The 105,196-nt window shown below is 45.2% G+C and carries 89 protein-coding genes and 1 pseudogene; 51 read left to right on the top strand and 39 right to left on the bottom strand.

Annotated features, from left to right (window positions below):
• Window positions 1–33 precede the first annotated feature (33 nt).
• Together lldD and AB4323_RS04425 are read right to left on the bottom strand one after the other, a co-directional pair.
• Window positions 34–1,173 (bottom strand): FMN-dependent L-lactate dehydrogenase LldD, encoded by a 1,140-nt coding sequence (lldD, locus tag AB4323_RS04420; protein ID WP_372151724.1) that lies wholly within the window; start codon window positions 1,171–1,173, stop codon window positions 34–36.
• Between the two features lie 328 nt (window positions 1,174–1,501).
• Window positions 1,502–3,208 (bottom strand): L-lactate permease, encoded by a 1,707-nt coding sequence (locus AB4323_RS04425; protein ID WP_372151726.1) that lies wholly within the window; start codon window positions 3,206–3,208, stop codon window positions 1,502–1,504.
• A 247-nt stretch (window positions 3,209–3,455) separates the two neighbouring features.
• On the opposite strand from AB4323_RS04425, the gene AB4323_RS04430 reads away from it, so the two are divergent.
• The 4 genes from AB4323_RS04430 to AB4323_RS04445 all read left to right on the top strand — a co-directional run bounded on the left by AB4323_RS04430 (window position 3,456) and on the right by AB4323_RS04445 (window position 7,897).
• Window positions 3,456–4,373, top strand: coding sequence for a LysR family transcriptional regulator (locus AB4323_RS04430; protein ID WP_017081288.1), 918 nt, complete (start codon window positions 3,456–3,458; stop codon window positions 4,371–4,373).
• Between the two features lie 11 nt (window positions 4,374–4,384).
• Window positions 4,385–6,445 (top strand): prolyl oligopeptidase family protein, encoded by a 2,061-nt coding sequence (locus tag AB4323_RS04435; RefSeq protein ID WP_372151728.1) that lies wholly within the window; start codon window positions 4,385–4,387, stop codon window positions 6,443–6,445.
• 103 nt (window positions 6,446–6,548) lie between these two features.
• A complete protein-coding gene (locus AB4323_RS04440) occupies window positions 6,549–7,058 on the top strand; it encodes a helix-turn-helix domain-containing protein (protein ID WP_372009875.1) in 510 nt (169 codons plus the stop codon).
• On the top strand, window positions 7,055–7,897 hold the full coding sequence (locus tag AB4323_RS04445) for an IS3 family transposase (RefSeq protein WP_372151797.1): 843 nt from the start codon (window positions 7,055–7,057) through the stop codon (window positions 7,895–7,897). Before AB4323_RS04440 ends, AB4323_RS04445 begins: the two co-directional genes overlap by 4 nt.
• A 15-nt stretch (window positions 7,898–7,912) precedes the next feature.
• Here AB4323_RS04445 and AB4323_RS04450 read toward each other — a convergent pair whose 3' ends face one another.
• Complete coding sequence (locus AB4323_RS04450; protein ID WP_372151730.1) at window positions 7,913–8,194, bottom strand: hypothetical protein; 282 nt, start codon at window positions 8,192–8,194, stop codon at window positions 7,913–7,915.
• 53 nt (window positions 8,195–8,247) lie between these two features.
• Between AB4323_RS04450 and AB4323_RS04455 the strand changes: the two genes are divergently transcribed.
• Window positions 8,248–8,667, top strand: coding sequence for a substrate-binding domain-containing protein (locus AB4323_RS04455; protein ID WP_102428151.1), 420 nt, complete (start codon window positions 8,248–8,250; stop codon window positions 8,665–8,667).
• A gap of 274 nt (window positions 8,668–8,941) precedes the next feature.
• On the opposite strand, the gene AB4323_RS04460 is transcribed toward AB4323_RS04455, so the two are convergent.
• Window positions 8,942–9,964, bottom strand: coding sequence for a LacI family DNA-binding transcriptional regulator (locus AB4323_RS04460; RefSeq protein ID WP_102332276.1), 1,023 nt, complete (start codon window positions 9,962–9,964; stop codon window positions 8,942–8,944).
• A gap of 325 nt (window positions 9,965–10,289) precedes the next feature.
• Here AB4323_RS04460 and AB4323_RS04465 point away from each other — a divergent pair, with 325 nt between their 5' ends.
• The 5 genes from AB4323_RS04465 to AB4323_RS04485 all read left to right on the top strand — a co-directional run bounded on the left by AB4323_RS04465 (window position 10,290) and on the right by AB4323_RS04485 (window position 15,219).
• Window positions 10,290–10,598, top strand: a complete 309-nt coding sequence (locus AB4323_RS04465) for a PTS sugar transporter subunit IIB (RefSeq protein WP_102332275.1) — start codon at window positions 10,290–10,292, stop codon at window positions 10,596–10,598.
• Window positions 10,599–10,611: 13 nt separating this feature from the next.
• Window positions 10,612–11,934, top strand: a complete 1,323-nt coding sequence (locus AB4323_RS04470; RefSeq protein ID WP_102332274.1) for a PTS sugar transporter subunit IIC — start codon at window positions 10,612–10,614, stop codon at window positions 11,932–11,934.
• 65 nt (window positions 11,935–11,999) lie between these two features.
• On the top strand, window positions 12,000–12,305 hold the full coding sequence (locus AB4323_RS04475; RefSeq protein ID WP_102332273.1) for a PTS lactose/cellobiose transporter subunit IIA: 306 nt from the start codon (window positions 12,000–12,002) through the stop codon (window positions 12,303–12,305).
• A 31-nt stretch (window positions 12,306–12,336) separates the two neighbouring features.
• Window positions 12,337–13,740, top strand: coding sequence for a glycoside hydrolase family 1 protein (locus AB4323_RS04480; RefSeq protein WP_102428152.1), 1,404 nt, complete (start codon window positions 12,337–12,339; stop codon window positions 13,738–13,740).
• A gap of 57 nt (window positions 13,741–13,797) precedes the next feature.
• Window positions 13,798–15,219 (top strand): glycoside hydrolase family 1 protein, encoded by a 1,422-nt coding sequence (locus AB4323_RS04485; RefSeq protein ID WP_102332271.1) that lies wholly within the window; start codon window positions 13,798–13,800, stop codon window positions 15,217–15,219.
• Between the two features lie 613 nt (window positions 15,220–15,832).
• Here the strand turns inward: AB4323_RS04485 and AB4323_RS04490 are convergent.
• Window positions 15,833–17,461 carry an ABC transporter ATP-binding protein gene (locus tag AB4323_RS04490; protein ID WP_372151732.1) on the bottom strand — a complete coding sequence of 543 codons (1,629 nt, stop codon included), beginning with the start codon at window positions 17,459–17,461 and terminating at the stop codon, window positions 15,833–15,835.
• Window positions 17,462–17,473: 12 nt separating this feature from the next.
• Window positions 17,474–17,968, bottom strand: coding sequence for a hypothetical protein (locus tag AB4323_RS04495; RefSeq protein ID WP_017068585.1), 495 nt, complete (start codon window positions 17,966–17,968; stop codon window positions 17,474–17,476).
• A gap of 240 nt (window positions 17,969–18,208) precedes the next feature.
• Here AB4323_RS04495 and AB4323_RS04500 point away from each other — a divergent pair, with 240 nt between their 5' ends.
• On the top strand, window positions 18,209–20,569 hold the full coding sequence (locus tag AB4323_RS04500) for a Lon protease family protein (protein WP_372151734.1): 2,361 nt from the start codon (window positions 18,209–18,211) through the stop codon (window positions 20,567–20,569).
• A 185-nt stretch (window positions 20,570–20,754) separates the two neighbouring features.
• Here the strand turns inward: AB4323_RS04500 and AB4323_RS04505 are convergent, their stop codons facing one another.
• Window positions 20,755–21,501: a flagellar brake protein gene (locus tag AB4323_RS04505; RefSeq protein ID WP_017065025.1), complete on the bottom strand. Its 747-nt coding sequence runs from the start codon at window positions 21,499–21,501 to the stop codon at window positions 20,755–20,757.
• 274 nt (window positions 21,502–21,775) lie between these two features.
• Between AB4323_RS04505 and AB4323_RS04510 the strand changes: the two genes are divergently transcribed.
• The 3 genes from AB4323_RS04510 to AB4323_RS04520 are packed head-to-tail and all read left to right on the top strand — an operon-like array spanning window position 21,776 to window position 24,391.
• Entirely contained in the window at window positions 21,776–22,060 is a 285-nt protein-coding gene (locus AB4323_RS04510; protein WP_004732803.1) for a GNAT family N-acetyltransferase, read from the top strand.
• An 11-nt stretch (window positions 22,061–22,071) separates the two neighbouring features.
• Window positions 22,072–23,220: a phosphotransferase gene (locus tag AB4323_RS04515; RefSeq protein WP_017061579.1), complete on the top strand. Its 1,149-nt coding sequence runs from the start codon at window positions 22,072–22,074 to the stop codon at window positions 23,218–23,220.
• Window positions 23,210–24,391: an MFS transporter gene (locus AB4323_RS04520; protein WP_372151736.1), complete on the top strand. Its 1,182-nt coding sequence runs from the start codon at window positions 23,210–23,212 to the stop codon at window positions 24,389–24,391. The genes AB4323_RS04515 and AB4323_RS04520 overlap by 11 nt, the downstream gene beginning before the upstream one ends.
• A gap of 108 nt (window positions 24,392–24,499) precedes the next feature.
• On the opposite strand, the gene AB4323_RS04525 is transcribed toward AB4323_RS04520, so the two are convergent.
• Together AB4323_RS04525 and AB4323_RS04530 are read right to left on the bottom strand one after the other, a co-directional pair.
• On the bottom strand, window positions 24,500–25,414 hold the full coding sequence (locus AB4323_RS04525; protein WP_372151738.1) for a DMT family transporter: 915 nt from the start codon (window positions 25,412–25,414) through the stop codon (window positions 24,500–24,502).
• A 332-nt stretch (window positions 25,415–25,746) separates the two neighbouring features.
• Window positions 25,747–26,640 carry a DMT family transporter gene (locus AB4323_RS04530; RefSeq protein ID WP_372151739.1) on the bottom strand — a complete coding sequence of 298 codons (894 nt, stop codon included), beginning with the start codon at window positions 26,638–26,640 and terminating at the stop codon, window positions 25,747–25,749.
• 123 nt (window positions 26,641–26,763) lie between these two features.
• Between AB4323_RS04530 and AB4323_RS04535 the strand changes: the two genes are divergently transcribed.
• Complete coding sequence (locus tag AB4323_RS04535) at window positions 26,764–27,246, top strand: MarR family winged helix-turn-helix transcriptional regulator (RefSeq protein WP_017054932.1); 483 nt, start codon at window positions 26,764–26,766, stop codon at window positions 27,244–27,246.
• A 98-nt stretch (window positions 27,247–27,344) separates the two neighbouring features.
• Here AB4323_RS04535 and AB4323_RS04540 read toward each other — a convergent pair whose 3' ends face one another.
• Together AB4323_RS04540 and aceB are read right to left on the bottom strand one after the other, a co-directional pair.
• Window positions 27,345–27,785 carry a heme-binding protein gene (locus AB4323_RS04540; RefSeq protein WP_008220964.1) on the bottom strand — a complete coding sequence of 147 codons (441 nt, stop codon included), beginning with the start codon at window positions 27,783–27,785 and terminating at the stop codon, window positions 27,345–27,347.
• A gap of 101 nt (window positions 27,786–27,886) precedes the next feature.
• On the bottom strand, window positions 27,887–29,512 hold the full coding sequence (gene aceB, locus AB4323_RS04545) for a malate synthase A (protein ID WP_372151741.1): 1,626 nt from the start codon (window positions 29,510–29,512) through the stop codon (window positions 27,887–27,889).
• Between the two features lie 313 nt (window positions 29,513–29,825).
• Here aceB and gcl point away from each other — a divergent pair, with 313 nt between their 5' ends.
• The 7 genes from gcl to AB4323_RS04580 all read left to right on the top strand — a co-directional run bounded on the left by gcl (window position 29,826) and on the right by AB4323_RS04580 (window position 38,402).
• Window positions 29,826–31,598, top strand: coding sequence for a glyoxylate carboligase (gene gcl, locus AB4323_RS04550; RefSeq protein ID WP_108110672.1), 1,773 nt, complete (start codon window positions 29,826–29,828; stop codon window positions 31,596–31,598).
• Between the two features lie 116 nt (window positions 31,599–31,714).
• Window positions 31,715–32,491 (top strand): hydroxypyruvate isomerase, encoded by a 777-nt coding sequence (gene hyi, locus AB4323_RS04555; RefSeq protein WP_108092570.1) that lies wholly within the window; start codon window positions 31,715–31,717, stop codon window positions 32,489–32,491.
• Window positions 32,492–32,528: 37 nt separating this feature from the next.
• Window positions 32,529–33,425 (top strand): 2-hydroxy-3-oxopropionate reductase, encoded by an 897-nt coding sequence (locus AB4323_RS04560; protein ID WP_017076971.1) that lies wholly within the window; start codon window positions 32,529–32,531, stop codon window positions 33,423–33,425.
• A gap of 187 nt (window positions 33,426–33,612) precedes the next feature.
• Window positions 33,613–34,923, top strand: coding sequence for a glycerate kinase (locus tag AB4323_RS04565; RefSeq protein ID WP_372151743.1), 1,311 nt, complete (start codon window positions 33,613–33,615; stop codon window positions 34,921–34,923).
• Between the two features lie 163 nt (window positions 34,924–35,086).
• The gene (locus AB4323_RS04570) at window positions 35,087–35,695 is read left to right on the top strand and encodes a TetR/AcrR family transcriptional regulator (protein WP_102332259.1); all 609 of its coding nucleotides are present in this window, start codon (window positions 35,087–35,089) and stop codon (window positions 35,693–35,695) included.
• 253 nt (window positions 35,696–35,948) lie between these two features.
• The gene (locus AB4323_RS04575; protein WP_372151745.1) at window positions 35,949–37,385 is read left to right on the top strand and encodes an amidohydrolase; all 1,437 of its coding nucleotides are present in this window, start codon (window positions 35,949–35,951) and stop codon (window positions 37,383–37,385) included.
• Between the two features lie 273 nt (window positions 37,386–37,658).
• Window positions 37,659–38,402, top strand: a complete 744-nt coding sequence (locus AB4323_RS04580) for an oligogalacturonate-specific porin KdgM family protein (protein ID WP_372151746.1) — start codon at window positions 37,659–37,661, stop codon at window positions 38,400–38,402.
• 139 nt (window positions 38,403–38,541) lie between these two features.
• Here AB4323_RS04580 and AB4323_RS04585 read toward each other — a convergent pair whose 3' ends face one another.
• Entirely contained in the window at window positions 38,542–39,186 is a 645-nt protein-coding gene (locus tag AB4323_RS04585) for a MurR/RpiR family transcriptional regulator (RefSeq protein WP_108093583.1), read from the bottom strand.
• Between the two features lie 171 nt (window positions 39,187–39,357).
• On the opposite strand from AB4323_RS04585, the gene AB4323_RS04590 reads away from it, so the two are divergent.
• The 6 genes from AB4323_RS04590 to manA all read left to right on the top strand — a co-directional run bounded on the left by AB4323_RS04590 (window position 39,358) and on the right by manA (window position 48,247).
• Complete coding sequence (locus tag AB4323_RS04590) at window positions 39,358–40,761, top strand: PTS fructose transporter subunit IIC (protein ID WP_017089726.1); 1,404 nt, start codon at window positions 39,358–39,360, stop codon at window positions 40,759–40,761.
• A gap of 83 nt (window positions 40,762–40,844) precedes the next feature.
• The gene (locus tag AB4323_RS04595) at window positions 40,845–43,502 is read left to right on the top strand and encodes a glycoside hydrolase family 38 C-terminal domain-containing protein (RefSeq protein ID WP_372151748.1); all 2,658 of its coding nucleotides are present in this window, start codon (window positions 40,845–40,847) and stop codon (window positions 43,500–43,502) included.
• 11 nt (window positions 43,503–43,513) lie between these two features.
• On the top strand, window positions 43,514–45,214 hold the full coding sequence (locus tag AB4323_RS04600; RefSeq protein WP_108167323.1) for an alpha-amylase family glycosyl hydrolase: 1,701 nt from the start codon (window positions 43,514–43,516) through the stop codon (window positions 45,212–45,214).
• Window positions 45,215–45,217: 3 nt separating this feature from the next.
• A complete protein-coding gene (locus tag AB4323_RS04605; protein ID WP_108093586.1) occupies window positions 45,218–45,838 on the top strand; it encodes a fructose PTS transporter subunit IIA in 621 nt (206 codons plus the stop codon).
• A gap of 14 nt (window positions 45,839–45,852) precedes the next feature.
• The gene (locus AB4323_RS04610) at window positions 45,853–47,016 is read left to right on the top strand and encodes a glycerate kinase (RefSeq protein ID WP_136978293.1); all 1,164 of its coding nucleotides are present in this window, start codon (window positions 45,853–45,855) and stop codon (window positions 47,014–47,016) included.
• Between the two features lie 43 nt (window positions 47,017–47,059).
• Window positions 47,060–48,247, top strand: a complete 1,188-nt coding sequence (gene manA / locus AB4323_RS04615; protein WP_108093588.1) for a mannose-6-phosphate isomerase, class I — start codon at window positions 47,060–47,062, stop codon at window positions 48,245–48,247.
• A gap of 216 nt (window positions 48,248–48,463) precedes the next feature.
• Here manA and AB4323_RS04620 read toward each other — a convergent pair whose 3' ends face one another.
• The 6 genes from AB4323_RS04620 to uraH form a co-directional block, all read right to left on the bottom strand.
• Window positions 48,464–50,860: a hypothetical protein gene (locus AB4323_RS04620; protein ID WP_372151750.1), complete on the bottom strand. Its 2,397-nt coding sequence runs from the start codon at window positions 50,858–50,860 to the stop codon at window positions 48,464–48,466.
• A 200-nt stretch (window positions 50,861–51,060) separates the two neighbouring features.
• Window positions 51,061–52,299: an alpha-xenorhabdolysin family binary toxin subunit A gene (locus tag AB4323_RS04625; RefSeq protein ID WP_372151752.1), complete on the bottom strand. Its 1,239-nt coding sequence runs from the start codon at window positions 52,297–52,299 to the stop codon at window positions 51,061–51,063.
• A gap of 768 nt (window positions 52,300–53,067) precedes the next feature.
• Entirely contained in the window at window positions 53,068–54,432 is a 1,365-nt protein-coding gene (locus AB4323_RS04630) for an 8-oxoguanine deaminase (RefSeq protein WP_372151754.1), read from the bottom strand.
• 173 nt (window positions 54,433–54,605) lie between these two features.
• Entirely contained in the window at window positions 54,606–56,057 is a 1,452-nt protein-coding gene (locus tag AB4323_RS04635) for a nucleobase:cation symporter-2 family protein (protein ID WP_372151756.1), read from the bottom strand.
• 224 nt (window positions 56,058–56,281) lie between these two features.
• On the bottom strand, window positions 56,282–57,625 hold the full coding sequence (locus AB4323_RS04640) for an NCS2 family permease (RefSeq protein ID WP_372151758.1): 1,344 nt from the start codon (window positions 57,623–57,625) through the stop codon (window positions 56,282–56,284).
• 244 nt (window positions 57,626–57,869) lie between these two features.
• Complete coding sequence (gene uraH / locus AB4323_RS04645; protein WP_017071967.1) at window positions 57,870–58,223, bottom strand: hydroxyisourate hydrolase; 354 nt, start codon at window positions 58,221–58,223, stop codon at window positions 57,870–57,872.
• Between the two features lie 425 nt (window positions 58,224–58,648).
• Here uraH and puuE point away from each other — a divergent pair, with 425 nt between their 5' ends.
• The 10 genes and pseudogenes from puuE to AB4323_RS04695 all read left to right on the top strand — a co-directional run bounded on the left by puuE (window position 58,649) and on the right by AB4323_RS04695 (window position 65,549).
• Window positions 58,649–59,569, top strand: a complete 921-nt coding sequence (gene puuE, locus AB4323_RS04650) for an allantoinase PuuE (RefSeq protein WP_017061595.1) — start codon at window positions 58,649–58,651, stop codon at window positions 59,567–59,569.
• A 23-nt stretch (window positions 59,570–59,592) separates the two neighbouring features.
• Window positions 59,593–60,108 carry a 2-oxo-4-hydroxy-4-carboxy-5-ureidoimidazoline decarboxylase gene (uraD, locus tag AB4323_RS04655; RefSeq protein ID WP_372151760.1) on the top strand — a complete coding sequence of 172 codons (516 nt, stop codon included), beginning with the start codon at window positions 59,593–59,595 and terminating at the stop codon, window positions 60,106–60,108.
• Window positions 60,109–60,231: 123 nt separating this feature from the next.
• Window positions 60,232–61,218, top strand: coding sequence for an allantoicase (gene alc / locus AB4323_RS04660; protein ID WP_108110678.1), 987 nt, complete (start codon window positions 60,232–60,234; stop codon window positions 61,216–61,218).
• Window positions 61,219–61,232: 14 nt separating this feature from the next.
• The gene (locus tag AB4323_RS04665; protein ID WP_017061598.1) at window positions 61,233–61,793 is read left to right on the top strand and encodes an ureidoglycolate lyase; all 561 of its coding nucleotides are present in this window, start codon (window positions 61,233–61,235) and stop codon (window positions 61,791–61,793) included.
• Window positions 61,794–61,807: 14 nt separating this feature from the next.
• Entirely contained in the window at window positions 61,808–63,127 is a 1,320-nt protein-coding gene (locus AB4323_RS04670) for a urate hydroxylase PuuD (protein ID WP_372151762.1), read from the top strand.
• A gap of 393 nt (window positions 63,128–63,520) precedes the next feature.
• The gene (locus AB4323_RS04675; RefSeq protein ID WP_017064999.1) at window positions 63,521–63,793 is read left to right on the top strand and encodes a DUF4282 domain-containing protein; all 273 of its coding nucleotides are present in this window, start codon (window positions 63,521–63,523) and stop codon (window positions 63,791–63,793) included.
• A gap of 47 nt (window positions 63,794–63,840) precedes the next feature.
• Window positions 63,841–63,930, top strand: a pseudogene (locus AB4323_RS04680) (AraC family transcriptional regulator); the annotation flags it as partial.
• A gap of 97 nt (window positions 63,931–64,027) precedes the next feature.
• A complete protein-coding gene (locus tag AB4323_RS04685; protein ID WP_372151764.1) occupies window positions 64,028–64,267 on the top strand; it encodes a hypothetical protein in 240 nt (79 codons plus the stop codon).
• A gap of 16 nt (window positions 64,268–64,283) precedes the next feature.
• A complete protein-coding gene (locus tag AB4323_RS04690) occupies window positions 64,284–64,757 on the top strand; it encodes a GrpB family protein (RefSeq protein ID WP_017071669.1) in 474 nt (157 codons plus the stop codon).
• A 267-nt stretch (window positions 64,758–65,024) separates the two neighbouring features.
• Complete coding sequence (locus AB4323_RS04695; RefSeq protein WP_371724932.1) at window positions 65,025–65,549, top strand: hypothetical protein; 525 nt, start codon at window positions 65,025–65,027, stop codon at window positions 65,547–65,549.
• Here AB4323_RS04695 and AB4323_RS04700 read toward each other — a convergent pair.
• The 10 genes from AB4323_RS04700 to AB4323_RS04745 all read right to left on the bottom strand — a co-directional run bounded on the left by AB4323_RS04700 (window position 65,546) and on the right by AB4323_RS04745 (window position 77,166).
• Window positions 65,546–66,427, bottom strand: a complete 882-nt coding sequence (locus AB4323_RS04700; RefSeq protein WP_004732869.1) for an AEC family transporter — start codon at window positions 66,425–66,427, stop codon at window positions 65,546–65,548. The two genes, AB4323_RS04695 and AB4323_RS04700, sit on opposite strands and share 4 nt — an antisense overlap.
• A 287-nt stretch (window positions 66,428–66,714) precedes the next feature.
• Window positions 66,715–68,049, bottom strand: coding sequence for a guanine deaminase (gene guaD / locus AB4323_RS04705; RefSeq protein WP_372151766.1), 1,335 nt, complete (start codon window positions 68,047–68,049; stop codon window positions 66,715–66,717).
• A 59-nt stretch (window positions 68,050–68,108) separates the two neighbouring features.
• The gene (gene xdhC / locus AB4323_RS04710; RefSeq protein WP_102428171.1) at window positions 68,109–68,990 is read right to left on the bottom strand and encodes a xanthine dehydrogenase accessory protein XdhC; all 882 of its coding nucleotides are present in this window, start codon (window positions 68,988–68,990) and stop codon (window positions 68,109–68,111) included.
• A 67-nt stretch (window positions 68,991–69,057) separates the two neighbouring features.
• Window positions 69,058–71,463 (bottom strand): xanthine dehydrogenase molybdopterin binding subunit, encoded by a 2,406-nt coding sequence (gene xdhB / locus AB4323_RS04715; RefSeq protein WP_372151768.1) that lies wholly within the window; start codon window positions 71,461–71,463, stop codon window positions 69,058–69,060.
• On the bottom strand, window positions 71,456–72,901 hold the full coding sequence (gene xdhA, locus AB4323_RS04720; RefSeq protein WP_372151770.1) for a xanthine dehydrogenase small subunit: 1,446 nt from the start codon (window positions 72,899–72,901) through the stop codon (window positions 71,456–71,458). The genes xdhB and xdhA overlap by 8 nt, the downstream gene beginning before the upstream one ends.
• 482 nt (window positions 72,902–73,383) lie before the next feature.
• The gene (locus AB4323_RS04725; RefSeq protein WP_372151771.1) at window positions 73,384–74,118 is read right to left on the bottom strand and encodes a GntR family transcriptional regulator; all 735 of its coding nucleotides are present in this window, start codon (window positions 74,116–74,118) and stop codon (window positions 73,384–73,386) included.
• A gap of 193 nt (window positions 74,119–74,311) precedes the next feature.
• The gene (locus AB4323_RS04730) at window positions 74,312–74,998 is read right to left on the bottom strand and encodes a DNA-3-methyladenine glycosylase I (protein ID WP_171733408.1); all 687 of its coding nucleotides are present in this window, start codon (window positions 74,996–74,998) and stop codon (window positions 74,312–74,314) included.
• A gap of 89 nt (window positions 74,999–75,087) precedes the next feature.
• Window positions 75,088–75,627: a GNAT family N-acetyltransferase gene (locus tag AB4323_RS04735; protein ID WP_372151773.1), complete on the bottom strand. Its 540-nt coding sequence runs from the start codon at window positions 75,625–75,627 to the stop codon at window positions 75,088–75,090.
• A gap of 56 nt (window positions 75,628–75,683) precedes the next feature.
• Window positions 75,684–76,310, bottom strand: coding sequence for an HD domain-containing protein (locus tag AB4323_RS04740; protein ID WP_372151775.1), 627 nt, complete (start codon window positions 76,308–76,310; stop codon window positions 75,684–75,686).
• A 196-nt stretch (window positions 76,311–76,506) separates the two neighbouring features.
• Entirely contained in the window at window positions 76,507–77,166 is a 660-nt protein-coding gene (locus tag AB4323_RS04745) for an HAD family phosphatase (protein WP_017069081.1), read from the bottom strand.
• Between the two features lie 411 nt (window positions 77,167–77,577).
• Between AB4323_RS04745 and AB4323_RS04750 the strand changes: the two genes are divergently transcribed.
• Window positions 77,578–78,906 carry an anaerobic C4-dicarboxylate transporter gene (locus AB4323_RS04750; RefSeq protein ID WP_010432780.1) on the top strand — a complete coding sequence of 443 codons (1,329 nt, stop codon included), beginning with the start codon at window positions 77,578–77,580 and terminating at the stop codon, window positions 78,904–78,906.
• A 115-nt stretch (window positions 78,907–79,021) separates the two neighbouring features.
• Here AB4323_RS04750 and AB4323_RS04755 read toward each other — a convergent pair whose 3' ends face one another.
• The 5 genes from AB4323_RS04755 to AB4323_RS04775 all read right to left on the bottom strand — a co-directional run bounded on the left by AB4323_RS04755 (window position 79,022) and on the right by AB4323_RS04775 (window position 81,678).
• On the bottom strand, window positions 79,022–79,345 hold the full coding sequence (locus AB4323_RS04755) for a DUF4144 domain-containing protein (RefSeq protein ID WP_280603437.1): 324 nt from the start codon (window positions 79,343–79,345) through the stop codon (window positions 79,022–79,024).
• A gap of 31 nt (window positions 79,346–79,376) precedes the next feature.
• Entirely contained in the window at window positions 79,377–79,643 is a 267-nt protein-coding gene (locus AB4323_RS04760) for a Txe/YoeB family addiction module toxin (protein WP_017061615.1), read from the bottom strand.
• Entirely contained in the window at window positions 79,633–79,890 is a 258-nt protein-coding gene (locus AB4323_RS04765) for a type II toxin-antitoxin system Phd/YefM family antitoxin (protein ID WP_017061616.1), read from the bottom strand. Before AB4323_RS04765 ends, AB4323_RS04760 begins: the two co-directional genes overlap by 11 nt.
• Window positions 79,891–80,076: 186 nt before the next feature.
• Window positions 80,077–80,868 (bottom strand): CLCA_X family protein, encoded by a 792-nt coding sequence (locus AB4323_RS04770; RefSeq protein ID WP_372151777.1) that lies wholly within the window; start codon window positions 80,866–80,868, stop codon window positions 80,077–80,079.
• Window positions 80,869–80,988: 120 nt separating this feature from the next.
• Complete coding sequence (locus AB4323_RS04775) at window positions 80,989–81,678, bottom strand: flavin reductase family protein (protein ID WP_017061618.1); 690 nt, start codon at window positions 81,676–81,678, stop codon at window positions 80,989–80,991.
• Between the two features lie 233 nt (window positions 81,679–81,911).
• Between AB4323_RS04775 and AB4323_RS04780 the strand changes: the two genes are divergently transcribed.
• From AB4323_RS04780 to AB4323_RS04805, 6 genes are all read left to right on the top strand, one after another.
• Complete coding sequence (locus AB4323_RS04780) at window positions 81,912–83,243, top strand: ferric reductase-like transmembrane domain-containing protein (protein ID WP_372151779.1); 1,332 nt, start codon at window positions 81,912–81,914, stop codon at window positions 83,241–83,243.
• 139 nt (window positions 83,244–83,382) lie between these two features.
• Window positions 83,383–83,790 carry a hypothetical protein gene (locus tag AB4323_RS04785; RefSeq protein ID WP_017061620.1) on the top strand — a complete coding sequence of 136 codons (408 nt, stop codon included), beginning with the start codon at window positions 83,383–83,385 and terminating at the stop codon, window positions 83,788–83,790.
• A 168-nt stretch (window positions 83,791–83,958) separates the two neighbouring features.
• Entirely contained in the window at window positions 83,959–84,897 is a 939-nt protein-coding gene (locus tag AB4323_RS04790; protein WP_372151781.1) for a LysR family transcriptional regulator, read from the top strand.
• A gap of 298 nt (window positions 84,898–85,195) precedes the next feature.
• Window positions 85,196–87,076, top strand: a complete 1,881-nt coding sequence (locus AB4323_RS04795; protein WP_372151799.1) for a TonB-dependent receptor domain-containing protein — start codon at window positions 85,196–85,198, stop codon at window positions 87,074–87,076.
• A 14-nt stretch (window positions 87,077–87,090) separates the two neighbouring features.
• Window positions 87,091–87,975 carry an alpha/beta hydrolase fold domain-containing protein gene (locus tag AB4323_RS04800; protein WP_372151783.1) on the top strand — a complete coding sequence of 295 codons (885 nt, stop codon included), beginning with the start codon at window positions 87,091–87,093 and terminating at the stop codon, window positions 87,973–87,975.
• A 551-nt stretch (window positions 87,976–88,526) separates the two neighbouring features.
• Window positions 88,527–89,900: a carbohydrate porin gene (locus AB4323_RS04805; RefSeq protein WP_372151785.1), complete on the top strand. Its 1,374-nt coding sequence runs from the start codon at window positions 88,527–88,529 to the stop codon at window positions 89,898–89,900.
• Window positions 89,901–90,034: 134 nt separating this feature from the next.
• Here the strand turns inward: AB4323_RS04805 and AB4323_RS04810 are convergent, their stop codons facing one another.
• Entirely contained in the window at window positions 90,035–91,021 is a 987-nt protein-coding gene (locus AB4323_RS04810) for a LacI family DNA-binding transcriptional regulator (protein ID WP_017067468.1), read from the bottom strand.
• Window positions 91,022–91,255: 234 nt separating this feature from the next.
• On the opposite strand from AB4323_RS04810, the gene AB4323_RS04815 reads away from it, so the two are divergent.
• The 3 genes from AB4323_RS04815 to AB4323_RS04825 all read left to right on the top strand — a co-directional run bounded on the left by AB4323_RS04815 (window position 91,256) and on the right by AB4323_RS04825 (window position 95,292).
• Complete coding sequence (locus AB4323_RS04815) at window positions 91,256–92,695, top strand: sucrose-specific PTS transporter subunit IIBC (protein WP_017064972.1); 1,440 nt, start codon at window positions 91,256–91,258, stop codon at window positions 92,693–92,695.
• Between the two features lie 195 nt (window positions 92,696–92,890).
• Window positions 92,891–93,850 carry an aminoimidazole riboside kinase gene (locus tag AB4323_RS04820; RefSeq protein WP_017061624.1) on the top strand — a complete coding sequence of 320 codons (960 nt, stop codon included), beginning with the start codon at window positions 92,891–92,893 and terminating at the stop codon, window positions 93,848–93,850.
• A complete protein-coding gene (locus AB4323_RS04825; protein ID WP_017064970.1) occupies window positions 93,847–95,292 on the top strand; it encodes a sucrose-6-phosphate hydrolase in 1,446 nt (481 codons plus the stop codon). The genes AB4323_RS04820 and AB4323_RS04825 overlap by 4 nt, the downstream gene beginning before the upstream one ends.
• Window positions 95,293–95,434: 142 nt before the next feature.
• On the opposite strand, the gene AB4323_RS04830 is transcribed toward AB4323_RS04825, so the two are convergent.
• Both AB4323_RS04830 and AB4323_RS04835 read right to left on the bottom strand, forming a co-directional pair.
• Window positions 95,435–96,877: an N-acylglucosamine 2-epimerase gene (locus tag AB4323_RS04830; protein ID WP_372151787.1), complete on the bottom strand. Its 1,443-nt coding sequence runs from the start codon at window positions 96,875–96,877 to the stop codon at window positions 95,435–95,437.
• 143 nt (window positions 96,878–97,020) lie between these two features.
• Window positions 97,021–97,668 (bottom strand): glutathione S-transferase family protein, encoded by a 648-nt coding sequence (locus tag AB4323_RS04835; protein WP_372073864.1) that lies wholly within the window; start codon window positions 97,666–97,668, stop codon window positions 97,021–97,023.
• 98 nt (window positions 97,669–97,766) lie between these two features.
• On the opposite strand from AB4323_RS04835, the gene AB4323_RS04840 reads away from it, so the two are divergent.
• Window positions 97,767–98,618, top strand: coding sequence for a LysR family transcriptional regulator (locus AB4323_RS04840; RefSeq protein WP_017067473.1), 852 nt, complete (start codon window positions 97,767–97,769; stop codon window positions 98,616–98,618).
• A gap of 15 nt (window positions 98,619–98,633) precedes the next feature.
• On the opposite strand, the gene AB4323_RS04845 is transcribed toward AB4323_RS04840, so the two are convergent.
• On the bottom strand, window positions 98,634–100,424 hold the full coding sequence (locus AB4323_RS04845; RefSeq protein WP_017064966.1) for a sigma-54-dependent Fis family transcriptional regulator: 1,791 nt from the start codon (window positions 100,422–100,424) through the stop codon (window positions 98,634–98,636).
• 327 nt (window positions 100,425–100,751) lie between these two features.
• Here AB4323_RS04845 and AB4323_RS04850 point away from each other — a divergent pair, with 327 nt between their 5' ends.
• A complete protein-coding gene (locus AB4323_RS04850; protein WP_017061629.1) occupies window positions 100,752–102,272 on the top strand; it encodes an aldehyde dehydrogenase family protein in 1,521 nt (506 codons plus the stop codon).
• Between the two features lie 126 nt (window positions 102,273–102,398).
• Here AB4323_RS04850 and AB4323_RS04855 read toward each other — a convergent pair whose 3' ends face one another.
• Together AB4323_RS04855 and AB4323_RS04860 are read right to left on the bottom strand one after the other, a co-directional pair.
• Entirely contained in the window at window positions 102,399–103,136 is a 738-nt protein-coding gene (locus tag AB4323_RS04855; protein ID WP_017071682.1) for an NUDIX domain-containing protein, read from the bottom strand.
• Window positions 103,137–103,360: 224 nt separating this feature from the next.
• Entirely contained in the window at window positions 103,361–103,762 is a 402-nt protein-coding gene (locus tag AB4323_RS04860) for a hypothetical protein (protein WP_017061631.1), read from the bottom strand.
• A gap of 306 nt (window positions 103,763–104,068) precedes the next feature.
• On the opposite strand from AB4323_RS04860, the gene AB4323_RS04865 reads away from it, so the two are divergent.
• Window positions 104,069–105,151: an aminotransferase class I/II-fold pyridoxal phosphate-dependent enzyme gene (locus AB4323_RS04865; RefSeq protein ID WP_372151789.1), complete on the top strand. Its 1,083-nt coding sequence runs from the start codon at window positions 104,069–104,071 to the stop codon at window positions 105,149–105,151.
• The last annotated feature ends 45 nt before the right edge of the window (window positions 105,152–105,196 follow it).

Genomic DNA, 105,196 nt, shown 5'->3' on the forward strand with positions numbered 1-105,196 from the left:
CCGAATCCGAATCCGAATCTAAATCGTTGAGGTTTAATCTAGCCCCACCAGAGAATCACGAGTTAAGTCTTTGATTGTCTTGGCGCCAGTTAGAGTCATCGCAACGCGCATCTCTTTGTCGTAAAGGTCGAGTAGGTTCTCAACACCTGCTTGTCCCTGCGCTGCTAACGCGTAGACGAAAGAGCGACCAAGTAAGGTGCAGTCTGCGCCCATCGCCATCATGCGAACTACATCTAAGCCAGTACGAATGCCTGAGTCGACCAGAATCTTAGTGTCGCCTTTTACTGCGTCTGCAATTGTAGGCAGTGCTTTAGCACTCGATAGAACACCATCCAGCTGACGGCCGCCGTGGTTTGAAACTACGATACCGTCTGCGCCAAATCTCACGGCGTCTTTTGCATCTTCTTCATCAAGAATGCCTTTGATGACCATCGGGCCGTCCCAGAAGTCACGGATCCACTCTAGGTCTTTCCATGAAATCGACGGGTCGAAGTTGTCACCCAACCAACCGATGTAGTCTTCCAGTTTGGTTGGAGAACCGCGATAAGTAGAAATGTTGCCAAGATCGTGTGGTTTACCCAAAAGGCCAACATCAACTGCCCAGCTAGGATGACGCATAGATTGGAATACACGACGTATTGCTGCATTTGGACCGCTCATTCCTGAGTGCATATCACGGTAGCGAGCGCCAGGTACTGGCATGTCTACCGTAAATACCAGCGTTGTTACGCCTGCCGCTTTGGCACGTTCCAATACGTTCTTCATGAAGCCACGGTCTTTTAGCACGTAAAGTTGGAACCACATTGGGCGCTCAATCTTAGGCGCGACTTCTTCGATCGGGCATACCGATACGGTCGACATGGTAAAAGGGATGCCTTTGTTGTCGGCGGCTTTTGCTGCTTGTACTTCACCACGTCGTGCGTACATACCTGTTAAACCAACAGGAGCTAATGCAATCGGCATCGCTAGCTTTTCGCCAAACAATTCGGTTTCCAAATTTAGGTCCGACATGTCATTAAGTACACGCTGCTTGAGTGCGATCTCTGCAAGATCGGCCGTGTTGCGGCGTAGGGTATGTTCTCCGTAAGAACCGCCGTCAATGTAGTGGAAAAGAAACGGTGGTAATTTCGCTTTTGCTGCGGCGCGGTAATCAGTCGATGCGGATATGATCATAATTTCAGTCCTAAATTCTTGGGATGTTGCCCTTCTCTGAGAGCTTGGCTTGGGCTGCTTTAATTCTTGAAAAGTAAGCGTTTGTTGTTTCTTAATCGGTGAAGCAACTCATCGATAAATAAAATAACCAGTGAAGCAATTAATCTATGAAGCAATTAACCTGTGAAGCAAATAAACAGTGAAACAGTTAAGCAATAGAATGGCGTTAATACCCGGGGTGTTGATGTGTTTTAGTATCCATTCCGAAACTCATCAACTGTCTTATTAGACGGTGTTGCAGTCGGGGAATTGAGTATTAACGCCAAGTGCTTTTGTAACGACTTATGGTTTACATAAGTGCGTCTGTCATTTTGAAGCCGTAGATAACCACTAGGCCGATGATTCCTGTCATCACCAAGTAGTAGAATGTTGGGATGATTGTCTTACGTAGTGTTGCGCCTTCGCGTCCTAGCAAGCCTACGGTCGCCGATGCGGCTACCACGTTGTGAATCGCAATCATGTTACCTGCTGCTGCACCCACCGCTTGTAGAGCAACAACCACTGCACTAGAGATAGACAGAGTTTGTGCTACTTCGAATTGGAACTGGCTGAACATCATGTTTGAAACGGTGTTCGAACCTGCAATGAAGGCACCTAACGCACCCACCGTGGCACTTAACGCTGGGAATGCGCCGCCGACTAGGTCAGCTGCAAAGTTTGCAGTGGTTACTGGCATACTTGCTAAATCAGCGCCGTTCACACCAGAGTTAATGAAGATACGTACCATTGGGATGGTGAACACCAGTACAAAGCCTGCGCCAATCAGAGTCTTGCTTGATTCCCCAAACGCTTTGGATAGTGGAGTTGCACTACGAGATTGCATTAGAACAGCAACCAGTGCGACGAAGACCAAGATACCGCCAGGTAGATACAGAGGCTGAATCGCTGTGCTTACGCCTGTCTCGCCAAGGATGTTGCTGAAAGAAAGGCTAACGCTCTTAAGTAGGCCTTTGAACTCAGGGCTCACACGGCTAGCAACGAGAGTGACAGCGAGCAGCACGTAAGGTGCCCATGCCATCGCCATACTCATTTTCTTATGACCTTGCTTACTGTTTGAATGAGTGTCATCTAGATCGATTTTCAAAGAACCTAGCCATTCTGCTGGCCACTTGTCTTCGCTTTCAAAGTCCCATTTTGATTTAGGTACTAGGAAGCCGCGTTTTGCTGCTGTTACAACAATAGCAAGGCCAACCAAACCACCAATCAGCGATGGGAACTCAGCACCGAGGAAAACACCTGTTAGTGCGTAAGGAATAGTGAAAGCAGCACCTGCGAACAGTGCGAACGGCAGGATATCAAGACCTTCAGTCCAGCTTTTGTTCTTACCGAAGAAGCGAGTCAGCATCATCGCCATCAATACAGGAATCATCACACCAACGCAGGCGTGGATGATTGCAACACTTGATGTAATCTGTTGTAGGTAAGCATCCCATGTTGAACCATTGGCAATTAGGCTTTCACCGATGTTGTGCGTATCTAAACCTTTGTTCACACCAACGATGATAGGTGTACCAACCGCGCCGAACGATACCGGCGTAGATTGAATCATCATGCCCATCAGTACCGCAGCTAATGCTGGGAAGCCGATAGCAACCAATAGTGGTGCAGCGATGGCTGCCGGTGTGCCGAAGCCGGATGCACCTTCAATGAATGAACCAAAACACCAAGCGATGATGATCGCTTGCACACGACGGTCTGCTGATATGTCAGTAAAGCCGTTGCGGATGGTGGTGATAGCTCCGGTGTGTTTCAAAGTGTTTAATAAGAAGATGGCGCCAAACACAATCCAGAGAACCGACACGGTAATGCTGAAGCCTTGGAATACTGAAGCCAGCACGCGAGTGCTAGACATATCCCATGCGAATAGGGCGATAGCAACGGTTAATGCAAATGCCACTGGCATCGCTTTTTTTGCAGGCCAGTTAAGGCCAACCAGCAGAATCGCTGCAACAACTATTGGCGAAAAGGCCAATAATGCTAGTAGAGTTTCACTCATGGGTACTTCCTCGTACTTGTTTTCAAACGTTCATGTTTGAAGTGAATAACACGTCATTAGTTTTGTAGGTGTAATCTGAATCTCGAGGATTCAATTGTTGTAATTAGAGTCGCTTTATTTGTAACCGATGTGATTGCAAAAGCTGTTTTTGTAATTGTTTTGTTAATTTGGCGTGAATTTACCCCTTTATTTTTTATTGATATAGGGAAATAATGAAAATAATTAATTCCAAAATTGGCATAATCAAATGCGAGCAGACGATTTGATCCTGTTTTCACAGGTAGTAGAGCTGGGCAGTTTTAGTAAGGTAGCAGAGCAAAATAACCTTACAAATTCGGTAGTTAGTAAGAGAATTGCGCGTTTGGAAGAAGAGATTGGCGTGCAGCTATTATATCGAACCACGCGTAAATTGACGCTTACCGAGGCGGGTAAGGCAATGTTACACGGAGCCAAAAATGTGAAGCAGGCGGCTCAAGAGGCTATGGACGCAGTTTCAGGCTTTGGTGAAAATGTTAGTGGTCATATCAAAATGTCAGTGCCTACTATCTCCGGAGATTTGATTCTGGCAGATGCTGTTGCCGAGTTTTGTAATATGCACCCAGGTTTAACGGTCGATATGTCTCTTAACAATCGCTTTGTGGATCTGGTTGATGATGGCCTCGACTTAGTGATTCGAACCGGTTACTTGGAAGACTCCAGCTTAATTGCCCGTCATATATTGGATTCACAATGGGTGGTATGTGCCTCGCCGTCTTATATCGCCAAGAATGGTAAGCCGATGCAGCCCAAGGATTTGGTTGAGCACAATTGTCTGCAATACGCTTATCAAACAACGGGTGCCAGTGAGTGGCAATTTCTGCATAGTAAAGATGGCTTTACTGATAATGATAAATACATAGTGCGCGTCTCTGGATCTTTTTCTACCGATAACGCGACGGCATTAAGAAAGGCGGCGTTGGGCGGTCATGGTGTTGCGTACGTGCCACGTTGTCTGGTGTATCACGATATTCGCAATGGTCAGCTGGTGGACATCTTCCCTGATTTAGTCGGCAAGAAGCTCGGTATTTATGCGGTGTACCCCTTTACGCGCCAGCCACCGAACAAGATTAAGTTATTGATTGAACACATCAGAACACGTTACCTGACGATTTCACATTATTTTTAATAAGGATCACGATGAGCTATTTAAAAGAGTATCAATATCCAGTCACCAACAAACAGATCGTCAGCGATGACTATTTTGATCACATAGTTGAAGACCCTTATCGCTGGTTAGAAGACGACAGAAGCGACGAAACCGCGCAGTGGGTGGCGAGCCAAAATGAAGTCACGTTCAGTTACCTTGCTCAAATTCCGTATCGCGCAGAACTGCGAGAGCGATTAGCAAAAGCGCAAGACTACAAAAAGAGCTCGCAGCCGTTTGTACGAGGAGATTACACCTACTTCTACAAGAACGATGGCTTGCAGAATCACAGTATTCTCTATCGTCAGAAAGAAGGGCAACAAGAAGAAATTTTCCTAGATCCGAATACCTTCTCGGAAGATGGCACTACATCACTGGGTTCGGTGTCGTTTTCTAAAGATTACAGCCTAGTGGCGTACAGTATTTCAGAGGGTGGTAGCGACTGGCGTAAGATCTTTGTGATTGATACCGAGACTAAACAGCAGCTTGAAGCCGAAATCACAGACGCTAAATTTACCGGCATTTCTTGGTTGGGTAATCGTGGCTTTTATTACTCTAGTTACGATAAGCCAGACGGTAGCCAGCTTTCTGCACGTACCGAACAGCACAAACTTTACTTCCATGAGTTGGGTACAGAACAAGCTAGCGACAAAGTGGTTTTTGGTGAGAATAATGCCGAGCAGCACCGCTATGTGTCGGGTTACACCACCGAAGACGACCGTTACTTGATCATTCTAGGTCGAGAGTCGACATCGGGTAACAGGCTGTTCTATATCGATTTAAATTCACCAGAACAATCGCTGAACACGCTGATTGATCATGTGGATAGCGATACGTACCTCATCGATAACCAAGATGAGACCTTCATTTTATACACCAATCTCGATACGCCTAATGGCAAGGTGGTGAGCTTTGATACTCGCAGTCAACAGTGGCTCGATATCATTCCTGAAAAGCCACAGCCGTTAGATATCAGCACGGGCGGTGGTTACTTGTTTGCTCATTACATGGTCGATGTGGTGTCTAAGATTGAGCAGCTGGATTACCAAGGCAATCTGGTTCGTGAAATCCACTTACCTGGTCTCGGAACGGCCAGCGGCTTAGGTGGAAAAAACGAGCAAACCCAGCTTCATTACACCTTTACCAACTATGTAACGCCGCCAACGATTTTCTCTTTTGATGTTGAATCTGGAAGCTCTGAAATCTACCAACGCTCTGAGTCTCCGTTTGAGTCGGATCAATTTGAGTCTAAACAAGTCTTCTATACCTCGAAGGATGGCACCAAGGTTCCGATGCTTATCTCTTATAAGAAGGGATTAGTGTTAGATGGTAATAATCCAACCATGTTGTACGCCTATAGTGGCTTTAACGTTAGCCTAACCCCTTCCTTCTCGGGAACGGTGGGTAGTTGGCTGGAACTGGGTGGTGTGTATGCAGTGCCGAACCTGCGTGGCGGTGGTGAGTATGGTAAGGCGTGGCACAAAGCGGGAACTCAGCAGAAAAAGCAGAATGTCTTTGACGACTTCATTGCTGCTGCCGAGTTCTTAATTGAAGAAAACTACACCAGTAGCGATAAGTTGGCGATTCGCGGCGGTTCTAACGGAGGCTTGCTGGTAGGAGCTTGTATGACACAAAAGCCTGAGCTGTTCCAAGTGGCTCTGCCTGCTGTTGGGGTGTTGGACATGTTGCGTTACCACACATTCACGTCTGGCGAAGGGTGGGCGTACGACTATGGCACATCCGCGCAGAACAGAGAGATGTTCGAATATCTGCTTGGCTATTCTCCGGTTCATAATGTGGTGCGTGGCACGGATTATCCAGCAACATTGGTGACGACCGCTGATCACGATGACCGCGTAGTACCGGCTCACTCTTATAAGTTCATCTCAGAGCTGCAAGATAAGCATGAAGGTAGTGCGCCCGTGATGATTCGTATTGACGTAAATGCAGGGCATGGTGCTGGAATGCCATTGAGTAAAGCGATCGATTTCACTGCAGATATCTACGCATTTACCTTGTTCAATATGGGGATTGAGTCCCTAGATTCACTTTAGCGAATACTTGATTTTAGATAACTGGGTATTTAACTCAGACCAAAAAGCCTCAAAATCTGAACTGACCCCCAATAGTTGGACACCAATTATTGGGGGTCTTTTTATGTCCAAATATAGCCGAGAGCTAAAATGTATCATTGCTAAGCAATACTTAGATGGCACGTCATCTCTCTACTTAGCAAAACAATATTCAATTTCTTCAAGGCAGATACGGTATTGGGCTCAAGTCTTTGCCATCCATGGTACTGATTCATTTTTACCAACTAAGCATGCCGCGACTGCTCAAACAAAACGAAAAGCATTGAATTTAATGTGGACGAATGAATGGTCTCTCACGCACACTAGCGCTGTATTAAACCTCTCATCCCCTGGAATACTCTCTGTCTGGCTCAAACGATTTAATGAGCTCGGTATCAAGGGGCTCGAAATGCGCCAGAAAGGAAGACCCTCAATGAAACAGCAACCTCAACGTACCACTAAGCCTGATAATGAAATGACGCTTGAGGAGCTAAAAGAGGAGTTGGTCTACTTACGAACCGAGAATGCCGTTCTAAAAAAGTTGGAAGAGTTGGAGCAGGAAAAAAACCGTCGAACAAAGAAAAAGCGGTCATAGCTCTAACTCTTAAAGGCAAGTACCCGTTAAAGCACTTACTGCACACTCTACAGCTGGCAAAAAGTGTCTTTTATTATCAGGCTCAAACGAGCAAGCGCCCAAATAGCTACGAACGTGAGCTGCGGTTGATAAAGTCAATTTATCATGAACATAAGGGGCGATACGGCTACCGCCGTATTCACTTGGAACTAAAAAATCAGGGGTTCGTGCTTAATCATAAAACGGTTCAAAGGCTTATGGCTCAGCTCAACCTTAAATCGACGGTCAGGATTAAAAAGTATCGTTCATACCGAGGAGAGTCAGGAAAAGAAGCTCCCAACGTGCTTGAAAGAGATTTTAGTACGACTCAACCCGATGAAAAGTGGGTAACTGATGTCACGGAGTTCAAAGTCAAAGAACAGAAAGTATACTTATCTCCCGTTGTCGACTTGTTTACTCAGGAGGTGGTTGCTTATAGAGTGGCCAAAAATGCCTGCTTGCCGCTTGTCACGGATATGCTGACGGAGGCTATATCAAAGCTGAAACCCAACTCAAAGCCAATTATACACAGCGATCAAGGTTGGCAATATCGCCATCGACAGTATCAGAAAAAGGTAGCGGAGAGTGGGTTAACGCAAAGCATGTCGAGAAAAGGTAACTGCTTGGATAATGCGGTTGCTGAAAACTTTTTTGCTTTACTCAAAACAGAGATGTATCACAACCAAAGCTTTGAAGATGCAGATGCTCTGATAGAGCAAATTCAAGAATACATCGAGTACTACAATACCAAACGTATAAAAGTGAAACTAAAAGGCCTGACTCCGATAGAATATCGAACTCAGGCCTTGAAAGCCGCTTAACAGAAATGTCCAACTTTACGGGGTCACTTCAATCTGCCTTAGATTTTGAGGCTTTTCATATATATGAAAACCAATCAAGTTCACACCTCGTTCTCTTTGCTTTTCGACACCCTTTTCCGTGATAGCCGCCACCATTACTGATGAAATGAAAGCGATTTCAAGCTGATATTTTACGCATTTTTCACTATAACCTGTTGATCTAAAGTCAGTAGTTTTAGTCATGGATTTTCTAAAAGTTTCATGGCATTTAAGCTGATTTATCAGTGTGAACAGCGACCAACTTTTCAACTCTTTCATTGCTTAATATTTCCCTGTTCGATGAAAACTCAAAAAAATAATAGGGAAATACAATGCAAAAATTTAAGCTTTTGCCAATAACGGTCGCAGTGGCGGCATCGCTTGCTTCACTCTCTTCTTTTGCTGCTGATACTGATATCGAAGCATTAGAAAAACGAATTCAAGAGTTAGAATCTAGGGTTCACTTCTCCGCCTTGTTTACTGCTAACGACCAAACCGCTTACGGGGCGATTAAGGCGCTACACGATCACGGTTATAAAGTGCCAGAAGATGTGTCATTGATTGGGTTTGATGACTTACCAACGTCGAAGTATTTCACACCCGCGTTAACAACATTAAGGCAGCCAATTGAAGAGATTGGTGAAGTGTGTGCTCAGTCGATCTTGAACTTGTTATCTGGCGAGCGACATGAAGCAAGGTTGCCTCCGATTGATTTAATTGTGAGAGAGTCGACCAAATCTTTGTATCGTTAATTTCAAGACAAGCATCAAGGTGGTGCGCCTGTGATGATTCGTACTGATGTCAATGCGAACCATGGTGCAGGAATACCGCTGAGTAAAGCTATCGATCTCACCGCTTATATTTGCGCGTTCATATTGTTCAATACGGGGCAGGTAAGCTAAAACACTTTTGCCCCAAAGTTTGCTACAACAATGGAAAAAGGACTGACGAGTCAGCCATCTTTAATGGTTCGTTTTGGGGCTGTTTTCCGAGGAGAGCTTTGTATGAATCACACACCTCAGGGTTTTAGAAACTTAACCAAGACTTATTCGCATGGAATGGGGTCACTGAATTTCGACTTATTAAATTTCCATTTAAGATTTTCGGTTCATATGGAACAGCTTCATCACGTAGCTTTAGCGCTAACTTAACAGCATTCTGTGCCATGAGTTCAATCGGTAAGTCTATGGTCGTTAATTCTGGGGTTGAAAACTCACCAAAAGGATCATTATCTATACCAATAACAGATACTTGACTTGGAACGTGAACCCCTTCTTCTGACAAAGCTTTAATCGCTCCTAAAGCCATATTATCGTTAAATGCGAGAATCGCCGTAAACTTCACATTTAACTTCAAGAGGTTGGTACACAGATCATATCCACTTCTTATATGGTAATCACCGGATAACACTAAAGATGGATTATAAGGCAATCTAGATGATTCTAAAGCTCGCTTATAACCTTCGATACGAGCTTTTCCTGTTGGGTTGTCTATTGGACCAGTTATGCATGCGATGCTCTTATGACCGCATGAAATCAAATGTTCCATTGCGGTCACGATAAGACTAGATTGATCAATGGATACTGAATGGTAATTCCCTGCCATAGAGGCACGGTTTAACACAACAAAAGGCACGGACAGTTGTGATTCTAACGTTTGTATATGCTCATCAGATAGGGTTCGGCTATAAAGCAAAATGGCATCAAATTGCCCTTCTAGTTGTCTAATTACTTCATATTCATGTTGAGGGTCATTCTTACCATCGATTACTGTTAGTGTTTTGCCTTCTGATTGAAGTTGAATTGAGATTTGCTGTAATAGTACACCCCACCTAGTACTGTCATAGTTAGACAGTACCAATGCCACTGTATCAGTTTTATTTGTCGCTAAAGCTTGAGCGGTCCGGTTTGGACGGTAACCCAACTGTTCCATCGCGGCGAAGACACTATCTTTTGTCGATTGTTTAACCTGACCTGTGCCGTTGATCACACGCGAGACTGTTGCTTTGGAGACTCCAGCAAGTTTGCTGACATCAACAATGGTACTCATTCTATTCCTTTCATCACTTACCCACGTTACGTTTGGATATTATTATAAGTTATTGTTTATATGGACCAATTATCAAAAAATAAAGTTATCTTACTGTCTACTAGAACATAGTAACCCCTAAATTCGAACCCGATTTCTTACCTAATGTGATGCCCGTCATCAATTGTAGCATTGAGTAACGATATTTTATGACATTTCTCACACAAGTGAAACCGGTTTCTGTAACCGGTTTCTGTAACCGGTTTCTGTAACCGGTTACATTTTTCTCGTACTCTACAACGCTTACTAGATTAAGTGATAAATTAATAAGAAAAGGAACTAAATCATGATCAACATTTTATTGTGCTGTGCTGCTGGTATGTCTACTAGCATGGTCGTAAACAAAATGAAGCAATCTGCGGCAGCGAAAGGGATTGAAGCGCATATTGAAGCTGTGGGATTAGATGAATTCGAGTCGAACCTTCCAAACTTCGATTGCGTTTTACTAGGTCCACAAATTAAATACAAACTCAATGATTTCAAAGAGATTGCTGATGCTGCTAACAAACCAATTTCTGTAATGAATCAAATGGATTACGGCATGATGAAAGGCGAAAAAATCCTTAACGATGCAATCACAATGCTAAATCAATAAGAGGGATATCACGATGAAAGCATTATTCGATTTTCTAGAAAACACCTTAACACCGATAGCAGGCCGACTGGCAACTCAAAAGCACGTGTGTGCAATTCGTGACGGCTTCATTGGCGCAATGCCCTTCATGATCGTGGGTTCTTTCTTGCTTGTGTTTGCTTTTCCTCCTTTTTCGGAAGATACCGCGTTTGCCTTAGGTCAATGGTGGATTTCAATGTCATCCACCTATTTTGATGAAATCATGACCCCTTTTAATATGAGTATGGGGATTATGTCATGTTATATCTCTGCTTGTATCGCGTATAACCTAGCAAATAGCTACAAGTTAGATGCCCTACCAACGGCAATGCTTTCATTGATGTCATTTCTTTTGATAGCAGCACCGATGAAAGATGGTGCTCTGTCTGCAACGTACCTTGGTGGCACTGGTATCTTTACTGCAATCATTGTTGCGATCTTTGTTACTGAACTGACTCGTTTCTTAAAAGTTCATAATATTGGCATTAAAATGCCGGAGCAGGTGCCTGATAAAATTCGTCAGTCATTTAACCTGCTGATCCCAACAATGATCGTGATAGTTACGATTTATCCACTAAACCTTCTAATTCAAAACAATTTCGATATGCTAATTCCAGGTGCAATTATGGCTCTATTCCAGCCATTGGTATCAGCATCTGACACATTGCCGGCGATTTTACTTGCTGTACTTGTTGCACATACTCTATGGTTTGCTGGTATTCATGGTTCAGCAATCGTTTCTGGCATCATGGCACCCTTCTGGCTTTACAACCTAGGTGTAAACCAAGAAGCTCTTGCTGCAGGAATGGAACTGCCTCAAGTGTTTATTGAACCATTCTGGTCGTTCTTTATTGTATTAGGCGGCTCTGGTGCAACATTCTCATTAGTTCTACTTTACCTGAGAAGTAAATCTGCTCACCTTAAAACAATCGGTCGTCTTGGTGTAGTTCCTGCAATGTTCAACATCAATGAACCTGTAATCTTTGGTTCACCAATCGTTATGAACCCTATTATGTTCATTCCATTTGTCGGCGCTCCAATGATCAACGCTATCATCGCTTACTTCGCGACGAGTATGGACTGGATTGGCAAAATGGTTTCACTGGTTCCTTGGACGGCACCAGCACCAATAGGTGCAGCTTGGGGAGCTGGATGGCAGCTAAACAATGCTGTATTGGTGTTCATTCTAATTGGTGTAAATCTGGTTGTTTACTACCCATTCTTCAAAATTTACGAAAAACAGTTGCTTGCAGAAGAGCAGCCTCAAGACACAAATTCTACTCAAGATAACAAATCTAGTGAACAAAGCTTCGCGTAACATTCATCCAACTCAATAGAGTGGGTACTACCACTCTATTCATCAAAAATATTGAGGATATCCACATGGAACTAGAATCAACCGTAATGGAATTGATCATCAATGCTGGCGAGTCAAAAAGCCTAGCAATGCAAGCGCTACAGAATGCAAAGAAAGGTGAATGGGCAGAAGTTGACTCATTACTAACACAATCTACTGAGGCATCAAAGCGTGCTCACAAGGTTCAAACTGAGCTCATTGGAATGGATGAAGGTGAAGGAAAAGTGCCAGTGAACCTAATCATGGTTCACGCTCAAGACCACATTATGACTGCAATGCTTGCTCGTGAGTTGATTGAAGAGCTAATCAACCTACACCGTAAAATTCAATAAAATAACAACAGATTAAAATAAAGAGATAAACATGAAACCTAAGAATCTAACTCCTTTCCCTACCGATTTCTTTTGGGGCGCGTCAACCTCAGCTTACCAAGTTGAAGGCGCTTGGAACGAAGACGGTAAAGGACCATCAGTTATCGATATGGCTCCAATTGTCGAGGGTACAACAGATTTTAAAGTTACCAGTGACCACTACCACCACTACAAAGAAGACGTAACACTATTTGCAGAGCTAGGCTTGAAAGCATACCGCTTCTCTGTGGCTTGGACGCGTATCTTCCCTAATGGTGACGGTGAAATTAACCAGAAAGGCGTGGAGTTTTACAGCAACTTAATCGACGAACTGATCAAGCACAATATTGAGCCTATCCTAACGATTTATCACTTTGATTTACCATACGCTTTACAACAAAAAGGCGGGTGGTCAAATCGTGACACTGTTGATGCGTTTGCACTGTACTCTAAAACACTATTCGAGCTGTACGGTGACCGTGTTAAGTACTGGCTAACAATTAATGAACAAAATATGATGATCTTGCACGGTGATGCCATTGGTACCAAGAGTGTTAGCGGTGAGAACCCGGTGAAAGATCTATACCAACAAAACCACCACATGTTGCTAGCACAAGCCAAAGCAATGGTACTTTGTCACGATATGCTTCCTCAAGCTAAAATTGGTCCTGCGCCAAATATTTCAACGATTTACCCTGCATCTTCAAAACCAGAAGATGTTCTTGCAGCGAACACGTTCTCGGCAATTCGTAACTGGCTATACCTAGATATGGCAGTTTATGGTCGCTACAACCCAACAGCGATGCGATTCTTAAAAGAACGTGATGCAACACCAGAGATTGCAGACGGCGATATGGACATTATGGCTCAAGCTAAGCCTGACTTTATCGCCTTTAACTACTACAACTCGCAAACCGTTGCTGAAAGTACTGGTGATGAGAGCGACATCAACTCAACGGGCGACCAACAAATCACGATTGGTGAAGTCGGTGCTTACCGTGGTACTGAGAACCCGAACCTAGTGAAAAACGAGTTTGGTTGGGAGATTGACCCTGTTGGTTTCCGTACCACAATGCGTGAAATTTACGAGCGTTATGCTCTACCTCTTATTGTGACTGAGAACGGTCTAGGTGCTTTTGATACCGTCGAAGCTGACGGTTCAATTGATGATAGCTACCGCATCGAATATCTACAGCAACATATTGACCAAGTTCAGCTTGCTATCACTGATGGTGTTGAGGTCTTCGGTTACAGTCCTTGGTCTGCAATTGACCTAGTCAGTACTCACCAAGGTTGTGCTAAACGTTATGGTTTTATTCATGTTGACCGTGAAGAGTTTGACCTAAAAGAGATGAAACGTTCTAAAAAGGCAAGCTTCCATTGGTACAACGCTCTTATCTCTAAACACACTGCATAACCAGTCTGAATGCTTGGAGCCTACGCTCCAAGCATTCAATTAAACTAGGAAAAGACTATGAAATTCTCCAACAGTTTTCTGTTTGGCGCAGCCACTGCCGCTTATCAAATAGAAGGCGCAATCGATAAAGACGGTAAGGGCCCGAGTAACTGGGATGAATTCGTTAAAATCTCAGGCAAAACCTTTGAAAATACAACGGGTGAATTAGCTGTAGATCACTACCACCGTTATAAAGAAGACATTAGACTCATGGCAGAAATGGGGCTAGAGTCATACCGTTTTTCTATCGCTTGGCCTCGAATTATTCCTAACGGTACTGGTGAGGTGAATCAAAAAGGCATCGATTTCTACAACAACATTATTGATGAATGCTTACATTACGGCATTGTACCATTTGTGACTTTATACCATTGGGATTTACCATTGGAGCTAGAGAAACAAGGCGGCTGGACGAATAAAGCAACCATTGATGCGTTTGTTAACTATGCCAAAGTTTGTTTTGAAGCATTTGGGGACCGTGTTAAACACTTCATAACCTTCAATGAAACCGTTGTTTTCTGTGGTCATGGTTACCTTGCTGGCGCCCATCCACCAGGTATTAAGGATGAGCCTAAGCTCTACTTTCAAGCCACTCATAATGTATTTTCAGCACATGCGAAAGCAGTACTCGCATACAAAGAGCTAAATCAATATGGTGATATCGGCTTAAGCCACGTATTCTCTCCTGCTTTTTCAGTGGACGATAGCATCGACAACAAATGGGCAGAGCGTCACGCAAATCAATTCGGCATCAACTGGTACTATGACCCTATCTTGAAAGGTCACTACCCTGACTATGTTTTGAAGATTCTTGAAGAGCGTGGCTGGATGCCTGAAATACTTGAGGAAGAAAGACTCGCATTAACCCAAGCTGCTCCACTCAACGATTTTATTGGTTTGAACTACTATCAACCCGTACGAGTAGAAAGAATTCTAGGCCAAGCAGAACACGTTGAGCATTCACGAGAAAATGCCACAGGTGCTCCTGGCAACCCAAGCTTTGATGGTGAATACCGCAGCGTATCAATGAAAGATAAGCGTTACACCAAGTGGGGTTGGGAGATTTCACCGGAAGGCTTTGTTGATGGTTTGAGACTACTCAAAGACTATTATGGTGATGTCACTATGTACATCACTGAAAATGGCCTCGGTGATGAAGACCCAATCATTGAGGGAGAGATATGCGACATTCCTCGAATTAACTTCATTAATGACCATTTAGTGGCTGTAAAAAAAGCCATTGATGAAGGTGTGAACATTCAAGGTTATTATGCATGGTCTGCAATTGACTTACTCAGTTGGCTGAATGGCTATAAAAAGCAATATGGCTTCATTTATGTAGACCATCAAAACAACCTAGACAGAAAGAAAAAAGCTTCTTTCCATTGGTATAAGGACATTATAGCGAGTCGAGGGGAAAGCCTTAAATACCCCGCTTAAAATCAAGCGAGCTATTGCAAAAAATGTCAATAGCTCGTTTTTGACCAAAAAGTAAAATCATTAATATTATGACTTCGAGCGCTTTCATAAAAGCAAAGAATAAAAAAGACTGAACGTGAGAAAGTGTTGGCCGGTGAACTCTATAACCCGGTAGATGATGAGTTAAGTAAAAAGACGTCGTAGGTGCAGAAAAATAGAACGTCAACTTAACAACACAATGATAGGTGCTCCAGAGTAGAGGAATTCAATTGATGAACTTAGTCATCTTTGTGGCTTTTTAGCTAACTTATTGATTGCTAGGTTAACAATGTTACTAAAACACTTTTGTCCAAAAACGAGTTGAACTAAGCCGCTCTTCGACTATGACGACTACCAGCGAACTCTGTTTAAAGTCCGTTAATTTTAGCAAACCTTCATAATCACTGGTTCGAATCACTGGCGCGAATCACTGAGTTGATTTTTCATATACGCCAGAAACGAAAAATGTCGCATCCATGCGACATTTCTCTTTTGGCGGCCAAACCAGTTTTGCTATATCCATTCTAGATTTCAATCCATTAGGAGATTATTCAGAATGTAATTATAAGACGCTGTTAATGTTGATTAGTTCCCTTTATGCGGCATTTTTTTTCGATTTATCTTCTAAGTCGAATGACGCAGCGATTAATTTCTTGGTGTAGTTGTTTTTCGGCGCATTGAAAATCTCTTCTGCAGACCCTTCTTCCATTACTTCGCCCTTCTGCATCACCAGTACGCGATCCGACAGTACTTTCACTACCGAGAGATCGTGGCTGATGAACAGGAAGCCGATATTGTGCTTGGCTTGAATGTCTTTCAGCAGGTCAATCACGGTCAGTTGTACTGAGCGATCGAGTGCTGAAGTCGGTTCATCCAGCAAAATGAAAGAGGGCTCTAGAATCAGTGCGCGAGCAATCGCGATACGTTGTCTTTGCCCGCCAGAGAACTCATGTGGATAACGGTTTATTGAATTCGGCTCTAAGCGAACTTCAATCAATGCTTTGCGCGCTCTTTCTAAACGTTCTTGCTTGGATAGATGAGGTTGATGCACCGTTAAGCCTTCGGTGATGATTTCCCCAACTGTCATGCGTGGTGATAAAGAACCATAAGGATCTTGGAACACCATTTGGACATCTTTCTTGAGCTTGTGACGCTCTTTATCATTTAATAAGCTAACGTCTTGGCCTTTGTAAACAATACGTCCGGTACTCGGCAGCAAGCCGATTAATGCACGTCCAAGGGTTGATTTACCTGAACCAGATTCACCAACAATGCCTAGCGTTTCGCCTTGCTTAAGATTCAACGAAATGCCTTTTACGGCTTCGAAGTACTGGCTTTTACTCTTGATAAAGTGTGATTTCACCAAGAACTGAACTCGGATGTCGTCAGCACACAATAGTTCTGGGGCTGTCGCCTCAACAGGAACCTTAGCGCCTTTCGGAATCGAGTTAATGAGCATTCTTGTGTAATCATGTTTAGGACTATCGAACAAAGATTGAGTCATCCCTTCTTCTACGAGCTCACCTTTACACATCACTAGCACGCGGTCTGCAAAGTGTTTCACCACACCTAAGTCATGGGTGATGAACAAAATTGCCATTCCCATCTTGCCTTGGATCTCTTTGATAAGAGCAAGCACTTCAGCTTGAACCGTTACATCTAATGCAGTTGTAGGCTCGTCAGCAATCAGGATATCCGGTTCATTAATCAGCGCCATTGCGATCATGATGCGTTGCAGCTGACCACCCGAAAATTCGTGAGGGTACTTGGTGTACGACTTTTCTGGCATTGGCAAGTGCACAAGATTAAACAGCTCAATCACTCGCTGTTTGGCTTGAGACTTTGACACTTTACGATGACACATAATAGCTTCTGCCACTTGAATGCCGACGCGCAGGTATGGGTTCAAAGATGTCATCGGCTCTTGAAAGATCATGCCGATTCTGTCGCCACGAATCGACTGCATTTCACGCTCTGATTTTTCGAGAACAGACTCGCCTTCAAACTCAATTTGAGACTGCGGATCAATAATGGCGTTGTCTGGAAGTAGACGCATCAGTGCGTTGGAAGAGACAGATTTACCAGAACCTGATTCACCAACAATGGCCAAGGTTTCGCTGGATTTAAGGGTAAAGTTAACCTTTTTCACCGCATCAACGATTCCATCGTTGGTTTTGAAGCTAACGGAGAGGTTATTGACTTTAAGAAGAGCCCGGTCCGACATGATATATCCTTATCAATTTAAGACATTAGGTGAAGATTGAACTTCTGACGTTGTTTTAAGTTGCCCAAAATGGTGATGAGCACGTTGAATTTGTTCTAGTTCGAGCATCCAATGCGAACTGCGCTGAGCGCTGCAAAAAGCGATCAGGTGATTGAGCAAACCTTCGCTCTGCTTTTCCAATAATCCAAAGGTACGTTGAATCAGCTCAGTGTTCTCCAGAGAGATAAATTGCATCAGAGCGTAAGATTGATTCAAGGTATCGAAGGCTTGTTGATGCTGACCTAATCGGTTGAGTATCTCTGATTGAGCGACACTTGCGTCTCTCAACCCGGCAAGCAGGCAGGCAAATTGGCAAGGCTTAATATCGCTTTGGTATGCTGCATCTTGGATGTGATGAGGAAGTGAGGTTAGAACATCACCATACAGGCGCTGTGCTTCAGGCCAGTGACCTTGTTCCATTAACTGTTCAGCTTTTAGGTAGTGCATCCAGCATCGTTCAATTTCCATATCCACATCCTCAATTTATAATATCAGAAAATGTTAATGATATTTATTATCAATTGCAAATTAAAATCATTCACATGTTAAGTTGGTGAATTAAATGACGAGCTATTCCTAAAAATGGCTTAAATTGTGTGTTATTTGTTCAGTTGAACAGCTGTGTAGCGTAAGTCACTAAATTTGTAGGAAATTACATCTACACTGATTTTATCTACACCCAAGTAATGAAGGACTAAGGAGGCGGCGATGGCGATGCAAAGACTCAATACAGAACAGCTGTATCAGGTAGCGGATTTAGATAAGCTACCATGTAAGTCGACCAAAGAACTGGCTCCAATTGACGAAATCGTCGGGCAGGAACGGGCACAAAAAGCCGTTGAGTTCGCGATGTCAATCAAGGAAAAGGGTTACAACATTTATGCGATAGGGCGAAATGGTCTGGGTAAACGCACCATGATCTTGCGCTATCTGAACCGTCACCCTCAAGAAGTGCAGGAGCTTTTTGATTGGTGTTATATCGCGAACTTTGAAGATATTCGTACACCTAAGGTACTGAAATTGCCGCGTGGCGTTGGCAGCAGCTTAAAGCAAGATATTGAAAAATTGATGCGTAAACTGCTGAAAGGTATGCCTCTAGCGTTTGATAACGAGATGTACTTTAGCCGTGCTGACAGGCTTAAAAACCAATTAGCAGCTAAGCAACAAGCCGCGTTAGAAAGCATTAGCCAAGAAGCGAAAGACAAGGGCATTAGCCTGACGATCACCACTCAGGGTGATTACCAGTTTGTGGCAATGAATGGCGATGATCTTCATACCGAAGAGAGCTTTGATCTGCTTTCGCCGGAAGAGCAAGACCAGTTCGATAAAACCATTGATGGATTGGAAGTCGGTCTGCGAACCATTTCTCGTGAGTTGACGGAACTTGAAGAAACGTACACTGAGAAAATTCAAAAACTGAATGATGATACGGCGCGAGACGTGATCACGCACTTCATCAAGCAATTGAAGAAGGATTACAGCCAATATCCAGACATCAAAAAGTACCTAACGGCACTGCGTAAAGACATTGTCGACAACGCTGACATCTTCTTAGAAGAGAGCACGGAGCAAGCAGAAGTTGCAACGGCCTCTTTGGATAAGAAAATGCCGCGTCGCTACAAGGTTAATGTGATTGTGAGCCAAAAGGAGGAGACTCTGCCGATCGTGGTGGAAGAGAATCCAAATTATCACTCTCTGTTTGGCTATGTAGAAACGGCGACGTTCAAGGGTACTGTCTTTACTGACTTCTCATTGATTCGCGCAGGTAGCTTACACAGAGCCAACGGTGGCGTATTACTGATGGATGCGGTGAAGGTACTTGAGCAGCCGTACGTTTGGGAAGGCTTGAAACGAGCACTGCGTTCACGTCAATTGAGCTTCACTTCATTAGAAAAAGAGGTGACCTTAACGGGGGCGGTATCGCTTGATCCAGAACCGATTCCATTGGATGTTAAGATCATCCTGTTTGGCGATTACCGAACTTACCAACTGCTGCAACACTACGATGCAGAGTTTGGTGAACTGTTCCGTGTAACGGCCGATTTTGAAGATGAGATGAAGCGTACTCCCGATTCTGAAATGCATTACGCGCGCTTTATTTCGAGCATCGTGCACGACAACAACATGCTGCATTGTGACCGTAAAGCGATCGCTCGCATCATTGAGCACAGCTCTCGTCAGGCGGGTGACCAAGGTAAATTGTCTCTGCACTCTGCTCACATTGCTAATCTGCTTCGTGAATCAAACTACGTGGCGAGAGGCTCAAAATCGAACCTGATTCGTGCAACGCACGTTGACCAAGCGTTATCTAACCAACAGATGCGTGTCGGACGACTGCAAGACAGCGTGATGGAAACCTTCACTAACGGCACAACGCTAATCCATGTTGATGGTCAAGCGGTTGGGCAAGTGAATGCGCTGTCTGTACTCAGCACGACGGATCATATGTTTGGTGCGCCGAACCGAATCACGGCAACCACCGCTTACGGTGATGGTGAAGTGATTGATATTGAAAGAAACGTAGACCTAGGTGGCAGTATTCACTCAAAAGGGGTGATGATCTTGTCGGCTTACCTTTCTTCCGTATTTGGTAAGACAGCCAAAGTCCCGCTCACCACTAACATCACCTTCGAGCAATCGTATGGTGGCGTCGATGGTGACAGTGCGAGTATGGCCGAGTTCTGTGCGGTAGTGTCAGCGTTTTCTAAGCAGCCAAACCGTCAAGACATCGCGATTACAGGCTCGATGAACCAGTTTGGTGAGTCTCAGCCTATTGGTGGTGTGAACGAGAAAATTGAAGGTTTCTTTGATGTGTGTGAAATCAAAGGGCGTTCAAACGAACAAGGGGTGATCATCCCGCGTTCAAATGTTCACAACCTGATGCTACGCAGCGATATCGTGAAAGCGGTTGAAAAGGGCGAGTTTAATATCTGGGCGATTGACCATGTAACAGAGGCGATTGAGCTGTTCACAGGCAAAGCCGCTGGTGAAGCAAGTGATGAGGGTAGCTATCCAATTGATACTATCTTTGGTATCGCCCAAGCTAAACTGAACGCACTGCGCAAATAGTTTGAATATCTAGATACAAACTATTTGCTAAATAGATAGATAAACAAACAGATAAACAGCTAAAACGCAAAAGCCATCGATTCTAGAGTCGATGGCTTTTTTGTTGGTTACGATTTGGTTTACCAGTGAGCTATTTGTATTTGGTCAGCTTGCTGTATTCGGTGAAAGTCGCGTGTTAAAAGGCGTTACCCATTTCGTAAGCAAAGCTTGGTGCCATCGAACTTCAGTTTTGCCAACAAGTGTTTGGCGTTAGCTCGGCCAATATCATCAAATTCAACACCATATCGAGCGTAGTGCGTCGATTTCTGTAGGTTACAGACGATGCCTCGCAGTGGCGGAATCAGTGGGCCATTGTAGTTCTCAGGGGTTATCTCAATAGACACTCGATCGGCAATCTGAATCGCACGAGAGGTCGGCGAGGTAACGAAACGACAACCACTTTTCGATAAATCTCGTATCTCACAGTTTGCTCGCTGGTCGTTGAAGATGATTCTTGAAGCCAGATTCACTTCATAGCGTGTTTCTTTACGTAGCTGTGTCACTTGCATCGTGCTTGGTGTAGACAGCACTAGAATAGGGAAGGGTTCACCAATCTTATGGTGAATTTGGCTTCTAAAGTGGATAAGCGCGCCTTCACCTCGTAGAGAATACGCACGAGCGGTCATCCAAAAACCTTCTTGAAAGAAAAAGTTCAGATCTTCATTGGATACCTCGGGAACCTCAACCACAATACAGTTATCACTGTGCGTTCCGATAAACTTGGTGGTGGCGAGAAACTTCGTGCCAACGGGAGTCGAGACATTTAATGTCAGCTCACTGCCGTGCTCAATCATGGCCAGTGCATCAGTGCTATTGATAGTGGAAACGGTGCGATTACGAGGGTCTTGAAGTGCCTGATTATGCTCCAAAGGCTTCTTCAGGGGTGCGTTCATTATATGTTCTCCATGCGCCAACATGCGTCTGTTAGTTATACTGGTAACTTGCTAACAAGGGGTTATTACGTGCTAGATTTAGTGGACGTACTCACATAGATTTATAGAGTGCCTTTTATCATTTCTGATTTTATATTAAGCCGATTGCACTGAATTATTTGCTGTGTTTGTAAGTACTTAGTTTTATTTATATGCACTTGCGCTAGTCTATTACAAGGAACTCATACTTCAAACTTTTATTGTTTGTCGTATCCATTATTTGCAGGAGTTGAGAATGCAGGCAGTAAAATGGGATCAAGAAGTGAACCAGATCACGGTAGAGTTAGAACCCAACCAGTTCGCGGTCGTTAAGTATCAAAAGGACGGAGATGTACTACATATCACGTCGACACGCATTCCTGATGAACTGCAAGGCAAGGGCTTTGGGAAGGTGATGATGGAGTCGGTATTGCCTGAAATTGAACAAGCGGGCTTCAAAATTGTGCCGGTTTGTAGCTATGTGGTTCACTACATGAATAGGCAGCCACAGTGGTCACACCTTCTATCCGATAAAGCATAACAACGAGTAATATGTCTCAATCAATATCGTCGAATAATCGAGCTCAACCTGAAGCGGGTTCAAGTCAAAATCAGCCAGAGCTTTATCAACAAGAGTTTTATCAAAATGAGCTTTATCAAAAAATAGCGACCTCGCTGGGTTGTCATGAAGGGTTTGATGTCCAAGTGATTCAACGCCTATGGGGTGGATATGGCGAGTTAGTTCGCTTAGTCTTTTCTCAAGAAAGCAGTGCGGAACTCAAGAGTGTGATTGTTAAACATGTCGCGTTGCCAGATAAAGCTGAACACCCAAAGGGTTGGAATACCAAACTCTCTCACCAACGAAAGGTACACTCTTACCAAGTGGAAACAGCTTGGTATCAGTCATTCACCCAACAATGGGATGAGCGCTGCCCTGTACCTGTTGGGCTGCAATGTGAACTAGAAGAGAATGAGTGGCTGATTGTGATGCAAGACTTAGCGGATATAGGTTTTCCGTTAACCTCTCATTTTGATGTTCTTGCTGCTTCTGACTATCAGGCACCTAGTTACACACGAGAAGAGCAAAAACAACGCGATGCTTGCCTTAAATGGCTCGCTAACTTTCACGCAAAGCATATCAATATCAATCAAGAGCAGTTGTCATCATTGTGGCAAGTCGGTACTTATTGGCATCTAGATACACGTCCTGATGAGCTCAATGCCTTGGCTGATTTACCATTGAAGAACCAAGCCAAGCACATCGACCGTTTACTAAAAGAATGTCCATATCAAACCTTGGTACATGGCGATGCCAAGCTCGCCAATTTTTGTTTTGATTCTGAAAGCGAGCGAGCAGCTGCGGTCGATTTCCAATATGTGGGTTACGGCTGTGCGATGAAAGACGTCGCCTTGTTCATGAGCAGCGCGATTAGGCCACAAGATTGCGCAGAGCTTGAATCAGAAGTACTAGATGCTTACTTCCACTACTTGAAAGAGGCATTGGCGTACTATCAGCCACACCTTTCATTTGATGAGGTAGAAGCAGCATGGCGACCAATGTTTTACGTGGCGTGGGCCGATTTCCAACGTTTCGTAAAAGGCTGGAGCCCAGAGCATTGGAAGATTAACCCTTATACTGAGCAGTTGACCTTACGAGTGCTCACTCAATTAGACGAACAGGAGTCCGTAAATGTTCGATAGAACCGCGAGTTGGAAAACGCCGCAAAACTTTTTATTATTGCTTTCGATTGTTGTACCGATCGCGTTTTCGAGCTGGATGGCTTTACTTAATAACTTCGTGATTGAGAAGGCGAACTTTGATGGTGCGGATATTGGCTTGCTGCAAAGTGTGCGTGAGATCCCGGGTTTCTTAGCGTTTACCGTAGTGTTTGTGTTGGCATTCATTCGTGAACAACGCTTCATGTTGATATCGCTGGCGATGCTCACTGTAGGCACCGCGATTACGGGTCTGTTCCCCTCACTCACTGGATTGTTGCTGACTACCATTTTAATGTCGACGGGCTTTCACTATTTTGAAACGCTGAAGCAGTCTTTGTCACTGCAATGGTTGAGTAAAGAAGAAGCGCCAGAGATGCTAGGTAAGATGATCTCCGTTGGCGCGTTGGCATCTTTAATCACTTATGGCTCTATTTGGGTGATGTTAGAGCAACTCAAACTCGACTTTGCTTGGGTGTATGGCATCACTGGCGGAATTGGTTTGGTTTTAGTTTTGGTGATGACCTTTGGTTTCCCTGAATTTCAGACTAAGACCCAACAAAATAAGAAACTGGTATTGAGAAAGCGTTACTGGCTCTACTACGCACTAACGTTTATGAGTGGTGCAAGAAGACAAATCTTCACCGTGTTTGCAGGCTTTCTGATGGTAGAGAAATTCGGTTACTCGGCAGCTGACATAACGCTATTGTTCTTAATCAACTACCTATTTAACTTCTTGTTCGCAAAACGTATTGGTCGATTTATTGGTGTGGTGGGTGAGCGTAAGGCGCTGATTTTCGAGTATGTCGGTTTGATTGGTGTATTTGTCGGTTATGGCTTAGTGCAAAACGCAGAGTGGGCGGCAGCACTTTACGTGGTCGATCATTTGTTCTTTGCATTGGCACTAGCGATCAAAACTTACTTTCAGAAAATTGCAGATCCGGCTGACATGGCATCAACCGCTGGTGTCTCTTTCACCATCAATCATATTGCAGCGGTCGTTATTCCAGTGGTGTTTGGTGTGATTTGGTTGTCTTCTCCTGCAACGGTTTTCTATATTGGTGCAGTGATGGCCGTGGTTTCTCTAGCGCTATCTTTAAACATTCCGAAGAAACCTGAAGAGGGCAACGAAGTGCGAATGTTTAGCTGGCGCTAATGTTGGTCTCGATATTATGACATAAGCAAAAAGCTCCAATAGTGATATTGGAGCTTTTTGTTTATGTGGGATATGTATATCTAATCCGCAAAATAGGTTTCACGCGGATCAGTTTCTTACGGTTTTTAATTCGGTACGCAGCTTGAAAATTCCCTTTGGTGCCTTGGTGAGTAAAATGCCGCAAAGCAGGGGGATCATCATAAACAATGATTGTTCAGACAGAACTTCACCGTTGACGTAACAAGATATTAGCAGCGCTACTACCGGGAAAATCAAAAAGCAGATAGACGCTTGGAAAGGGGTCGAAACCTGTCCTAATTTGAAGTAAGCCACAACGCCGCCAACACTCGCGACAAAGCCTAGGTAAACCACGGCTGAGATTGAATCCCCAGTGAAGGATTCAACATTCACGTTTTCACCTACAGCTGAAACAGCGAATAAGAATAAAGCAGCAATCAGGCTCGGTACGGCGTTGTAGGTTAGTACTTCAATACCTTTGCAGTGCTTTTGAACCAGCACATACATAACTGCGTGAATCGCAACAGCAAGGCCTAAGCAAACCGTGCCAATTAGGTAGTCATCGCCACCCATCTGCATTTCGTTGCCAAGGATTAAACATAGGCTCACAACAGCAGTAATCAAACCGAATATCTGGTGCTTCGCCAGTCGTAGACCTAAGAATAAGCCAGACATCAGCATCACAACCACAGGCATGTTGGCGAAGATGATCGACGCTAAACCTGAAGAGATGTATTGCTCGCCATAGATCATCAACGTAAACGGAATCGCGAAATACATCAGCGCAACAATAAGCAGCCATTGGCGCTTACCTTTAGGGAACAGCAGTGGTTGGTTGAAGACTTTCGCCAATACTGCAAGCAGAGGTGCTGCAAGTAAAAAGCGCAACGCAGTAGCAAAAATAGGTGGGATAGAATGCAATGCTACTTCCATAGCGAACCAAGTGGTTCCCCAAATTAAGCAAACAGAGACAAAAAGCAAAATAGTTAGCGACTTCGAATTCATGGTGACTACTCATTAATAATTATTTTAAATCATAGGCTTGTAGCGCCTTAATGACGTGGCACAGTATAGAAAGGTAGTCGGAGAAAAGTTTTGTCTTTTTATCTCTAATTTGAGTTTTTTGTGGAAATTAAATCTCTAGTATGATTATTTCATAGAAAATAAATTCGCTTTAGATAGTTAAAGTAAAGTAATTGTTCTTTGTGAGGTTTAATTTAACTTAAGGAATGGTCAACTCAACGAGTATGGCTGTTGGGTTATTGCTGTTAGCGTAGCAACAAAAAACGCGCCCTCAATGAGGCGCGTTTTTGAACAATACGTTTAAGAGGCTGCGTCTACTGCGTAACAGGCTTAACTTGTTTGAATTGTCTTACCGCAAGGATAAGTTGTGGTAGCAGTGACATCACTATCATGCCGGTCATTAGTGAGTATTGTACTGCAGTGAATGATTCACCCATTAACACCATGCCTGTCACGATGCCAGCCACTGGGTTTGCGATTCCACCGAAGGTGAAATCAACCACCGACATACGTTGTAGCAACCACACATACATGCCGTAACCCAGCGCTGTGTTTAGGCCAATCACCCACACGAGTCCCATAGCATTACGAGTATCGAAATGAGTCACGGCATTAACATAAGGCTGCGGGTCGATGAATGCATGAACGCCAGACGCGACAGACAAAATCGTACCGCCCAGAATCAACTGCCACGTTAATACCTTCCACCAGTGCATGCGGTTACCCAGTGACTTGGTAATGCTGCTGCCGATGACAATACACATTATTGCGGCAAACATTGCGCCTAAACCGATTGGGTTCAGAGCAATTTGGCTTGGGTTAAACAGTATCCACGCTAAGGTGATCAAGCCAATACCCGAAAGGGCTTGAATCAGATGCGGGCGCTGTTTTTTCACTACCCAGTGGAAGATCATCGCGAACACTGGCACAGAGATCATACCCACGCCAGAGATTGCCGAAGGCAGCGTTAGCGCCATCACGAAGATCAAGCCAAAGAAAGTCGCGATATTGATAAGGCCCAGTGTGAAAATGATTTGCCACTCGCCTTTTTTAGGCAGTGTTGGTTTTACTGCTAGCAATAACAAACCAGCAGGTAACGCACGCAAAGCACCCAATAATAATGGTGGCCACTCCTGTAGCGTAAATTGCGTCACTGCATAGGTTGTTCCCCAAAAGAACGCGGGGATCATTGCTAATAATATGTTCATCTGAAATATCTTTACGTTAAGATAACTATTGTGTGAACTGTATACTGAGAACTAGTGGTTGTAAAGTATCTTTATGTTAAACTAGTTTGAAGTAATCAGACTAACAACGGAGCGAGATTGCAAATGGATGCTATCGACCGCGTAGTAGAGCAATGGGCAAAGGAAAAGCCCGAACTAGAAACTGAGCCTATGGCAATGATGGGTCGGATTATGCGTATTGCCAAGTATATGGAGACGCAAGTTGCCGAGCTTCATAAAAAATACGACATGAAGCTGGGTGAGTTTGATGTGCTGGCGACGTTGCGACGTTCTGGGAAGCCTTACCGACTGACGCCATCTGAACTGATTGGATCCATGATGCTGACATCTGGCGCGATGACCAATCGCCTTGATAAGCTAGAAGCCAAAGGGCTGATCAGTCGTGAACACAGCAAAGAAGACAGACGCAGCGTGAGTGTCCAGTTAACTAAAGATGGTCTTATTCTGATTGACCAAATGATGACTGAACATGTCGAAATGCAGAAAAAACTGGTTAAATCATTGTCTGCGAGTCAGAAGAAGAACACCAACCAACTTCTGAAAACATGGTTGAGCGCGTACGAGTAGTTTTTCTGATCTTCCTTTAGATTCAATAAAAACCGAAGCTTAATCGCTTCGGTTTTTTTGTGCTTGTTTAAGAACTTCAAGTACAGCGAATTGGCGAGTTAAGCTTGCAGCATCTCGTCACTGAACAGTTCTGCACAACCAATGCCGTTGATGGCGCAACTTTCGTCGATGTCTGAGATGTCACCGCTGACCCCAATCGCACCAAGTACTGTTTTATCCTTATCTCGAATCAGTAGCCCCCCTGGAACTGGCACCATGTTTCCGTGTGCGAGTACGTTTACGGCGGAGATAAATGCTGGTCGATTATCAGCATCTTGGGCGAGTTTTCTAGAGGAACAACCCAGTGCGAGTGCTCCCCACGCTTTAGCAATCGCGATGTCTGGTCGCATCATGCTAGAGCCGTCTTGACGTTGCAGAGAAATCAGCTTGCCACCGCTGTCTAAGACGGCGACCGTCAAAGGTTCTGTGTGGATCTTGTTTCCTGCTTTTAAGGTGCCATCAATGATGGTTAACGCTTGTTGTAGAGTCAAACTTCCCATGTTATCTCCTAGTTTTTCAAGGGGCCGTGTACCAAGCTAAGTCAGCCAATCATTACGCTTGTTGTGAATATCATCGACTGATTCAGCTCGGTACAAGAGTCCTAACTGGACTCTTGTAATAGCCCATAGCTGGGTAAAGTTAGGAAGGCAGCGAACTCTTTGGCTGTAGAAAGTTGATAGAAAAGATCAGCTGTCTCTTCAAATCGACCTGCTGTATAGCGCGAGTCTCCGACTTCATGTTTTATCGTGTCTAGCTCTTGGTAAAGCCAAGAGTGGAATAGTGATTTGGTAAAGGTTTGGCCATCATCGAGTGTTACCCCGTGGTGGATCCACTGCCAGATATTGGCTCTTGAGATCTCAGCAGTCGCGGCATCTTCCATGAGGCCGTAGATAGGCACACAGCCGTAGCCTTGAATCCAAGCTTCGATGTAATAAAGCGCGATGCGTATATTCTTACGTACTCCTACTTCGTCGCGACTGCCCTCACAAGGCTTTAGCAACGAGTCTGCATTGATCACATGCTCTGGGCTTTGGAAATCCATTTGGTTTACTTTGCCATCTAAGTGCTTATCAAAGATCGACATTGCCAAATCAACCAGTGCAGGGTGTGCGACCCATGTGCCATCATGTCCGTTCTGAGATTCTCTTTGTTTATCTTCGATAACCTTGGCGGTTACACGTGCCATTTCTTGCGGGTCTTTTGCTGGAATAAAGGCTGACATCCCACCCATTGCTAATGCGCCACGAGCGTGACAAGTGCGCACCAACAGTTGGCTATAGGCGTTGAGGAATTCTTGATCCATGCCGATCCCGTGGCGGTCTGGCAAGATGCGGTCTTTATGGTTTTTCAGCGTTTTGATGTAGCTGAAGATGTAATCCCAACGGCCACAGTTCATCGCTACGATATGATCACGCATGGCGTATAAGATCTCTTCCATTTGGAATACGGCTGGCAGAGTTTCAATCAACACGGTCGCACGAATGGTGCCTTTGGGTACGTGGAAATAGTTTTCGGTGAAGCTGAAAATATCGTCCCACCACTGTGCTTCTTCCATGCTCTCAAGCTTGGGAATGTAGTAGTAAACACCTAAGCCTTGTTTTGCACGTGACTGATAGTTATGGAAAAAGTACAAGGCGAAGTCCATCAAGCAACCGCCGATAGGCTGATTGTTGAATTGAATGGACTGCTCAGGTAAATGAATACCACGTGGGCGGGCAATCAGCAGTGCAGGATCGTCGTTTAATTGGTAACGCTTCTGCTTCTTCTCATCGAAGTAGCTAATGGTGCCAAGGTTGGCGTCTCTTAGGTTGATTTGCCCTTCGACCATATTGGCCCAAGTCGGGGAAGACGCATCTTCAAAGCAGCACATGAAGACTTTCGCGCCTGAGTTTAGCGCGTTGATCACCATCTTTCTTTCGATAGGCCCGGTGATCTCTACGCGGCGATCCAGTAGCTCTGTTGGAGGTGTTGCCACTTTCCACTCTTTATTCTGACGAATGGAAATGGTGTCTTTTCTGAAATTGGGTAGCTCACCCTCGTCATATTGAGCTTGTTTTGTGTCGCGGTCACTTAGCAGGGCATGACGGCGATCTCCAAACTTATTGACGAGAGCTTCTAAGAATTTTAATGCATCTTTAGACAAGATCTCTTTGTACTCGGAGTTGTCCATATTCCCGAGTACCTGCATACACTGTACTTCTTCTCTCTCTTTTACGTCATTCATCATTGTTGTCTCCTTTGAACAATACGATATCACTTTGTATACAAAATGCTCTTTTTAAGGATATTTATATTGTAGAAATTGTAAACAAGCAAACGTTATTTAACATTTATTTATCATTTGGTCTTTTTGTAATTTATTTTTACGTAAAGATATTTTATGTAAAGCAATGAATTGTAAGCTTTTCAGGATGAGTGCGTACTTAATGTGATGGGTTGATGTAACAAAATTGTTTCATTTTGGGGTTGATAAATAGCTAGGATGGTTCATAGTACACAAAAGTTAGTTTAATTGTATACAATCTTAACTGGAGGTTCGAATGGCAATTATGAAAGCGATTGAAGCAGCGGTAGAGGTGCTTAAACGTGAAGGTGTAGACATCGCATTTGGTGTTCCCGGCGCAGCAATTAACCCTATGTATGCGGCTATGAAAAAGCTCGGAGGAATCGACCACGTCTTAGCTCGTCACGTAGAGGGTGCATCCCATATGGCTGAAGGGTATACGCGTACCAATCAAGGCAATATAGGTGTGTGTATTGGTACTTCTGGTCCTGCGGGAACGGACATGATCACGGGCCTTTATTCTGCGACTGCAGATTCGATTCCAATTCTATGCATCACCGGCCAAGCGCCCCGTGCTCGTCTTCATAAAGAAGATTTCCAAGCGGTCGACATTGAATCTATCGCTAAACCAGTCACTAAATGGGCAACCACGGTGCTAGAACCTGCACAAGTGCCACGCGCATTTCAAAAAGCCTTTCATTTAATGCGTTCGGGTCGTCCGGGGCCAATCCTGATTGATCTACCGATTGATGTTCAGCTGGCTGAAATTGAATTTGATATCGATACCTATGAACCGCTAGAACCTTATAAGCCACAAGCAACCCGCGTGCAGGTTGAGAAAGCATTAACCATGATGTCTCAATCTGAAAAACCGCTGATTGTATCGGGTGGTGGCGTGATTAATGCTGGCGCGTCCGAATTGTTGCAACAGTTTGCCGAGATCACTGGTGTTCCTGTGATTCCAACCTTAATGGGTTGGGGATCGATCCCGGATGATCATGACTTAATGGCGGGTATGGTAGGGCTACAAACTTCTCACCGTTACGGCAACGAAACCATGCTCAACTCTGACTTTGTGTTTGGTGTCGGTAACCGATGGGCTAACCGTCATACCGGTTCTGTGGATGTTTACACTGAAGGCCGCAAGTTCGTACATGTGGACATTGAACCGACTCAAATCGGCCGTGTGTTCTGCCCTGATTTAGGCATTGTCTCAGATGCGAAAGCAGCACTAGAACTAATGGTCGAAGTGGCGCAAGAGTGGCGTGATGCAGGCAAACTGCCGAACCGAAATGCTTGGGCAAGCGAGTGTCAGGAACGCAAATCGACCATGCTGCGTAAAACCAATTTCGATGAAGCGCCAATGAAACCGATGCGTGTTTATGAAGAGATGAACAAGGCATTTGGCCGTGACACTTGCTATGTGAGCACCATTGGTTTGTCGCAAATTGCCGCTGCTCAATTCCTACATGTTTATAAGCCTCGTAACTGGATCAACTGTGGTCAAGCAGGTCCACTAGGTTGGACTACACCCGCTGCATTAGGCGTACGAGCGGCCGATCCAGATCGCGATATTGTCGCTATCTCTGGTGATTATGATTTCCAATTCATGATTGAAGAGCTGGCGGTAGGTGCGCAGTTCAACTTGCCATACATTCATGTGTTGGTGAACAACTCATACCTAGGATTGATTCGGCAAGCGCAGCGCCAATTTGATATCGATTATTGTGTACAACTGGCGTTTGATAACCAGAATGCGCCAGAGCTTGAAGGCTACGGTGTTGACCATGTTGCCGTTGTTGAAGGCCTAGGCTGTAAGGCAATTCGAGTTCGTGAACCAGACCAAATTGCCGCTGCGTTTGAGCAAGCCAAAGAGCTGATGAACAAGCATAAGGTACCGGTTGTTGTTGAGTTGATTCTTGAGCGAGTAACCAACATTGCGATGGGCGTAGAGATCAATGCGATCAATGAATTTGAGCCGCTTGCCGAAAGCCGCGGCGATGCTCCAACGGCGCTGGCGTACAAGTAATCATTAAGTCATGTGTATCCGTAGAGTTGAGGTTTAGCTCTACGGAAAGTCTCCAATAGAGCGAGGCTTTACTACAAATAACCAGATTTTTACAAATAAAGAATAAGGACAGAGTCATGGCAAAATTTGCAGCAAACTTGTCAATGTTATTCACGGAAGTTGATTTTATTGATCGCTTTGAAGCTGCCGCAGAAGCGGGCTTTCAAGGTGTGGAGTATCTTTTCCCTTACGCCTTTGATGCTCAAGCAATCAAAGCAAAGCTCGATGCTAATAACCTACAGCAAGTGCTATTTAACTTGCCTGCGGGTGATTGGGACGCTGGCGACCGTGGTATCGCGGTAGACCCAGCACGAGTTGAAGAATTTCAAGCAGGTGTACCTAAAGCCATCGCTTACGCAAAAGCGCTCGGTTGTACTCAAGTGAATTGCTTGGCCGGGATTGTGCCGCAAGGTGTGACCCAACAAGACGCGCAATCGGCGTTTGTGATTAACCTGCATTACGCGGCGAACGCGCTAGCAGCAGAAGGAATCAGCTTAGTGATAGAAGCGATCAACACCCGTGATATTCCGGGCTTCTTCCTAAATACCACAGAGCAAGCTAAAGCGATCATCAAAGAGGTAGGGAGCGATAACCTTTCTATCCAATACGATATTTATCACATGCAAATTATGGAAGGCGATCTCACGCCGACCATGCAACAAAACATTGGCCAAATCGCACACGTGCAACTGGCGGATAATCCAGGCCGACACGAACCGGGTACCGGAGAAATTAATTACCCATTCGTGCTCAATTATCTTGATGAGCTTGGCTATCAAGGCTGGGTTGGCTGCGAATACAAGCCAAAAACAACCACGACAGAAGGCCTTGGTTGGCTGCACCAGTACCGTTAATTGCGTCTGGTAACCCTCAAACGTTAAGGAGAACAACATGTCTAAAATTGCATTTATCGGAACTGGCATCATGGGTAAACCTATGGCGAGTAACCTTCAAAAAGCAGGTCACGATTTGATTCTGTCGGATCACTTTAATGCAGCACCTGCCGACCTTGTGGCAGCGGGCGCAACGGTCTGTCATTCACCAGCTGAAGCGGCTGAAGCAGCAGATATCGTTATCTTAATGGTGCCGAATACACCACAAGTTGAAGATGTCCTGTTTGGTGACAACGGCGTCGAGAAAGGTCTAACTGCGGGCGGTGCAGCTGGAAAACTGGTTATCGACATGAGTTCGATCTCGCCAATCGCGACCAAAGCAATTGCAGCGCGAATCAATGAAGGTGGTGCTTCATACCTTGATGCACCGGTATCAGGTGGCGAAGTAGGCGCTATTAATGCAGCGCTGACTATCATGGTGGGCGGTGAGCAAGACGCCTTTGATAAAGCACGACCTCTGTTCGAAATCATGGGTAAGAACATCACGCTAGTAGGCGACAACGGTGCGGGTCAAACCTGTAAGGTCGCAAACCAAATCATCGTTGCTCTGAATATCGAAGCCGTGTCTGAGGCGTTAGTATTTGCTTCGAAAGCAGGTGCTGATCCAGCACGCGTACGTCAGGCGCTATTAGGTGGCTTTGCTAACTCTAAGATCTTGGAAGTGCATGGCGAGCGCATGGTTGAAGGTACATTTGATCCTGGATTTAGAATCTCGCTTCACCAGAAAGACCTGAATCTTGCGCTAACGGGCGCACAAGAATTAGGTGTCGCACTACCGAATACGGCTAACGCTCAAGAGCTATTTGGCGAGTGCGCCGAAATGGGCGGTGAAGGTTGGGACCACTCTGCGCTTATCCAAGCGATTGAGAAACGTTCTGACCACTCGATTCGTTAATTAATTAGGGCTGCTATCGATGCGTAGCCCAACAGTTTGTTTATAAATCGCGTAGTTTCGTCTCCTTTTATACGCGTTCCTGATACGAGGCAAAGGTTGAAGTTGTTCCTTTCCAACTTGATCTTAGCAGGCACCCTTTGGCCTTGTATCGGGGTTCTTTTTTTCTCCGTCAACTAAGGAGTGGATGATGGACATTGATGCTAAGCAGTTTCTGCAAACCCTTTTCTCAAGTGCTGTTAATCAGGCGCTACCTAAAAATCACATCGAACCTTTTCTTGCTCAAGACATTTTTTATCGCTCTGCTAATCAAGCCGGGCGTACTGTGGTGATAGGAGCAGGAAAAGCAGCCGCGTCGATGGCCGCAGAGCTTGAAGCGGTTTGGCAGTCAAAGAAACAGCAAGATCTCGCACTGCGTGATCTTGAAGGCTTAGTGGTGACTCGTTATGAGCACACCGCACCTTGCGAACACATTGAGGTGATTGAAGCGGCGCATCCAGTACCAGATGCGATGGGCTTAGAGGTAAGCCAACGTATGCTGCAATTGGTGAGTAGTTTGAGTGCTGACGACACGGTTATTTGCCTACTGTCAGGCGGTGGCTCTGCTTTGCTAAGTTTGCCCGGTGGTGACATCAGCCTAGCAGAGAAGCAACAAATCAATAAGGCGTTGCTTAAATCAGGCGCCGCCATTGATGAGATGAACTGTGTGCGCAAGCATTTATCGTCAATCAAAGGTGGGCGACTAGCAAAGGCTGCTTACCCAGCAAGAGTGGTCTCTTTAGCTATTTCAGATGTGCCGGGCGATGGCATCAGTGTGATTGCATCGGGCCCAACCGTACCCGACACCACCACGCGTTTTGATGCGATGGCCATTTTAGAACGTTATCAAATAGAAACACCACACTCGGCATTTGAATGGCTAAATAATCCAGAGTCAGAAACCGTAAAGCCAGATGACGTATGTTGGAAAAACGCCGAGCACCATATTATCGCCACCCCGATGTCGGCATTGGAATCTGCTGCGGCAGAGGCTGAAGGATTGGGTATTCCTGCTTATGTGTTGAGTGATTGTATAGAGGGAGAAGCGCGAGATGTCGCGAAAGTTCACGCTGCGCTGGCTAAGCAAGTCGCCAATCATAAGCACCCATTTGAGACGCCTTGCGTGATACTTTCCGGTGGCGAAACCACAGTAACCGTTAAAGGCAAGGGTCGCGGTGGGCGTAATTGTGAGTTCTTGTTGAGCCTATATAACGAGCTCAAAGGCCAAGACAACATATTTGCATTGGCTGCTGATACCGACGGGATTGATGGCGTGGAAGACAATGCGGGCGCGTGGATCACACCTCAAACATGGCAACAAGGTTCGAGCCTGTCGCTTAAAGCGCAAGATTACCTCGATGCGAATAACAGTTACGATTTCTTCGAACAAGTCGATGTGCTTCTTACCACGGGGCCGACGCTGACCAATGTGAATGACTTCCGCGCGATATTGATTCTTTAATTTGAACAGTTCAAAAACACAGTATGGAATGGTCGCTTCTTAACAAATAGAGCGGCCATTTTATTGTTATCAATGCGGTGACCTTGAGTTCTGAAATTATCTTCTGGACTAATGAAGCACGTTGATTACTATGATTTTAGTAACGAGCTGTAAAGGATGCAATATGTCTAGGATCAGACAAAAGAATCAAGATTTAATCATCGAAGTCGCGTGTGAACAATTCGCCACTCATGGTTATGCTGCAACAAAAATGGCCGATATCGCGAAAGCGGCCGACATTCCCAAGCCTAACGTATTCTATTATTTCAGCTCAAAAGATAAGCTCTACAACGCTGTGCTTGAAACCGTCACTCAGCCTTTACTAGAAGCGTCTCGTCCGATTGAAGAGCTCAGCGATCCTGTTGAAGCCTTGTCTCAATATATTCAAACCAAGCTGATCATTTCTCGCGATCATCCACATGCCTCTAAGGTATTTGCCAATGAAGTGATGTCTGGCGCTAAAGTATTGCCGAAAGAGATTGGTGACGAGCTGTATAAGCAATCCCAGATGATTCTTGATAAGTTCTCGACATGGTCGGCGCAGGGCCTAATGGACGATGTTCCCGCTCATCACCTGATGTTTACCATCTGGGCGGCAACTCAAACCTACGCCGATTTTGGCTGGCAGATTTGCAGCGTGATGCAGAAGGACCAACTCGATGATAAAGACTATGCCGATGCCGCTCAGTTCATCACACAGTTAGTGATTAAAGGCTGTGGTGTGAAAAGCTAATGTTGTTTGAACGTTTATCTAGGTGTGTGAGTGACTATAAGCACAGAACCTCTTTTGTGACCTGTTGTGCAATAACTCATTTATCTTGAATTCGGTTCGATTAGGTATGCCATTTTATTTAAATGACAGGTTATAGTATCGCGAAAATTGGCGGCACTTACTCTTCTGAAAAGCGAAAAGCGAAAAGCGAAAAGCTGGAAACTTATAGATGAAGCCGCTAACAATATTACACGCACAACATTAAGGTTTAGCAATGACGCTTAAAAGCTTGGCATGCACCATCAGCGCAGTTCTGCTTGCAGGTTGCGGTTCAACGGTCGCGACGCAAACATACAACGCTGATCTGATCATCACCAACGGACAGGTTCTCACCATCAATTCAGAAATGGATGTGATTGAAGATGGTGTTGTTGTAGTGAAAAACGACCAGATCATCGCAGTCGGTACCGAGGATTTAATGACTCAATATCGCGCAGAAAAAGTGATTGATGCTCAAGATGGAATCGTCATGCCGGGTATGGTGAACGCGCACAACCATTTACCGATGATCGCGTTTCGTGGCTTAGGGGAAGAGGGTATTTCGAATCGTCTGTTCGCTTACTTCTTCCCTCTAGAAGCCGAAAAGCTAAGCCGTGAACTGATTTACAACGCAACCAAGCTTGGCTCTATCGAACTAGCACAAAGCGGTGTAACCACTTATGCCGATATGTATTACCACATGGATGAAATGGCCAAGGCGACCAAAGAAGTCGGCTTACGCGCTGTGCTCGGCGAAACCGTGATTAAGTTCCCAGTGGTCGATGCCAAAGAACCTTACGGCGGCATTGAATACGCCAAAGGCTTTATCGAACAATACAAAAACGATGAGCTAATCACGCCTGCTTATGCGCCACATGCGGTGTACACCGTGAGCAAAGATAAGCTGCAAGAAATCAACAAGCTGTCTGCTCAATACGATGTGCCGGTGCTGATTCACGTTGCTGAATTCCCAAATGAAGAGAAACGCATCAAAGATGAAACTAAGGCAACATCGCCAGTCGAATACATGGATGAAATTGGTGTGCTGGACGAGCGCGTAGTCATTGCTCACGGTATCCATCTTTCGGAGAACGATCAAAAGCTTCTAAAGCAAGCTGACGCAGGGATCTCATACAACCCAATGGCGAACGCTAAAGGTGCAACTGGCATCGCACCAGCATGGGATATGTACCGTGCTGACATGCGAGTAGGCTTAGGAACAGATGGCCCAATGAGCTCTAACCAAGTCGATATCATGCGCACATTAAGCTACGCAGCGAACATGCAACGTTTAAAGCATTCTGACCGCACTATCATGATTCCTGAGCAAGTTATCGAGATGGCGACATTAGGTGGCGCGAAAGCCCTACACATGGAAGATCAAATCGGTTCTCTTGAAGCGGGTAAGAAGGCAGACATCGTGATTGTAGAGACAACATCAGCGAACATGATGCCAAATTACGACCCTTACGCGACCTTGGTTTACCAAGCGAACCCAAGCAACATCGACACGACGATTGTGAACGGCCAAATCGTAATGGAAAACCGTTTAATGCAAACCGTTCAACTGGATGAAATCCGCCAAAGCGTCGATGAGTTTGAAACAGATATCAAAGCCTTTGCCAAAGAGCTTTCTAAGAAGGCGATTAAGTCGAAGAGCTTGATGGATTAGGCTCATTTAACGTTCAATGTTACCTGTCGGTTTTGCTTACTCAGAACTGACAGGTGGCTACGTTCTAGTTTGTTCTATTATCTATTATTCGAAAAAATTGCTCACGGTTTACGGCTAAAGCCCGTTTGGATACTGGTTTTGAATGTGACCAATCTTCAAGTTGAACCGTGATACATCGAATGTACCACAATACTTTTTACTCATTGAATACCTCAGTTTTATAGTGGCGGCGACGTAAAAGCTCGTCCCTCTAATAAAATATAAAGGTTGAAAATGAAAACCCAAGTCCTACTTTGTTCTACTCTTATTGCTCTTTCTTCAATGCCCACTTTTGCCGGAGAAACCAAGTTAGATGTGCGTTTTGGTCATAACACGGCATCTGATATTCGTGATAGCCGTGTCAAATTCATGCATACTTTTGATACAGGTTTCTACTTTAGTGCGGAGGCTGCTCAGATACATAATGATGGTTACTTTGCCGGTAATGATTCAAACGATGAAGATAAAAATGGTCTAAAAGCAGCCGCTCAAGAATTTGAAGCAACTTACAAATTCCAAATTAATGAACAGTGGTATTGGGCCCCTGGTCTGGTGACGGTCACCGCTCCAAATTGGACGGAATATCGCCCATATCTAAAGTTGGGAACAAGCTTCGAAAATGGCGTGTCTTTAACTGGTCGTTACCGTTACAACTGGTCTAACGATGCGAATGGTAAAGACTATTTAGATGGCAGCGGCACGGCTCGTGGCGCCTCTAATCAGTTTGATATCTGGCTATCAAAAAGCTTTGGTGACGTAGGTTTAATGTATAACCCTCGTTATCGTTATCAAGACGGTGTCGATCAAGGTACGGGTCGTGACGATTATTGGGAACACACGATAATGGTTAACTACCAGATTAATGAAACTTGGACACCATACATGGAGCTTGTCTCTGTCGATGAAACTTACGTGGACTCTAATGGTAATCGAGAAAACGACTATGCGGTGCGTCTAGGGTTTGTCATGAACCTTTAATTTAGCCCGTTCTAGAACAAGCTATGTCCTTGAACAAACAATGCCCATGAGCATATGTCGATTCTTGGGTATGTGTGGAATCTAAAAGAGCAGCCATTGAGCTGCTCTTTTTTTGTTTGGGAGAACTGAAAGATTGATATTAAAAAGTCAGCAGTTCTTTACCTATTTGGTCGATGATTTGCAATGTGTGTATCTGAGACTCCCTACCATACAAAGAAATACCATCTACCTGCTCATCCAGCGCGACGTTTAAGTGGCAAACTTGGTCGAGCGTTGATCCATTGTGGCTTATCCCTAGCACCTTGAGCCCTTTTCGTTTTGCATTTTGTGCCATTTCAATCACAGCGTTAGTCTCGCCAGATTTACTGATAAGCAGCAGGGTACCGAGCTCAGCTCGAGTCAGTTGATGGATGTCTGTGATCACCAGGTGAGGCACATTGGCTAACGACAGAAATCGAGAAAGATAGCTAACACTCACGATGGACGCGCCACGTGAGTATAAATACACCACTGGTGACGACTTGAGTGTATTGGCTACACCAATAATCTGTTGCAGATTCGTTTCATTCGACGGTTCAGTTACTTGTTGTCTTAGTTCGCTTGCTAACTTGTAACGTAGCTCCGTATAGCTTGCGTAGCCCATCTTTTTACAGACACGGTTAACCGAAGTTGTGGTCGTTAAGGCTTTATTTGCAATGGTTTTGGCGGAAATATCTTGAAGTTCACTGGCGTGGCTGATCAAGTATTCATAAATCGCACGTTCTATACCTTGAAATGTGTTCATTGCTCTCAGCTATTATTGAATAGGCTATCAATATTACGCGGGAAAACGAGAAAAATACCATGACTTCAATCACAGATGTATCGTGATACGTCACTTGTACCACGAAACTGTGTCGTCATACATTCCAGCTTCATATACTGGCTGCAGTTGATAATTACAAGGTACTAAACCATGGCTAAGAAAAAACTGGTTGCAGTGACCGCCTGCCCTACAGGCATTGCACATACTTTCATGGCAGCTAAAAAAATTCAGAGTTGGGCTGAGAAGCAAGGCTATGAAGTTAAGGTTGAAACTCAAGGTAGCGATGGTGTTAAGAACAAGCTAACGGCACATGATATCGCCACTGCCGACGGTGTTGTATTAGCGGTAGATGTGCCAATTATGGATATGGAGCGTTTTGACAATGCGAACCCACTTCAAGTTCGTACTCAAGAGCTCATTAAGCGTGTCGACGATTTACTTCCTACCGTTTTCTTACGTGGTAAAGAGAAATCGGATGTGGACGTTGAGATTCATGATGAGAAACGATCGGCTTACCAAGTTGCGATAGGTCACATTATGACAGGTATCAGCTACATGTTACCTGTGGTGGTATTGGGTGGCTTGCTGATGGCCGTGGCGAAAATTACTGGCGAGTTTGTTGATATCTCGGGTACGCCAATTGAGACACTGGATAAGCTTGGTTTTATGACGATCAAGTTTATGTACCCAATTTTTGCTGGTTACTTAGCCTATTCGATTGCGGGTAAACCAGCCCTGATTCCCGCCTTCATTGGCGGTTTGATGACAGACGAGCCGTACAAACGATTTTTCGACTTGGAAGGCTGGGCTCCCTCGGGCTTCTTTGGCGCGATAGCGATTGGCTTCATCGTCGGCTATTTGGTTCGCTATCTAAATGATGTTATTCGGGTAAGAACCGATCTTACAACGTTGAAAACTATGCTGTTAGTGCCTGCAGTGACGGGCGTGGTCATGGTGTTAACGATGGAGTACGCGATTAACCCATTCTTTGGTGCACTTAATCTCGCAATGGTCCATTTCTTTACTGAAGCTGGTGACGCAGGCCGAGGTATCTACTCAATGGTGATAGCTGCCGGAACGGCATTTGATTTAGGTGGTCCGATAAACAAAGCTGCTGGTTCGGTTGCACTAGGCCTCAATGGTATGAGTGAAGGCTTTGACCTAATAGCGCGTGAACTGGGTATCGTGATTCCACCTATCGGAGTTGGCTTAGCGGCGATGTTAGATGGAAAATTCCGCAAACGTGTGTTTACTCCAGAAGAACAAACCGTAGGTAAAACTTCTTTAATGCTTGGCATGATCGGTATTTCAGAAGGTGCAATTCCGTTCATTCTTAAGAATCCTAAGATGATTCCAATCATGATCCTTGGCTCAGTTATAGGTACTCAATTAGCTGTGGTTCTTAATGTCTTCCAAAGCTTGCCTCTACCCGCTGTTTGGGGGTGGTTCCTGTCTTCAGACCCAATTAGCTACACATTATCTGTGTTCGTTGGTTCAGGGTTTATAGCGATAGCACTCTTGCTGTGTACTAAACCTCAGCCGAGCAATGCCTAAGTAGGTAGCTTCATTATTCAAAATTAAAGAGGGGGAGTAAGTACTTCTCCTTTATTCAAATTAAGACAAGTCGAGATAAATCAATGACTAAAATTCATGTAATTCCGCATACACACTGGGATCGTGAGTGGTATTTTACTCAACAAGACAGTGACGTCTTAGCTGCATACAACTTTACTAAAGTGATTGAAACGCTAGAAGATCAGCCAGAATACAGCTGTTATCACCTAGATGGTCAGTCTTCAATTGTTGAGGATTACCTTAAAGTCCTACCACACATGCGTGAGCGCTTGGCACAGTTGGTCGTGGATAAGAAACTATTCATTGGTCCTTGGTATACCCAAACGGATACTTACAACGTCGCTGGTGAATCGATTATCCGTAATCTGAAATACGGTATGCACATTGCCGAAAGCTTAGGGCACAGCATGAAGGTTGGCTACTTGCCTGATACCTTTGGACACAACGCGCAAATGCCAACGTTATTTAAAGGCATCGGTATTGATAACATCATCTTTTGGCGAGGCATTGACTACGACCAACAAGTAGAGCGTTCGAACTTTAACTGGCGCTCGGCTGGTGGTGATGAAATTTATGCTTATAACTTGGTACACGGTTATGGTGCTGCGAAGAATATGGTTGCAACATCGAAGCATTTAGACAAAAAAATCTTCCCAATGGTTGAGAAAATCAAATCACTTTCTGGTTTGAATGAAGTGCTGATCCCATCGGGTGGTGACCAAGTCAATATTGATCCTGAGCTTCCAAAAACGTTACAGGCAGCAACGCAGCGCTCTCCAGACAACGACGTATACGCAATCTCATCGATGGAAGCATTCGTCGATGTACTGCGAGCTAACAGTGATAGTTTCGAAACTTACGACGGTGAATTTAAAGCCCCGCGCTATGCTCGAATTCACAAGACGATTGGATCCGTTCGATACGACATCAAGAAGCTTAACTTTGATATTGAGCAGTTCCTAATTAAGAAGCTTGAAGTGGTTGTTGCTATAGCTAAAGCGCAAGGCATCACGGTACACACAGAGCTGATTGATATCGCGTGGAAGAAGATTCTTGAATGCCACGCGCACGATAGCATTGGTGGTTGTAACAGTGATGCGACTAACGCCGATATCATGCACCGCCTCAAACAGGCTCAAGAAATCTGTCACGGCTTATATAACTTAGTGATCAAAGAGATTGCGAGCAGTTGTCACGATGACGAGTTGATGTTGTTCAACGGACAACTTCAACCATACACGGGGTTCGTTAAAGCGGTTGTATTCAGTTCGCATGAGAACATCGCCATTACCGATGGTGAACAAGAGTGCGCAATCGAAGTGATCAAACGTGAAACTTTAGATGGTGGCAAGGTCATTGAGGTCACTAAAGATGGTGAGAAAGAAGTATCCGTGCCGCCTTACTACCGTTTTGAGTTAAACATTTCGGTGAATGATTTACCTGCTATGGGATATCAGGTATTTGAGGTTCAGGGAAGCAATCAAAGCAACCGCAAAGTTGAAGTACGAGATCAAACGTCGATAGAGAACGGTTCTCTTATGTTGACGTGTGAGGGGAGTCAACTTCAATTAGTCGACAAAAATACCAACCGTGTTATTCCTCAACTTCTCACGTTTGAGGAGCAGGCGGACGACGGTGACTCTTATGATTTCTCGCCACTAAGAGGTGATACACCACTTTATAACCAAACGATTGAACTTATTGAGACGCAGATTGGTGACACCGAACAAGTGATGAAGGTACGAGCAACATTAGACATCCCTGTTGATCTTGATGCCCGCGTCGCGAATCAAAATGATCACCAAGCGTTGTTTGATGTGAGGTTAACGCTTTGCAAAGAAAACCAGCAACTCTTTGTAAGCATTGTCACGGTTAACCAAGCAAAAGATCATCGAGTGCGTGTCTTGGTCAATTCTGATGTTCAGACCAACACTTCGATCAGTACTCAGCCATTCGCTTTGATGGAGCGACCTGTCGAACCATCGATTTCTGGTTGGGAGAAAAGCTTCCGTGAGTGCCCAATTGATGTAGAAACCACTGATGGTTCCGTAGCACTATCCGACGAAAACAAAGCGCTAGTCATTAATGGCAGCGGCCTTAAAGAGTTCCAAGTTATTAAAGGGGAGCACTCAGACAAGATTGCGCTCACTCTATTTAAATCAACGGGTGTACTTGGAAAAGATGATCTAGCGTGGCGACCTGGCCGAGCTTCTGGCATCAATAATACGGTTGTTCATACACCGGATGCTCAATTACAAAAATCCATGCAATTTAGTTTTGCTCTCGCTCTTACTGAAGATGCGCACCACAGCACGGTGCGTAAGCTAGAGCGCCAATATCTCGATGTGCCGTTTAGCTACCAAAAACAAACACTGAACAGTTTTGAGAATCGATTAGAGCGTTTCCAAGTGCGGTTCGACGCACGTGACCGTTTGGCCTCGTTTAGCCTGTTGTCGATGACTCAAGCATTAGAGTTATCGAGTATTGGTCACTCCTTTTATAAAAAAGAAGCAGTGATTATCCGATTATTTAATCCTACGGATTCGGAAGTCGACCTTGATTTAAATGCGTTTGGGCAATTCAAACAAATAGAGTTGGTGGATTACCGAGAACAGCCAAAATTGTACACAGGTTCTGGAATCGATACTGGTGGACAGAGTTGTGTTGTTAAGCCCAACAACAGTATTGATGTACGCGTAACGTTTAACGTTGCTCGATAAGGATTAAGAACATGATTGAACAAATGATTTTCAATAAAGTTGCTGATATTTATGGCAAAGAGCATGCAAATTCAATTACTAAAGAGATCTTAGTCTTAATTGAGAAATGGAAACCAAGCGCTCCGCAATACGCACCGTGGGTGAATGAACATACATCTTACTTGATTACTTACGGTGACAGCTTTGCTCGTAACGATGAAAAAACGTTGAGTAGCATGAAGGTTTTTGCTGATAAGTATTTAAAAGACTCAATCAGCAACATCCATATTCTACCTATGTTTCCGTACACCTCTGATGACGGCTTTAGTGTGGTTGATTATCGAAAAGTTGATGAGAAATTGGGCGACTGGGAACACCTCAATGCCTTGTCTGAGAACTTTGATTTGATGTACGACTGCGTGATCAATCACATCTCAAAAAGCAGTGATTGGTTTCAAAGTTACCTAGCGGGCGATGTGCAATACCAAGATTACTTTGTTGAGTCTGACCCAAGCCTGGACTACTCGAGTGTTACGCGCCCCCGCGCTTTACCGCTCCTGACACCGTTTAGTAAGGCTTCGGGTGAGACATCTCATGTGTGGACTACCTTCTCTGAAGACCAAATTGACATTAACTTCCGCAGCCCGAAAGTGTTGCTAGAAAGTATCGATATTTTATTGATGTATGCAGCAAACGGTGGCCGTTCAATACGCCTAGATGCCATTGGCTTTATTTGGAAAGTGTTAAATACCACGTGTATTCATTTGCCGGAAGCGCATCAGATTATCCAGCTATGGCGAATCATCTTTGATGAGACGGTTCCCGGCGCGTTATTGATCACTGAAACGAATGTGCCACACAAAGAAAATATTTCTTACTTTGGGCAAGGCAATGAAGCGCACATGGTGTACCAATTTCCGCTTCCTCCTTTGACTCTGCATGCTTTCATGAGTCAAAACAGCTCTGTATTGACCGAATGGGCGAAAGGCCTAACCGAAGAAGCCATGGCCTCACTGCAGCAAGGGAATAAGACAACTTACTTTAACTTCCTTGCGAGTCATGACGGTGTCGGTGTTCGCCCAACGGAAGGGATTCTGACCAACGAAGATCGCTTGTTGATGTGTGAACAGGTTGAGCGTAAAGGTGGCCGCGTAAACTATAAAAACAATAGTGATGGCTCTCAGTCTCCTTATGAATTGAATATCAATTATTTAAGTGCGTTAACTGAAGCTTCCGATAGTGATGATGACAAAGCGAGAAAATTTTTGGCGGCTCAATCTATCTTGCTGTCATTTATTGGTGTACCTGCCATTTACTACCACAGTTTATTGGGTAGTGAGAATGATATTAACGGAATGGTTGAATCAGGTATTAACCGCAGAATCAATCGTGAGAAGTTCGATTTAGATGAGTTGGAGGCGGAGTTAGCAGAAGCCGGTTCACTGCGCCAACAAGTTTACAGCCAAATGGTTGAGTTGGTGAGGTTGCGTAAAACTCAACCTGCATTTTCCCCACTTGCGAACCAAAAAGTTCTGTCACTCGGTGACAAGGTGTTTGCATTACAGCGCGGCGAAGGAGATGAATCCATTCGTTTCGTTTTGAACTTAAGTGAGGCGCCGCAAGAGATTTGCCTTGATGCTGGTGGTTATGACTTGATTAGTCGTGAGCAGTTAACAAGTGTCTTTACATTGAAACCGTATCAATTTGTTTGGCTAAAGAGTCATAAGGAATAGCGCATGAAACTATCTAACCTAACATCTGAAAACTTGATTCTATTAGATGCGGTATTTAACGATCGATTCGCAGCGATTGAAGCACTGACTGATAAAATTGACCAAGCAGGTAAGTTAACCAATAAACAACAGTTTTTAGATGCAGTAATGCTTCGAGAGAGCGAGGGCCCAACGGCGCTCGGTGAGTATTTAGCAGTGCCTCATGGTAAGTCCGCTGCGGTTATTGAACCTACTTTTGCTTGTGCTTTTGTGAAAGACGAGTTGATGTGGCAAGGCATTGATGGTGATGAGCCAGTAAATATGGTCTTCTTGATTGCCATACCGCCAGCTGAGGCTGGCTCAACGCATATGGAAGTACTGACTACGTTAACCTCCTCTCTTGTTGATGATGATTTCAGAGATGAGTTACTAGCCGCGAATTCGACTCAACAGATTATGAAGTTGCTCGGTTCAGAAGACGACTGTTCTCAAGACGCGAGTAATACTCACAGTGAAACAAAGTCAGACTCTGAGTCTCAGAAGCAAGAAGAGCCGGAAATGGCGAAGGACATTAGTCAAATCGCCTACCCAGTAGTTTTGGGTATTGGTCTGGTCATATCAGCGTTTTTGTTCTTACTGCTTTAGAGTGAATATCTTCGATGAAAATAGTGATTGCTCCTGACTCATTTAAAGAGTCACTGACAGCTAAGCAGGTCTGTGAATGCATTGAACAAGGTTTTGTTCAAGTATTTCCACAAGCTGAATACGTACACCTCCCTCTCGCCGACGGTGGTGAGGGAACGGTTGACATATTGATGCAAGGTTTAGAGGGCGAGATACGACTTTCGCCTGTGACCGGGCCGCTAAAGTTATATTCACTCGACTGTGGTGTGACGGCTCAATGGGCGCTACTTGATGACGGCAGTACTGCCTTAATTGAAGTGGCGGCGGCATCAGGCTTAGATCTGCTTGATGTTTCTCAACGTAACCCTGCAGCGACCACTACCTATGGTACTGGCGAGCTAATATGTGAAGCATTAGATCTAGGGGTGAGCAAAATAATGCTTGGCCTAGGTGGTAGTGCAACCAACGATGGTGGGGCTGGTATCGTACAGGCCTTAGGTGGAAAGCTACTGGATCGCGAAGGTAACGAATTACAAAAAGGCGGTGCTGCGCTTTCTAATCTTGCCCGCATCGATTTGTCTGGTGTTCACCCCCGTTGTAAGCAAGTGGAATTCATAGTGGCATGCGATGTTGCGAACCCACTTGTTGGGGTTAATGGAGCTAGTGAGGTGTTTGGTCCTCAAAAAGGAGCGTCTTCAAGTTTGATTGCTGAATTAGAGCGTTGTTTATCTAATTTTGCCAACGTTGCTTACTCAATAACTGGTGTCGACCGTTGTTCTAGCGCTGGGTTCGGAGCGGCGGGTGGCACCCCTTTGGGTGTCTCCTTGTTATTTGATGTTCAAATTAAGCCTGGAATTGAGATGATTTTAGATGCGTTAGACGCAAATAAGGTTCTAGAACAGGCAGATCTGGTGATTACGGGCGAAGGTCAAATGGATAACCAAACCCTGCAAGGTAAAGCGCCATTTGGCATTGCTAAGCGAGCTAAGGCGAAGTCGATTCCAGTGATTGGAATTGCAGGTTCTTTAGGTTCTGAAATCGATGATTTATACGCCACAATCGACAGTGCTTTTGCCTCCGTTCGCTCACCGCAAAGTCTTGAACAAGTGCTTCAAGAGGCGAGTATGAACGTGACTCGAACGTCTAGAAATATCGCTGCTACCCTCAAGCTGGGCGCGTCAATGATTAATGCTAAGTAGTTGACTATGTTTGATTACTTGCAAGTGATACAAAGAAATATCTATGTCTTTATTTAAATTAGATAATGTTATTCAACATTACCCGTGGGGAAGCAAGCAGTCTATTTCTGAACTGTTTGATATTCAAAACCCTAACGCCGAGCCTCAAGCTGAGATTTGGATGGGGGCTCACCCTAGAGGCTGCTCAAGAGTTGCTGATACAGGCCAGTTGCTATCGGAGGTTTTAAGCCAAGACAGCAAGGGAATGTTTGGGGAATACACGGAAGCAAGGTTCGGCGAGCTACCTTATTTGTTTAAAGTTCTTGCGGCAGAAACCCCTCTATCGATACAAGTACACCCAAGTAAGAAAAAGGCCCAGCTTGGTTTTGAACGAGAGAATAAGCTAGGCATTAGTTTGGATGCATCGAATCGAAACTACAAAGATCCTAACCATAAACCTGAGCTGGTTTATGCGCTGACTTTCTACAAAGCTATGAATGGTTTTAGGCCTATTCAGCAAATTATAGAGCTGTTTAAAGAAGCAGAAATTAGCGCACTGGATATTGAAATATCAGCACTAGCAATTAATCCCAACAGCGAAGGCTTGAAAGTGTTTTTTACCTCGGTGATGACACTTGAAGGTGAGCGAAAAAAGTTAGCGTTAGAGCAGTTGTATTCAGCTTATGAACGTAGACCGAAGACTGCTATGGGGCGTGAAGCATTACAGTACAGCAAAGGCTTTGAACAGCATTATGTCGATGATATTGGTTTGTTTTCGCCACTCATGTTGAACACAATCGAGCTTGCACCGGGTGAAGCAATGTTTTTGCATGCCGAAACCCCGCATGCTTATATCGAAGGCACTGGGCTAGAGATTATGGCGAACTCAGATAATGTGTTACGTGCAGGTCTCACTCCTAAGTTTATCGATGTACCTGAATTGATTGATAATACGTGTTTTGAAACGACGGATATCGAAGGCATCAAACTGAAACCTATCGAGAAAGAAGACAAGTTGAGCTTCCCTATACCTGTTGATGATTTCGGCTTCGACATCTTGTCAGTGAGCGAAGAGATCAGCCAACAGTATCTACGGAGCGCAGAGATTTTATTTTGTATCGGTGGTGAGGTAACGATTTCAACTAAAGAGCACAAATTAATGCTGAGTTCAGGTGAGTCAGTGTTCATCAGTAACGATGCTGGAATGTATGAATATCAGGGACAGGGAATACTTGCTCGAGCGTACAACTAAGTCGAAATCTGGCTAGCTGTTCAGTGCCGAGTTGTTATTACTCGATCTATCTAGTCAAGTTAACAAGGCCGACATCATGTCGGCCTTTTTTGTTACGAACTCTCTCCAGAACCTTACTCCTTGAACCTCAGTTCTTTGGATGACAGCAAAACTTGGTTAATTGAGGTTGCACTTGGTTAGTTAGAGAAGATCTTGATTAATTAAAGTAGCACTTAACTAATTAGAGCAACTATTGCCATTAGGAATACCGCTACCTAAGAATTCGACGCGAATCTGTTCGATATCTTTTAGGTACTGGTTGTTCGCTTGCTCGGTTTTATCAAAGTTGTTAAGCGTGACATTCCATGAAGTGAATGGGGTGGGCTGGAAGTACGCGTATTCGAACTCATTCGCTACGGCGCCATCGCTAATGATGCTGATGTCGTTGGTGGTTGGATCATCTAGGCGATAGTAGAACGCGCGTGAAACGGGGTTAGAGCTGAACTGGTAATCTTGATTTTCGTATCGATCGGCATAGTTGCCTGAACTGGAGACACGCAGGTTGAGTTGCTTGCCATAAGGTAAGTTTTCACCCTCTAAGAACACTCGTACCGTGGATAGCCTAACGCGGTCAAATGAACAGAGTTGGACTTGCTCTAATGGAATAGAGAAGTTGAGCTGTCCGGTTGTTGCAAAGCTTTCGAGTTGTTCTTGGCTGGAAATGGTGTAGTTATCGATGGTGAAATCTTGTGGCGCGGGTTGGAAAGAAGACAGAGCATTCACATACTCACTTTCGATGGACGCCAAATCAAATTGGTAGTCCAAGTAGCTTTTGTTGAGAGAAGGCGTGATCTCGCTTGGCTTCAATGCCCAATATTCGTATGCCTGAACATAGTTAGATAAAGCAACGTACATCGGACGTTTGAAGTGCATCAACACTCTTGATAGTTCACGTTCAATCGAATCGAAGCTGTCGGTGTCTACCTGGTAACCCCCAATTGCATCATTCAGTCTTTGCTGTTGATTGATGGTTACGTTATTGGTTAACAGTAAGTCGACCAGTTTTGCTTGTTCCTGAGCAAAGTTAAGCTGGGTGATGTTAATTGCCTTACCCAGAAGCACCTGTTTCTCTAGCTCTAGTAAGTACTGTCTTGTCCCTTTAATTCCTAAGCTATCGGCATATCTTAAGTTGCTGCGGATCTCGGTGATCATCAGATCCCACGCTAGATTGCTTTCATTGATGGTTGGGATATTGAAGTTAAAGCCATCCATCGCTTCCGATATCTTCTGGAACTTGATGGTTGATTTAATATCCGCGGTGAGCTGAGAGATACCAGAAATCGTTTTAGTGACGCTATCAATAATGCCCGTGACAGACTTGATATTGGTGACGAGGTTTTTCGCTTTTTCTAATGCTTCTGGGGTTTTAGCCAATTGCTCGGTTAGGTCATTGACCCCTGAAAGGTTGCCTGTGAACACGCCACTCACTGCACTGCCAATCTCGGCTATTGCTTTGAAAATCGCCAAAGCTGCGTTGAGTTGCTGCTGGGTTTTCCAATTCTCTACGCCAACTAGATAAGTCGTTCTTGCATCGAGAGTCACTAACTCCTGAGCTTTGTATTGGCTATCTACTTCGGTCAGGCTATCGCCTATCTTGTCTATGTTGGACTGGGTTTGTGTGATGATTGAAGTTTGTGCTCTAAGAACGTCTTCGATGTTAGCGAGTGCCAACTTAGCCGCTTCAATCTTGTCTTCAATGACGGTGCTTCTGTCTTGAATAATGTCCCACTGAGCTTGATACGCAACCATCGCATTCAGGTACGCTTCGTACTTGTCTTGGTAAAGTACTTTGTCGAGATAAGGTACGTAGTGGCTCTCTTTGGTACTGAAGCTAATGAACTGCTTGAACGCGACCGTTTGCAAGTAAAGGTCTGAAAGGATTGGATCGTCTTCTACCACTGAACCTGAGTAACGTAAGCTCTGTTCAACCCAGTTGATGAGGTCGAGGCTAAGTTCTGGGTTGGTATCGTATAAGCTGGCGGCCATATCAAAAGAACGATTAACAATGTCTGTAAAAGGCTCAGAAGCCAATTTCATTTGCCCAGTGATGTTCGAGTCAATGGTGGTTCTTCGGTAGTGCTCTCCTGCTAAGACTACAGATTCACCATCGCCCGTTTTTCCTGTTAGAGCGTCTCGTGTAATGCTGCCATCGCTTTGGAAAGCGAGCACATTAATCGGTGTCTCTATCTCGCCCGCAATCACAGAAATTGAGGCAGCAGAGCCTTGTTGTCCTAGCACAAATGTCGGCGTGCCTTGGCCAACAATTTTACGCGCAAAAATCAGGATGTTTTGGTTATTTACGAGCAAGTTGAAGTTTTCTGGAACCTCAATCGTATCTGCAAAAATGACAACTTTTGAAGGCTTAGTGACATAGAGGTTCTGCTCTGCAATCCAGTCACTTAGGTTGATGTGTAAATCGGATGTTGAACGCGATAGTACGCCAACATCGGAATAGGCAGATTGAACCCAGGTTGGGTATTCGGTTGAATTGGGTAAATTGTTCAGTTCAAGCCAGTCGCTAGAAAAAGCCTGTGGAGAAAATGAAAGAGAAATAATAATAGGTAGAAGTCTCATATTTATGTCCTGTCGAAATTAGTAGTCACCAAATTTTGGGTATCAGAAGCCGCCACCTTAGTTTGCTTAAGGTGCGGCTTCTTATTCGGAAGGTAATTTGGCTATCTTGTTATATTTTTAGCAGTTTCGTTGCTGTGTATAGCGTTTCTGTATATAGCGTCGATTTTATCTGTCGCGCTACTTTTCGATAGGTATAGGGACTATTCCATTTCTTGAATGTACGCATTGTTTGCGAACGCTTTTGCTTTTTCACTAATATTACTCCAGTTACTTTCTGCAACTGTTGTATTCGCAAGAGCGCCTATCGCACCAAGCATGGTATCGTCTCTCATGATATCGGCATTATCTTGAGCTTGTTCTAGTGCAACGAGCAGTGAAGTGAAGTCGGCATTCATTTTCTGCCAATTCAGTTTCAGCTTATTAATATGTGGAATCGCATTTTCAATTTGCTGAGAAATCATATCGATGCTCTCCGAAGAGCGATGATAAGAGTTATATATCTTTTGCGTGTAAGTTAACTGCTCTTGAAGCTCTTTTACTTCGTTTTGTAATTCGTTGCGAAGTTTGCGTGCTTTTTCTGCTTTATCGCCGTAGACGCCCATAATTGGCCCTGCAACCAGAGGGAACCAAGCATAAGTCACTGCGGTAGAGGCGACAGTAACGTAGTGAGTGTAATCTTTGTTGAGTTGAGTGATACGTGCATTGATGTCATTCACTCGTTGCTGAAGCGCACTGCCATCATCGCTTAGATAACCGTTATGGGTACCTTCCAACACATCTAGCTGCAATTTTTGCGTGTCCAGTGTGGCTGAAAATTCCAATAGATTTCCGCCAACGTCAGATACTTCTTGTTGGTATTTCATGGAAAAGTTCTGCAGGCTTTTTAGGTAAGCAATCGCCATTTTTCTGTTGCGTTCTACTGCTTCAATATCTTCCGGCAGGGGCGAGAATGCTTTGGCCAACATTTCATTCAAAGCATCGCTCAAAGGGGTGAGCATGTAGTCTTTAATTTGTGCGTAATTGGCCAAGCTTAATGAAAGGCCAACGATGCTTGGGTAAAGGTCTTTTTTCCAATAAAAGGCAGTATCGTGAATGTTTGAGTATTGCTCGACCAGTGCTTGAAAATTAGAGAAAGGAATGTCGTTAGGAATACTTAAAGTCGACTTCATACTGGCTTCTGTCACGGGCAGTGCTAAAGCACCTTCGACATAGGCTTGGATCTGATACCACTCTTGCTGTTTGAGAATAAAGTTGTCGGTATCTAAATCAATAAAGACGCCATTCTCACCAATTATCGTATCGTAGGTGACTTGAGGTATGTTTTGTTCAGCTGAAGCTTGGTTAATTTGAACTGGCGCTGCTTGAGAAGTGAAAGCAAAAGAAGAAAGTAGCCCGATTGAAATCGAAGATAGTACGAGTGTTTTAGTGATTTTTTTCATCGTTTAGCCCTGTTAGATTTGTTATTAGCTTTTTACAAAGACAATAATCCCCCTACCATTCGATGGCATTATTTAAATATTTATGACGGGTTATTGAATAGTTTTATATTGTTATTTTTGTAATTATTTTTTTGTTTTTAAAATCGACCCCTTTAATGTGTTTTTTGTTTTTATAAGATTTGGTCAATCTATAGTAGATTTATAATGAAAAGTTATATTTAGATCACATATTTAGATTCATATTGATTGATTGTTGTTCTATTGGATTTAATGATATTTAAGTCACTACTCTTGTGTCTTTTGTCAGGCTAGGTATAGAAAGGCCTCGAGAGGTTTTTATTCTATTCATAAATGCGATAAGTGATAAAAGTATAATTATCCTCATAATTCCCATTATTACTAAATCTGTTGATTAATTTGATGAATATATAAATAGAACGAGCGTTTTAAATTTGATCTGTGCCAGATAATGTTCAAGTTTTATATTAAGGAAAGTTTCTGTTAGTGGCTTTTTATTAGCGAGTGTTTTATTAGTGGCAATTATATTAGATGAAGTTAAATTAGATTCTCTTTAATTAATAACATTGTTTTGGATTTATTAAGGCTGGAATTATTTAAGGAAATAGATGGATACGTAGGTTGAGAGGACATCATGTTCATGGGGTTTTAGAATGTTTGCGATATTTTCGAATCTTTAGGATGTTCTGGGTGTTTGCCCATCAAAACCACTCACTTCTGCTTGCAGTGTTTGATGGACAAGTGTCTTAGTTAGTTGTTATTCATCGCCAGTTTACCTAGCTTCATTGCAGCTGCATGGTGGCGGTGCATTAGTTGTTCCATGTCTACGCCAATCACAGCGCCATCATTAACTCGCCATTTTCCGGCTACCATCACTTTATCCGCTTGTTGAGCGCCGCAGAGTAGTAGTGCTGCCAGTGGGTCGTGGCTGCCAGAGAAACGAATGTCATCGAGCTTGAACATCGCGATGTCGGCTTGTTTACCGACCTCTAGTGTACCAATGTCGGTTCTGCCCATTGCCGCGGCAGAACCGGATGTCGCCCAGCGCAATGCATCAAAGTGTGAAACGTTGGCGGAACCATATTGCAGGCGTTGTAGATACATCGCCATGCGCACTTCGGCAATCATATTAGAGCCGTCGTTTGAGGCCGAACCATCCACACCTAGCCCGACTTTTACGCCTGCTGCTTCTAGATCGTTGTTTTTACAAATACCGGAAGCCAACATCATATTGGAAGTTGGGCAGTGACTGATACCAATGCCTGCTTTACCCAAACGTTTGATCTCTTCTGGATTGAAGTGAATACCATGAGCGATCCAAGTGCGTTCATTCAGCCAGCCCACATCTTCTAGGTAATCGACAGGGCGTAGACCGAACTTCTCGATACAGAAGTCCTCTTCATCGAGCGTTTCGCATAGGTGAGTGTGCATCATCACGTTCTCACGCTCACTGATCTTAGCGGTCTCTTTCATTAGATCGGTGGTGACTGAGAACGGCGAACAAGGTGCGAGTGCGATTTGAATCATCGCCCCTTCATCACGCTGGTGGTAATCGCGGATCAAGCGTTGGCTGTCATCGATAATGGTTTGTTCGGTTTGAATGGTGTGTCGTGGAGGTAGCCCACCTTCATCTTCCCCAAGGCTCATGGAGCCGCGCGTAAATATCGCTCTTACACCTAGTTTCTCTGCGGCCTCAACTTGTAAATCGATGGCGTGCTCTAGCCCGTTTGGCAGCAAGTAATGATGGTCTGACGCTGTGGTACAGCCCGACATCATTAATTCAACCAGAGCTAACTCTGTGGCAAGGCTCATCATCTCCGAATCGAGGTTGGCCCAAACTGGATAGAGGCTTTGTAGCCAATGGAAGAGTTCTTTATTGAGTGCGCCGGGGTAGGCACGCGTTAGGGTTTGATAGAAGTGGTGGTGCGCATTGATAAGCCCAGGAGTCACAACATGACGAGAGGCGTCGACGCTGTAATCTACGGGTAAGGTTGGTTCTTTGTGTTTACCAACCAATTCAATGATCTTATTACCTTTAATGACAATGCCGCCTTCTGCATCAGCCAGTGAGCCAGTGTAGATTGCGAGAGGATTCTTAATCCAGATGGTTTCCATTCATAGTAGTCCTTAGCCATCTCAGCCTTTTCAGGGAAGAGGGTCTTTATTGGTATTTGCTGTTGAAAGATAAATTCGAATCAGGGCGTTAAAACGTTCGATGTTGTAATCAGCCCTGATCCTACGGAAATCGGTTTTACGTTAGTCAGTGAACCCGTTAGTTCGAGAATCAGCTAGTTCGTTTTTGGATCAGGATTTTCTGATGCCGCTTGAACGTCTGCTTCTGTACTTGCTTGTTGAATCTCTAATTGCTCGCCTGAGTGTAGCTCTTCTTCAGCCTGTTCTTTCATTTCTAGCTCTACTTGCGCTTGGCTTTCGGCTAAGGCTTCTTGTTCTTCTGCGCGTGAAGATTTAGGCAATACAAGGTTAAGAACAACCGTCATGATGGTGCCTGTGGTAATGCCCGAGTGAAGGAAGTTCGCCAAATCATGTGGCAAGTGTTGTAGCAGTCTTGGTTCGAAGGTAACGGCCAAACCAGATGCCAAACCCACACAGATTACCAAGGCATTTCGCTTGGTGTCTGCGGCCTTGATCAACATGCGGATACCCGCGTAAGCAATCATTCCGAACATCACAAAGCCGACGCCGCCTAATACGGGTTTCGGAATCGTGACGGCAATAGCGGCCAATTTCGGGAATAATCCACCTAAAATCAGAAAGCCACCTGTTGCAGCCACTACATAGCGACTTGCTACACCAGTGATGCCAACAATACCAACGTTTTGGCTAAATGATGCTAGTGGCATCGCTGTGAGTATGGAAGAAAGCGTGCTGCCAAGGCCATCGCCTAGCAGTCCACGTTTTAGATCTTTACCGCTGACTTGGGTTTGACAGTTATTGCCAAGCGCCATGAAGTCACCGGTTGCTTCGGCGATAACTACGATGTACACCAAGCTCATGCTGATGATGGCACTGGCAGAAAAGGTAAAGCCGTATTTGAAAGGTTCTGGACCACCGACCCAAGCTGCAGAGCTAATTTGTTCAAGGTCGACCATGCCGAGTGACAGCGCCACAATGTAACCGCCTGCTAGGCCAATCACGATAGCGGAGGCCGCAACCGCGCCTTTACAGTAAACCGATACGCCAATCACTATCCCCAAAGAGACCAGTGCGAGAAACAGTTTAGGTAGAGTGGCGAATTGTTCCGTGTTGGCAGGAGAATCGCCAACCCAGTTCATGGCAACCGGTAAAATGGTTAAGCCGATTAGGGTAACCACCACACCACTTACCACGGTCGGGAACAGCTTGCGAACCTTGTCCATGTAGAAGCTGGCACCAATTACCACGAATGAGCCGATAAGTGCTGAGCCCATGATAGCGGCGACACCACCTTCGTTACCGATGGAAATAGCCACACCTAAAAAGGCAAAGCTTGAGCCCATTACAACAGGCAGTCGAATACCAACAGGGCCAAAACCGAGACATTGCGCGACAGTCACAATACCAGAAGCCAATAGCGCCGCATTGATCAGTGAAACGATCTCTGTGTTAGGTAGGCCGATAGAAGCACCGACAATAAGCGGGACAGCGACGATGCCACCAATCGAGGCGAGCATGTGTTGTAAAGCAAGTAGAAGGGTTAGCCCATGGGGCGGTCTTTCATTAAGGGTGTACAGAAGTTTCATTTGATATTCCTCTGCCTGCGTTTCCGTTTACAGGCGATTGGCGGTCAAATAATGACTTCTACAAACTGCGTAGGGTCATAAAAAAGTGCACTGAATCGGTAGGGTTTCTGCTCTCTCGTCATCAATGCAATTAGCTTTCTTAAAAATCATGTTGTTGCTTGGCTTGCGAACCAGCCAAGCAACGTTGTGAGCAATCAAGAAATGACTGCTCAGGAGCTTTAGGGTTAACCGATGAACACTAGCTTGGCGATGAAGATAGCCGCTAGGAAGTACATCGAGATAGACACATCTTTGGTTTTACCTGTCGCCAACTTAAGCACTGTGTAGGTAATGAAACCCAATGCGATACCGTTCGCGATAGAGAAGGTCAGTGGCATCATTAGTGCGGTAATCGCGGCTGGAGCACCGTTGGTGAAGTCTTTCCAATCCACGTGCTGCATGCTGCTCATCATCACGAACGCCACATAAATCAGAGCGCCAGAGGTTGCGTAAGCTGGGATCATGCCAGCAAGTGGAGATAGGAAAATTGCCGCTAAGAACAACACACCAACCACAATCGCAGATAGGCCTGTTCGTGCGCCTGCTGCAACGCCCGCTGCACTTTCTACGTAACTGGTTACTGGCGGACAACCCACACACGCACCTGCCACACTTGAGATACTGTCGGCTTTGAGCGCTTTGCTCAGGCCTTCAATTTTTCCCGTTTCAGGGTTAGTTAGGTTTGCACGCTCAGCCACGCCCATCAAAGTACCCGCGGTATCGAACATGTTTACAAAAAGGAAAGCCAAGATAACGCTGATCATTGAAACATCGAGAGCGCCCATAATGTCCATTTTTAGGAACGTAGGCGCTAAGCTTGGTGGTGCAGCGAAGAAGCCATCGTAGTGAACTAAGCCAAGCATCATGCCGACCAGAGTGACACTCAAAATACCGATAAGTACCGCACCAAACACTTTACGTTCACTCAGAACCGCAATGATCAAGAATGCAATAGCAGCCAGTAGAGCTTCTGGTTTGGTGAAGTCACCCAATGAAACCAAAGTTGCTGGGTTTTCGACGACGATACCCGCTGTTTTTAAGCCAATCAGACCTAAGAACAAACCAACACCTGCAGTCATGGAATAGCGCAAGCTCTCTGGAATACTCTCGATGATCCATTGGCGGACTTTGTAAAAACTCATCCCGACAAACAAGATACCGGAGATAAACACCGCACCCAGTGCCACTTCCCAGCTGTAACCCATTTCGCTTACTACTGTGAACGAGAAGAAGGCGTTCAAGCCCATGCCCGGCGCAAGTCCGACAGGCCAATTCGCAAATAGCCCCATTAACAAACAACCGATCGCAGCACCAATACAGGTCGCGACGAATACCGCGCCTGAATCCATGCCTGAAGCGGCCATGATTTGTGGGTTCACGAAGATGATGTAAGCCATGGTTGCGAAGGTAGTGACACCACCGACTAACTCATTTTTTACGCTACTTCCGTGGGCCTTAATTTTAAAAAACTTCTCTAAAATTCCGTTGTTCGCATCTTGGTTGAGTATTTCTGTTTTACTCTCACTCATGTCTGCAAGTCCTTTTATGTTGTGATCCATTTATTGAATACAGCGAGATTTCAATATTAAGTTTTAAGGTTTTTCCTAGCTCTAACTCGTTATGAATAAGCTTTTCGTGGCTCATTTTTTAACTGTTAACGTTGTTAGTATTTTTATGTGAGCGTGCTTAATGAGCGCGCATCTTTTTAGATGCACGCATGAATCTGTTTATTATTGGGTGATAGAGCCTAGATCGGGATTCTAAGCATCGGGACTAACTGCCCCGATAAGTCGAGAAACTGTATGGTGAGACTAAAAGCGGAACGTGGTAGTGCGCATCGGGATCATCCAAGCCGAAGCGAATAACCACATCGTCTAGGAAAGGCACGCCATCCAATTCCACACCTTTGTTTTTGTAGTAGTCGGCTACATAGAATACCAATTGATATTTTCCCGGTCGGAATTCATTCCCAGCCAGAATCGGCGCATCGGTTCGGCCATCGGAGTTGGTGAGCACGGTCGCCAGCTTTTCTGTTGAGTCTTCGTTTACCTTATAAAGCTCTACCTTGATCTCTGCGCCAGGCAAGCCGTGTGTGGTGTCTAATACGTGTGTTGTTAATCTTCCCATAGTCCTTTAATAGCGCTTTTGGCGCTCCTCTGTTCCGTGGTTTATCTGTCTATTTCGACCTTGCAAAGAGTGCAACTGGTCACTTTGTTATCACTAACTATGTACGAACTGTACACAATTAGTAAAGCGAATTGTTGGAAAAATGTTAACTATTGTGTCTTTTTTTCTGGCTTTATAGATCTTGATTATCGTTTTTTGGTGAGGTTGTGATTTGTTAAGTTATTGTTTTTAAATTAAAAAAGTAACAAAATTTAACTTGAATAACAAAATCTTTACATTGAGATAAATAATTGTATACAATAAATGTACAGGGGTAAGGTTACTCGGTTTTGAAATAACCAATAGCGGAATCACCAATAGAAGAATCATATTGATGAACCAGCTAAAGAGCGGCTAAGCCAACCACTTATGTTAGGAGTACTTGGATGAATAAGGATTATTCAAGAAATTTGATCGGTTACGGAGCTAACCCTCCAAACCCTCAATGGCCAGGTAATGCGCGCGTCGCGGTTTCTTTTGTATTGAACTATGAAGAGGGCGGTGAGCGTTGTTTGTTACATGGAGACGACGAGTCTGAAGCTTTTCTTTCAGAGATCCCGTCAGCACAGCCGATCAAAGGCGAACGTCACATCAGCATGGAATCCATTTATGAATATGGCAGCCGAGCGGGTGTATGGCGTGTTCTTCGCTTGTTCGATGAATATGAAATCCCACTGACCGTCTTTGCGGTCGCAATGGCGATTGAGCGTCACCCAGACGTAGCCAAAGCCATGGTCGAAGCGGGTCACGAAATTTGTAGCCACGGTTATCGCTGGATCGACTATCAATACATTGATGAGTCAGAAGAGCGCGACCACATGACTAAAGCGATTGAGATCATCCAACAAGTGACGGGTCAGCGCCCGCAAGGTTGGTACACAGGTCGAACGGGTCCAAATACGCGTCGCTTAGTCGCAGAAGAAGGCGGCTTTCTTTACGACTCAGATGCCTATGATGATGACCTGCCTTATTGGCACACCGAAACCGGTGATCCACAACTGGTGATCCCTTACACACTCGATGTAAACGATATGCGCTTTTCAACAGCGCAAGGCTTCAACTCTGGTGAGCAGTTCTTCCAGTATTTAAAAGACACTTTTGACACCCTTTATATGGAAGGCGAAACCGCACCGAAAATGATGTCGGTAGGACTGCATTGTCGTCTTATTGGTCGTCCCGGTCGTATTGCTGCATTAAGACGTTTCTTAGATTACGTAAAACAGCATGACAGCGTGTGGCTATGTCGTCGAATCGATATCGCCAACCACTGGCACCAACATCACCCATACAACGAACAACAAAATTAGAACGAACAGCAAGGAGGCTTAACGTGACTGAATTTCGATCTTGCCAACCAACAACCATGAACCGCGATACCTTTGTCGCGCACTTTGCTGATGTGTACGAACACAGCCCATGGGTTGCTGAAGCGGTTTATGACCAAGGTTTGAATGCCGAAGATGATCATATCGAGAATCTTCATCTAAAAATGGCATCAACCTTGTTAAATGCCGACCAAGGCAAACAGTTGGCTTTGATCAATGCTCACCCAGATTTAGCGGGCAGAGCAGCAGTAAACGACGAACTCACCGAGTCGTCGACCAAAGAACAAGCGGGGGCGGGCATCGACCAGTGCAGCGCCGAAGAATTTGAAAAATTCACTTCTTACAACAACAGCTACAAAAGTCGCTTCAATTTCCCTTTTATCATGGCGGTGAAGGGAGCCAATCGTTACCAAATTCTTGAGTCGTTCGAGATGCGATTAGGAAATGATAGTGAAACTGAGTTTGCTACGGCGATTCAAGAGATCAACAAGATCGCGATGTTTCGTCTCTGGGATATGTAAGTTAACGGAGTTAACAGCTATCTCAGCCCAGTCTTAGTGCGTTAAAGGTTTGATTTGTAAAAACATAAGCCACTAAGTTCTCATTTTATTATTACTTGATTAATTTCATAGGATTACACGGACATGACCCATAAATTTGAACAGTACATAAACCTTGCAGACGAAAAACTCGGCGCAGAAGCTATCTTCGCAACCGACGATTTTTTCGCAGATAAAAGCCGTCTACTCAGCCACGCAGCGCCAGAGTGGAAAGACGACTTATATGACGACAACGGCAAGTGGATGGACGGCTGGGAAAGCAGACGCAAACGCGGCGAAGGTTACGACTACTGTGTCGTTCGCCTTGGCCTAGCTGGCACCATTGCTGGCGTTGATATTGATACCTCATTCTTCACAGGTAACTTCCCACCTTCGGCATCAATCGACGCGTGTTATTCACCACAAGGTGAGCCAACAGATTCAACAGAGTGGCAAGAAATTCTGTCTTCAATGGCACTACAGGGTGATCATCATCATCTTGAAGACATCGAAAGTGACCAAGTATTTACGCACCTACGTTTGAACATCTACCCAGACGGCGGTGTCGCACGTCTACGTGTTTATGGCCGACCAAGCGTGGATTGGGACGCAATAGATTCTCAGCAACAAGTTGACCTAGCAGCCGTTGAACACGGTGGCCGAGCACTCGCATGTAGCGATGAGCACTACGGTAACAAAGCCAACATCTTAGGCCCAGGCCGTGGTGAAAACATGGGTGATGGCTGGGAAACAGCACGTCGTCGCACACCGGGTAACGATTGGGTAATCGTGGCATTAGGCCATCCAGGTAATATCGAACGTATCGTTGTGGATACGGCACACTTCAAAGGTAACTACCCAGACAGCTGCTCAATCCAAGCGGCTTACGTGAAAGGTGGCACCGACGACCAAGTGGAAACACAAAGCCTATTTTGGCGTGAACTCTTGCCAGCACAAAAGCTGCAAGCGCATGAGATTCACGAATTCATTTCTGAGGTAAACGACCTTGGTGCGATTACCCACGTACGTGCAAACATATTCCCAGATGGTGGTATCAGCCGTTTGCGTCTGTTTGGTACGAAAGCGAAATAGGTAAGGAAATGAGTATGAGTAATGGAATACGTCGTTTATCCATCGAACCGTTAACCAAGCAGGCTTTTGCAGAGTTTGGCGATGTTATCGAGTCCGATAATAGTGATTTCTTCATGATCAACAGTGGATCAACACGTCGCTACCACAAGCTAGCGACAACGGATGTGCAAGACCAAGACGGAGAAGCCATCATCAGCATCTTCCAAGCCACACCGCTGAGCTACCCACTGACCATCAAAATGTTAGAGCGTCATCCACTTGGCTCTCAGGCATTCATTCCATTACTTGGTCAACCCTATTTAATTGTTGTTGCGCCAAAAGGCGACGATCCAACATTAGCCAATAGCCGAGCTTTCTTGAGCAACGGTCGTCAAGGAGTGAACTATCACAAAGGGGTGTGGCATCACCCAGTGCTCGCCCTCACCGATCAAGACCAGTTCTTGATCGTCGATAGAGGCGGAGAAGGACATAACTGTGATGAAGTTTATTTTGAGAACGACCTAGTGGCATTGCATTTGGAAGATATGCCAACGGAAGACAACAAGGAAGAGCAACGCTTAGCTAAAGCGTTGTGATACAGGAGTTTATTATGGATCCGCATATTACAGAATGGTTGAACTTAGCAATACGCTGGGCTCACATGATTGTTGGTGTTGCATGGATAGGCGCATCATTTTACTTTGTTTGGTTAGAGAACAACCTTAACCGAGTAAACCCAAAAACTGGCCTTTCAGGCGACTTATGGGCAATTCACGGCGGTGGTATTTATCACCTAGAGAAGTACAAACTTGCGCCACCAGAGATGCCAGAGCACCTGCACTGGTTCAAATGGGAAGCCTACTTCACGTGGATCACCGGTGTGTGTCTACTGGGTGTGGTTTACTACCTTAACGCTGAAATCTACCTGATTGCACCGGGCTCTGGCCTTGATTCAACAACGGCAATCGCGATTGGTATTGGTTCATTCGTTGCTGGTTGGTTTATCTACGACTTACTGTGTGACTCGCCTTTAGGTAAAACCCCCGTGTTGCTTGGCGTTGTGCTGTTTTTGCTGCTCGTCGCTGCGACGTACGGCCTAACTCAAGTGTTCAGTGGCCGTGGTGCTTACATTCATGTGGGTGCAATCATTGGTACCATCATGGTGGGTAACGTATTCCGCGTTATCATGCCTGCACAACGTAACTTGGTGAAAGCGATTGAAGAGAAGCGCGAACCGGATCCGGCATTGCCAGCGAAAGGTCTACTGCGTTCTCGTCACAACAACTACATGACCCTGCCAGTGCTGTTCATCATGATCAGTAACCACTTCCCAAGCACTTATGGCTCGGAATACAACTGGCTGATCCTTGCTGGGCTAGCGATTTTCAGTATCTTGGTGCGCCACTACTTCAATACCCGTCACGGTAGTCAGAAGTTTGCATGGACAGTGCCAGTCGCGGCATTGGGTATGATCACGCTTGCGTTTGTGACCTCACCTTACGCGAAAAAACAGATGACTCCGGTTGTGCAAGCACCTGTGGTTCAAGAAGTGCAAGTCAGCGCGACTGAATCAGCGACAGAAGAGCTTGCTGGAAACGACACAGCGTCAACGACGACTAGTTCTCAAGCTGTACCTGCAGACCACGCAATGCAAACGGCTAGCGCAGGTGTAAGCTTTGAAAGCATTAACAAAGTCATTCAAGAGCGCTGTTCTGTGTGTCATTCATCAACCCCGAGCCACGCCGCTTTTGCTGCTGCGCCAGCCGGTGTGATGTTTGATACCCCTGAAGAGATTAAAGCCAACGTCCCAAGGATTGTTGCTCAAACCGTAACAACCAAGGTGATGCCGCTCGGCAACATGACTCAAATGACCGACGAAGAACGCGCACTCATCGGAACTTGGGTAGAGCAAGGCGCGACGCTTCAATAATGATGTGAATCCTTTACCTAAGAGCATGAGTCTTAGGTGAGGCTTGGGGAGAGTTTGGTTTACGGGTACGCGCCAAACTCATCCCACCCTGTTTCCCCGGTTCCTATAACCGGGGCTTTTTGTTGTTTTTGGACAAAGGCATATTAGAAACTTTATTAGTATGCATCCTTAATAGTTTTATGAACCCACCGACGTGAGTTCGATATTTGCGTTACATGACATATTTAGTTGTATATAAATTGTTGTTGGTCATGAAATTTAGGCTGTATGTTTGGTATGTGTATGTTCTGAAAGGAAAGCTTGTTGAAATTCAAAGCTTTTGATTGCGAATATTCACAAAGAACTAGTTAGATACCCAAGTATAAATTTCATAAAAAATAAGGAAATATAGTAATGAAATCAGTTTTTTCGTTCGACTCAATGTTAACTCCTAAGTTAGTTACTGGCCTATATTGGTTGTTGTTGCTAATCGCTGTAGTTTCAGGACTAGCAACCATGTTTGGAGGATATGGAGGCGTAACATTTGAGAAGTTTATTCTTGGTGCGTTTACGATATTAGGCGGCGCTATAGGTGCGAGAATTTGGTGTGAATTGATGATAGTTATCTTCAAAATTAATGAAAACCTGCAGTCTCTAAAGGACTTAAAAGGCGAGACTGAAGCCTAGTATTCAGATGCGTGACAGCTAACACTTCGATGTTAGCTGTCTAACATGCCGAAGCTGCAATTCACTATGTTGCACCTGTCGGCGAGAAAGAAGATTCCGTGAGTCATTGCATGTCGGTAGTGAGTACTTACGTTTAAACTGATTCATTGCGTGCGCAGTCCTGTATAAGGTTCTTGATATGAATCTCTACCCATGGCATTTTTAGTCCAAATTGGCTTTAGTTAGGACAAAAAAATGGAAGACTTGATTGTCGCGTATTTTAGGGCATTGAGCTCATTTTTTAGGTATCTGTTTCAGTCGATATTGATTGAGTTCATTGGTTACGGAGCTGGCTGGATAGTCTGTAAAGTATTCACATTAGGGCGCTTTCCTCCATTGATTCCAATTGAAAAAGAGCGAACCAGAATTTCTTATGTCGGAGCTATTAGCATTGTGTTACTTCTGTTAGCAATTGGTGTCTTCAATAGTTTGTGATTCGGAGTGAGGATATATGAAATTTTACCCCGCGGAGCAATACCAAGCGGCTTGCTACGAGCTGTTTATCCGATACGAACGTGAAATCAAAAAGCTAATCCCTAACGCGAGAGTTGAGCATGTAGGCGCATCTTCTATTCCATCTGCAGTATCTAAAGGCGACTTGGATATATTCGTCGGTATTGAATCGAGTGAACTTGAGTACGCCATTGAACAACTCACAACACTCGGCTTCAATGAGAAACTCGATACCTTAAGAACGCCGGAACTGTGCATGTTGGAGTCTACATCAGGACATGACGTGGCCTTGCAAGTAGTTGCCAATGGTTCTGAGTTCGAATGTTTTCTAAGGTTTCGTGACAAGCTACGTGCGGATCCGGAATTAGTGGAGCAATACAACACCCTCAAAATGTCTTGTGAAGATTGGTCGCAAGAAGAGTACCGTGAAAAGAAGTCGGCTTTTATCGAGCATGTGTTGGCTTTGAAATAACAACAAGTTTCGATTGGATATTATTCATCCAAATCCTAACTTTTTGTGCTGTTTTTACTTTCCTCTTACACTCTTTTCAAATATCGAACCTAGTATCAAATTTCTCTTTGTTATACAGGCAAGTATCTCATTATGAAGAACTTCTTTGATAGCGAACTCATGCTCTCTAGCTCTTTGAATTTCGTTTTGCTATCGCTTGGGCTAACGCTCCTTTTTCATCTTCCGATTTGGTGTGGGTTCAACTTGAGCCGACGAAAATGGAAGCTCATGGATTATTTATGGCCGTTCTTGGCGGGTATCGGGATGCTGGGTGCGGTGTCTGAGATTCGTGCGAAAGTAGCGGGCGATTGGGTTGAAACCGAACAAACCAGAGCGGTGGCGATTTTAGAATCGGTTCAGCAGTTTTCTTTGGACAAGCTGCGAAGTGATACCTGCACAGGTCAACCATCTTTGGATAATCACGCTCAGCACCACGAAGCGTGTTTGTGGTATTTGAATACGGCAATCACTTTCAAAGATGTCGATTTCACCTTGCTACCGAATGCATCGGATTTTACGGTTCCTGCGCCGAGCGTGTCGCTGGTTGAAAGCGACGCCGTGTGGGTGGACGGTATGCTGAGTCAATATGAGAAGCAGAAAAACCAATACATAAAAACCAGAGAAGTACAGGTGAAGCAGCCACTAGAAAGTCTCTTCTGGTATGTGAGTCCTTACTTAGTCTGTTTCGCAATAGCTCTGCGCCTTACTAAAGTGACGGCAGAGCTTAAACTGGATAAGTGCGTAGACAATTAACTCGACATAGACAGCGCGAACGACAGCAAGATAGGCAAGGTAACCACACTTAGGAAGTTGCCGAACAACACCATAGATGCGACTTTAGGCGGCTCGACATTGAACCGTTCAGCGAACAGGTAGTTCATCACGGCAGGTGGCAGCATGGTGAACAGCACCATCATTTGTAGGTGCAGCGTTGGCAGCGGGATAAAGAAGTAGATGATGGCGAAGGCGATGGCACCAGTAAACAGCGATTGAGCCGTACACAGCAAGCCAACTTTGAGTCCGCTGAGCTTCAAGTTGACCATTTGCGAACCCAACGACAACAGCATGATGGGCACGGCTGCTTGGCCGAGTAGCGATGTGGCTTCGTAGATTGGATTCCATACTGCAATTCCAGACAGGTTGAGCGTCATCGCTAACGCTGCGGCTAAGAATATCGGCATCTTGAGGATCTGCTTGATCGGATTACCTTCACTCAACAGCGCCAAGCCAACACTAATGTGCACGCAAGCCGACACCACAAACAGCAGTACTGCAGGGGCTAATGCGCTCTCACCAAAAGTATAGGTGAAGAGAGGAATCGCGAGGTTGCCACTGTTACGGAACATGTGTGGCGGAGCCCAAGCTTTGAAGTTGAGCTTAAAGATCTTACAGATTGGTATCATCAATAAAGCAGGAACCAACACCGCGACCAAAGAGGCGGTGATGAGTGGCAGTTGTTCGGTGTCGAGAGGCATGGTGGTCAGCGATGCAAACACCAAAGCAGGAATACACACATCCATGTTGATGCGATTGATCGGTTTGAAATCGGGCTTGAGCCAACGACCTACCGCAAAGCCAGCACTGGCTAAAGCAAAAACGGGAAACAGAATGCTGACGACCTGTTCGAACATAGAATTCCTTTCTAGATGTAGTGCTTCCATTTAGCTGAGAAACGAATGTTCGAGAGAGACGCTAAAGTGAAGTATGAAGTCGAGATGTATAAACATTAACCTATCAATATAATGAGTTGGCGTCACCGAAGATCGTTGTTTGTGAACGGTTAATTTATATTTCTTTGAATGAAGCACAAAAAAGACCAGTGGCATCAGCAACTGGTCTTTAAAGGCTAGATAAATCTGGACGGATTTTTAATTAACGACGGCAGTCGCTGTCTAGCGATTGTTACTCGGTTTTAAGCCTAACTAACGAGTTTCTTGTAATCTTTGAAGTTTACGTCGTAGGCTTTTTCGCCATAGATGTAAGTCTCGCTAACGGTTCTGTCGTCACCCAAACTCATTAGTACAAATAGCTTTTCTTCAAGCTTGGTGGTTTGTTCCATTCTAAAGCGCATCAGCTGAGTTGCGTGTAGATCCAACACTACGAAATCTGCTTCTTTGCCGACTTCCAAGTTACCAATCTTGTCTTCTAAATGCAGCGAACGTGCGCCGCCTAGTGTTGCCAAGAACAGCGACTTAGCTGGGTGCAGCTTCTTATGCTGTAACTGCATGATCTTGTACGCTTCACTCATTGTTTGCAGGATTGAGAAGCTGGTGCCTGCACCTACATCAGTACCCACGCCGACACGAATACCGTGTTCTTCCATCTCTGGTAATCGGAACAAACCGGAGCCTAAGAACAAGTTCGAAGTTGGGCAAAAGGCGATGGCAGATTCAGTATCAGCAAGGCGCTTACATTCGCAGTCAGACAAGTGAATACCATGGGCGAATACCGAACGCTTGTGAAGGAGCCCGTAATGGTCATAGACATCTAGGTAACTGTCGCGCTCTGGGAACAGCGATTTCACCCACTCGATCTCTTTCTCGTTTTCAGAAAGGTGAGTGTGCATGTACACGTCTGGATATTCTTCTAGCAGTTTACCGACAGTGGCAAGTTGCTCTGGTGTGCTGGTTGGCGCAAAACGAGGCGTCACAGCATAAAGTAGTCGGCTGCGGTTGTGCCATTTTTCGATTAACTCTTTTGAGTCGGCATAGCCAGATTCCGGTGTGTCGGTGAGGTAATCAGGCGCGTTGCGATCCATCAATACCTTACCTGCAATCATGCGTAGGTTACGCTTCTCGGCTTCTTCAAAGAATACGTTGACCGACTCTTTGTGTACCGTGCCAAAAACCAGTGCCGTAGTGGTGCCGTTGCTTGCCAATTCGTCTAGGAATAGCTTCGCCACTTTGTGTGCGTAAACTGGGTTTTTGAAGCGCTTTTCTTCTGGAAAGGTGTAGTTCTCTAACCAATCAAGAAGTTGCTCACCGTAAGACGCAATCATCCCTGTTTGAGGGTAGTGGATGTGCGTATCAATAAAGCCAGAGGTGATCAGTTTGTCTTTGTATTCTTTTACTTCGAGTGTTTTAGGTTGGCGAGTCAATACCTCATCGGCATGGCCTAAGTCGACGACATGGCCGTTCTCAACCACTAAAACACCGTCTTCAAAATAGTCGTAAGACTCATCGATACCGACGTCTTTTGGGTCGGCGACGCTGTGTAAAATGCTGGCGCGATAAGCTTTGCGTTGCGTTGTCATGTTTACTTCCTTTTAATGACTTCAGCGACGTTATGGCCACTGAAGCTTTGCGACTTGTGTTAGGCGATCTTCTCTTCCAATGGTGGTTCGCCTACGTCGCTTGGTTGACTGTGTTGATCGGTCAAACCCTGATTTCGATATTGTTTGGTTGGGCGCTTTTGTTCAAGCGCTTGGCCTTGATAGTGTGCGATCAGTTCACCCGCAACCGATACCGCAATTTCGGCAGGATGTTTGCCATTCACGGCGCTAATGCCAATCGGGCAAAGCATGGTTTCGATTTGTTCTTGGCTGTAGCCGCGCTGCTCTAAGCGGAAGTCGAACTTCTTACGCTTGGTAAGCGAGCCGATCATGCCAAAGTAACGGCTGTCTTCACGGTCAATAATGGCTTTGGTTAGGTCAAAATCGAGCTGGTGGTTGTGGGTCATCACAAGGTAATAACTGTTTGGTTGCATGTGTTTCACTTCACCGACTGGGTCGTCTGAGACAAGCTTTTTAACACCGTGTGGCAGCGTTTCAGGGAACACTTCTTCACGTTCATCAATCCAGGTCACACGGAAGGGCAGAGTCGCGACAATGTGCAGCAGCGCTTTGGCAACGTGCCCAGCGCCAAACAGCACAAGGTGATTCTGCTGAGTGCCAATCGGTTCAAAGCTTAATGTTGCCATTCCGCCACAACACTGGCCCAAACGAGCGCCTAGGTTAAAACGTTCCACTTTGAGCGACTTTTCACTGGCAATCAGCATCTCTCGAGCCATTTTAGTGGCCACATGTTCAAGGTGACCACCACCAATCGTAGCGATGATTCGGTCACGAGTGACAAGCATCTTGGTGCCCGCATCACGTGGCACTGAGCCTCTGTCTTCAAGCACTGTCACCATGACACATGGTTCGTAGCTCTCTTCCAGCTTTGCCAGTTCGTGAATCCAATTATCCTTAAACATATGTCCTCCTAAATCCCTTCTGTGCTTCCTAAGCTGTTTATTACGCCCTATGCCATATCTGTCAGCTCTAAGCCGTTTCTGATTGAGCATCGACCGAAGTCGGGGCTGTTTCAGAGACTTCCTGAATCGCCATCAAAATACGCTCTGGCGTTGCTGGTGTGTTGAGCTTAGGAATCGCTCCATCAACGGCCACGTAGCTAATCGCATCTTTCAATGCACTCCATACCGACATACCCAACATGAAAGGTGGCTCACCCACGGCTTTCGAGTTGAATACTGTGTCTTCTGGGTTGCTGCGGTTTTCCAAAAGGTGCGTTCTGAAATCAATTGGCATATCAGCAATCGCAGGGATTTTGTAGCTTGCAGGGCCGTTGGTCATTAAGCGGCCTTGCTGGTTCCACACCAACTCTTCCGTTGTTAACCAACCGACACCTTGTACAAAGCCACCTTCGACTTGGCCGATATCAATCGCCGGGTTCAATGAAGCGCCTACGTCATGCAGAATATCGACACGCAGAATCTTGTTCTCGCCAGTCAGGGTATCGATGATGACTTCTGAACAAGAAGCACCATAGGCGTAGTAGTAGAACGGACGACCACGCGCCTTCTCGTGATCGTAATAGATCTTCGGAGTGCGATAGAAGCCAGTGCTTGATAGCGAGATTTGGTTGAACCAAGCCAGTTCAACAAATGAGTTGAAGGTCATGATCTCATCGCGGATCTGCACCATGCCGTTTTTAAACACCACTTCTTCAGGCCACACTTTGAAGTGCGAAGAAGCGAAGTCGATCAGGCGCTGCTTAATGGTTATTGCGGCGTTTTGCGCGGCCTTACCGTTGAGGTCGGCGCCCGATGAGGCTGCGGTTGGTGATGTGTTCGGAACTTTGTCTGTGTTTGTAGCGGTGATCTGGATACGTTCGACATCGACTTGGAACTCCTGTGCAACGATTTGTGCCACTTTGATGTTCAAGCCTTGCCCCATTTCCGTACCACCGTGATTCAAATGAATACTGCCATCGGTGTAGATATGGATGAGCGCACCTGCTTGGTTCAAGAAAGTCGCAGTAAACGAGATGCCGAATTTCACCGGTGTGATAGCAAGGCCTTTCTTCAAGATAGGGCTCTGCTTGTTGAACTCAGCGATTTCTTTACGACGTGCGTGATAGTCACTGCTGCGTTCAAGCTGTTCGGTTATCTCAGGTAAAAAGTTGTCTTCAACGGTTTGGTAGTAATGGGTCACGTTACGGCCTTCTTCGCCGTAGTAGTTCGCCTTACGTACTTCCAAAGGATCTTTTTTCAGGTAACGCGCAATCTCGTCCATGATGTGCTCGATGGTCATCATGCCTTGCGGGCCACCAAAGCCACGGTAAGCGGTGTTCGATGCGGTATTGGTTTTGCACCGATGACCAACCACAGTTGCATCACCTAGGTAGTAGGCGTTGTCTGAGTGGAACATCGCACGATCGACGATAGAACTTGATAAGTCTGGTGAGTAACCACAGTTACCTGCAACGGTAATGTCGGCACCTTGAATCACACCATTGTCGTCAAAACCGACCGTATATTGATTGTAGAACGGGTGGCGTTTACCGGTTTGCTGCATGTCTTCATTGCGCAGCAAACGCATTTTGGTTGGTCGGCCTGTAAGGTGGGCAATAACCGCAGCCATACACGCTGGAGAGGCCGCTTGGGTCTCTTTACCACCGAAACCACCGCCCATGCGACGCATATCAATCACGACTTTGTGCATCGGCACGCCAATCACTTCCGCAACCAGTTTTTGAACTTCGGTCGGGTTTTGAGTCGAGGTGTAAACGATCATGCCGCCGTCTTCGGTTGGCATTACGCTACTGATTTGAGTCTCTAGATAGAAGTGCTCTTGGCCACCGATCTCTAGGTCACCAGAGATCACGTGTTTTGCTTTTGCCAGTGCTGCTTTCGAGTCACCACGTTGTTGAGTGTGGCTTTCTGTTACGAAGTGCTCTTTGTCTAGCGCTTCTTTCACATCAAGAATCGCGGGTAGTTCTTCGTATTCAATAATGGCTGCATGTGCGGCTTTACGTGCCGTTTCCAAATCGTTGGCAGCCACGGCAATCACAGGTTGGCCGTAGTATTCTACTTTGCCATCAGCAAGCAGTGGGTCACCCGGTAGGATAGCGCCGATATCTAACTCACCCGGTACGTCTTTGGCTTGAATGGCAATCGCCACGCCTTCGAATTCGTAACACGGTGATAAATCTATCTTGGTGATGTTGGCGTGTGCTTGCGTGCTCAGGCGTGCGTATACGTGCAGCTGATTTGGGAACTCTAGGCGGTCGTCAATGTATACCGCTTCGCCCGTGACTTGCTTGGCTGCACTGTCGTGTTTAACGCTTTTACCCACGCCAGTTTTTAGGTCTTGTTTTGCAATGGTAACCATCTCTTCGTGGGTCATCGCATTGCTCTTGTGACCAGAGGAATTTGATTTAGACATAAGACGTTACCCTTGTTTCGATTTGGTTGTTTTTGTTCTGTCGTTCAATGAAGTAGCGACGCAGCATGTTGGCCGCCGACAATGAACGGTATTCTTGGCTTGCACGGAAATCAGATAGCGGCTCAAAGTCGTTATACAGTTCCTGCATCGCTAACTTAATATTAGCGTCTGTCCACGGTTTGCCTAATAACGTATTTTCACAACGAGTTGCACGCTTAGGCGTTGCTGCCATACCGCCGAAAGCGATACGAGCGTAAGAAACCTTGCCATCTTCAATTTGAATATCAAACGCGCCACACACCGCAGAGATGTCGTCGTCTAAACGTTTCGACACTTTGTAAGCTCGGAAGCTGTCGTTGGTTGGCTTAGGAATGATGATCTGTTCGATGAATTCACTCTCTTTTTGCGCCGTCACTTTGTAGCTGATGAAGTAATCTTCAATCGGCATCGTGCGTGACTCGTCTCCGCAGCGAAGTTTGATTTTCGCGTCCAAAGCAATCAGCAGAGGAGGGGTATCACCGATAGGTGAGGCATTCGCCACATTACCGCCAATGGTGCCTTGGTTACGCACTTGCAATGATGCAAAGCGGTGTAGCAGTTCACCAAAATCTGGGTAGTGTTTTTTCAGTAGTGCGTAAGAGTCACTGATAGGCAGGTTGGCACCAATAATTAAATCGGTGTCGGTCTCTTCGCATACCTTCATGTCTTCAACAAGATTTAAGCTGATCAGCGTTTCAATCTCGCGATGGAACTGCGTCACTTCTAGCGCTAAATCCGTACCGCCAGCAACCAGCTTAGCGTTCGGATGTGCTTGAAAAAGCTTGGCCAGCTCATCAGTGCTTTTCGGGGAGAAAGCGGTGAGGTGACCAAGGCGTAAGTTAGCCTCGGTGTCTTGAATATTTTCTAGCTTCTTGATGGTGTTGCGTTCAAGTTCAGCAAATTGGTCGATCAAAGGCTGGTCTGTTGAGAGCGACATCGCAGCATCAACAATTGGACGGTAGCCAGTACAGCGACATAGGTTACCCGCCAGTGATTCCATGACGTCTTCTTTGCTCGCATCGGGTTTGTTTTTGCCTAGCGCAAACATCGACATGATGAAGCCCGGCGTGCAGTAACCACACTGTGAACCGTGAAAATCAACCACCGCTTTTTGCACTGGGTGCAATGAGCGATCTCGATTTTGCAGATCTTCTACTGTGATCAGTTGCTTGCCATGCAGCGCTGAAACGAACGTAAGGCAAGAGTTCACCGAGCGGTATTGCAGTTGTCCATCAACCACTTCACCCAGAACTACCGTACATGCGCCACAGTCGCCCGACCCACAACCTTCTTTTGTACCCGTCTTATTTATCTTGGTACGAAGGTAGTTGAGCACTGTCATATTTGGCGACAGATTATCTTCGCGTCTTATTTCCTGATTGAGCAAAAAAGTAATCAAGAGACCTCCTTGTAAATCGACATATTTCCATGTGTATTCTTTTTGACTTCTAGGTCAATAATTATCCATCCTGACCCTGCGGTCAACTATCTATTTACAAAAATGTAACAAAGATGGCTTTTTGTGAATTGTATACAATTTAATTTTGGTCATAGTCGTCTGTTTTATAAGGGTTTGGATTGAGATTGAACAGTTTTATGGTGTGAATGAATGGATAGCTATGTATACAAGATAAAGACAAGATTTATGGCACTGTTGGGAGTGATTCTGTAGAGGCTAAGATCGTTGTTGAGGGCAGAATAGACTGTATTTTTAGATGGATGTGAGTCGATCGTCGTATTTATTTTTAGGGGAGAGGGCACAAAAAAGAGAAGTAAACACTAAGGCTTACTTCTCTCCAATTTTGTTAACGAAAAGCTGTTAACAAAAAGTTGTTAACAAAAAGCTGTTAGCGGATGGTTATTAATCGCTTGTTGAATCGTCTATGACTTACTCTTAAGCAGATCTGAGAACACGACATGCAGATCACTAGAAGCTGTGCTGCTGTCTAGGTTGAGCTTCGAACGAATATGGCTTAGGTGTTCTTGCATCAACTCTACGGCTTGTTGTTCATTGCCTGACTCTATCGCATCCAGTAAGCCTGAGTGTTCGTCTAGAGAACAGTTCGAGTGGTTGCCCGTTTCGTACTGAGCGATCAGCAGTGAAGTTTGCGATACCAAGCTGCGTTGGAAAGCCAGCAGTGGCGCGTTCTCTGTCATTTCAGCCAATTTGATGTGGAACTCACCAGATAAACGTAAGCCAGAACCATAGTCACCTTGGTCAAAGGCGCAGTTCTCTTTCGCGACCAGTTTTCTACACTCGTCGATTTGGGCTTTGGTTGCGTTTTTCACCGCTAGCTCAGTGATAGCAATTTCCATCACTTCACGTGCTTTAAATATCTGCTTGGCTTCGTCTACTGTTGGGGCTGCAATCACAGCACCTCGGTTAGGACGGATCACCACAACTTGTTCTAAGGAGAGGCGCAGCAAGGCACGGCGGATAATAGTACGGCTAACGCCAAAGATTTCTGCTAGTGCTTCTTCGCTTAATTTGGTGGCTGGTGGCAGCCTTTGTTCTAGTATCGCGTCGAAGATATGGCAGTAAACAACATCGTCTTGAGTCTGGCCTGTTACTTTCGTTTTTACACCTTTGGAGACAGAGTTTTTGAGAGCTGTCATAGAGATAAGGGCCCTTGTTTAGTCGAGTTGGGTTGGTCGAGAATAATTCATGAGTATTACTCTATATTGTATACATTTATCTATACAATGCCACTGGATGAAAGTGCGATGCACGCTTATTTGTTAATGACTTATAACATTTAGTTTGCAGTGAACTGCGTGCGTTCTAAAGCTTTAAGTCATTCTTATTGAACTAGACGCGATTATCGCCACAGCTGTAGGCGACGATCTGGCTTATTTCGCTCAGGGTACGACCTGATTGCTGCTGCCACTCGTTGAAAGCCTTACTTGCCGCGACTTGTGCTCGTTTGGTGTTACGACCGCTATCAATCACATCTGTGCTGCGCAGGTGCGCTTCAACGTCAGAAGATAAGATAAACGTGTCTTTTCCCATTTGGCGCAAGGTGTAAGCACCTGTGTTACCACCTAATCGCTTACCGTGTTTCTTCAGATAATCCCAAAGTTCTGTAATTCGTTCTGATGGCCAGTCGGCAACCATTTGTGAGAAGGAATCCGCTTCACGCTTGGCGTTGTGAATCATGGTGGCATTGGCAGGGATAGTCATTACCTTAGTCAGGTGACGAATAATGCGTGGGTCTTGCGCTTTCTGTTCCCACATCTCGTTCGGCAGCATTAGCATTTTTTCGATGTCGAATTCAAAGAACACTTCTTCGAATTGCGGCCATTTTTTTCTCACCACATTCCATGAAATGCCACATTGGAATACCTTTTCGGTAAAGGCGGCTAGCCAACGATCGTCGGTGATTTGTGATAGCTCGGCTTGTGAAAGGGGCGCTCGAACAATTTTTTCGAGTTCGGCCGCTCCGCCTTTGCGGTGAGCTGCACGTTGGTAAATAGTATCGAATTTTTCTTGGGTCATTGAAGGTTCCAAATTACATCTGTGTAGCCAATGCTTAATGATATGGGGTTGAATCTAGCAATTAAAACCAGTTTGTTGATCAAAACAAACTAGCAGAGCTTTAATTCCATCTGATACAAGGGCCACGTTTTGCCATTGAACTCTTTGACGCTCGGCTCTTTGTCGACCACCTGAAAGCCGGCTTTGTCGTAGCAACGTTTTGCTCCGATACTCTGCTGAAATACCGCCAAGCTGATGGTGGTGACATCGGGTATTTCTTTCGCCGCTTCTAATGCACTCTCTATCATGGATTGCCCAAGCCCTTTGCCTCGTTGGTTTGGGTGAATCGCGACTCGGCAAAAGCGAAGTTCGTTGTCTGACATGCGTTGAAACTCCATAAAGCCAAGCAAGTCATTGGCATTCGAGTTTGCATTCGAGTTTGCATTCGATTCTGTGTTCGATTCAGAGTATGACTTAGATGCAGAAAAGGTATACAGCTCGACATGAGGCTCTTGAGATCGTTCGATGATCGAAGCTACTTCTAACGGCCAACCAAAGGTTCGTCCGCCCCACAGTACATAGTCTTCGAGTGATGTGAACCAAGTGACGATCTCATTGGCATCGGAGGCTTTAAAGCGGTTTATTTCCATATCCTTGTCTCTTCCTTATCGCGAGTCTCTTTTTCTAAGCTGCTAACTCTAAACCGCTAAACTTCCGCGCCCAACTGCTCAAGAAAGCTACGCATGTAGTCGGTGCGCTTGTTGGCTTCTAACTTAGCGGATTCTGTATTCATGGTTTCAGCGAGCTTAAACAGCTTCACGTAGAAGTGGTCGACGCTGTAATGCTTATCATCCAAGTCACGTTGCTTGGCGAACGGGTCTTCGTGGTTATAGAGTTCGGCATCGAAGCTTTGACCAACGTATAGGCAACGAGCAATACCAATTGCACCGAGAGAATCTAGGCGATCAGCATCTTGGACGATTTGAGCTTCCAAGGTTTCTGGTGTGATGTTAGCGCTGTAACTATGCGTGACAATCGCATGATGGATCTCATCAAGATAGGACGCGGGATACTCGATAGATTTGAGGAAAGAGATCGCCTTATCTGCTGCCATTTGCGAGCTTTGGGCTCTGTCTGGGTGGTTCTTAGGAAAGGTGAAGCAATCATGAAGATACGCGGCGGGTAACACGACTTCAAGCTTAGCTTGTTCTTGATCGCACAAAGCTTTTGCGGTTTTGACGACACGCTTAATATGGCTGATGTCGTGTGCTGCATCTTGTGTCATTTCTTGCTGTGCAAACTCAAGCAGTTGGTCTTCAAACTTTTCCTTCACGCGTCTCTGTCTCCATATTTAGACGTTAGCAATCTTGCTGATTACTTAGCATTTATCCCAAATCGACTTTAACAGTTTCAAGCGCGAGTTTTTATCTTTTATAAAAAGTATATCAACAAAAAAACCGACTCTGTGAGTCGGCTTAATAGAGGGGCTTGTCTACGTTGATAAAAGCATTATCAACGGCAGTCAGAGCTTAAGCTGCAGCTTGTTGAAGCTGTGCTAGCACATCATGCAGAGAAGGGCTGATGGTGTGTCCAAGCGCTTTCACTTCGTCACATGGCTCTACTAAATCAGGGATCTGGAAGCTGATCATGTTGGCTGCCATAGAAGCGCGAATTCCGTTGTTCGAATCTTCGAACGCTAGGCAGGTTTCAGGCGCAACACCTAGGCGTTCAGCCGCCAGCAAGTAAATCTCTGGGTGAGGCTTGCCGTGAGTCACTTCGCAGCCTGTGCTTAATGAAGTGAAGTACGAATCTAGGCCAGCCAGCTCAAGCTTCTTCTTTGCGATATCAAGCTGAGTGGAGGTCGCCACCGCGATTGGAATGTCATTCGATTTTAGCCATTCAAGCAGCTCAATCACGCCATCTTTTACTGGGATTGCTTGGTTTTTAACAATTGCACTGTAGCGCGTGCGCCATTCATTATTCAGCGCTGGGTAATCTAACCCTTCACCGTAACCATTTCGAAAAATCTGTTCGATGGTTTTTGCGTTACAACCAATGATGCCTAGGTAGACATCTTGCAAAAACGGAACACCTTGCGCGTGACATGCTTCTTCAAAAACCTGCATACAAAGTCGCTCGGTGTCGAGCAGCAGCCCATCCATATCAAAAATAGCAGCTTGAAAATTCATATCCGTGGTTCTTAATGTGTTGTCATCGTGAGGGCGGGTATTTTGACATAGTGTCTAGTGATAGGCGAGTCAACGTTCAGTAAGAATATATCCAATCGGCTCGGCAATATGCTTCTGCATGACTTTAAATGTGATTGATTGTGGTTGAAATAATATCGTTCAGTTATGAGCCTTGTGTTTTATAGGCCATCCAGATCTAACAGAAACAATTATGATTATTCCACATAACAAATCTAGCTTGTGCGTCTGGCTTCTTATTACATTTCATAAACTTACAGGTCGGTTTACGTGACCATAATCTTATAAAAAACAATTACCGGGAGCCTGCAATCATAGTGTGACCAAGCAATAAGTAAATGGCTGAGCTTAGGGAGAAAATAACATTAGTCCACATTTTTAGCAGGGTTGCTTATGTTGTATTTTGAGTTTCTATTTTTATTAGTCGTCCTTTATATCGGATCTCGGTATGGCGGTATTGGCTTAGGTGTTGTTTCTGGTATTGGTTTGGTTATCGAGGTGTTTGTCTTCAAGATGCCACCAACGTCTCCACCTGTCACCGTGATGCTGATCATCCTCGCCGTTGTTACTTGTGCTTCGATTCTCGAAGCGGCAGGTGGTTTGAAATACATGCTGCAAGTGGCGGAAAGGGTGCTTAGAAAGAACCCGAAACGCGTTACCCTGATAGCTCCGTTCGTGACTTACTCGATGACTTTCTTATTGGGTACTGGCCACGCGGTTTACTCCATCATGCCGATCATTGGCGATGTCGCACTGAAGAACGGGATTCGTCCTGAGCGTCCAATGGCAGCTGCGTCTGTCGCGTCTCAACTAGCTATTACCGCATCACCAATTTCAGCCGCTGTGGTGTACTACCTCGCGCAGCTTTCTGATATTCAACACTCTATTACACTGCTTTCCATTTTGATGGTGACGGTGCCTGCAACGCTGTTTGGTACGTTTTTGCTTTCTTTGTACAGCCTGAAACGCGGCAAAGAACTGAACGACGATCCTGAATACCAAGCTCGTCTAAAAGATCCTGAGTGGAAAAAGCGTATCGAAAGCACTACTGCGACGTCTTTGGATGAAGTGCTGCCAACCTCGGCTCGTAATGCGGTTTTGATTTTCCTATTGTCGATTGTGGTGATTGTTATCGTGGCGATGGTGCCTGAGATCAGAACCATCGTTGACGGCGACAAGCCAATCAAGATGTCGGTGATCATCCAAATGATGATGCTCTGCTTCGGCGGTATCATCTTGCTGGCGACCAAAACTGACCCGCGAGATGTGCCAAACGGTGTGGTATTCAAATCGGGAATGGTGGCGGCGATTGCGATCTTCGGTATCGCTTGGATGTCAGATACCTACTTCCAATATGCAATGCCTCAATTTAAATCTGGCATCGTTGAAATGGTGACCAATTACCCATGGACGTTTGCTCTAGCGCTATTCATCGTATCGGTTGTGGTGAACTCTCAAGCGGCGACTGCACGTATGATGCTACCTGTTGGCCTTGGCTTAGGATTAGATCCAGCACTGCTTATCGGTTTGATGCCAGCAGTTTACGGCTACTTCTTTATCCCGAACTACCCATCAGACATCGCAACAGTGAACTTCGATGTCTCTGGCACAACCAAGATTGGTAAGTGGTACTTCAACCACTCATTCATGTCGGTTGGTTTAATCGGTGTAGTAGGCGCATGTTGTTTAGGCTACGCTCTGGCACAGATTTTTATCGCTTAATGTATTAGCTTTCTTTGAGATAGCTAAGACAACAAACAAAAACAGCGCCTGAATTGGCGCTGTTTTTGTTTAATCTGTCTTGGGGATTCGCTTTGATACGAGCTCTTAAGCAGTATTAGCGAGCCTCAAAAGCCAAAGACTGAATCGCTTCTTCGATAGTTAGGAAGTGGATCTTCATTAGGCACACTTCGGCTTTCTGGAACTCGTGATTTCGAATCAGTTTGGTCACGCTCTCAACCGAATACTGGTCTGCTCGTTTAGCTAGAGACAGTTGGTTAGAACTTGATTGAAGCGAATAGCTGTCGCCAACTGAATCAATCAGGTAATCATCTTCACCCAAGATCATCTCTGAGCATTCTGCTTGAAATTCGTGTTCGGATGCGACGTAAATAAGCTCATCATCACCGTCGAGTTTTACCAAAGATGGCCAACTGATCATTACTGCCCTTTCTATGTGCTGCTTACTGCTTTTAATAGTGGTGACGACAAGCAATTATATAAAAGTTATCGTCATCTGCTTTATACACTAATCGATTCTTGTCATCGATTCGTCTTGACCAAAAGCTAGACAGGTTGCCGACTAGTGGCTCCGGCTTTCCAATCCCTTCAAAGGGCGTTCTTTTGGCGGCTTCAATCAACTTATTTAGTTTCTTGAGCGTTTTCTTGTCTTGGGTTTGCCAGTATAGGTAATCTTCCCAAGCATTATCTGTAAATACAATCTTTCGATCATTCGTCATTATTCAATTCTCGAACGGTTGTATTTCCGGCTTCGAGTTGAGCAATAGATTCAGCCAATCTTTCAGCGTTTTTAGGCGAGCTCATAAGGTACAAGGTTTCTTGCATTGAATTAAAATGATCAAGAGACATGACCACTGCATCTTCTGAATCTCGTCTGGTTATTACCGTAACATCAGAATCGTCTACCACTCTATCGAGCACAGACTTAAGGCTATTTCTGGCCTCAGTAAAAGAAACAATATTCATCACTTATTTACCCTGTTGTTTTTGGATATGTTTAATCTTTCTATATACACAGAATAGTTAATCATTCATGAATTAACTATTCTACATGTTCCGCTTGTTGTACATGTTATATCAGAGCTTACACATGATCAACTTATGGTACATGTCATTCATTGTAAATATGCAGAGAGTTACTGACTCAAAATGCTATTTACTCAAAGATCGGCCTAATGGTGCGAAGTAACCTTGCAGGGCTTGGTATATCTGTTCTCGGTGCGCCATATCAGGATACACGGGGTACATATCAGGCTTGGTTGTGCCATCCACTAGATAAGCGTTCTTGATATCGGAACACGATTCAATCACGGATTCAAAGGCACGCGCCATCATTTCTGTGGGTAGTGAGAAGTAGCGGGCAGACGTCGCTTTGTCGGCAATAACACTGCGTGCAACGTAGTCGTGTTTATCTAGGTTGTTGTCACTGAGTAGTGTGGCATCGAACACAGACATCAAACTCTCGTTTAATGGATGAGGTCGCACCTTTCTATCGTGTAGCCAACAGTCACTGGCGAACAAGATCTGTTTTTTGGGGCCAGAGGTATCGCCGATTTCAAACGCCTTCTCAGCGATATAGTGGTCAAACGCATGCCAAAACTCGTGAGCGAGCGCACCAGCTCCTGCATTCTTAGCGAGGGCTAACTCTCTTTGATTTGGTGCGTAGTGTGCTTGTACGCCTTTTCTTCCGCCACTTCCGAAAGCTAAGCCTAATGTGCCGCGAAGGCCAATGGCTTCTGGTGGCAAAGCCAGGATGTAAGCCAAGTCGGCTAGCGAGTCGAATATCAGATTTGCGGCCAACTCTTTTTCTTCTTTCGTGACCCAAGCCCCCACACGAATGCTGCCCATACCGAAGGTTTGTTTGATGTCCATGAATGACACCTGATCGCCATGTCGGTAGTCTGGGCCTTCGCGCGTTTTGTATTTAAAGTGAGTTAACTTCAAAAGGGTCCTTGGAAACAGACGTAAGAATGAATAGTGTGCTCAGTGAGATGCGCCTGTGTGAGATGCATCTCTTGGAATTAAAGGACGTTAGCACTTTTGATAGCAAATTGCCGAACAAAATTAGTTTAGATTGAGTTCGAAAGCTTCCCATGAAGTTGGGTTACCTTCACGAGTGAGTGGAAAGAGTGGCTGTTGTGGTTTTGCATAGCTTAATCGGTGCAGTCTTTGAGTTACGTGGTAGCTATCAAGCCCTGATACCGTGACCAAATCCAACGCTTCTAAATCAAGGTAGCCATCCGGCATCACGGCGCGTTTGGGTGCGTGAATCGTTATAACTTCACCGATCAACATTTGCGTTTGATTGCTTTCGATTGTTATCTGTTCTTTGAACGCTAACCCTATCTTTAAACTGCTCTCCAAGACGAAGGGAGCGGGGAATGTGTCGTCATAATAGGCCGTTAAGCCGACCGCGTTGAATTCTGAGACTGGTTTAGGGTAGCGAGCCGAGGTTTGATGGGCCTTTTTAACAAAGTCAGCACCAATGCTGTTAACGGTGAAGTACTTAGTTTCTAGGATGTTTTCTAGCGTATGACGTCGGCTTTTATCTGGGCGAACAATAAAACCAAGCAGCGCAGGATCAGACCCTAGGTGAATGACAGAGCTCACTATCGCAAGGTTTTCAAGCCCCTGTTTATCACAAGTACCAATTAGGTTGGCGCTTTTAAATCCAGATAGGGAGTTAACCAAACGAATGCGGTGGCGCGGGTCCATTGTTTGGATATCTTGTTTAGAAAGGGTCATGTCCTTCATATCTTCTCTTCTTCTCATTTATTGTTATCTTCGAGCATGCTCACTAACGGACTTATATGTACGAAGAATCCGCTTTTATCGATCAAAGAGCGCTTATTGGCCGTGGGCAGTTTGTCTCTTTTATCTCTGCTACAGCACAATGAACGAGATCCTTTGCATAGATTTACGTACGTTGACGTCCCTTTACATCACAGGAGCTAAAGTAATGATGTCGTCTTTATGAGTGTTAACAAATGAAAACAGTCCGCAATATCATTTGGGCAATGATTGCCACAATGTCAGCCTTTTGGTTTGCGATGGAACCGCAATTATTCGCTTCAAGCGATGTCTTTGAATGGCGCTCAGCCATGATTCAGTACTCAGGTATTTTGTCTCTGGTGTTAATGTCCATCACAATGATCTTGGCGATGCGTTTGCCTATGGTTGAGAATTGGCTGAAAGGCATGGATAAAGCATATCGAGTCCATAAATGGCTCGGTATCAGTGGTGTTGCACTGGGTGTGACACACTGGTTGTGGTACCAAATACCTAAGTCATTGGTGGTGTCTGGTGTGTTAGATAAGCCTGTTCGACACGATGGTTCAGGGCCGCAAGCTGTTTTGACTGGATGGGAGTTATGGGTCAATGAATTACGCGGTATTGCTCAGAGTATTGGCGAGTGGGGCTTCTACTTGTTGCTCATTTTACTGGTGGCGTCACTATGGGCGGCAGTGAAGTACAAACCGTTTAAATTGTCGCACCGTCTGATGTCGGTTGCGTACCTGTTTATCGCTTTCCACTCAGTAATCCTGCTTAAACGAGCGTATTGGGGAGAACCTATTTATTATCTAACTGTGGCATTTGCTTTGGCTGGGTCTATCGCAGCGATTTACAGTTTGTTGGGCTTGGTTGGGCGTCGTAATCGTCACTCAGCGAAGATTATCTCGACTCGCTATTTTCCACAAGCTGAAGTGATGGAGCTGGTGTTAAAACCGGAGGCATCTTGGCAAGGTCACAAAGCTGGGCAGTTTGCGTACTTGCGTTTCGGTAATGAAGACCCGCATCCGTTTACCATTGTTTCTGGCAGTGATGATCCAGAGCTGCGCTTTTTGATCAAAGAGCTGGGTGATTTTACTAATGGCCTATATGAACGAGTGAAAGCGGGCGATGCGGTTACGGTTGAAGGACCCTATGGTCGACTTTATTTTGACCTAAGCAAGCCACAAATTTGGATTGCTGGGGGTGTCGGGATAGCGTCGTTTTTTGCAACACTTGAAGCGCTCAAAACAGAACGAGATCATCCTCGTATTCAACTGTTTTATTGTACTCGCGGTGTTGATAAGCAATTAATCGATGAGTTGTGGCACCTAGCACACGCGGTTGGTGTGAAGTTGACCGTGATAGATACCTTGCACTCACCGCGGCTAAACGCCGGAAGAATTGTCAATCAATGTGGCGACCTCAACGAGTACGAGATGTATTTCTGCGGGCCGGAGTTGTTCTCTACATCGCTGAAAAAAGAATTAGACACCTATCAATTTGATATTGAAAAGCACTACCACGAAGAGCTGTTTGTGATGCGTTAAAGCCAACTATTGGAGCTGTGATTGTTAAATTAGTCAATCGGCACAGTGTAAAAAGGCGTAAAGTCACTCAATTTGTTATTGCAGCGGTTTGCTATTGAGCGATACCATATAGGGCTGTTTCTTTGGTAAAGATGTAATTATGTCAGATGAAAAACTCGCACTCGAATGGATGCGCCAACAAGCTCATAAAGTTGACCCATACGTTATCGATCCATCGTTTGATGAATGCGTTGAGTTGCTTGATCCTGCCTTCAAGAAAGGCAAGAGTGTTGCTCAACTCAAGTATCTGTTATCAGAAGCAGATCGCCGAGCGGGCGCGGCAGAACGTAAGCATGCGGCTTTAAAATACGCCAAAGAGAAAAGCCCAAATGCTGGTCAAATCTTGCGACTGCAAAGCAAGCTTCAACAAGTTCAGTTGGCTCTCAAGCTTGCCACTGGCGATAACAATATGACCATATCTCAGTTCTGTTCAGAGTATGACGTGACTAAGCGTGACGGCAATACGGCATGGAATGAAAAGTTGGTGGAGCAGGGGAAGAGAAAGTAGCGATCTCTATTTCTATTTTTTGATTTAGTCGTTTTTCTATTGAACTTTAAATCATGCTCGCAGAGCCGTTAACTCGGTATCTTGAACCCCAATCATTGATATGCATTGCCGTGGTTTGAGCGCGGCGTATTGTCTCAACGATGCCCTCATTATTTTGGTGACGCACTCATGAACCTCTCCCAGATTGACCTGAATCTTCTTTTCGTTCTTAAGCATTTACTCGAAGAAAAACACGTCTCTAATACCGCAATGTCTCTGAACATGAGCCAGTCTTCGGTAAGTCGTACGCTACAAAAAATGCGTACCTTCTTTGATGATGAGCTGCTGGTACGTAAGAAGTATGGCTATGAGCTGACCCTAAAAGCAGAGTCGATTAAAAACGATATCAACACCGTTATTACTAACCTGGAAAAGTTGGTTCATAAGCAGTCGTTTGACCCAAGCAAGGTTGATAGTACTGTGAAATTTTATGGCTTACTGCCTCAAATTAATACCTTAATGCCCAAGGTGATCGCTAAGATCCGCAAAGAAGCGCCGAACATGATCGTGAGTTTAGATTCTGCGCCCAAGCGTCATTTCGAATCCTTGGTCGCAGGTGATGTGCACTTTGCCTTATCTTCGCATCAGCCGCCTTCTGCTGAGCAAAATATCTATCGTATGACAGTGGCGAAGCGCACGTTCCGTTTGTTGATGAGCCGAGAGCACCCATTGGCGAATGAAACTCTGACCCCACAAAAGCTGGCGGAATATGATTTTGGCCAAGTCTCTCTACAAGGTGAGAAAAGGCTCTCTTTCGAACACAAATACCAAGAACTCGGTTTAGCCAATAAAAAGCAGCGCCTGTCTGCACCTGTGCAGTTGAGTAACTTCAGCTCGGCGCCAAGTATTGCTGCTGAAACCGACATCATCTTTCACCTTCCAACACCTTTTGCAGAAGCAGCGTGTCATGATCCCCGCCTGATCACCAGAGAAGTCCCAGAAGAACTCCACTTGAGCTTTCAAGAAGTTTATTTGTACTGGCACAAGCGATTTCATGATGACCCGATGTGTGAATGGGTACGTGAAATATTCAAAGACCTCTATGTAGGCAAAGATACGTACTCTTAAAAGAGAGTGACTTCTAGTTAAGTAAGCACCGAAGTCTGAGTGATTTGAGAGCCGTTATTCGCAACATCATCAGTTTCATATCAAGCATAAGGTGAAGGTAACTATCCGTCTGGCGGATAGCGATATTCTATTTTGGCGATAGCATTATGCTTGAAGCGAATGATTTACGCTGCTCTAATTGAGAATGATTATTAAATGCAATCTCAATTTAAGTAGAGCCAAGATGAACACTATTCAAACGTTTACTCGTTCCCCCCTTTCTAAGTCTATAGCTGCTGCGTGTTTTGTATTCCCTGTGATGGGCTTTGCTAACGAACAAGTAAATCAAGTTGATACCGAAGCTTTGACCATTGAAGCGACGACTATGGAAACCATGGTTGTGACAGCAGCTGGTTATGAGCAGGTTGTCACTGAAGCGCCAGCGTCGATCAGCGTGATTACTCGTGAGCAGCTGGAAAACCGATCGTATAAAGATCTGACAGACGCGCTGCGTGATGTACCTGGTGTGATAGTGACAGGTGGTGGTTCGAGCCAAGACATTTCAATACGTGGTATGCCTGCAGAATACACGGCGATTTTGGTCGATGGACGCAAGCAGTCTGGCCGTGAAACACAACAAAACAGCAGTGGTGGCTTTGAGCAAGATTGGCTACCACCTCTAAGCGCGATTGAGCGAGTTGAAGTCGTGCGTGGCCCAATGTCGACGCTTTACGGTTCAGACGCGATTGGCGGTGTGATCAACATTATCACTCGTAAAGATTATCAAGAGTGGTATGGCAGCGTACGTGGTGAAACAACATTGCAAGAGAACTCAGACTCGGGCAATTCATATCAAAGCCAAGTGCATCTAGCGGGCCCTCTTATTGATGGCTTGTTGAGTGCTTCTTTCTCTGGTTTATATCAAGAGCGTAAGGAAGATGAGATTCTTTACGGATACGGAGGCAAAACATTAGAGAGTTACCGTGGCGCACTACACTTGACGCCTACGGATGACGATACTTTCTCGTTTGATTACACCTGTCACGATCAAGAACGAGTGACGACGGATGGAAAATCGAAAACCACAGATTCTGAGCGTGTGAACAATCGTCAATCATTGGGCCTATCTCACTCAGGCAACTACGACTGGGGCTCGGGCACTTCATACATCAACAATGAAACGGTTGAGAATGAAGGCGGAGAAATGGAAGTGGAAAACCTGACTCTGAACTCACAATGGTCTATGCCTGTGCTTGAGGCGCACTACCTAACTATCGGCTTCAACTATACACGTCAGGAGCTGACAGATTCTGCAGAAGATCATGTCTTCAAAAATAACCAATGGTCACTGTTTGCGGAAGATGAATGGTACATCACCGATTCTTTTGCTCTAACAACTGGCCTCAGATTTGATCAAAATGACGTGTTCGAGTCTCATCTGAGCCCTCGCGTTTATGGTGTGTGGAGTGTCGACTCATATTGGACAGTGAAAGGCGGTGTTTCAACGGGTTATCGAGCACCAGGCTTAACTGAGATGGAAGCGGGTTGGGCGCAAGAAAGTTGTGGTGGCGACTGCTCGGTTTACGGTAATCCTGATCTAAAAGCCGAGACGTCAGTGGACAGTGAAATGGGCGTGTACTTTGTTGGCGATGCCGATTTAAGCTCGAACTTCACCGTGTTCTACAGTGACTTTAAAGACAAGATCGACAAGAAAGAGCTGAGCACTAACTGTGGCCGACGTGGTTGTGATTCTACCTACGTGAACATTGAAGACGCGATTACTTACGGTGCTGAATACACGATAAATAAAGGCATTACCGAGGCGATTTCTGTCGGTTCGACGTATACCTATACACATACTGAGAAGCAGTCTGGTGAAGATGAGGGTAAGCCACTAACACAAGTTCCTGAGCATTTAGTTACCGTAAATGCAGATTGGCAAGTACGTGATGATGTCCAATCTTGGATGCGAGTGACATACCGTGGCAAAGAGTCAGAACCGACAACGAGTAGTTCAAGAACACAATACGAAGCGCCATCAATTACTTATGTTGACTTAGGTGCCAACTGGTATGTGCAAAAGAACCTTAAGGTGATGGCTGGTATCTACAACCTATTTGAAGAACAAACCGATTACGAAGAGTTTGGCTACGTTGAAGATGGTCGTCGTTACTGGTTAGCAGCAGAAGCGTCATTCTAGATAAGAGGTTCATAATGAAAAAGATAACAAAATTACTGATGCTTTCATTTGTTGGATTATCGGCTGCTAATGCTAATGCGGTATACACAGTAGAAAAGGACATCTTGTTTAAGACGGTAGAAGCACGAGAGATCAAGCTTGATCTCTACCTTCCCAAAACAGAAGCAAAGGTTGATGGAAAATATCCGTTGCTCGTTTGGGTACATGGCGGTGCGTGGAAGCGTGGCACTAAAGACGATATTCCGACTAAAAACCCGTTGTTGCTTAATTCTGTTTTGGATGAAGGTTATGCGTTGGCTGCGGTCGATTATCGTTTAAGTGGCGAAGCAACTTTCCCAAAACCAGTCGCGGATATTAATGATGCTATTAACTATCTTCATGACCATGCTAACAAGTACAATCTTGCCGCCGATAACGTGGTTATGATGGGGCGTTCAGCTGGTGGTCATTTAGCGGGATTGGTCGGCGCAAGTAATACGCACGGTGACATTAGCTTTTACTCAGAACCTAAGTATCGAGTGGCTGGAGTTGTAAGCTTTTTTGGCCCGACGGACCTGCTGGAACTAGGTAATAAAGGGAACAGACCAACCAGTAAAAAGTCGTCGGTGTCACGCTTTTTAGGTGATATCCCGAGTGAAGTACCAGAGCTAGCGGCACAAGCTTCAACGACCAGTTATATAAACAGTGATGCTCCGCCTTACATTCAGTTCCATGGAACACTGGATAAGCGAGTGCCTTTAGCGCAAAGCCAGATCCTCAAACATGCTTTGGACAAGTACGGCATTGAGAATCAGCTGTTTATCGAGGAGGGTGTTGGTCATAGTGCTCCAATTTTTGATACCGATAAGTATGTACCGCATGTGATTGCGTTTTTAAAGCGACATTATCCAATTAAATAATCTCTACTTTTGTGACGTTACAACGCGCTAGAAAGCATTCATTGAGCCATTTAAAGCCAAGTTGATCACTAAGGTTCAACTTGGCTTTTTTATTGGAAGCTTTCATAAGTATCTGGATTCATTTCTAACTTCCCTTTTATGATTCGATCGTCATTTATTAGATCGAACAAAACCGTGTTCACCTTCGATAATTGAGTTATTTATCAGTTAAAGGTGGTGGTTATTGTATGTTTCATCACGCTTTGTTCATAACTGACTCTAGCTTATCGACGACCTTGATAAAGGCTTCAATGTGCGCGATACACTATTTTTCGCCCATTAATCAATTTCACTTGTGACAAAGTTATCAGAATTATGCATTTTCGGTAACGTTCCCGAAATTATCGATCTATCATCCACTCAGATACAAAAGTGAAGTAATCAACACGACTGATTTCTATTTCTTCTTCGATATAGAGCTTATACATCAAAATTATAAGCCGAAATGTGCTTACGAATTGTTTTGGGAACGTTTGCAAATAATCCAAAACAATTAACGTGAGAACATCAGAATGAAACGACACATTTTAGCGGTTGCTGTAACAATGGGGCTAATGACTATATCGGTATTAGCAAGTGAAGACGTTGCAGCATTAGAGCAACGTATTAATGAATTAGAACAAAGGGTTGCACAAACAGAGCAGGTCTCTACCGAGGCCAATGAAAAGGCTTCTTCGTTTGAGTTTCACGGCTATGCTCGCTCTGGGTTATTGATCAACGACGACCTAAACGGCGCGACAGGTACTGGTCCTTACATGACAGCGGCGGGTGCCATTGGAGCTCCAATTGGACGTCTTGGTGTTGAAGATGATCATTACGTTGAAGCGAACTTGATTCATAAGCGATTTGCAGACGATGGCTCTAGTGCTTTGTTTCGCATCATGTTGGCCGACAGTACTGAGACAAATAACGAGTGGACTGCCAGCGAAAGCCAGTTGAATGTGCGACAAGTGTATTCAGAACTGAACCGTCTGAGCATGTTCTCTGAATCTGAAGCGTTTTCTGAAGCAACGTTTTGGGCGGGTAAACGATTCGATCGCGACAACTTTGATATTCACTTTTTCGATTCGGATATTGTCTTCTTATCAGGTACTGGTGCGGGCGTTTATGACGTTCAGATGAGCGACAACTGGAAAGCGAATTTCTCTATTTATGGCCGAGATTTTGGTGAGATTGATAGCTCGTCAACAGATGTAGAAAACTACATTGCAACCATGAATAACCGTATTGGCCAATGGCAAGTGATGTTGAGCGGTATGACCTCAGCAGACAACGATAGCCGCCTAAATGGCGCAGCTGAAAGCGGTGTACACGCAATGTTTGCGTACCATGGAGACAACTTCTTTGGTCTGAGCGAAGGCTTCTCTAAAACGGGTATGTTAGTGGGTAGTGGCCTAGGTGCAGAGCTAAAAGGCATCGGTTCAAATGGTGATCTACTGGATGACGCGAAAGCCGTTCGCCTGTTTAGCTACGGTGTCACTCGCATTGGCGACAACTGGCGCTTAGCACCTGCATTAATGGCAGAGCATAGCCAAGACCGTTTGAAGAAGAATGACGAGTTCACATGGGCTTCTTTAAACGTTCGATTAGCTCAAGAGTTCACAGAGAACTTTGAGATGGTTTACGAAGGTTCATTGCAATACATGGATTTAGACAACTCGACAGAGCAAGCGAGCGGCGGTTTCTACAAAGCGACAGTTGCACCAACACTGAAGCTTTCAACTAGCACTGGTTTCTTTGATAGGCCTGAACTGCGTTTCGCTGTGAGCTATGTGGATTGGAGTGAAGACCTGAATGGTTACTCGATTAGCACTGAAGCAGATGCTGCAACGATGGGAGAGGGCGGCGAGGTTCTGTTTGCACTGCAGATGGAAACTTGGTTCTAATTGCTTGATATATCGTTTAGATAGAGAGTGTTACTCATGATGTGATAGTCGCATCACCAAATGCCAACCTTATCGTTTCAACTCGAAGGTTGGCATTTTTTATCTTGGGATAACCTGATCTCTGAAATAAATCGCTAGCAAGACTCTCGGTCAATAGTGGTGAAGGTCAACACCATCTTGCTCATTTCAAAGCCTTTTTTCTCAATACGGTCGAGTAGCAGCTTGGCTCCATTTTCTCCCGCTTTATCAAACGCATAGTTAAACGTAGACAGCGTTGGTGTGCATACTGAAGCAAGTTCATCATCACCCACGCCGAGTACCAAGACATCCTTTCCTGGAACGAGGCCCGCTTCTTGAATTGCTCTGATCGCACCGATTGCAATACGGTCAGTGGCACAGAATAGGCCGTCGAGCTTGGTGTGCTCCTTGAGATACTGCTTCGCCAGTTGGTAACCTGATTCTATGGTGAAGTCGCCACGGGCGTGAAATTGCAGTGTGAGGTCGTTAAATTGAAGCGATTGAGCGAAGCCTTCCGATCTCATCTTATCAACCGCAATATCATCACCTTGCACACCGATGAATCCCATATGCTTACAAGCTTTCGCTATGAGGCGATTACCCGCTTCAAACCCTACGCGAGTGTCGTCGTGCACAATGCTTGGGATGTTAAACATTGACCCGTCTTGACCAACCAATACCACGGGTACGGCAGAGCTTTGAATCGCTTTGACTAATTGGTTGTCGAGGTGGGTCGCGTACAGGATGATGCCTTCAACACGCTTCTGGTTAAATATCTGAATATATTCAAGTTCTTTATGGTGTGTTTGGTGTGTGCTCGCTAATAATACATGCTTGCCCGCTTGCTCTAAGACGGCGGTTAAACCATCGACACCCTGAGAGGTGGCATGGGAAGAAACCCTAGGAACAATCACGCCAACCAGGTTGGTTTTTTGGGACTTTAAGTCTTTAGCGACTTGGTTTGGGAGATAGCCACACTCTTCAACCGCTTTACGCACCTTCACCTTGGTCGCGTCTTTTACGCCATACTCATCATTGATTACTCTTGAAACCGTCGACTTGGAAACTCCAGCGAGACGAGCGACATCATGAAGACTAGCCATTATTCATTATCCAATTGTAATTTTAGTTTTGGGATTGTTTGCAAACAGAGTATCAAATTTACCTGTTATTAGGGGATTTTAACCCTGTCTTCTTATCCTAGGGAGATAATTTGAAGATCATTCTCACACTATTGAGCAGTTATCTTTGATCATTTGTTATTTCTAGGCAAAAATTTGTTTTGCAAACGTTCCCGAAAATTCAAAAGCTCAAATGATAATCCAATGGGGTATGTAATGAATTATCCAAAAATAGCAAAAGAGCTGCTTTCTCTATTAGGTGGTAAAAGTAATATCACCGCACTCGCACACTGCGCGACTCGTCTGCGTCTTGCGGTTGCAGACCAAGATAAAATTGATGAACAGGCGATTGATAACCTAGAAGGGGTTAAGGGCCAGTTTAAAGTGGCAGGTCAATATCAGATCATCTTTGGCTCAGGCATCGTAAACCAAGTTTATGCTGAGTTGGCTAAGCTGACTGAAATGACGGAAATGTCGACCAACGATGTGGCGTCTGCAGGTGCTGACAACCAAAATATCCTGCAACGCGCGGTGAAAGGCCTGTCTGATATTTTTGTACCAATCATTCCGGCGATTGTTGCTGGTGGTTTGTTGATGGGTATCTACAACCTATTGACGGCTCAAGGCTTATTCATTGATGGCAAATCTTTAATCGACGCTAATCCGGGTTTGACCGACTTAGCAAACATGATCAATACATTTGCTAATGCTCCTTTTGTGTACTTACCTATTTTATTAGCATTTTCAGCGAGTAAGAAGTTTGGTGGTAACCCATACCTTGGCGCGGCTTTAGGTATGTTGATGGTTCACCCAGACTTGCTTAACGGCTGGGGCTTCGGTGGCGCATCAGTGTCGGGCAGCATTCCGGTTTGGAACATTTTAGGTTTCGAAATCGAGAAAGTAGGCTATCAAGGTTCAGTACTACCCGTTCTTGTTTCTGCGTTTATTCTAGCGAAAGTTGAGCTTGGGCTGCGTAAAGTTATTCCTTCGGTTCTGGATAACTTGCTAACGCCGCTATTGGCGATTTTCATAACTGGTTTGTTAACATTCACGATTGTTGGTCCATTTACTCGTGATATCGGCTTCCTGCTTGGTGACGGCCTAAATTGGTTATACAACAGTGCTGGCTTCATTGGCGGTGCGGTGTTTGGTTTGATTTATGCGCCGTTTGTTATTACTGGTATGCACCATAGCTTTATTGCTATTGAAACTCAGCTGCTTGCGGATATCGCAACGACTGGCGGTACGTTCATCTTCCCTATCGCGGCGATGTCTAACGTGTCACAAGGTGCAGCGGCACTGGCGGTTGGTTTCATGAGTAAAGATAAGAAAATGAAAGGTATCGCGATTCCTTCTGGTGTGACTGGCTTGCTTGGTATTACTGAACCTGCAATGTTCGGTGTGAACTTGAAGCTTCGCTATCCATTCATTGCTGCGGTTTGTGCCGCTGCGATTTCAAGCGCGTTTATCACGATGTTCAATGTGAAAGCACAAGCACTGGGTGCGGCGGGTATTCCTGGCATCATCTCAATATCACCAGAAAAGATTGGCTACTACGTGGTAGGTATGATTATCGCGTTCGTGACTGCCTTTGCTCTGACCGTTGTTTTAGGTCTGCGCGAGCGCAGCAAGCAAAACATTAAAGCAACAGCTTAACGTTTCTCCCTAGAAGTGAAGCCCCCCTTTTCACTTCATTTCCTAAGCTTTGGGGTGCTAGCTAGGTGATTTGGCTTAGCTAGCCTTTTTATATTTTTACATGACAGCGTGAAGTGTCACCTTGCTTTTGGTTGCTACTGCTTTCGATTGCCATCGCTTTCGGTTGTCATGATTTTCAGTTTTAAGGTAAGAAAGATGAATCAAGTTTGGGTAACTGGAGACGCCGTCGTCGACCTCATTCCGGAGACTGACGCGACATTATTGAAATGTCCGGGCGGTGCGCCTGCTAATGTCGCGGTAGCGATTTCTCGCCTTTTAGGCAAAAGCGCATTTTTTGGCCGAGTGGGTAACGATCCGTTTGGCACTTTTATGGAAGTGACTCTGCAAAAGGAAGGTGTGAATACCGAGCGTTTGGTGAAGGACCCTGAACAACGCACGTCAACCGTGGTGGTCGATCTTGATGACCAAGGCGAGCGTAGCTTTACGTTTATGGTTAAGCCAAGTGCCGACCAGTTTATGTCTGTTGAAGACATTCCCGAATTTAAGAAAAACGAGTGGCTACACGTCTGCTCGATCTCTTTGGCTAATGAACCAAGCCGAAGCAGTACCTTCGAAGCGATCCGACGTATGAAAGCCGCGGGCGGTTACATCAGCTTCGATCCAAACCTTCGTGATGAAGTGTGGCAAAACCCATCTGAAATTAAGTCTGTGGTCATGAAAGCGGTTGAATTGGCTGATGTGGTTAAATTCTCAGAAGAAGAACTGGATTTCTTAACCGATTCAACTTCGATGGAACAAGGTTTGGCTAACATTGCAGATCTTAACAACACGCTTGTTCTGGTTACGCAGGGCGCGAAAGGCGTTTGGCGAGTATTTGAAAACCAAGGTGTGTTGATTTCAGGTCGCTCAGTGACGCCAGTGGATACCACGGGTGCAGGCGATGCTTTTGTTGGCGGTTTGCTTGCAAAGCTTTCTCAAGATGATGAGTGGAACAATCAACAAGTCGTCGATTCTGCAATTCAGTGGGCGAATGGGTGTGGTGCACTGGCGACCACGCAAAAAGGCGCAATGACCGCACTTCCAACGCAAGAAGCTCTTACTCAGTTTATTCAAAAAGACTCTTCAAATACGAATGCCGTAGAGGAGAGTGTATGAGTTTGAACTCGAACTGGACAGTAGAGCAAAGATATCGCCGTATAGAAGATATTTCTCTAGAGAGTATTGATGCGATGGTAGAGCTTCGCAAACAAGACTCTGGCTATCCAAGCTACCATATTGCGCCTAAGTTTGGTCTGCTTAATGATCCGAATGGTCTGTGTTTCTTTAATGGTGAACACCACCTATTTTACCAATGGACGCCAGTTGGCCCCGTCCATGGTATGAAGTACTGGTACCACCTTTCTACCAAAGACTTCGTTCATTTCGAAGACCACGGCATTGGCTTGCACCCAGACCAAGATTACGACTCTCACGGTGTTTACTCTGGTGGTGCATTGGTTGAAAACGACAATGCATTGTTGTTTTTTACAGGTAACAAGCGCGATGGAAATTGGTTGCGAGTGCCAACTCAATGTTTTGCCAAGATGTCTGCTGACGGCAAAATAGAAAAGCACGGCGTGGTTATCGAAAACGATCACTACACCGAACATTTCCGAGACCCAAAAGTGTGGAAACAGGGCGGCGATTATCTGATGGTTGTGGGTGCTCAAACGCCTCAAAATACTGGCTCTATGGCGCTATATTGCAGCCGAGACCTGATGAATTGGCAGCACAAAGGTCCAATTCAAACTCGTTACAACAACCTTGGCTATATGTGGGAATGCCCAGATTTCTTTGAAATAGAGAATCAGTCGGTGATGCTGTTTTCTCCACAAGGTGTGTCTAGCGAAAATCCATACGATTTCAAAAATATCTACTCGGTGGCTTATATCGTCGGTGACCGCCTAAATCTCGATTCGGTAGAACTGGAAAACCACCAAGATATTGCGCAACCAGATTATGGCTTCGATTTCTATGCACCACAGACTTATTTAGATGATACAGGCCGCCGTATTCTGATTGCTTGGATTGGTCTGCCTGAGATTAATACACCATCTAATGAGTATCAGTGGGCGGGCATGTTGTCGTTACCACGCGAACTTCAAATCCAAGATGGCTATCTTGTTCAGTCTGCTTTACCTGAATTGAAAGCGCTACAGGGTGAAGCTGTGGTGGTTGAAAATGCTCTTGAATTGGATACAACCAGCTTCATGGTTGAGCTCGAAACGGATACTGACGAGTTTGAGTTTACACTTACTAACGTTGCGGGTGATAACATCGTATTCAGTGCTACAGAAAAGGAGTTCATGCTTGATCGCAGTAAGATGTCTCAGCTCTACGCGGAAGAGTTTGGCTCAGTGAGAAAAGCACCGAGGTTGAGCACCAAGCAAATCATCGAGGTTTATGTTGATAAGTCAGTGATCGAAATCTTTATCAATGGCGGTAAGCACACAATGACCAGCCGTTTCTTCATTGATGACTTGAGTTCATTGTCGATGACTGGTGACGTGAACACCGTTTATCACTCGATGAACCCAATTAAAGGGTTGGACAACTAACCTCCGCTTATCTCCATCAAGAAAGCCGCTGATCAACAGCGGCTTTTGTTTGGTCTGCGACATCAGTATTGTGCTAACTCTTTGACCTTGTCCATTCCCCGTAGCCCTGAATCTCAAGTCCATTTAGAACAAACAACCAACGCTAAGGTCGAATGTTATTGAAACTGACCTTCTGCGTTCCGTCATCTTTATTCAATAGCTCCACCACATCGCCTTGATAGTAATACGGTTCCATTGGCATCTCGCTGTTGGTCGGCCTTGCGTAATGCAATACTGCTGGCTTCGCGTCAACTTGCTGTGCGTATAGATAGCCAATCAGCGCATGTTCAAACTGGTGATAACCGTTGCCCCAATGGAAAGCTTTGGTGCGTTTTGGCTCAAGCCCGACACCGCCGTATTTATGGTCGACCCATACATCATGAAAAGTGGGTAGGGTGTATTGCAGGACGTCTTTCATTGAATCATCGACAAGTGAAACCGTCATTGCTGCTTGATCAAGCTCCGCCCATTCCCATGATGAAGCCCAATTTGTGTTTGGTCTGCTTTGCCAGCCAGTTATCTCTTGTCCTTTCCACGCTTTCTGAAGTTCTTCGCCATAATATTGGGATACACTCACGAAATTTTTCTGATATTGCGCATGAACGAGAGTGTGTTTCATCCCTTTGATGCCAAACTCTTTCCATTCAGAGTTATTCAATGTTTGGCCTGTAAGGTAAGTCATCCAATACGCTTTGATGGTGTGCCCAAAATCGTTGTGATTAGCATTCGGCATCATCGCAGCTTTATCGTGAATAGCCCCGTAGAAGCGTTGTTCATCTTCAGAATGGTATTGGTCAATCATGGCTTGCGTGAGCCAGTTTAAGTCATCAAGCCATTTGGATTTGACGGGCTCTTTGAGCAGAGGAGCGACTAACAACAGGTAGCCGTTTATTTGATCAAGTTGCGCAACCAGTTCACGTCGTTTTGCACTGCCATCTTCACCGTCGGCGAGTACCCAAGCAAGACCGCTGTTGTCGCTAAGTCGATATTTATCAAAGATAAAAGCTTGTTGGGCGATGAGTGCTTCTTCTACCTTTTTGTCTTGGGTCAGGTAGTAGTACATGGCAAGGCCAACTAATGCATACGCTTGATCTTGAGAAGTACGCTGCTGCCAATTCTGGCCTACTTTTCCCTCTTTTGTGTAGCCGATAAAGCCGCCGTTTTGCTTATCTTCTAGCTGATCAATGATGTAGTAGGCTCCTTGCTTGGCAAGCGCTAAAGCCTGCTTATCGCCACTAAGGTGGTAGAGCACGCCATAGGCATAAGTTTGACGTGACTTCATCCGCGTAAACTCTTTGCCAAAGTGTGGCGTGATCCAGCCTTTGTTTAGTTCATGGCACACATCAGAAACATCGAGCAAGGTACCGTCATCACAGCGGAAAGTAGGGAAGTTTCCTACCGGTTCTCCTTGAGCGCTAGGCATTAACCAATAAGGTGCAAGCCCTTCAGTCGCATGGTTGAGCCACTCTTCTCCAGAAGGAAGATGGGCGTTGGCAGATACGGCGAAGCTAGTAATACTGAGTAATGCGATCGTTGCTCGTAACATGATGTTTATCTTAACTATTTGAATTTATTTGAATATAAACAATCACATCTGCACATTGTGATTAGGCGATCACAATCGACCAAATTAATAAGGTTTAGATAAAAGCTCACAGACTAGTGAGCTTTGGAAGGGTGTCTTGTATTTTATACTGGCTTGCCCGCCTCATCTTCTTCAACCACATCGGTTTCTAAGCTTGCCTCTGCCAGCCATTTTTGTATTGATGGACTGTTAAGCACACGTTGTTGATACTGCGATGCCTTTTCGGAAAGTTGTATTCCATAGGTTTCTACGCGCAATGCGACGGGTGCAAACATCGCATCGGCAATCGACCATTCACCAAATAACCATCCCTCTGGGTATTGTTCCATTTGTGCAGACCATATTGCATCAATACGAGCGATGTCTTTCAGTGCGTCTTCACTCAGTGTGAGCTTTCGTTGTGCGCGGCAGTTCATCGGCATTTCATTTCTGACGGCAAAGAACCCAGAGTGCATCTCGGCGGAAATTGCTCGGGCATGGGCGCGTTCTTTCACTGAGCTAGGCCACGCTGCACCGTCCAAATAGGCATCGTTAACGTATTCGAGAATCGCCAATGAATCCCACACCGCAACATTACCATCAACTAGGGTTGGAACCTTGGCCGTTGGCGTCACTTTCGCCAGAGTGTCGTAAAAATCAGAGGTGAATAGCTTGAGCTTGATGACTTCTGTACTCAGGTTGTAGTTGTCGAATATTAGCCATGCGCGCAGTGACCAAGTTGAGTAGTTCTGGTTTCCAATATAAAGCTGCATCGTTGCTTCCTTGCGTTTGGTGAGTATGCTTTTGAGCTTAGGGGATTGTATTGCGGAGCACTAACGGCTAATTTTGATGCAATACATTAATAAAAACGATGGGTGGTGATTTCAATATGGATATTGATGCTTTGCGAGGCTTTCTCGCGTTTGTGGAAACCAGTAGTTTCACTCGTGCAGCGAAACAGATAAATCGTACCCAATCGGCATTCAGTGCTCAGATGCGTAAGTTGGAAGAAGAACTCAACGTCACTCTTTTCCAGAAAGAAGGACGTAATTTAATACTGACTGAAGCTGGCTTAGCGCTGCGTTCTCATGCCGAACAGTTGGTCGCCCTCCACAACACCGCCCTCAAGCAAGTAAAGCGTTATGAAGACAAACAACCTCTGCGACTCGGCTGCCCTGAAGACTACAACGACACCATTCTTCCAAAAGTGATTCGCCTGTTACAGCAAGCAGAACCTACCTGTTCCATTCAAATATTTAGCCTACCAAGTATTAACCTCAGAGAGTGGTTAGATGATGGCCGTTTAGATGCGGCGATTGTCACCAGAGCGCCTGATAGTGAAGAGGGTTACTGGCTTACACATGATGTGGGTGTTTGGATAAGCAGCCCTGACTATGCATTCGATGAGTCTAAACCAGTCCCACTAGCCTTGTTTCAGACCGATTGTAAGTACCACGCAGCGGCAGTGAATGGCTTAACCAAGCAGGGCACGCCTTATCAGTTATTGGCGTGTAGCAATACCGCTTCAGCGCAGCGTGCAATCGTGAAAGCAGGATTAGCGATTGGTGCGATGGGTAAGCTAAGCGTGACTTCAGATTTGAAAATTCTTGATGATATGCCGCCGTTGCCTTCGGTCGATATTGTGCTGATCCTAGCGAGTAAGCATCACCCGGTATTGGATAAAGAAGTGCTCAATCAACTTGTGGAGCTGGGTTCTGAGTAGCTTAGGTTCATCTTCCTATTGGAGGATTCCCAAGCTTTTCAATTTTCGATAAATGGTATTGCGGCTGATACCGAGTATTCTCGAAGTCTTACTTATGTTGCCTTGGTTGGCTTGATAGGTTTGCAGCAAGGTTTCTTCAACGGTACTTCTTAAATCGTTATTAGCTGTACCTTTGGTGGTATTAGGAGGCGTGAGTTGATGCTGATTATCGTGTGCTAATGACGTGAGATGTTGAGCAAGGTGGCTGGGCACATGCTCGAGTGTGAGTTGGGGTTCATCACTTGCTAATAGAGCAGCAACCTTAAGTAAGTTGTCTAATTCGCGGATATTACCCGGCCAAGAATAGGCGCACAGTAAGCTCATCAAGTGCGGGCAGATTGTCTGTTCGTCTTCGGCGTATTTACGATGAATGTGCTCGATTAAAGCGTGCTTGTCTTGTCGGTGTTGTAGGCTTGGCAAGGTGAAGGCTAAGCCATTGAGTCTGTAATACAGGTCTTGCCTAAACTCACCTGTTGCGACTAACTGCTCGAGGTTTTTGTGAGTTGCAGCGATGATCTGACAATCGACTTGATAGCTTTGATTAGAACCAACTGGCACCACGGATTTGTCTTGCAGAACATGCAGTAGTCGGCACTGAGCTTCTAAAGGCATGTCGGCGATCTCATCTAGAAATAGAATCCCTTTATCTGCTTGACGGATCTTACCTTGGAAGCCCTTGTGGCTTGCTCCCGTAAAGGCGCCCGGCGCGTAACCAAACAGTTCAGATTCAATAAGGTCTTTAGGCAGCGCGCCACAATTTACCGCTACCAAGGGCGAAGACTTACGCTGGCTTTGCTTGTGCAGCGCTTTAACAAACTCGCCTTTGCCAACTCCTGTTTCTCCTAAGATCAACAAACTGATCCCTTTATCGATTACCTTGTTGGCTTGCTGCCAAGCGTGTTCGATTTGTTGCTCGCCATGGTGCAAATCACACGATGCTGAAATGGAGCGCGTGCGTTTGGTGGTTGGTTGTTTGAGGTGTTGTTTCTCAAATACAAAAGGCGTGTCTAATGAGGTTCGGTTGAAGAGGGTATCGATACTCTCACCGACGATCGAGGTTTGATCCAATAGTTGAGAGGCGACCTGATTGTGTGCCACCACCTCCCCAGCTTCATTGGCTATTACAATCCCTTGCCAACCACTGTGTAATAACGATTTCTCATATGCGAGGTCGATGCGAGTGGTGCCTTGTGGGATGTGGCTCAGTAGCTGGTTTTCAACAAGCTGAACCATATTTTGAACCAGTAGCTGCACCGAACTGTCGTGCTGTTGCTGCTCACTGGTAATGTCCAATACGCCAACCATGTTCCCTTGGTGATCAAACACAGGGCTTGCTGAACAGCTGATAAATCGATGCTGGTGGATGAAGTGCTGCTCACCAATGATGGTCACGGGTTTAGCTTCAACAATCGCGGTGCCAATCGCGTTGGTGCCCTTAAGTTGTTCCTGCCAACACGCTCCTGAGCTGAGTGCAATTGATGTCAGCTTCTCCTTAAACCGCTCCTGTCCCCAACTCGCCAGAATCACCCCTTCAATATCGGTCAGAATCAAACGACTGTCGGTACGAGCAAACATCTGATTAAACAAAGGCAGCGCATTGCGTTCGACGATGTGGATCAAGTCAGCCGATTGATGACGTCGCTGCTTAAGAATCGATTGTGGTAGGCGAATGTCTTCAGGAAGTCGTCTCTGTTTTAGACCCGCTTCTGTGCTGCGGTGCCAAGAGGACGAAAGCCAATCTGAGGTGTTTGCTTGTTGAAGGTGCATGACTGTTCCATGTCGTAACAGTGAGGGTGTACCAATTTGGAACAGTTGAACACTGGAGTGGTTTCCATACGTCCGTTCAATGCCAACTCACTTTGGGTTGTAAACGTTTGGTAATCATAGTTTTACAATTTATTAACAACAAGTTTTGAAGTTCTGGCGTGTGATTTGCGTTGTTACTGTTGTGAAGAAAACACGAAGTATCAGTGTTTTAAACAGAAAGCATAAACATGGGCGTCTCGCCATGAGTTCTTTTCTCAAGGGGAGCCGCCACAAAAATAAGACAGCTCTAGCTCAATAACGAATATCAAATCGAAGAAGGATCTAACTATGATTTACGCACAGCCGGGTAGTGACAACGCAGTGGTGAACTTTAAAGCTCAATACGATAACTTTATCGGTGGCGAGTGGGTGAAGCCTGTCAGCGGCGAGTATTTTGATAACACTTCCCCAGTGAATGGTCAGGTGTATTGCCAAGTGGCACGTTCAACAGAGGCAGACATTAGCTTGGCACTCGATGCGGCGCATGCGGCTCGTGCTAGTTGGGCTGCGACCAGTGTGACAGAACGTTCCAATATCCTACTTAAAATTTCCGATCGCATTGAAGCGCACCTAGAAGAAATCGCGGTGGCGGAGACGTGGGAAAACGGCAAGCCTGTGCGTGAAACTCTAGCGGCAGACATCCCGTTAGTTGTTGACCACTTCCGTTACTTTGCAGGCTGTATTCGGGCGCAAGAAGGCAGCGCAGCCGAGCTAGATTCAAACACCGCGAGCTACCACTTCCCAGAACCCATCGGTGTGGTGGGGCAGATCATTCCTTGGAACTTCCCGATTTTAATGGCGGCTTGGAAATTGGCGCCAGCACTGGCTGCGGGTTGCTGTGTTGTGATGAAGCCAGCGGAGCAAACACCGACATCGATCTTAGTGATGATGGAGAAGATCGCTGATCTTCTACCTGCAGGCGTAGTCAACATCGTCAATGGTTTTGGTAGTGAAGCGGGTCAAGCGTTAGCAACCAGCGATCGTTTGGCGAAATTGGCATTTACCGGTTCGACAGAAGTCGGCCACCACATCCTGAAATGTGCCGCTGAAAGCTTGATTCCATCAACGGTTGAGCTTGGCGGTAAGTCTCCAAACATCTACTTCCCAGACATCTTTAACCATGAAGACGAATACCTTGATAAGTGTGTCGAAGGCATGTTGCTGGCGTTCTTCAACCAAGGTGAAGTGTGTACCTGTCCATCACGTGTGCTGATCCATGAATCGGTGTACGACAAGTTCATCGCCAAGGTGGTCGAGCGTGCTCAAACTATTAAACAAGGTAACCCGCTAGATACTGATACTCAGGTTGGCGCACAAGCTTCAAAAGAGCAGTTCGATAAGATTCTGAGCTACCTAGAAATCGGTCGCCAAGAAGGCGCTAAAGTGCTGACAGGTGGCGAAGTTGCGCAGCAATCTGATGATCTCGGTAATGGTTATTACATCCAGCCAACCATGCTGGAAGGGCACAACAAGATGCGTGTATTCCAAGAGGAGATCTTCGGCCCTGTTATCGCGGTGACGACGTTTAAAGACGAAGCTGAAGCGCTAGAGATTGCCAACGATACCGAATATGGCTTGGGTGCAGGTGTATGGACGCGTGATGCAAACCTAGCGTATCGCATGGGTCGCAACATTGAAGCTGGACGTATTTGGGTGAACTGCTACCACGCTTATCCAGCTCATGCCGCGTTTGGTGGTTACAAGAAGTCGGGTATCGGCCGTGAGACACATAAGATGATGCTCGATCACTACCAAAATACTAAGAACCTGTTGATCAGCTACGATACTAACCCACTAGGATTTTTCTAAAATAGATAGGTTCTAGAACAGTCTATTAGGAAGTCACTAGCAACGAGATGGCTTAAACAATACAAGTAAAATGAAAAGCAAAACGCCAAGTTCTTATGAGCTTGGCGTTTTTATATTTGAATCGCTCTAGTTTTGCGAAAAGAAGATCTCGGGCTTGTGGACTGGGCCATAGTTGCCTTCTAACTGAGTGAGTTCTAATCCTTGTTTGCCTATCAAAGAGCCGACTAACTGGCGGTTGAACGGGTAGCTGTCGGGGTTGTTAATGTACTCTTCAACATCAATCCATTTAGCTTCTGCAATTTCATCTGTGTCTTGAATCGCAATCTCTTGAGTTTGAGCGATAAGGTGACAAACAAAGTAGAGGTTAGACTTTCCGAATTGATACGGGTGTCTCGTCGCCATGCCAACCACTGAAACGAACGTGGCTTCGATGCCAGTCTCTTCTAAGGTTTCTCGAACCACGGATTCTTCAATGCCTTCACCCAACTCAATATGACCGCCCGGTAATTTGTAGCCCGTCATGCCGTGTTCTTTAATCATCAGCACTTGGTTGTGTTCGTTAGTGATTAACGCGCCAGCACCCAAGGTGTGGGTCGGAATGAAAGGCACAAACTCTACAATCTCGGATTTGTGGATCAGCGTAATCTCGTCTTCTAAGCAGTTGTGAAACACAAAGCCAAGCTCAGTCGCCACCGGAATAAGGTGCGAGAGTGAAATAGGTAAGCTAATCCAAATGATGCCTTTGTTATTCTGCTTTGAAAATTCGGTGATCTCGCTGAGTTCGGCATTGAATGAGTCAACATCGTGAGGGGCTGTTGCTGGGTCAATGATGATGCCGTTAAATTTGTCGAGCGTAAATTCCACGGGTGATCCTTTATTATTTTGATTTATTGGGCGTCGAGCATGGTCTGAGCTTATCGTATCTAAAGAGCTTATAACACCTTGAGAGCAAGGGCAGCAGTGAATCAAAAGTAGGCAATGCAGTTTATGTCGAACGGGTCGGGATAAGTGGAGGGTGTTGCTAGAAACAAAAACTGCGCTTGGAAGCCAAAGCGCAGTTTTAAAATGAGGTTTATTGCAGTTCGATTTTAACGAATATAGTTCGCGTTAATACTCACGTACCAGTGTTGAAGCTTGCCATCAGATTTCTTGATCCACAAATCGTTGGTGTAGCTATCAATCTTGCCGTTAACCGTAAGGTTGAATGTGTTCTCGTCGAATTCGCCAAGCTTCACGAACTGGTCCGTGGTAATCAGGAATGGGTCCATGTCGTCTACACCAACCACATCTGAAATCACATAGTAGTGGTAAGTCAGCGGCTTGCTCGCATCATTCGGGTTGCTGCGATACGCAACAAGCTTGAATGGTTCCGTTAATGGAACGTCGAGCGTTTGCTTGTCCATGGTCGCTGGAATTGGAATAAACAGCCAAGCGGTAAACAGACCGCTCAATAAAACCATCAGGAAGAAAAGAGTCTTAATTGCTTTCATAGCAACCTTCAAAATATGGGGGATGTTAATGGGGCTATGGTAACTAGGGAGAGTAAAGATGCAAGCTCTGTTATTACCCTATCTTATCTCAGCTTAATCTAGCGCAAAGAAAGCGGTTCGGTTAACTCGAAATGTAAACACGAGTGCTTAACTCTTGATTATGGCTTAAGAGAATTCGTTATTTGAACCAATCTTGGTTTTTAACCAGTCTCTCGAAACAAGGCGAAGAACTGTCGCGAAATGACCTATATAGATAAAATTCAGTACGATAAGAATAGCGCATGAATATTTTTTGAGCGTTTTCTTATGCATTTAAATCCACGGTTAAGTGGCGAATACCATTCTTATGTCGATCACTCATTTCGTATCGATTGTTCACTTGGCTCCAATCCATTTGGCGCACCAGAAATTCCTGAACATGTGATCAAAGATATTATCTACGGTATTGATAAGTACTATTGCCACAGGGAGCTTTCGGAGCTGACTTATCTGACTCGCCAGTTTATTGGGATTGAAGATTGTCGTATTACGTACACCACGGGCTCTCTTGGGGCGCTAGAACTTATCTTCAATAAACTTATCGATCACAACAATCGCACCATGATAGGCATTGGCCCTCAGTTTGTTGAAGCAGTATCAGAGTTCACTTTGGTGGGCGGGAAGTACCAGTCCATCAACATGTTTGATTATCAAAACGAGTCGGATCTGTTCGGTGTGTTGGCATCAAAAATAAGCAGTCAAAATCCTGCCTTGGTGTATATCGATAATCCCAACAACCCAACGGGTCGAATCTACGACAGAGCTTATCTGGTCGAGATAGCGAGAGTATGTGAGCGTTGTGGCGCTATTTTGATTGTCGACGAGGCATATGGTGAATACCTGACCCCTGAGCAGTCTATGCTCGATCAGACCTTAGTCTTGGACAACTTAATAGTTTTACGAACCTTTTCTAAAGGTTTAGGGCTCGCTGGGATTCGACTCGGTTACTTAGCCAGCAGTGAAAACCTGACTTCTGCAATCGAAGCTGCGGTGAGTGTGTTTACGCCGACTTACCCCTCAATAAAAATCGCATCGGCGACCTTACCCAATGCAAAACACTTCTTAGAAATGAACCGCAGCAAAACTGAATACTTTAAGCAGCAAATGATCGGCTTGTTGTCTGAGAACAATATTGAGGTGGTTGGCACGTCAATATCGACGCCCATTATGTTGTTGAAAAAGAGAGGAACTCACCTTTCAAAGCTATTTGAGAGTATCGGTATTAAGACATGTTCGGGTGTCGATTTTGCTATTACGTGCGACGCGATGACTGAAGAGTATGTTCGATTACGAATTGTTGGCAATGATATAGATTTAGAAGCGTTAAAGCAGCGTATTAAGCAGTTATAAAAGCAACCGTTATAAAATCAGTAGGCATAAAAAAGGTTCATCGCG

Source organism: Vibrio sp. 10N.261.52.C11 (assembly GCF_041471405.1).
GTDB lineage: Bacteria > Pseudomonadota > Gammaproteobacteria > Enterobacterales > Vibrionaceae > Vibrio > Vibrio crassostreae_C.

Excerpts from the sequence above, each read along its gene's own strand:
- AB4323_RS04530 (WP_372151739.1), bottom strand. The coding sequence starts at position 26,640 with ATGAACATATTATTAGCAATGATCCCCGCGTTCTTTTGGGGAACAACC.
- AB4323_RS04535 (WP_017054932.1), top strand. The coding sequence starts at position 26,764 with ATGGATGCTATCGACCGCGTAGTAGAGCAATGGGCAAAGGAAAAGCCC.
- AB4323_RS04425 (WP_372151726.1), bottom strand. The coding sequence starts at position 3,208 with ATGAGTGAAACTCTACTAGCATTATTGGCCTTTTCGCCAATAGTTGTT.
- uraH (WP_017071967.1), bottom strand. The coding sequence starts at position 58,223 with ATGGGAAGATTAACAACACACGTATTAGACACCACACACGGCTTGCCT.
- AB4323_RS04575 (WP_372151745.1), top strand. The coding sequence starts at position 35,949 with ATGACGCTTAAAAGCTTGGCATGCACCATCAGCGCAGTTCTGCTTGCA.
- xdhB (WP_372151768.1), bottom strand. The coding sequence starts at position 71,463 with ATGTCTAAATCAAATTCCTCTGGTCACAAGAGCAATGCGATGACCCAC.
- AB4323_RS04595 (WP_372151748.1), top strand. The coding sequence starts at position 40,845 with ATGACTAAAATTCATGTAATTCCGCATACACACTGGGATCGTGAGTGG.
- AB4323_RS04695 (WP_371724932.1), top strand. The coding sequence starts at position 65,025 with ATGGATTATTTATGGCCGTTCTTGGCGGGTATCGGGATGCTGGGTGCG.
- AB4323_RS04585 (WP_108093583.1), bottom strand. The coding sequence starts at position 39,186 with ATGAACACATTTCAAGGTATAGAACGTGCGATTTATGAATACTTGATC.
- AB4323_RS04860 (WP_017061631.1), bottom strand. The coding sequence starts at position 103,762 with ATGAAAGCAATTAAGACTCTTTTCTTCCTGATGGTTTTATTGAGCGGT.
- AB4323_RS04845 (WP_017064966.1), bottom strand. The coding sequence starts at position 100,424 with ATGCACCTTCAACAAGCAAACACCTCAGATTGGCTTTCGTCCTCTTGG.
- AB4323_RS04540 (WP_008220964.1), bottom strand. The coding sequence starts at position 27,785 with ATGGGAAGTTTGACTCTACAACAAGCGTTAACCATCATTGATGGCACC.
- AB4323_RS04795 (WP_372151799.1), top strand. The coding sequence starts at position 85,196 with ATGGGCTTTGCTAACGAACAAGTAAATCAAGTTGATACCGAAGCTTTG.
- AB4323_RS04440 (WP_372009875.1), top strand. The coding sequence starts at position 6,549 with ATGTCCAAATATAGCCGAGAGCTAAAATGTATCATTGCTAAGCAATAC.
- AB4323_RS04490 (WP_372151732.1), bottom strand. The coding sequence starts at position 17,461 with ATGTCGGACCGGGCTCTTCTTAAAGTCAATAACCTCTCCGTTAGCTTC.
- AB4323_RS04450 (WP_372151730.1), bottom strand. The coding sequence starts at position 8,194 with ATGAAAGAGTTGAAAAGTTGGTCGCTGTTCACACTGATAAATCAGCTT.
- AB4323_RS04675 (WP_017064999.1), top strand. The coding sequence starts at position 63,521 with ATGAAATCAGTTTTTTCGTTCGACTCAATGTTAACTCCTAAGTTAGTT.
- AB4323_RS04455 (WP_102428151.1), top strand. The coding sequence starts at position 8,248 with ATGCAAAAATTTAAGCTTTTGCCAATAACGGTCGCAGTGGCGGCATCG.
- AB4323_RS04475 (WP_102332273.1), top strand. The coding sequence starts at position 12,000 with ATGGAACTAGAATCAACCGTAATGGAATTGATCATCAATGCTGGCGAG.
- AB4323_RS04640 (WP_372151758.1), bottom strand. The coding sequence starts at position 57,625 with ATGAGTGAGAGTAAAACAGAAATACTCAACCAAGATGCGAACAACGGA.
- AB4323_RS04850 (WP_017061629.1), top strand. The coding sequence starts at position 100,752 with ATGATTTACGCACAGCCGGGTAGTGACAACGCAGTGGTGAACTTTAAA.
- AB4323_RS04480 (WP_102428152.1), top strand. The coding sequence starts at position 12,337 with ATGAAACCTAAGAATCTAACTCCTTTCCCTACCGATTTCTTTTGGGGC.
- AB4323_RS04665 (WP_017061598.1), top strand. The coding sequence starts at position 61,233 with ATGAGTAATGGAATACGTCGTTTATCCATCGAACCGTTAACCAAGCAG.
- AB4323_RS04735 (WP_372151773.1), bottom strand. The coding sequence starts at position 75,627 with ATGGAAATAAACCGCTTTAAAGCCTCCGATGCCAATGAGATCGTCACT.
- AB4323_RS04730 (WP_171733408.1), bottom strand. The coding sequence starts at position 74,998 with ATGACCCAAGAAAAATTCGATACTATTTACCAACGTGCAGCTCACCGC.
- AB4323_RS04620 (WP_372151750.1), bottom strand. The coding sequence starts at position 50,860 with ATGAGACTTCTACCTATTATTATTTCTCTTTCATTTTCTCCACAGGCT.
- AB4323_RS04565 (WP_372151743.1), top strand. The coding sequence starts at position 33,613 with ATGGACATTGATGCTAAGCAGTTTCTGCAAACCCTTTTCTCAAGTGCT.
- aceB (WP_372151741.1), bottom strand. The coding sequence starts at position 29,512 with ATGATGAATGACGTAAAAGAGAGAGAAGAAGTACAGTGTATGCAGGTA.
- AB4323_RS04630 (WP_372151754.1), bottom strand. The coding sequence starts at position 54,432 with ATGGAAACCATCTGGATTAAGAATCCTCTCGCAATCTACACTGGCTCA.
- AB4323_RS04600 (WP_108167323.1), top strand. The coding sequence starts at position 43,514 with ATGATTGAACAAATGATTTTCAATAAAGTTGCTGATATTTATGGCAAA.
- guaD (WP_372151766.1), bottom strand. The coding sequence starts at position 68,049 with ATGACAACGCAACGCAAAGCTTATCGCGCCAGCATTTTACACAGCGTC.
- AB4323_RS04605 (WP_108093586.1), top strand. The coding sequence starts at position 45,218 with ATGAAACTATCTAACCTAACATCTGAAAACTTGATTCTATTAGATGCG.
- AB4323_RS04785 (WP_017061620.1), top strand. The coding sequence starts at position 83,383 with ATGTCAGATGAAAAACTCGCACTCGAATGGATGCGCCAACAAGCTCAT.
- AB4323_RS04515 (WP_017061579.1), top strand. The coding sequence starts at position 22,072 with ATGTCTCAATCAATATCGTCGAATAATCGAGCTCAACCTGAAGCGGGT.
- AB4323_RS04485 (WP_102332271.1), top strand. The coding sequence starts at position 13,798 with ATGAAATTCTCCAACAGTTTTCTGTTTGGCGCAGCCACTGCCGCTTAT.
- AB4323_RS04800 (WP_372151783.1), top strand. The coding sequence starts at position 87,091 with ATGAAAAAGATAACAAAATTACTGATGCTTTCATTTGTTGGATTATCG.
- AB4323_RS04590 (WP_017089726.1), top strand. The coding sequence starts at position 39,358 with ATGGCTAAGAAAAAACTGGTTGCAGTGACCGCCTGCCCTACAGGCATT.
- alc (WP_108110678.1), top strand. The coding sequence starts at position 60,232 with ATGACCCATAAATTTGAACAGTACATAAACCTTGCAGACGAAAAACTC.
- AB4323_RS04745 (WP_017069081.1), bottom strand. The coding sequence starts at position 77,166 with ATGAATTTTCAAGCTGCTATTTTTGATATGGATGGGCTGCTGCTCGAC.
- AB4323_RS04625 (WP_372151752.1), bottom strand. The coding sequence starts at position 52,299 with ATGAAAAAAATCACTAAAACACTCGTACTATCTTCGATTTCAATCGGG.
- AB4323_RS04725 (WP_372151771.1), bottom strand. The coding sequence starts at position 74,118 with ATGACAGCTCTCAAAAACTCTGTCTCCAAAGGTGTAAAAACGAAAGTA.
- AB4323_RS04790 (WP_372151781.1), top strand. The coding sequence starts at position 83,959 with ATGAACCTCTCCCAGATTGACCTGAATCTTCTTTTCGTTCTTAAGCAT.
- AB4323_RS04820 (WP_017061624.1), top strand. The coding sequence starts at position 92,891 with ATGAATCAAGTTTGGGTAACTGGAGACGCCGTCGTCGACCTCATTCCG.
- AB4323_RS04830 (WP_372151787.1), bottom strand. The coding sequence starts at position 96,877 with ATGTTACGAGCAACGATCGCATTACTCAGTATTACTAGCTTCGCCGTA.
- AB4323_RS04635 (WP_372151756.1), bottom strand. The coding sequence starts at position 56,057 with ATGAAACTTCTGTACACCCTTAATGAAAGACCGCCCCATGGGCTAACC.
- lldD (WP_372151724.1), bottom strand. The coding sequence starts at position 1,173 with ATGATCATATCCGCATCGACTGATTACCGCGCCGCAGCAAAAGCGAAA.
- AB4323_RS04865 (WP_372151789.1), top strand. The coding sequence starts at position 104,069 with ATGCATTTAAATCCACGGTTAAGTGGCGAATACCATTCTTATGTCGAT.
- AB4323_RS04505 (WP_017065025.1), bottom strand. The coding sequence starts at position 21,501 with ATGAACGCACCCCTGAAGAAGCCTTTGGAGCATAATCAGGCACTTCAA.
- AB4323_RS04580 (WP_372151746.1), top strand. The coding sequence starts at position 37,659 with ATGAAAACCCAAGTCCTACTTTGTTCTACTCTTATTGCTCTTTCTTCA.
- AB4323_RS04430 (WP_017081288.1), top strand. The coding sequence starts at position 3,456 with ATGCGAGCAGACGATTTGATCCTGTTTTCACAGGTAGTAGAGCTGGGC.
- AB4323_RS04685 (WP_372151764.1), top strand. The coding sequence starts at position 64,028 with ATGGAAGACTTGATTGTCGCGTATTTTAGGGCATTGAGCTCATTTTTT.
- AB4323_RS04805 (WP_372151785.1), top strand. The coding sequence starts at position 88,527 with ATGAAACGACACATTTTAGCGGTTGCTGTAACAATGGGGCTAATGACT.
- AB4323_RS04495 (WP_017068585.1), bottom strand. The coding sequence starts at position 17,968 with ATGGAAATTGAACGATGCTGGATGCACTACCTAAAAGCTGAACAGTTA.
- AB4323_RS04560 (WP_017076971.1), top strand. The coding sequence starts at position 32,529 with ATGTCTAAAATTGCATTTATCGGAACTGGCATCATGGGTAAACCTATG.
- AB4323_RS04810 (WP_017067468.1), bottom strand. The coding sequence starts at position 91,021 with ATGGCTAGTCTTCATGATGTCGCTCGTCTCGCTGGAGTTTCCAAGTCG.
- AB4323_RS04610 (WP_136978293.1), top strand. The coding sequence starts at position 45,853 with ATGAAAATAGTGATTGCTCCTGACTCATTTAAAGAGTCACTGACAGCT.
- AB4323_RS04525 (WP_372151738.1), bottom strand. The coding sequence starts at position 25,414 with ATGAATTCGAAGTCGCTAACTATTTTGCTTTTTGTCTCTGTTTGCTTA.
- hyi (WP_108092570.1), top strand. The coding sequence starts at position 31,715 with ATGGCAAAATTTGCAGCAAACTTGTCAATGTTATTCACGGAAGTTGAT.
- manA (WP_108093588.1), top strand. The coding sequence starts at position 47,060 with ATGTCTTTATTTAAATTAGATAATGTTATTCAACATTACCCGTGGGGA.
- AB4323_RS04750 (WP_010432780.1), top strand. The coding sequence starts at position 77,578 with ATGTTGTATTTTGAGTTTCTATTTTTATTAGTCGTCCTTTATATCGGA.
- AB4323_RS04815 (WP_017064972.1), top strand. The coding sequence starts at position 91,256 with ATGAATTATCCAAAAATAGCAAAAGAGCTGCTTTCTCTATTAGGTGGT.
- AB4323_RS04760 (WP_017061615.1), bottom strand. The coding sequence starts at position 79,643 with ATGACGAATGATCGAAAGATTGTATTTACAGATAATGCTTGGGAAGAT.
- AB4323_RS04775 (WP_017061618.1), bottom strand. The coding sequence starts at position 81,678 with ATGAAGGACATGACCCTTTCTAAACAAGATATCCAAACAATGGACCCG.
- AB4323_RS04570 (WP_102332259.1), top strand. The coding sequence starts at position 35,087 with ATGTCTAGGATCAGACAAAAGAATCAAGATTTAATCATCGAAGTCGCG.
- AB4323_RS04840 (WP_017067473.1), top strand. The coding sequence starts at position 97,767 with ATGGGTGGTGATTTCAATATGGATATTGATGCTTTGCGAGGCTTTCTC.
- AB4323_RS04460 (WP_102332276.1), bottom strand. The coding sequence starts at position 9,964 with ATGAGTACCATTGTTGATGTCAGCAAACTTGCTGGAGTCTCCAAAGCA.
- AB4323_RS04780 (WP_372151779.1), top strand. The coding sequence starts at position 81,912 with ATGAAAACAGTCCGCAATATCATTTGGGCAATGATTGCCACAATGTCA.
- AB4323_RS04700 (WP_004732869.1), bottom strand. The coding sequence starts at position 66,427 with ATGTTCGAACAGGTCGTCAGCATTCTGTTTCCCGTTTTTGCTTTAGCC.
- AB4323_RS04670 (WP_372151762.1), top strand. The coding sequence starts at position 61,808 with ATGGATCCGCATATTACAGAATGGTTGAACTTAGCAATACGCTGGGCT.
- AB4323_RS04500 (WP_372151734.1), top strand. The coding sequence starts at position 18,209 with ATGGCGATGCAAAGACTCAATACAGAACAGCTGTATCAGGTAGCGGAT.
- AB4323_RS04825 (WP_017064970.1), top strand. The coding sequence starts at position 93,847 with ATGAGTTTGAACTCGAACTGGACAGTAGAGCAAAGATATCGCCGTATA.
- AB4323_RS04765 (WP_017061616.1), bottom strand. The coding sequence starts at position 79,890 with ATGAATATTGTTTCTTTTACTGAGGCCAGAAATAGCCTTAAGTCTGTG.
- AB4323_RS04835 (WP_372073864.1), bottom strand. The coding sequence starts at position 97,668 with ATGCAGCTTTATATTGGAAACCAGAACTACTCAACTTGGTCACTGCGC.
- AB4323_RS04470 (WP_102332274.1), top strand. The coding sequence starts at position 10,612 with ATGAAAGCATTATTCGATTTTCTAGAAAACACCTTAACACCGATAGCA.
- AB4323_RS04510 (WP_004732803.1), top strand. The coding sequence starts at position 21,776 with ATGCAGGCAGTAAAATGGGATCAAGAAGTGAACCAGATCACGGTAGAG.
- AB4323_RS04465 (WP_102332275.1), top strand. The coding sequence starts at position 10,290 with ATGATCAACATTTTATTGTGCTGTGCTGCTGGTATGTCTACTAGCATG.
- AB4323_RS04690 (WP_017071669.1), top strand. The coding sequence starts at position 64,284 with ATGAAATTTTACCCCGCGGAGCAATACCAAGCGGCTTGCTACGAGCTG.
- AB4323_RS04435 (WP_372151728.1), top strand. The coding sequence starts at position 4,385 with ATGAGCTATTTAAAAGAGTATCAATATCCAGTCACCAACAAACAGATC.
- puuE (WP_017061595.1), top strand. The coding sequence starts at position 58,649 with ATGAATAAGGATTATTCAAGAAATTTGATCGGTTACGGAGCTAACCCT.
- AB4323_RS04520 (WP_372151736.1), top strand. The coding sequence starts at position 23,210 with ATGTTCGATAGAACCGCGAGTTGGAAAACGCCGCAAAACTTTTTATTA.
- xdhC (WP_102428171.1), bottom strand. The coding sequence starts at position 68,990 with ATGTTTAAGGATAATTGGATTCACGAACTGGCAAAGCTGGAAGAGAGC.
- AB4323_RS04755 (WP_280603437.1), bottom strand. The coding sequence starts at position 79,345 with ATGATCAGTTGGCCATCTTTGGTAAAACTCGACGGTGATGATGAGCTT.
- gcl (WP_108110672.1), top strand. The coding sequence starts at position 29,826 with ATGGCAATTATGAAAGCGATTGAAGCAGCGGTAGAGGTGCTTAAACGT.